We start from the raw sequence: 115343 nt of genomic DNA, 5'->3' as shown, positions 1-115343 counted from the left end.
CCAATCATAGCGCTGAACAGCTTGCACGTGTATTCATTATCAATGACCAGATCCCATGAAAAGTGCGACTGGCACAGATTTGCCAGTTCTTTCATCGATATTCCGTCCTCTTTACCTGTAAAATGATAAAAAATATGTTGCCGCTCCTCGTTCCATGGTTCGAAATACGCAGGTCTGAACGACTCGTCCCTATGGTAATATCCACAGTAGATATGGTCAAGAATATCAGCGAATGACACCTCGTTCGACGGCCACACCGTAATCTGATCATCATGCCGCGGGAGCCAGATCAGACCTTCCACATCTGCATGAACAACCAGGAAATCGCCATCTACTGAACTTCCAATGCTAATGCACTCTTCCAATTGGCGCTGGCTGATGACCGTTTCGTCCGTATGCTCCCAGAGATCATATTCTGCAAATGATTTTAAAACCTCAGGATCGGGACGCTGAATGTTCATCCAGCCTGAATACGTTCCTTCCCCGTATTGCTGCATCCAGCGTTGGTAAGCCGAAGGCAGGCGAACGGATTGCGCTTGTTGTACCCGCTCTAGTTCCTGATGAGAGACAGGCTTTAACATACGAGACACGATATACATTCAGCATCAGCTCCTAACTATAAGATCGATCGACAAAACACATTAGGCCAACTCTTCCTGTACGATTTCAGTTTCTACGCCTTTGCGATTACGAATACGGATGGCAAAAGCATCATAACCATTACGCTTCACCTCATTGAAATGCACACGTTCACCTGTTATCAGCTCATACGTCCCATCCGGCTCAACATCCTCGCCAAACTCTTCATCCCATGGCACGTTGTAATATGCCGTCAGAAACACTTCAAATGTATCCTCACCCTCAACGTCGAGATAAGGACGAAGCGGCCTGTTGTTCACTTCTTCCTCGGGATACGTCTCACACAACATCGCATCGTAACCATGCTTCGCCGCATCAATGAGCAGATAACGTTCCCCAGTAACCGAGTGTTCTGCATAAACCAACAACGGTGTCGTATCATGCCACATAATCAGATCATCTTCATCCAGGTCACCATAATAAAAAATATGAAACTGATCATGCCCATCGCCGGTTTGCAGTTTTCTTTGCCATTCCACTTCATGTGTTTTTTCTGCCGTCACACTCTTTGTCAGCCCTTGCAGATATACAGGTCCATGCTCTACACCATACAAATTCATCATTTTACCTCCGCTTTGTTCATTCGAATTGTGACAACCTTATGTTCATCATCCACCGTCAGTTTTACATCGATGCCCAGCTTTTCACGAAACAACGCCGTAATATTCAGGTAGGGATCACGAGCTGCTTCCGTGCCGTGATTACTAGACCGACTCATGCCTTGATGAATGATAGACTTCACCAGCTTATCGTCCCCTTTACCCGTTTGTTCATAGGTATAGATCACCTTTCCCTCACGGTCCAGCAGCGTGATTACCGTAACAAAGTCATTGGCATTGGTGTATTTGTTTTCACTACGCACATACATATGATCCGTCTGCGAGTAATCAATTTGACCTGCTAAATACGGGTTGTTTCCCCCCTTTCGAACCTCGAACTCCTTATAAGCCAATTGAAACAAATACTGCAGACCGCTCGTGTCAATACGGTAGTACAGTTGACGATCGTCTCCTCGTTTGTCCATTGCCGTAAAGCCGTTGATGAGCGGCCATGTCTGATAAGATTTACCTTCGACATCCACAGCAATGGCGTAGCCCGATAACACCTTTTCTTTTTGAAATACACCATATGTCTGCATAATAAAATAAGCAGGTATGCATAACATCGCAATCACAAACAATGTAACACCAATTGTAATTCGTTTATTCATCTCTTTTTCCCCTGTTCATGTTGATCATGATGGATCTATTTTGTGTTAGACTGCATTTGCATTTTAGTCAAGATACGAGTCACAGCCTGCCTGTTCTTGGCCTCTTTAATATAAGCAGGTATGCTGTGGGAGGCCGTCTTAATCATCACCCCGCCATACTTCACCCGGAGATCAGCAGAGATATAAGCAATCAAATAACTCAGATGTTCACGATTTACAGCCCAGATCTGCTTGCCACGGATGTAGTCTAGAAAATATAGTTCCAGATCAAAGATGGGGTCTCTGCCATTTCGAATTTCCTGATAATACCCTCGGCTGATCGCTCGTTTATGCATTTTAGCTTGATTGTTAGCCCCGCAGTGCGGACATATGATATGTACTAACGAATGAGGCGTCACCTTCTCATCCTTCACCACCACACTATACCAGCGCTCACATACCGAACAATATCCTTTGCCCGTATACTCGTAGTCTTGTTCTTTGACCGCATGAGCGTAACATTCGCTACATTTCCATTGCAATTCTCGATTACGACATTCGATATAAGCGTGCCCGCCGCATTCTGGACATTTGACATCCACTCGCTCTCCCCGGTTAAGCACGGCGTAATAGCTATATTTAAATGCTGGTTCGTCTTCGAAACGTTTCACATTCAACCTCTCCTTTCATTGAACCTTACGCTGAATCCGTCGTTCATCCCACATTGTTCCAAATGAGCCGTTCATAAAATTATATGAAACTCTTTACCCAAGCACAACAAATGCAGGCGCGCTGTCTCAAAATAACGTCCTTAGTCCTACACAAATGTGTGCTTCATCACACCGATAATCCCATTGATATCGTAATCTGGACTTAGGAGATTCCTGAAATATTAATTTCACAAGTACGTTTTTGTGAAAATCATCACTTGTTAGTTGAAAGGTTGTGATTCTATTCTCTCGTTTCCCAACATCTATAAATATACGCTCATTCTGACCATCTTTACCGCGGCTCTCTCTCATTGCAGCTCTACAAGTCCAGTTCAGCAGAGCCAAAATGAAGAGGCCTTCTCCAGTACTGCACCCAGCCAACCGCCCGTTGATCCAATTATTCGTAGAGATGGCCAAAGCGTATATATCGAAATGACCTCTCAAGTGACCGATATTGAAATTGCAAAAGGTGTCATTTATAACGCCTGGACGTTTAATGGAACTTCACCTGGCCCAGTCCTTCGGGTCAAAGAAGGCGATACGATCGTTTTTACGTTGAAAAATAAAGATACACGCATGAATCACTCCATGGACATGCATGCCGTTCATGCTTCTCCGAGCAATAAATTCATTGATGTGATGCCGGGGGAAGAAGGTACTTTCACTTATCCGGCCTCCAATCCTGGCGTATTTATGTATCATTGCGGCAGCAAACCGACCCTCGCCCACATTGCCAACGGCATGTACGGCATGATCATTGTGGAACCCAAGGCAGGATACCCTTCGGATCATCTCGTTGATCGTTCGTATACCCTTGTGCAAAGCGAATGGTACAAAGAGCATGATTACAATTCATTTGTCAACGGGGAACCTGAGTATGTTGTTTTTAATGGCAATACCTATACTTTGAAAGAACATCCGCTGCTGGCCAAAGTAGGAGATACCGTTCGTATTTATGTCAGTAACGCTGGTCCAAATGAAGTATCTTCCTTCCATGTTGTAGGTACAATTATGGATCGGGTATACAAGGACGGGAATCCAAAAAACATCGAGTACGGGATCCAGACCGTTATGCTACCTGCCAGCGGAGGCGCAGTCGTTGAGTTTACGGTCACCGAGGAAGGTGACTATCCCATCGTAACCCACCAATTCAAACATGTAGACAAAGGTGCTTCTGCCGTGCTCCGTGTCACGAAAGATGGTAAAAATCACGGTGGTGAGACGATGGCGCATTAATGGGGAAATCTCGTCATTTAGGAGCAAGGTGATAAATACAGCCTGAAAACTCACAACGTACAAATATTCATTTTGGGAACATAGAGAGGTGATTATGAGATGATCTGTGACCATGAGAAAAATGATGCCTGTTTCTCCAAAGTTTCGCTTTTTCAACATCTTGATCTTGCGGAAGCTACATTACTGACCTCTCTTCTTCATACTCGCAAATATCATAAAGGAGAACATGTCGTTCAAGAAGGCGAACGTTCAGATACTCTTTTTGTGATCCATCAAGGCAGTGTAAAGCTATCCAAATATAATGAAAATGGCAAAGAGCATATTATCCGCTTTCTGTTCTCTGGCGATTTTTTCGGACAGAATGCATTACTACATCAGACACCGCATCAATCCAATGCGGAGGTTCTGGAGACCTCGTCCATATGCTCCATCCGCAAGCAGGACTTTAATCAATTACTTGAGCATGATCCCAAGCTGGCTTATCATTTCTTGCTTGCCATCACCCGTCTGCTCAATGAGACCGACGAGTGGAACAGCTCCCTCAGCGCTATGACGACGGAGAAAAAAATTGCGAAGCTTCTTCTTGATTTCCATACCCGGAATCGTGCAGGCCATGAGATTCGATTGCCTGCTTTCAAAAAGGATATAGCCTTGCTCTTAGGAATTACCCCGGAGACGTTAAGCCGGAAATTAAACATGATGCAACACCAAAGCTTGCTCCAAGTAAACGGGAACGAGATTCGTATTCTTCAACTGCAAGAATTGAAAGATATGATCTCATAATCGACTAATTGTCTCGTTTAATATGTAAACTATTTAACCAGGGTTGTGAGTATCGTCACAGTGAACGTCTGATATACAGTATAAAGTGAATAACAAGAAAAGAATTTTCAGGAGGCTACCCTTATGACGACTACTGTTGTGAAGATGGACAAACAAATCATTATGCATAAAATGCAGGAGCTGTGCTCCTTACTATTACAGGATGAAGGCTACAAAGAGATGCGTGAGATGATTGATCAGTTTGCCGCAGACGAGCAAGCGACTGAACAATATGAACGCTTTATGGAGAAACATCAGGCTCTTGAAGAAAAAGAGCGTCAAAATATTGATTTGCTCGAATCCGAGATCAAAATCTATGAAGAGGAAGAACGTGCGCTCTACGATCATCCGCTCATTCGCAGATTCATCTATGCGCAACGTGAATTCAGCCAATTGCATCAGCAGATCAGCAACTATTTTACTAAATCCGTTGAATTAAATCGTCTGCCAGAATCCAAAGAACTAGGTAAAGAAGCTTGTGGATGCGGTGGAAACTGCTCGGGTCATTAATTTCAATAAGTTAAAATTTCATCTATCTGTAAGAAAAGAGTATCCAACTCAGAATCGAACTGAGGGATACTCTTTTGCTTTCCTTACGAAGTTGGAGCTGTCGACACTGATAGATTTAGAGTTCGGTTTGATGCAATAAGCATTTTATTATGAAGTTTCACATCAAGTTTCATAGTATACCCAAAACTAAATATCCAGTAGCAAGGACACCAGTAGACCCATCGATGCGATTAACCCTACCACCGGGCCCCCTTCTTCGAAAGCCTCAGGCATCATCGTCGAACAAAGCATGGCGATAATGCCTCCTCCGGCAAAAGCACCAATCGCTGCTCCCATCTCCTTTGGAAGTTGCTCCAGAAACAGATATCCGCCTAAAGCGGCAAGTGCGGAAATAAGTAATACACCAAGCCACAGTAATAGAATTTTACCTTTGCTATATTTACTATTCTTCAGTCCCACTGTACTCGATAAACCTTCAGGAATATTACTGACAAAGATCGATACCACCAGCACCACACTGATACCTTTACCTGCCAGCAAACTGGCACCCAGCATGATAGATTCGGGAATAGCATCCATCACTGTACCTGCGAATATACCGAGTCCACTCTGCTGACTTGAATCCTTCTTGCTGGAACGTTTCCGATCCGAACCACCTCTGGCCGAGATGAGCCAATCAAAGAGGGTATACACCACAGCTCCTGCGGTAAAACCAATAGCGGTTGGCAGCATGCCTCCATCATTCAATGCATCTCCAAGAAGCTCAAACGTTGCTGCACCAATCAGCGTGCCTGTTCCAAAAGCCATAATCCAACCGATAACCCTTTTCGGGATCTTCATGAATAATGCGGCAAGCGCGCCGATTACAACCGCCGAAGCGGAGATGCCGCCCCACATCAATGCAGTCCACATTCGGGTAGGCCCTCCCTTGTTTCAGATTGTTTTATCTCCCATTAACCCGGAGTGACAGATCAAAAACAATCACTTCATCCAGCGGGCTTCTTTTTCACAAAATAATCGGTTAAACAAGCAACCCCTCTACTTAACAATTCATCATTCCATGTCAATCCGATGACGATGTGACCTATGTCACCTGATATGGACTTAAATCACGTTATGATAACATGATGGATTTATAGCAGGATGAACCAGAGCAGGAACTGCACCGCTCCAATGATTTCTATAATGCCCACCTTCATAGGGCGGAAAGTTTGACCTGCATATCGAAACGCTCTCGCAGCAGAGTAAACGAAGGCCAGCCCCATCCATGGATACCCGACAACAGCCGGAATGAACAGCAGTATAACATGCACAAGACGTGACAACCTGATCCAGCGCGGATTGTTGCGTTCCCGAAAGACCGATTTCACAAAGAACGTACTTCCTGTAAAATGTAAAAAGGAAAATAACACAACGATCAACATGCCGTAATCCCATTCACCACTGCCAATTAAATAAGCTGCTGCTCCGCCAAGGGAGAAAACCAGCATCGCACAAAGGTCATTGGTCAGTGATCTTTCTGCCTTATGTCTCACATGCCAGATGTTAACTAAGAGCAGTCCTACGAGCATGGGGCCGAACCATAACAACGAGGATTGACCAACGACGGCCGGGATGAGACAGGCCAAAGCTACCGTGCCGTATATGGCGGCCCATGTGTATAAGCGTTGCCGATTCGCGTTACGTTTGAGCGATTGCAGCAAAGGATATGCGGTCAGATAAAGGCCAAGCCAGGCTATGAAGAGAGGCACATGAAGCCATTGTGGGCTGCTTGCCGCCACACCGACGAGAAAAGGCACACTGACCATCGCCCACCCACCGTGTTCATGAGGGATAACGATTGGTTTTAAGTTCGAACTTGCATTGCTTTTCAATTCAATCACAACCTCCGATCCGATTGATCATTATAAAAATAAGCATATAGAGAGGATGAGCACGTATGACGCGGGTAAATAAAGAAAACGCAGCAGAATTTCTGCAGCAATTCCCTATTTTTCAGGATCTTAGCCCCGAAGAGTTGAAACAGGTTGAAGAAATCGCCATATCCCGAAGCATCAGTAAAAAAACAGTGATTTTTAGTGAAGGCAGTGAAAAAGAAGCAGTGTTTTTCATCCGTACCGGCATTGTCAAAGCGTACAAAACGGACGAGAACGGGCATGAACAGATTGTCTCCTTTCTTAAAACAGGAGATATGTTCCCACACACCGGATTTTTCAATGCGCATCCCTATCCTGCTACCGCTGTTGCTATTACGCCAACAAGCCTGCTGGCGATTCCTGTCCGGCATTTTGAGCGACTTATGCTCAGCACGCCTTCGATAGCGATTAAAATCATGCGTGTGCTCGGCGACAAAATACGCGAATTACAAGACAAACTACAAGTGCTATCCGGTCAGGATGTGCGTAATCGTGTGCTCTCCTTTCTTCTCATGCTGGCAGAACAGCATGGTCAGCAACACGCAGATAAGATCATCATCAATCTGCCCATGACCCACCAGGAGTTTGCCAATTCCATTGGAACGACTCGGGAAACGGCCAATCGATTGCTGAACCAGCTCTCCAAAGATGAGTTGCTTGAGGTTGATCGCAGTCGCATCATCATTCATAACCTGCAAGCTTTAAAGGAACAACGAGACGCCTGAGCATAACGGCTGGCTTCTTCTTGCACCTTCCTCTTCTTGCCTCTTCTTCATCTGTAGAATGTAAAGACTACCACTTGTGAAAAAGAGACCTTAACCACTGTAAATCAAGTTAAGGTCTCTTGCTGTATGTTGGATCACTTTTTCAAAACTCTTCCGTTCAAAGCACTATTCAGGCAATCGTTAGATCGGGTTTACTCATATCACTGAACATACCCGCGTAATATTTGACTTCTCCAGCTTCATTACGAATCGCTGTAATACTAAGCCATTCCTGATAAACCTCACCGTTTTTCTTCCGGTTCCAGATCTCTCCCTGCCAGTATCCTTTGTCACGCAATTCTTGCCACAACTGGTCATAGAACTTTTTATCCTGCTTGCCTGATTTCAGCATACTCGGCTTCTGACCTACCGCTTCTTCAGCCGTGTATCCTGTAACGGCCGTGAAGGCTGGATTCACAGAACGAATAACACTGTTCGTATCCGTCACCAGAATCGCTTCAATCGTATTCTCCAAAATACTGGCAGACAGTTGAAGTTTCTCCTGATAGAACATCCAGATGACAAGTACGAGACTTACAAGTGCAATCTGGGATAATGCCATGAATCCAATCGCATAATGTCCTGTCATACTGTACAACAACGTCAGCATCAATGGAGGGAAGAAACCACCCAAACCACCCATAGCCGAGATCATACCATTAGCGATACCTGCTTGTTTGACGAAATACATAGGCACCAATTTGAAAATTGTACCATTACCCGTCCCTGCGCAAAGCGCAACCGTCAGACAGCCTACCGTATAGATATAGAAGGATGGCGCGAAGGACAACACAATCGCGGCTACCGTCAATCCGCCAAATACAAACATTAATATTTTGAACGGATTAAATTTATCACCCAACCATCCGCCAACCGGACGCATAATTGTTGCGACCAGGATGAATCCTGCGGTGCGAAGCCCGGCATCAACCTTATCCATCTGGAAATTGGTTACCAGGAAATTCGGCAAGTAGACGGTGAACGCCACGAATGAACCAAACGTTAGGAAATAAAAAAGACACAAGAGCCACAGCTTATTATTACGTGATACGTCTTTTAGCTGCTGCATCAGAGGAAGCGTGACACGTGTTTCTTTTTTGTCTCCCAACACAAAGTTGAGTGCCGCCATACCAATTAAAAGAATACTGTAAAATAATACGGTTTTGGACCAACCCACCTGAGCAGCAATCAAAGGGGCTCCGAATGCCGACAGCGCCGTGCCCAGATTACCAATACCATAGATCCCGTTCACAAAACCGTGACGCTCTTTGGGATAATACTTCGGCAATGAGGTTACTCCGACAGAGAACACAGCTCCACCGATCCCGAGGAAAAATCCCCCAATAACCAGATCACTGAAAGATGTTGCACGGCTGACCCACCATACAGGAGCAAGTAACAATACAAAGCTGATCATAAAAATGTTACGTGCCCCGTATCGGTTCGTCCAATACCCAATCGGAATGCGGGCAACCGAACCGATCAATACGGGAATGGCCGTCGCCCAGGCCAACTGAGACGATGTAAGTGCGATGTCTTCCTTAATGAAAGGCATGAGTGATGACAGAATCACCCATACCATGAAACCTAGAATCAAACTTGCGGTTTGCAAGGGCAGCTGAACTTTACCTTTTTGTTGCATTTACATCGCCCTTTCCTTTTGTTGTTCTTGATTCTGATTCGGATATATAGCTCCATCTCTTCTTCTATAGAGCACATAGCTGCGTCTGAGATATCCGAGCGGCATGCTTAACATGTGAACGAGACGTGTGAATGGGAACACACAGTACAGCACAAATGTAAGCAAGATATGAACTTTGAAGTTCATTGGCACAGTTTGCATCAGTGCGGGATCAGGTTGGAAGACAAGAAGTCCGCGCAGCCATGGATTAATCGTTGTACGATAATCAAATCCACTGTGGTTTACCGCATTAGCGGATGTTGCCAGAATGCCAGTCACAATAACAATGATTAACATAGCAAGGGCTAGCCAATCCCCTACACTGCTTGTTGCGCGCACTCTACGAGCCGTATAGCGGCGTACTAACAGAATAACTAAACCGGCAAATGCAATAATGCCTGCGGGTAGTCCGCCGAATACAGCTCCCATATGATAGGCTTCGTCACTCAGACCGATCCAGTGATAAAATTCGATCGGTACAAGCAATCCGGCAATATGGCCGCAGATGACGGCGAAAATGCCAATGTGGAAGAGCAAACTTCCCCATCGCAGCAACCGTTTCTCCAACATCTCACTTGATTTGGATGTCCAGCTAAACGGGTTGGTTACATATCTCCAGATGGTCGCCGTGATGCAAAACACAATGACCATGTACGGGAGAGCACCCCATAACATTAATTCCAGTGTACTCACCGACTGCCCCTCCTCATCAGCTCAACGATCTCGTTCAGACCGCCGAGAGGTTGTTTCTGTTCTTCTTGGGTTGGCTCAGGTACGTCCGAAACAGACGGCTCGGGCATCACCTGTAACATCAGCGTAAGGAGCGGCCCGTATGGACTGTTTTGTTCTGCAATGCTTTCAGTCATTGACACCAGCGCTTTATGGCAACTACCCAGAACTCCGATAGCATCTTGCTCCGGAGCCTCGGCAATGAATTCAAGCACCATAGGCAAATAATCCGGGAGCTCGGTGGACTCCATATAGAAACCAGCCGCTTCATATCTGCGCTTCAAATCAATCAGCGCAGGTCCGCGATCCCGTTCATCCCCATGCAAAGCATAGGTGAGATAGAGATTCGATTTTTTATCAAAGTCAAACGAACGAACATATGCATCCTGCCACCCAATGGCATCTAGAGCCTGTGCATTGCTGATAAAGGTTAACACGGTCTGCTTCAATTCTTCATCAGCGATCGAAAGAACGGCCTCCTGTACACCTTGTAATCCCTCTCTCCACTCGGTATCCGGATATTGCAGCAGATAGGAGATCAGTTTGCAGACCATTCGTCTTGTTTCCGTGTCATACTCCGGCTTCACGATTGGTTCTGGATCGATATCAATTGTCATCGTTGTTGTCTCCTCTCCTATGAGAATACGCCGCAAGAACCCGGGCCGCCGGCAAAGTCTAGACCGCAGCTGCCTTGTTCACTGAAGAGATCCGCTACTTCCTCACGGTGAGCTGGCGGGATTACAAAGCGATCATCATATTTCGCGATAGCGAGCAGACGATACATATCTTCAACTTCCTGCGCACTCATGCCTACCCTATCCAGCAAGTCGGATTCACTCGTTTTGCCGGTTTGCTGGTTACGCATATGAATCCGCATGACAGCCATTTTGCGTAGCACTTCACGAATACGCCCTGTATCTCCGGCCGTAAGCAGGTTCGCCAGGTATTCAACCGGAATACGCATGTTATCAATGGCCGGGAAAATATCGTTTGCTTCGAGCGAACTTCCTTGGCCTTCTACCCGGTTCGTGATCGGGCTCAGCGGCGGAATGTACCATACCATTGGCATCGTGCGGTATTCAGGGTGCAGTGGAAGTGCGATCTTCCAGTCAATCACCATTTTGTAGATCGGGGACTGCTGCGCTGCTATAATCCAGTCCTCTGGAATGCCTGCTGCCCGTGCTTCACGGATGACTTCAGGATCATTCGGATCAAGGAAAACATCCATTTGTGACTCATACAGATCCTTTTCATTCTCAACCGATGCTGCCGCTTCAATGCGGTCTGCATCATAGAGCATCAGACCGATATAACGGATACGTCCGACACAAGTTTCGGAGCAGATCGTTGGCAGACCCGCTTCAATCCGCGGGAAGCATAGTGTACATTTTTCGGCTTTGTTCGTCTGCCAGTTGAAATATACTTTTTTGTAAGGACAACTGGATACACAGAATCTCCATGCACGACAAGCATTCTGGTCAACCAGTACGATGCCGTCCTCTTCCCGTTTGTACATGGCACCTGATGGACAAGAGGACACGCAAGACGGGTTCAGACAGTGTTCACAGATTCGCGGCAGGTACATCATAAATACCTGTTCAAAATCCATTTTGATCGATTCCTCGACACCTTTCATGTTCGGGTCTTCCATCCCCGTTATATGAGCACCGGCGAGGTCATCTTCCCAGTTTGGACCCCATTCGAGGTTCATGTACTCTCCCGTGATTTGGGATTTCGGTCTGGCGACCGGCTGGTGCTTTTTCTCCGGACTGTTGGTCAGTTTTTCGTAATCATAAGTCCAAGGCTCGTAGTAGTCGTCAATCGTTGGTTGATCCGGGTTGTGGAAAATGTTAAGCAAACGTCTGGCACGTGTACCGGATTTCAGCTCCAGCTTGCCATTTTTCATCTCCCAGCCGCCGCGATAACGCTCCTGATCCTCCCATTGTTTCGGATAACCGACACCTGGTTTCGTTTCTACATTGTTAAAATACATGTACTCTGCACCTGGACGATTCGTCCAGGTGTTTTTGCATGTAACGCTGCATGTATGGCATCCGATACATTTATCCAGGTTCATGACCATACTGACTTGTGCTTTAATCTTCAAGCCAATCCACCTCCTGCAGTTTTCTAATGATGACGTTCAGGTCACGCTGGTTGCCTGTCGGGCCATAATAGTTGAAACCATAACTTAACTGGGCATAACCACCGATCATATGCGTTGGTTTCACGTGAATACGAGTCGGACTGTTATGCGTACCACCGCGTGTCTGTGATATTTTCGTACCCGGAACGTTAATGTGACGGTCCTGAGCGTGATACATAAATGCTACTCCGCGCGGAATACGGTGTGTGACGACTGCTCTTGCCACAACGACCCCGTTACGGTTGAAACATTCGATCCAGTCATTATCCACCAGACCGGCGTCCTCAGCATCTTCATGATTCATCCAGATCGTCGGTCCGCCACGGAACAAGGTCAACATCGGCTGTGCATCATAGTACATACTGTGGATAGACCACTTGTTATGTGGTGTCATGTAGTTTAATACGATTTCTTTTCCGCCCTCGATCGGACGTTTGCTGTTTGGATGGAACGGTGTATGTTTCAGAATCGGTTTGAAGGTCGCCAGCGTCTCACCGAACTCACGCAGCATCGCATGGTCGATATAGAACTGCTGTCTGCCCGTCAATGTACGCCATGGAATCAGCCGTTCTACGTTGGTTGTAAACGGTGAATACCGCCGTCCGCCTTTTTCCGATCCGCTAAATGCTGGTGATGTGATGACCGTTTTCGGTTTCGACGTAATCTCATCGAAGGTGAAACATTCCTCTGAGCGCTCTTCTGCCAGATCCTTCAGATGCAACGCCGTTTTCTTCTCCAGAGACTCCCAAGCACGTACAGCCATCTTGCCGTTTGTTGTGGTGGACAGCGTCAAAATCGCTTCAGCAACATTACGATCTGAGCTCAGATCCGGACATCCTTGTCCAATGCCATCTTTGCGATTCACACCCAAAATGCCTTTCAGCTTCTCGTATTCCTCCGTTGCAGACCAAGAGATACCTTTCGTACCCATCGGTTTATCCTTCACATTTGGCCCAAGGCTGATCATTTTGTTGTAGACCGCAGCATAGTCACGTTCTACGACCTGAATATGCGGCATCGTTTTACCCGGAATGGCCTCACATTCTCCTGCACTCCAGTCTTTAATCTCACCATACGGCTGCGCGAGTTCATCCGGTGAATCATGCAGCAGCGGTGTAGTCAAAATCTCCTTCTGCGGACCATCGAACTGCTGTGCAGCCATATCGGAGAACACACGTGCAATCTCCTTAAACGTATCCCAGTCTGAACGGGATTCCCACTGTGTAGCAACCGCCGGATTGAATGGATGCACAAACGGGTGCATATCCGTACTGCTCAGATCGCTTTTTTCATACCATGTTGCTGCTGGAAGTACAATGTCGGAATACATCGCTGTACCCGCCATGCGGAAGTCCATATTGACCATAAGATCCAGCTTGCCTTCCGGTGCATCATCCACCCACTCCACATGCTCCGGACGAAGTCCGAGATCATCATCATTCAGCAATCCGTTCGTGGCACCGAGCAAATGCTTGAGGAAATATTCATGTCCCTTGCCTGAGCTTGAGATCAGGTTTGCTCTCCAGACAAACAGCACACGCGGGAAGTTCGCCGGGTCATCCGGCTGTTCAATGGAGAATTTCAGATTTTTATTTTGCAGTTCGGATGCCACGTAAGCTCCGATCTCTTCATTCGTTTTTGCTCCCGCATCCAGTGCATCCTGATGCAAATCAATCGAGTTCCGGTTAAATTGCGGATAAGATGGAAGCCAGCCCATGCGTGCAGCCATAACATTATAGTCAGCAACGTGCTCGAATCGCGGATTACCCTCAAGTGCCGAGGTCAGATCCCCGACTTTGGTCTCCTCATATCTCCATTGATCTGTTGCAAAATAGAAGAAGGATGTACCGTTTTGCAGACGGGCAGGTCCGCTCCAGTCACGTGCAAACGCAATCGTCTGCCATCCTTCCGCCGGACGCAATTTCTCCTGACCGACATAGTGAGCCCAACCACCACCGTTGACCCCTTGACAGCCTGTCATCAGTAGCAGGTTGATAATAGCGCGATAGATCACGTCAGAGTTGTACCAGTGATTGATTCCGGCACCCATAATAATCATGGAGCGGCCTTGCGTATCGACGGCATTTTGTGCAAACTCACGTGCGATCTGAATGACGGTATCCCGTTCAACCCGGGTAATTTTCTCCTGCCAAGCAGGTGTAAATGGCTTATCCTCTTCCGCTTCCAGAACAACTCCTGCAACGATTTCAGTAGAGTCTGCTGAACGCGTCATTTCACGATCAACCCCGTACTTCGCCAGCACAAGATCGTATACCGATGTAACCGTAATCCAGCGATCTTCAACCCAGATGCGGCGCACCGGGATTTGACGCTCCATTACGTGACTTCCTTCATCATCAAAGTAAGGTAGATGCACGGTTACGAGATCATGATGCACACCGAGCATGGATAGTCTTGGTTCGATCGGCTCGCCCGTATCCACCTGCTCCATTTTGAGATTCCACGTGCCTTCTTCACCCCATCGGAAGCCCATGCTGCCTTTTGGAATCGCATAAGTTCCGGTATTTTCGTCGTATACAAGGGTTTTCCATGCCATATTGTTGCCCTCGATGCCAAGGTCTTCCCCTAGCAAGAAGCGGCCTGCAACATTTACGCCATCCTTCTTTTCGACAATCAACAAATTCGGGAAGTCCGTATATTGTTTTGCATAGGACATGAAGTAATCCGTAGGATGATCCAGATAAAACTCTTTCAGGATGATGTGTCCCATCGCCATGGCAAGAGCGCCATCTGTCCCCTGTTTTACGGACATCCACGTGTCTGCAAACTTCACATATTCAGCGTAATCCGGACTAATGGATACCACTTTTGTCCCCTTATAACGTGCTTCAGCGAGGAAGTGGGCATCCGGTGTACGGGTCATTGGAAGGTTAGAACCCCAGACCAAAATGTATCCTGAGTTGTACCAGTCACTACTTTCCGGCACGTCCGTCTGATCTCCCCAGATTTGCGGGGATGCCGGCGGCAGATCCGCGTACCAGTCATAGAAACTGAGCAGTGGTGAGCCCACCAGAGACAAGAAACGTGATCCGGCGGCATAACTCACCATGGACATCGCTGGAATCGGAGAGAAACCAATGATACGGTCCGGGCCGTAATCTTTGATCGTATGAATCATGGAAGCAGCAATAATCTGTGTTACTTCGCCCCATGACGCACGAACCAGTCCGCCTTTACCGCGTACCGACTTGTATTTTTTCACTTTCACCGGATCATTCGCGATACTTGACCATGCTTTTACAGGATCACTATGCGCCTTCAGAGCCTCACGCCACATTTCCAGAAGTGCACCACGTACGTAAGGATACTTCACACGCAACGGACTGTATAAGTACCATGAGAAGCTTGCTCCACGGGGACATCCCCGCGGTTCGAAATCAGGCATATCCGGTCCGGTGGATGGATAGTCCGTCGCCTGTGTTTCCCATGTCACGATGCCATCTTTCACATAAATCTGCCAGCTGCACGAACCTGTGCAGTTCACGCCGTGTGTAGAACGCACCACTTTATCATGTTGCCATCGGCGACGGTACACGTCTTCCCAGTCCCGGTTTACCGGGGACATCTCACTCCAGCCTTCCGCGTTTTTCTCACGTTTGGCAAAATACTTCAGTTTGCCCATCCAGGGCATGCTTTTGCTGCTCATTGTTGTCCTCCCACAATTGCGACCTGTTGATGCGATTTGGCACTTGAGATTGCGTCCGAGCTCAAACTGCTTTCGATTCTCTCTACTTAAAGCACTTGTTGCTTTTCCTATCCTCCAATCTGCGACATATGCCGCAGCGTAGGTGTTCCGTTAATCTGCTGCCCTTTTAAGGCTTTTACCATGTCATGAGTTTCGGGTTTGGAGCCGAGCGCCTTGTAAAACAAATCCCGCACCGCTTTGTCGTTGCCGACGAGCGGGCGAACATTGTACTCATCCGACCAGTACAGACAAGGCTTAATGTTACCGTCGGCCGTTAAGCGGAGCCTGTTACAACTTCCGCAGAAATGACTGCTGACCGGATGGATCAGACCGAATGTTCCAGCGGCTCCAACGATCCGGTAACTATCTGCTGGGCCATTGCCATACACATCACCGCAGCTTTCATAGTTCCATCTGGTACCACAAGTCTTCAGTACATGTTCAAGCGGCAAATAACTCGACTTCCAACCGGTTCCACTATCTCCGATGGGCATATATTCAATAAAACGAATATCGATCGGATCCTCCAGTGTCATACGTAGAAAATCCTCTACCTCATCGTCATTTACACCCTTCATCAGTACAACGTTTAGCTTGATTGGCTTGAATCCAACCTGCTGGCTGGCTTTGATACCCTCCAGCACACGATGTAGCTTACCGCCACGTGTAATACGGGCAAATCGCTCCGGCTTGAGCGAGTCCAGACTAATGTTCACGCGTGTCAGACCGGCAGCCTTCAGCCTCTCGGCATAAGTTTCCAAAAATATGCCATTGGTTGTCAGGGCAATGTCTTCAATCCCTGGAATAGCGGACAACATCGCAACCAGTTGATCCAGCCCCTTGCGAACCAGAGGTTCTCCGCCAGTCAATCGCAGTTTCCGTATGCCTAGCGGAGCAAGTGCCTGGACAATCGATGTAATTTCTTCGTACGACAATATGCGTTCTGTCGGTTCAAACTGCATTCCTTCTTCCGGCATGCAGTACACACACCGCAGATTGCAACGATCCGTAACGGATATACGCAAGTAATCATGCACACGTCCAAACGGGTCTATCAGCTTTGATTCCATACACGTACCTCCTTTCTCTTGGGTGCTTTCTTGACATCGGCTGAAGGAGAACACTCGCTTCCTCACATGTACTGTCAATCATGGGCTTAAGCATAATGATGTCCGGCTCTGCTAACTGTGCAAAATATCACAAGAACTGAAACATAACGCACAGTTGCATAATTACGAAAGTTTCAGAACCCTTTTACAAACAGGATTTTAGATAAAATAAGGCAAGATTATGACAAAAATAAAGGTGTGAGCAGGCTCACACAGCCCTCCTGTCTGCTTTTCTATAATCAAGTTGCAACACCACACTAATCCCAATTTGGAGGAATGAACCATGAACACATATGCTGCAACCATTAATGCCACAGAGTATCCACCTCATTTGAAACATAAAATCATCTTTGAAACGTTCGAAGCTCTTCAGTCTGAGGAAGCGATGTTACTCGTTAACGATCACGATCCAAAACCGCTCCGATTCCAGTTTCAATCGACACATCCTGACGGCTTTGACTGGGAATATATCGAACAGGGTCCTATAACGTTTCAGGTTAAAATCACTAAACGATAGATCGGAGTTGAACGGGAATGGCGCATGTTGAAATCATGAACGAGACTACACTGCGTCTGACGCTGGGACTCGAAGATGCTGTATCCATGATTCGGATCGCTCAGCGTGAGCAGACAACCTATGCGCAGGAAATCATAACGATTTACGAGAAAATGCCCGTGTTCGAATTCACTCATTTCTGCTTTTATGCCTATGACAGCGCAAGACTGTTTGAGCGTGTGCTGGAGATGGACCCCAAAACCTATCTCTCTTTCTCCCTTGACGCACCCGACGCCTTTTTCTATGCACTGTACGGAGGCATGGCCGCTTTATATGAATCTTCGATCGAGCTGGTTCAGCAGACAAATGCAGCTACGGCAGTTAGCACCGAAACGGATGTGAACGTTCATGCCTGAAACCGAAGTTAATATTGTTGAGCTGGACGTACGCCCTCATCTGAGCAAAAAACTGGAGCCCTTTCAGCTCATTATGGATACCGTTAAAGAACTGAGACACGAAGACGTATTGGTTCTGCACGCGCCGTTCAAGCCGACGCCACTACTTGGCATTCTGAAAATGAAAGGATACTCCAGTACATCGGAACGACTTGAATCCAATCATTGGGTGACCACATTTGTGCATAAAAAAAATAAAACCGCTGCAGGGCAGATTTCCGCGGCGGTTCAATCCAACACTTCAACCAATCAAAGTTTAGCTTCATCATTGATCGAGGACTCGGGTTTAGAAGATGCCGTATCTTCCTGTGAAGGGCAACCTCCAGCGATAGCCGAAACTTCGAAATCCGAGGTTTTATCAGATGAGGCCACAACGCAGGAACTGAAAGAGCCAACCATTGCACTGGATAATCGCGGACTGGAACCGCCCCAGCCGATGATGCGCACATTAGCTGCACTCGAACGCTGCAAACCGGGAGAAGTTGTTCTCATTCATAATGACCGCGTGCCCGTATTTTTGATCGAGGAATTGAATCAACTCGGTTGTCTCTACACCGTTGAGGATCAGGCGGATGGTACAGCCAAAGTCAGAATTGAAAAAGGGTAAGGGGGCGGAAGCCATGTCCAGGTTGCCGTTTCTTTTTATCATCACGGGCATCGTTGGATTTGTAATGTATCACGCCTTCTCCTTGCTCTCATTGACAGGCTGGCTAGGTGATGAATTAAGGGGACCCGAAGGCTGGTTTCATGCGCATTTGTTTGTGCTCGGGTGGGCCACCATGCTGGCGACGGGTGCTGTCTATCAGTTGATACATGTCATTTTGCAAACGAATATATATAGTACAGGGCTTGGTTACTGCCACTATTTCTTATTCACCATCGGTGCTATAGGCATGTTCATTGGCTTTATTCGCGCAGATGTGATCTGGATTGCTGGTTCAGCAACGCTTGCACTATCCGGCATCTTGTTATTCGGTTTGAACATGGCGATCACCCTCTACCGTGCTTCCATTTGGAATCCCGTAACGATCAGTGCAGCATGTGCCTGTCTGTACCTTGTGCTTACCGGATTATCCGGCATGCTGATGGGACTGAATTTTGCCTTTGGCGACTGGAATGGTCTGCATCAACGATTGTTTGGCGCACATATCTGGATGGGAACCCTCGGATGGTTTGGTATGTTAATCACTGGATTCAGCTACAAAATGCTGCCGATGTTTTACTTGTCCCATGATTTCTCCATCCGACTTCAAAAAATCGTATTAATCCTGTGGAATGCCGCTGTTATTACGGGAGTAATCGCATTTCTTACAGGTATAAAGGGCGGCCTACTCTGGTTTGCGCTTTTGCTTTTGACAGGAGCATTGATCTGTTACGTGTACCATTTGCAGCAAATTCAGGAGAAACGGCATAAAAGCAACCCTGGACCCGGAATCCGCTGGACGGTTTACGTAAGCCGCGCTTTGGCGGTATATTCCATGGCTCTCTTAATCTATAGCGCGCAAGGAATGGAACTGCTGCTCGATTCACGTGTTGTGCTTCTGACGGGCTGGGTATACCTTGGAGGCTGGGTATCTCTAACGATCCTCGGTTATGCTTCCAAAATTGTGCCTTTTCTATGGTGGACCCACAAATACGGCAAGTTTGCCGGACGTCCTGGCACTCCGCTCATGGCCGGCATGTTAAGTGAAAAAAGGATCAACCTTGGAATACTTGCGATGGCCGCAGCCAGCCTGCTGTTAGTCAGCGGTATTCTGATCAATCTGGCGGAAGTGATGATGATTGGCGGAACATTACTGTCTATGATCTCGATTGTGTATATTTCAAATATCGCCTTGGTATTCCGACGTTAACAAGATGGATTGGAGCGTGGAAAAGATGGAACAAACCTCACATATACTCGAGCATTTAAAAGAAGTCTATGACCCCGAGCTTGGTGTCAACATCGTTGACCTCGGCCTAGTATATGAAGTTAAGGAAGAACCTGAACGCATCCAAGTGCGTATGACACTTACTACGCCAGGCTGTCCGTTGCATGACACCATCGTTGGTGCGGTGAAATGGGTTTTACAAGAAAATACAGACAAGACCGATATTGACGTACAGATCGTATGGGAACCGCAATGGTCTCCGCAACTGATGTCCAGAGAAGCCAAAGAAATGCTCGGATACTTTTAAAAAGTGCTGATCACCAAGAATGTTGGTCGAAGCATTGACGTCCAAACAACGCAATCTAATGGACAACAAAAACAACATAAACAATATCATCACCGATACTAAAAGACGTACTCAAGTGCTGAATCGATCAGGCCAAGGGTACGTTTTTATGTTTGTTTCCAGCATAGAAAAAGAGACTCCTGACGGAGTCTGCAATTACTGATCATCTATCTTACTACAATATATTAGATATCCTTGGCATAAGATGCTTCCGGCACTTTACTCAGTACTACGAACAACCGAACCTCCGCATCGCTAGTGTTATGGAACGCGAATTCAGTCTCTCCTCCGCAAGACACCACGTCTTCTGCCTGAATTTCATGCTCTGTTCCGTCCAGAATCAGTGTGCCTTTACCTTCTACGACGAGAAGCGTGAGGTCTGCACCCGGATGCTTGTGAACGGGAAGCTGTTGCCCTGGTAGAAAATGAAGCACGAAGGTGACACCGCCTCCTTGTTGAGATAACACCCGTTTCGTGAAACGTTCCGTACTGTACGCTTTAACTTCTTGTAATGACGTGATACTCATGATCATCATCCTCCTGTATTGGTTCTGGTTATGTATTCATCTTAACGCAAAAAAACCAGCACCTCCTTGATTCAAATCAAGAAAATGCAGGTTTGATTTAGGATTTATATTATAAAATATCACTGGTTTTATATATCAGTAAATACAAACATCAATATAATATATATGGATACTATATTAGAAGAAACTCGATTAAATCACCAACCGACCTCTCTTCTCCGCCAGACCAATCGTCGCATGCACACCCGAGTTAAATTCCAGAAAATCCTGTTCCACCCCGTCACTGAAAATAACTCCATCCTCAGGCATCTGTGAAACAATGTGCAGCGGTTGCTTCCCATGTATCTGTCCAAAAACAAGATCGGCAGCTGTTGTTCGGCTCGGAAACGGTTCACGTACTGTAAAATACAGATAAGGAGCATCCCACGTGAATTCATTCTTGTTCGATCCTCTTTCAGATGTCGTTCCTGTTATGTCAACCGATGCTTCTTCACTGGTCAGATGTTTCCCATCCCCCATGCTCATTTGCTGCCAAGCCGCTGAATGGACAATACCTGAAGCACCAGCCAGCACACTCTTGAACCATCCGGTTGACCCCATACCTGTAGATACAATAATGCCACTGGACGATTGCTGTTCTACCTTGGCTCCCAATCGCACTTCATAACGGGCAGACACATGTGTCTTCCGACCAATAAACAGATCATTGACACCGTAAAGCATCTGCCCGTCATTTAGCTCAACTTTGGCAAGGGTGACTTCCTTAAGCGAGCGCTGTCTACGAATCACGTCTGGAACAATAAAGCCTAGATCCTCTACTGTAAAAGGTAACAGCACCCCGTCCCACCGCATCGGATCTGGATTCACACCAATGAGCGGCTGCTCGGTAACGTATTTCAACGTATTGGCAACGAGTCCATCCTGTCCGACTACAACCACAATATCTTGCTCTCCAAATATAAAATTGGGCACATGCTCTCGGTCAATCATCTGAACACGTCCAAGTTGACTCAATTGTTGCTGAGCAAGCTGTATCGATTGCTTGTAACGCCGGTCTTCTTCGATGTAATCGCTAAAATCAGCACCCAGACGTTCAATATAAAACTGAGCCTGCTGTACCGTGTTGTAACGTACAATTAATTCCTCAAGTCGGGTTCTGCGCTTGACCAAAATTAATTTATGCTCACTCATGGGTTCATTTATCTTAACCATCTGTGATTCCGCCTCCCGATCTCCCTTTAATTTGAGGACAACCGTTGTTGATTTTTTTTGTTTTTTGACTTGTCTCACTTGTATGACTTGCCCGACTCACCAGATTGGCTTGATTATCTGACACGTTCGGACTGACTCGACTGGATCGTATAAATCGTGTTCTGGAAGCGGTTAGATTGGTTTGTTTCCCCCATCCAACAATCATCGTGCTGCCCCTCCCTTACCTCTTCCTTCTGTTGGTGCCATCAGACCCTGCAGCAGATCTGGGGAAATGTTAAGTTGCCCGATCTTGCCAGCATTCTCGGCCAGTTCCTGGAACGCAAGTGCAATCAGTTTATCCGAATTCATGCCCATATTGGCCATGGCCTGTAAAACATTCGGCTGTACATGCTGAAGCGAATTCATGACTGCTGCAATCTCATACGCTTTGGCATCTGCTTCGGCATTCTGGTTCGCAATGGTAAGTTCGATCAACTGCTGCTTCCGTTCCTCCATCGCGGTATTAAACTGAAGCTGCTCCTGTTCCATCTCGTTCTGTTTCTGTTTTACCGACCGTTCGGCCTGTAATTGGGTTTCCCGAATCTGCTGCCTCTTCGTTTCCACCGCAATCTCGGTATTCAGTTCATTTTCCTTCACACGCCGTTCCTGTTCAATCGAAGCATTGCGCCGTACATATAAAGCCTCATCTGCCTGCCTTAAAATTTCTTCTCTCGCCTGTGCCTCCAACGCACGCATCGTTTCCTTGTTAGGCAATATCGCTAGAATGGATAGATTCATCAGCTCTACGCCCAGCTTTTCCAACTCTTCATGCTGTGCGACCTCTCGTTTCATGCTGCTGGCAAGCCGTTCGCTGGATTGAATCGCTTCTTTTAACGGCAACTGCTCCAAGTATTTCTTCGTGAGCACTTTTGCAATAGTGATTACCCGCTGATCCAGCTTGTGAGGATCGTCAGACATATATTGATTTTTGCGCAAATTGTACGTGTAATTCAGGCTCTTTGTAATTCTGCTATAATCCATAATGCGATAGCTAAGCTGTCCCTGTACGGTAACCGTTTGATAATCCGCTGTAATCTCTTCAAACATAAAGGGCACATCCACCGAAGAAACAGGCAATACAACAACCGAAGTCGTTGGCTCGTAATAATAAAAGGATAAACCCACACCTTCACGCTGTACCTTACCGTTCTTCACTTTCATTACATATTCACTCGGTTGAAATTTTACAAATCGGAATCCAAACATGGCTCATTCCTCACTTCTTATTAATGTCGTTTTGATATTATCGAAATGATAACAAACGATTTTGATATTGTCAATACGACAGTAACAAATTTTACACGAAAAAAAGAGACCGAATCATGGATTCGACCTCTTTCTTGTCTACATATCATTTACGTTTTAATTAAGTCAAGTTACCGTTTTTAATACAGCAGTTCCAGTAATCTCGCTACTGCAACGGCACCTTGCGCACGATTAGCGGTTTGTTTGGGAGCAAACGTGCTATCAGGCAAGCCTTTTAGTACACCAAGTTGTACCATGGATGTCACGGCGTCTTTCGCATACTCATTAATGTCTGCTTGATCTCTGAACTTCATCTGATCAGCGTTTATCGTAGCGGAGTTGTTGTTACGTTTTGCCGCTTCCATCGCTCGATCCAGCATAACAGCCATATCTTCCCGGGAAATACGATCATTCGCACCGAATGTTCCGTCCGCTCTACCCTGAACAATGTTCATCGCAAGACCTGCATGAATCGCATCCGTATACCATTGGTCTGACTTGACGTCTGTTGGTAGTGGCTTAGCTGAAGAATCTGTTTGATTCGTTTTTCCAATCCCTTTAACGAGCATCTGTAAAAATTGGGCACGGGTGAGTTCACCCTGCGGTTCAAAACGTGTGTCACTCATCCCTGCAATGATGCCTTTGCCATAGAGATGTTGAACCTCTTGAATTGCCCAAGCATGCTGCTGCAAGTCGGTTAACGGCACTTCAACATTGGTTATAACGTAACTTCCAGGCTTAGACGGCTTGAATGCCATCGTAGCTGTGGTCTGCTCATACTTCGTATACGTCACCGGATGGAGTTCACCGTCTGTTGAGATGGAGTTGACGACCATAACCGTATGACCTGCTTTGACAGGTTGCACAGCGGCCAAAAGTACTTCTACCGTTTTGTCAGCCCACTCGATTGACTTATTATTGAGCAACATCTGCACATCAACTACAGGATGATTGCCGATATTATCTCGCTGGGCAGCAGTCACTTGCGCTGCGGAGCCTTGTGCAATGACGACATCAAACGTGCCTGCAGTCTCCGCAATCGTGAGCGGCAGGGATTGTAGCAGGATACGGACTGTCGTTTTGCCTGTAACCACCTCAATGGATTGCACTTCCTCCGAACGAGCCCATGAAGAGAGCTGACCTGCTGGCACTTGGAACGTCACTGCTTTGGAACTGCCAGGGACATCGCCGACAAGCTTCAACGTACGTTTGCCGGAATCCATCGATTTCAATGCCTGAGCAAGCTCAGCTGTACTTGGGCGCACTACATATGTGCCATCTCCAGTTGCTGTTCCTTTTACAGTAATAGAACCGCTCGCAGTTTCGCTACCAGGTGTTGGTTGAGGTGTAGCTACCGGATTGTTCGTATTTGTTGAAGATGCTGATGACCCGGAGGGATTACTTGGCTGAGATGGTTGCTCGGTGCCCGGACTGGTCGTCTGACGTACCAGTTGCGCAATGGCTTCCTTCAGAAGTTGATCCGCACGGGTGAGTTCTTCTTCTGTAGCTTCCGCATCCAGAACCGACTGCTGCGCTTGCCCCAACACTTTACTGAACACACTCCAGCTTGAGGCCGTGTAATCGGTTTGTTTCAATGCTTCCGCAGATGTAACGGTTGATTTCAATACGGTCCTGTCACCCGGAATTGTGCCATATGCCTCAAATTCCATGAATCCAACCCATGTCGGGCCAGCTGTAATGGTTACACGAATATAGCGCCCCTCTGTTCCCTCGGGGAGAACATGACTTGGGGAAGTGGATACTACAACATCACTTGTCGTATCAACGACCGTCTTGAAATGCTCATTATCATCGGAGACATCTATTTTGTATTTGATACCACCGCTCCACATCGACATTTCAATTTTCCGGAGATTGGCAACCTGTCCCAAGTCCACCTTCCACCAAGTGTTGTCACCCGGACCCTGATCCGTTCCCCATGACGTATTTGGATTATCATCAATTGCTCCTGACGGCGCATTGTCTTTACCGCCACCATTTCCAGCACTACCGTATGCACTAGCGGTTTTCCCCGTGGTCAAGGCTTCTAGTTTGACCAGATTTGTAAAGGCTTGTTTTAATGTATCCAGTGTTGCATTTACCTGAGATTGCATAGCATCTGCTTTGTCTCTGACCTGAATAGCAACTTGTAAAGCTTGCTGTAGAACTGTCCAGCTGCGGTGTGTATATGAAGACTCATTTTCCAGCTGCATGAGCTGAATGTATTGGTGCAGTTCTGTTTTATCCACGTCAGACAAGCCCTTAATGGCTGCTTCAAGACGCTCTACCGCTTTATTTGCATCAGTCTGAGTAGCCCGTGAGTTAGCTACAACGGATTTTGCATGTTCCAGTGCTTTACTGAATACGCTCCATGTTGCAGCCGACCAGTTATTCCGTTGAATCTTCTCTGCTTCTGCAATTGCCGCTTGAAGTGGTTCCAGTTCTGGTGTAATCACGCCGAGCTGTAACATTACATTTTCCAAAGATGCTGTTGCAGCATTGGTTTCCTCTTGACTCACACCACCTGACGTATACGCTTTGGCGTATACCCCTTTAGCTTCAACAATTGCAGGAGCCAGACTGCCCCAGCTTTCTGGTGTAAAATCACTTTCTACAAGCGAGTTTGCTCGTGTCAGTGCTGCTGCGAGCTGCTGCCGATCTGTCGGCATCTGTTCCAGTCCTCTTTTGTATACATCGAGAGACCATAGCGCTCTTCCTTCATAAGAATGTCCACCATTCGCTGGATACTCATCGTAATCAAACATGCCCTGGTTCTCCCACGCATCGCCTTCGGATGCAATCCAGCCTACACCTGCCGGAATCCATGCCGGCTCCCAGTAGAAGAAACCTGCGCCACGGTTATTCGGTACATTGGAAATCATATCCATGATGCCCGCGATTGCATCGTATTGACCTTGCACTGTTGCCGGGAACGTTGCTCCTCCATGAATAAGCGCTTGATCCGAACCGATAATATTTCCATGCGCGTCCCCGTTTTTATAAGTAAATGGATAGGATGTTTCAGCTATAATGACATCTTTCCCAAAGGCTGCTGAAACGTCGTTCATCGTTTTCTGCACATCGGCAAACGTACCGTGCCAGAACGGATAATACGATAGTCCAATGATGTCATAATCGGAGCCCAGTCCTTGTTTTTTCAACTCATCAAAATACCATTTGAATGTCTCTGCCTTGCCACCTTCAGCCAGGTGAATCATGATCTTCGCCCGATCAGCTGTATTAACGTTTCCTTCAACTGTGCGAACCCCATTAATTCCCTGCTTCAGCAAAGCTGCATTTTCCTCAAAATTCACATCGCTGCTTAATCCATTGAGAAGACCACTGTTGATCTCGTTACCAATCTGCACCATATCCGGCATGGCTCCTGCTTTCTTCAGATCCCCAACGACTTCAACCGTATAATCATACACCGCTTGCTTAAGGTCTTTGAAACTTAACTTTTCCCACGCTTTCGGTCTGAGCTGTTGACCCGGGTGTGCCCACTCATCGGAGTAATGGAAATCCAGCAGTACCTTTAACCCTTTTTGCTTCGCGCGTACTGCCATGGTGATGACGTCAGCCTTATCATTAAAACCGCCTGATTTTTGTGGATCATTCCACAAACGCAGACGTACATAATTGACACCTCGATCCTTGAGGATATCAAGCAAGTCCCGCTCGGTACCGTTGCTATCCAGGTATTTTCCACCTTTATCCTCGATAGCCGTGAGTGTGGAAATATCGACACCCCTCACATAATCGGAACGATAACCTTGTACAAAAACTGTTGCTTCAGGTTTAAGATTCGTACCATATACGGCACCCGTTACAGAGAATGAACCTGTTTTTTCATATTTCGCTGGATCAACGCTGTCCCAGGTTACGGGAACCAGACCCGACTTTTTATTTGTATAGTTGGCCTTAACTTCCGCAGGCAAAATCGGCGCACTTCGTGGAAGCGTACTTACTTGAACGGAATCAAAATCGGTAATATTAGCTGGTTCCATGCCCTCCGATTCTCCCCACACTTTGAACTCCAATATTTGTGGCCACGCTCCACCCTCTTTATAAAAAGATATGTTGAGCTTAATGTATCGTACATCATGTTGTTGAAATGTCAGATCAGCAATCTGTTTCGCATCTGCATTATCACTTTGATCCGTAACGGTAGACCACTGTTGCTGGTCAGCTGACGTTTCAACCGTATACTTAACTACCGTACTGTCTCTCCATGTGATTTCCGCTCCGGACAGGTTGTACGTTTCACCCAGATCAATGATGACCCACTCCGGTTTTTCAGAAGTTACTCCCGTTTCTGTACTCCAATGGGTGTTCGCATCACCATCTACCAGATGCGTTTTATCGCCTCCCCATCTTTTTTCATCCGAACTCACCGTTACCGTTTTGTTCAGCGCGACATTATTTTTTGCCGCATCTGCGGGCCTGGCGATCAGACCCAGATCACAGAATAACAACAACAAAACAAGACAGCCGCTTATGTACCTTTTGTTCACCCTTGATCTCCCCTTCTCGTATTTATTTGTGCTTGGATCAATGAATGTCATGAATCCTCCCCATTGTAAGCGCTTCACGATCCTTAGCAACACGGCATTATGCAAAGGAAACAGCAGTTATTTTAACAATGTCGACTTTTCTAACCATGATCTAGCCTAGCGTAATCCTTATTTTCCAGCCTCAGGGAGAAGAGCAGGTGTATTCTTTTTTCCAACAAAAAATATTAAAAGCAAAAAATCTGTTTGCCCGCCTGGAGGCAGAACACAACAGATTTATAGCTTGTTATATTTAAATCGTTTAATAGAATCGTATAGATCTATCTATTATTTTGCCAGCTTCAGCTCAAGACGAACCTGGATATCATTTTCAGTGGAAAGTACAACCGAGTGTGGATTTTTCATGCCAAAATCTTCGAATGTAACCATCGTTGTGCCAGACAGCAGCACTTGATTATTTTGATAAGCCGCTTTGGCGTCAAACGTGACTTCTTTTTCAATCCCTTTTACGGTCAGTGTACCTTTCATTTTCAGATCAGCTGTCTGACCTTCTGTCCATTCGGAAGGCAAGCCTTCAAATGAAGTGGCTTTGAATGTTGCTTGCGGATATTGAGCCATGTCGAAGAAGTCTGCACTCTTCACATGCTCGTCCCGCTGGCCATTACCGGAATCAATGCCGTTCATCTCGATGGTACCTTCAGCCTGCGATTTAGCGGGGTCATCCACATTAAGTGTCCATTTACCGCTAACCTGCTCGTCCACAAAATTCACGGTCTCCTGTGAGGTCGTCACTGAAAAGTATACTTTCGATCCCTGACTGATCTTCCAGTCGCCGTTCAACTGGTCTGCTCCAACCTTTTTGTTCTCCACTGTTGTTGCCTTACCGGTATCTGCAGCTGTAGTCGATGCAGCCGTGCTTGCCGGAAGTACCTGTTCAATCTCAACGTTGTTTCCCAAGTAACTATTTGCAAAGTAATAACCGCCCCCACCAATGATGGCTACTGCCGCTACCCCTGTAATAATCCATGTTTTGGCCTTTTTACTCATCTCTATTATTCCTCCAGTATAGTATGGTTTCGTTACCTCTTGATATGGATCGTAACAGCCCAATGTGTCAGGAAGAAGTCAAACTAAAATTCTTTTTCAGTTTTTTTCAAAATGTGAAAACAGGATTGGCTTTATGCCCCGCCTCATGTAAAATCAGTACACAAGCTTGTCTGTGAAAGGAGAACACCCTGTTTGAAATCTGTACTCATCGTAGAGGATGAGCAAGCAATCGCACGCGTTCTAGCTGCTTATCTGAGAAAAGCTGAATTTGAAGTTCATCATGCAGCGGATGGCAAGGCGGCTCTAACTCTTTTTGATTCTATCAATCCTTCTATCGTATTACTTGACGTTATGCTACCCGGAATGGATGGATGGGATCTGCTGCGAATTATTCGGGAAAAGAGTGCTTGTCCCGTCATTATGTTAACTGCACTGGACGATATTACAGATCGTCTTAACGGTCTGAATGCCGGTGCTGATGATTATATGAGCAAGCCGTTTGTACCTGAAGAAGTGGTTGCACGCGTGAATGCTGTACTTCGGCGGAACCCACACTGGGCTTCCGGAGGGCAGGACAAACGTTCTTTTGGCAATCTGGTCATTGACCTTGCAGCTAAACAAGTGCTACTGAATGGTGCAGAGGTTGCACTCACACCGCGTGACCTGTCACTGCTTATTTTTCTATCCGAATATCCCAACCGCACATTCACCAGAGATCATCTCATCGAACAAGTGTGGGGTATGGATTACGAGGGAAGTGATCGTGCAGTAGATCTATCCATCAAACGATTGCGTCAGGCACTCTCTCACTGGACAACAGAAACAGGAGAGATCCGGACACTGCGAGGAATGGGGTATCAATTTTGGATCGCCAACTGACATCAACCAAACCGAAGCGAACAACATCCATTTTGTCACACTGGACCCTACGTTACTTCTTGATTTTATGTATCGGCTTCTCCGTGATTGCAGCCGGTGCACTCTACTGGATACGAACAACATCCATTGAAAAAAGTCTAAAAACCGCTGAGCTGCTTGGTTGGGAGATAGCTGATCGAGTAACCGTGAAGAATCACCAAATTCATGTTCCGCCTGATTTGAATACCATTGTAAGCAGCCGGGAGAAGCTGTTTAATACCGATAACTATTTTTGCGTCATGGTGCTCGACAATAACAACAAACTGGTTTTCTCCCAGCCCAAAATGCAACAAGAGGATGTTTATTACCGACTGTCCGATGACTTTCTTGAACCGCGTAACAGCAAGTATGCTGGTGTGACGGTAGATATTGCTGACGGAAATCAAACGATTGGAAAAGTATGGGTCATGCAGTCCAAACAATCCATCACGTTCAGTCCTGAAACGATCTGGCTCGTCGCATTAATTTTTGGAGGACTTATTCTCTGCGGCTGGTTCACGATTTATCTCCTGTCCAGCAAACTATCGAGACCGATTCGGCAGGTGGCTTATGCAGCAGAACAGATCCGCGGTGGGAATTATGATGTAAACCTGGATATTAAAACACGTGAACGGGAAATGAACGAACTTGTAGGCTCCTTTGGGGATATGGCAACCCGTCTGCGTCAACTGGAAGAATGGCGTGCACTTTCTCTTGCAGGAGTAAGTCATGAGCTCAAAACGCCAGTCACATCGATCAAAGGACTGGTCATGGCTGTACGAGACGATGTTGTCAGTCCGCAGGAAGGCAAAGAATTTCTGGATATCGCTCTGAAAGAATCAGAACGCATGGAACGGATGATTGCGGATCTGCTGGATTATAATGCCATGACCTCTGGAAGTGTTGCTGTTCGGAAGGAACGTACCGACTTGAAGCTACTTGTAGGTGAGATCATTTACCAATGGAAAATTGCCTATGAAGAACATATGCCAGAGGTTCAGCTTCATGCACCGTCTGGTTCACTATACGTGATGGGTGATGCGCTCCGTATTCAGCAGATTATTGTGAATTTGCTGAATAATGGACTTCATGCCACCCCTGCTGGCCAACAAGCCATATTCCACATGCATTTACGCGCAGAGGAAGACATGTTACATGTTGATGTGCAGGACAACGGCACGGGAATTTCGGTAGAGGATCAACGTAACATATTCGAACGATTCTATCGGGGAGAGTTGAAAAAACGCCGCAATCGAGGCTTGGGTCTCGGCTTAACGTATAGTCGTCTTCTTGCACAGGAACAGGGTGGCACTTTAACCCTCGTTTCCAGCAGTCCAGATGGGAGTACGTTTAGATTAAGCTTGCCACGCTGGGTTTCTCAGCAGGAAGTGTCTACTCCAGAGAAAACATATCGTTCACCTGTCAAAGCGAAATCAGCATTGTAATTAAAAGGCCCGGCATTCCTTACAAGAAGGAAGCCGGGCGTGCTCTATTTGTTGAGTTAAACGGTGGGGTTATAAAAGGGTTGTACGGGATTCTCAGAAATACTCCCTTCCTTGTCTCCCCTCTCTTACTCACCTCGTTGCCTCCCTAACTTCACCTAAATTTACATCCCTTTACGTCTTCTATCCTTGCAGCACTCGGGGTCTGTACTCCTCGTACGCATCAGTGATCAACTGTCTGTGCAAAGCACTGCTCCCAATAATAGCTTTACGCTTCGCTTTTAACACAATCTGCTCCACATCGGCATAGCTGCAGCCAGCCAGACGTTCACAGATATAATCCTCCAGCCTGTGCTCGTGTTCAAACGTTCCAATCAGTTTGCTAATGTACAGTCTGCGGCTATCTTCATCTGGCATCGCGTACGTCAGTTTGGTATCGAATCGGCGCCATATCGCATGATCAAGCTGTGTCTCCAGATTCGTGGCAGCAACCAGAATGCTGTCCCCTTCGAATTCATCCAAACATTGCAAAAGTGTATTAACCACCCTTGCCATTTCTTTTACCTCGTCGTTACTTTCCCGTGTCCGGCCAATGGCATCAAATTCATCAAGAAACAATACGCAAGGATTAAGGCGAGCATATTCAAACAACTTGCGTACATTACTGCCCGTTTCTCCCAAGTGGCTGTGAATAAGTGCATCCAGCCTGACCAGTACAAGTGGCAACTCCAATCTCTGAGCCAGATATGACGCAGTTAACGTTTTCCCTGTGCCGGGAGGGCCAAACATAACCATTTTATTAGGGATGGGTACATCATGTTCCCTGAACTTTTCCTTCATGCCCAGGATCGTAATGAACTCTCCGACAATGCGTTCATTTTCAGCCGAGAAGACAATATGTTGTGCTTTTCGTTTACATTCCTTCGGCGTGTAAAATGCCGCCATATCGATTCCTTTTGCACGAGGGATTCGGTTTGCATGATTCATTTTACTCATGTGTATATGTACTCCTTCAAGAAAAGATAGTCATTCGTATCCATATTTGTTGTTACGGATTTTGTTGTTGCTGATTTTTCGTTTCTTTTCTTTTAATCGTAATATTTACTATTAAACAATATCATACATATGCCACTTTGCAAAGGTCAAACTCCTGATCTGCAACCGAATGTCTCCTGAGCCGCCATTCGGTTGCATGGGAAAGCAAAATTTGCTATTCTGAAAGTGCATCGTTGTGTATAACACAAATAAGCCCTCCAAATTCATGAGAGCGTGAAAATTGTTCCAGATTCTCAAGCGGCAACTTGCGAATCCGGATCTTTATACCAACGAATGTAAATCCAACTAAAAGTGAGGTTAACAATCATGGCAAAAGACGTATTGTGTGAAGTAAACTCCTGTCGTCACTGGGCTCAAGAAAACAAATGTAATGCTTCTTCCATCTACATCGTGAGCCACGCTTCCAAAGAAGCAAGCGAGTCTGCTGAAACAGACTGTAAAACGTTTGAAGTTAAATAAAAGAATCTGCTTTATTCCAAGGAGCCCCACTCGGGTTCCTTTTTCTTTGTTTATTGTAGCAAGAATGATAATTATTATCAAGCCCTAGTTGCTAATTTTTCACCCATGGTCCGTAGCACATCAGACAACAACTTCACGTAGTATAGGATAGAAATAAATGTGCTCATGAACCATGACCAAGAGGTGAAGAACTATGCCCGCTAAAACCGGCATGCAGTATTGTGAACGAATTAACGCTCAGACCGTTCCCTGTTGGTATAAAGGAGAACTGCTTACCGCTAAACGCTCGGAGCACATCGCCTTCTCCGGTTTGATGAAAACTCAAATGAATATGTATGACCTGCAGTATGATCCACAGCTTACAGAACTTATGACGTATCCCTCTCCTACCGATGGAAAGCCTGTAGGCATGTCCTTCCTGCCTCCAACCAGCATCAACGATCTCCGCAAACGCCGTGAAGCAATGACGATATGGGCTCAGGCTCATCACGGTTTTTTGGGACGCTCACCCGATTACATGAACACAGCGATTATGGCGTTTTTTACGGCTGCCGACTTGTTAAACGATCTTTCCCCACAATATGCTGAAAATCTGAGAAATTACTATGCCTATTGCCGCGATCATGACATTACGCTATCCCACGCCTTTATTCAACCACATGCGAGTAAAATTTCAGGACAACTGGACGCTACTGAAGATGCTATTGCTGCCAAGGTTGTCGATCGGACTGATGAAGGACTCATTATCAATGGGGCGTTTATGATGGCCACACAGGCCGCTACTTCGGATGAAATTTTTGTCTATCCATCGCCTTCTCCTGCACCTTTTGATGATGAAAATCCATTTGCTTTTTCGTTTGCTGTTCCTAATGATCTGCCTGGCATTACTCTGATCTGCCGAGATACGTATGCAGCCGAATCCAAGTACAATTACCCTTTAAGCTCCAGATATGAGGAAATGGACAATATCGTCATCTTTGACCACGTGCTTGTGCCACATAACCGCATTTTTTTTGCAGGTCATGAGCAGATGTCTTCGACACTTTTCAGTGGTAGTAACTTCCATATCCATGCAGGGCATCAGGTGTTATGTCGTTATATTGCCAAAACCGAATTTATACTCGGCACGATTCAACTACTAACCGATACGCTGGATCTGTCGAATGAGGCGCATGTTATAGAAAAAACCGCACGTGCTCTCGCAAGTCTTGAATCCTTAAAAGCACTAGTCCTAGCTTCTGAGGCAGGCGCAATACCGGACGGAAGAGGATATGTCCTGCCAGCTCCCAAACCGCTCATGGCCGCCAATCTTCTGTATCCGAAACTATATCCTGAAATGATCGAGATTTTACAGTTGCTCAGTTCCAGCGGAATGATCATGGTTCCTCAGGAAGAGGATTTTCAGTCCGGGCCGGCGGACTCTTTAAACGTCTACCTCAAAGGATCCGACATGGAGTCCAAAGAACGAAACGCACTCTTCCGCCTGATCTGGGAACTTGGTGCAGGTTCATTTGGGGGCAGACAGACTCAGTTTGAACGATTTTTCTTTGGTAACACCATTACCGTTTCGAATCGCTTATATAAAGCAAGTTCTCAGGACCTCTCTCAGCGAGAACGTGTTCGTCAGTTCCTCGGAAACCTTGCACGGTAACATTCACTGAATCAAATTCAGTAAGCGCACCCCGGCAACGAAGCTGTCAAGCTCGTTGCCCTTCACACCAAATGGTCATATACCGTCATGAGTTCAGACGCAGGTCTGCCTGTTGCCACACTGGGTAATCCACATTGCTCACCGTAACCAATGTGAAATACGCCAAGCACTCTTTCGCTCGATGTAAGTCCCATCAAGTTCATAAATACAGGATGCTGCTGATAATCATTCATCTTCCAGACGGCGTGTACTCCCTGTTCAGCAGCTAGAATGCAGAATCGTTTGCTCCACGCCTTTGCAGGCAAGACATGATCCTCTGGGGAATTGCCGGGGGCAACCACCACCAAATGAGCTGGGATCGCTTCCGTATATTGATACGCAGCCCAGCTCCCGTGAGAATCTGCAAGATGAGGCGGATAACTCTGCCTTACAGCTTCCATATAGAGCTGTCGCCCTTCACCGGAAAATAGCATAAAACGCCAGGGTGCCGGACTCATAACATATAAAGATGGATCAGCTTCATCCAGCAGCTTTCTTATGACAGCTTGAGGTACAGGCATGGAGCTGAACTCACATGTTCCTGCTCTTCTTTTTCCATTCCCGGTATCTTGCCTGAATAACGTCATCACCTGTATTCCCTCCTCTGAGATAGGCGCTATCAACTAAGCTTCAAATATTACATCAACCATGTTTTTTGAGGCTTCGTCCCTTGCGCTCTCCATCGATCCACTTCTTCATGCACACGGATCTTATCCCTTGCGGTAAAGTGCTCTGATTCTTGCTCCTTGGCTCTGGGAATGCTGTCCCGAACAAGACGGATATAATCCATTGAACGCTGTAATGATTGGCGACCTGGTATATACCTGATCTTCCGCCCTTCCAGCAGGCAGTAAATCTCAATCATGCCTGGCAACTTGCCAAATGCTTCCCAGCAAAACACACTGACCATATGCTGAAAGGCTTCAACAACGTTCGCATCATGGACCACCATATATTTCTGAACAAGCAGTGCATCCCAGCCTTCTGGCTGCCAAGCCGCCTGAAAGATGACGGACAAAGACATCTGTAAAGAAGGTATTTCTGTTTTCCATTGTTCAAATAAGATTACAGGCCGCTTCAAGTCATCATTCGCTGCAATGGCCAGCGACAGTTCATCGATCATTTTGTGCTTTACATCCCAATAATGGAGAACGGAATCAAAACCGTCTGTTTTTCTAGGCCACCATTTTTCGAGTACATATTGAATCGGAATTTCTTTGCGTACGTCAGGGTCTACACTATAAAAATGATTAATGGCATGGCTCACCGCATATTGTACACGATGTCTCCATTGTAGCGTTGGACGTTGCTCGGCCGAAGGTTCAGGGCGGATAAACCGGTCCGGGCTGCGCAGCATCTCTTCTAGCTTATAGTCCTCAAGCAAACGTTCGGGGAGCTCATTGCTACCTTGGACCCTTGCTGTATAGCCATCACGCTGTAGCATTTCGATCAGGATACCTCCGCACCAGCAGTAACAAAACGTCTGCCGAAATCCCGGCATGTTTCTTTTTCCTGCTCCAGCGGACTGTATTCAATCTTTAACTTCTCTGGTGATACTTCCGCCCCGCGTTCCTTCAGCTTCTCCGCTGTAAGATCAACTGCCCCGCAAAATTGTTCATAGGACGTGTCTCCGCTTCCGAAAACAGCGGCTCTCTTTCCATTCAGATCAAGCTCATCCAGTTCTTCATAGAAGTCCAGGAATTCATCCGGCAGTTCACCATCTCCCCATGTGTAAACACCAATCATAAAACCATCATAATTCAGAACTTCTGCAGCATTAAAGTCGGTTACAGATTTCAAGTCAGTCTCATGACCACTTGCTGTAATGCCTTCCACAATGAGTTCCGCAATCTCTTCCGTGTTGCCTGTCATACTGGCATATGCCACTAACCATTTAGCCATCTATTGTCCCTCGCTTTGGTTTCGTTATATGGATTAAATTTGCTTAAAATACGTTCTGAATAGATTGCATAGTGCAATATCAAAATCATAAGTGATAATGATTATCATTGTCAAATTAAATTTATTCAGATTTTGATTTTATGATGTGTCGAAATTCATCCGTACATTGCCCCAATCCCCTGAGGCTAACTGGCGTACAGCCCCTTTTTTGTTGTACAATAGTATCCAAATGAATTTTGAAGGATGGATAAACCACTATGTACGTAGCTAAGAACTGGAAAGACTATGAAGTTATCGATACGGGAGGCGGCGAGAAGCTGGAGCGCTGGGGAGATGTCATCTTGCGCAGACCTGATCCACAGATCATCTGGCCGCTTGAACAAGAAACCCATGAATGGCGCCAAGCTCACGGTCACTATCACCGCAGCTCTTCTGGCGGTGGAAGCTGGGATATGAAAAAACCCATTCCTGAGCGCTGGACGATCGGATATGAAAACCTGAAATTCCATATTAAACCGACAAGCTTCAAACACACCGGATTGTTCCCTGAACAAGCTGCCAACTGGAGCTGGATGATGGATAAAATTTCGAATGCAGGACGCCCCATCTCTGTCCTGAACCTATTCGCCTACACCGGCGGAGCAACCGTAGCAGCGGCATACGCTGGCGCTTCTGTTGTACACTGCGATGCAGCCAAAGGCATGGTTCAATGGGCGAAAGAAAATGTTCAATTGTCCGGACTTGCTGACCGGCCAGTTCGATTCATCACAGATGATGTATTCAAATTTGTACAACGCGAGCAGCGCCGCGGTAACAAATACGATGCGATTATTATGGACCCGCCTTCTTACGGACGTGGCCCGAACGGTGAAACATGGAAACTGGAGGAAAACCTCTATCCTTTCCTGAAATCCTGTATGACAATTCTTTCGGACAATCCGTTGTTTATGCTGGTGAACTCTTATACCACAGGTATCTCTTCAACGGTATTACGAAACATGCTGACGATGACGATGTCTGCCAAGTATGGTGGAGAGATTACTGCCGGAGAAATCGGGCTGCCGATTACACGTAGCGGTCTGGATCTGCCTTGCGGTATTTTGGGCCGCTGGGAGTCCTGATGATGTCCCATGATGCGCAAAAAAGCGGAGATATCGAGATTCTGTATGAAGATAATCATCTGTTAGGGATCACGAAGCCGGTGAATGTCCCTACGCAGGAAGATGCATCTGGTGATCCGGATCTGCTCACTTTACTCAAACAAGATCTGAAAGAACGTTATAATAAACCTGGCAACGTATATCTGGGACTGGTGCATCGTCTGGATCGCCCGGTTGGTGGTGCCATGATCTTTGCCAAAACCTCCAAAGCGGCTTCCCGATTGTCCGAGACCGTACGTGGACGTCACTTCCGTAAAATCTATGCAGCTGTTGTTCATGGCAAGTTGCCAGCGCGTCAAGGCACGTTGAAGCACACGCTACTGAAAGACAGCAAAACGAACACCGTAACCGCTGTACCCCAAGGTACACCTGGCGGTAAAGATGCCATTCTAGATTACAAGGTCATTGGAGAAACCGATCGTTACAGCCTTGTGCATATTGAGCTTCATACAGGTCGATCCCATCAGATACGTGTGCAGATGAAAGAAGCCGGCTGTCCACTATTCGGAGATCAGAAGTATGGTGCCAGAATAAACAAACCGGGGCAACAGATCGCATTATGGTCTGTCATTGCAGCTCTTCCCCACCCTGTTACCAAAGAGGAAGTTGTGTTGCAGTCCTTGCCTGCACGAGAATTTCCATGGGCTGAGTGGCCTTTGGATATATACGAAAAAGCTTTCACATTGAAGATATAAACTGCATATAAGCAGATTGGATGAACTAGAAGCAGCAGCTCTCTGCACCTGTAACGTGTCGTTCGGATGCTACATCCGGGCGGCACTTTTTTAATCGAAAAATCATATAACAACTTTTCTATCTGCGTTCAATATTTAATCTTTAAAGACAGGAGCCGATATTCATGACCCCGTTCACAAAACAGGTTGTCGCTATTATTGCGGGGATCCCTGAGGGAAAGGTAATGACGTATGGACAGATTGCAGCCTGCGCTGGAAGCCCAAGGGCGGCGAGACAGGTCGTTCGTATTCTGCACTCCATGAGCCGGAAGGAACGCTTACCCTGGCATCGGGTCGTCAATGCCAAAGGACAAATTGCCATAACCGATGAAGAATCACGCATGATGCAGGAAACCGAGCTTGTCAGTGAAGGTGTGGAATTCCAGCTCGGTGGGAGCATAGACCTCCAACGTTTCGGCCATGAACCTGATCCAGACTTGCTGCTGCATGATTTGACTTCAATTAAAGATGAAAATGAGTGACAACATATTCTTTCGTTTGCTTAGTGATATGTCGTTTGCAAAACAAAAGAAGAGAACTCTCGTTGCCGTAGAAGATGTGTCCTACTGGCAGTCGAGAGTTCTCTTTCTCTTCTTTTTGTTACAATTTCAAGCTAATTTAAGCTGTTGCTACTTTTTTGGCTTTTTCTTTCTCCGCGTTTGCTGGCTCCGTAGCCGGCTTCGTTTTCTGGATGAAGAACGCCATAATCAGGGCTGCAATCGTCATATAGGTTGCCACAGTAAAGGCATAGTTAACACCATAGATCGTTGCATCTGCTGTAGCAGCCAGCATCGCTGTTTTGTTGTTCGGGTCAACTGTACCCGTAGCCATCGTTTCTGCCAGATGCGACTTGAGCTTGCTGCTCATGATCGTTACAAGAATCGCTGTACCAATCGCACCTGCCACAGTACGCAGTGTATTAGACATTGCTGTACCATGTGCATTAAGGCGTTGAGGGAGCTGATTCAGACCAGCCGTCTGAATCGGCATCATCAGCATCGACATACCGAACATACGAGCAGTGTAGATAAACATCATGTATCCATACGTAGTATCAACAGCCAAACGGCTAAGCCCCCATGTGGTAATGGCTGTAATGGCCAGACCTGCAACGGACAGCCAGCGTGCACCGACTTTATCAAAAATACGACCTGTGATCGGGGACATGATTCCCATTAAAATGGCACCTGGCATCATAAGCAAGCCGGATTCAATCGGTGAGAAGCCACGAATATTTTGCAAAAAGATAGGGAGCAAGATCATACCTGCAAACATCGCCATCGTAACAAGCATATTAATAATGGTTGTTAAGGTATACATATTGTACTTGAAAATACGGAACTCCAAAAGCGGATGATCCGTCGTCAACTGACGAATAACAAACAGAATCAGGGAAATAGCGCCAACAACCAGGCAACTGATGACAACGGCACTTCCCCATCCGTCTGTACCGGCATCACTGAATCCATACAGCAAGCTACCAAAACCAAGTGTAGATAAAATAACGCCGATGGAATCCAGTTTCGGCTTGGACTGACGTGTTACGTTTTTAACAAAAGCAATACCAATTGCTGTTGCGATCACGGAGAATGGCAAAATGATGTAGAACAACAATCTCCAGGAATAGTGCTCAACGATATAACCGGACAATGTAGGTCCAATCGCTGGTGCCAGGATCATCGCAATCCCCATCGTTCCCATTGCTTGGCCACGCTTCTCAATCGGGAAGATGGTCAGAAATACAACGGTCATCAGCGGCATCAGAATACCGGCGCCTGCGGCTTGAATGACACGACCGACCATAAGAATAGAAAAGTTCGGACTGATTCCACAAACCAGCGTACCAATGGTAAACAAGGTCATGGCGGTTATAAAAATTTGCCGTGTCGAAAACTTGGCAATCAAATAAGCCGTTACCGGGATTAATACCCCGTTGACAAGCATATAACCCGTAGTAAGCCACTGGGCTTTGTTCGGCCCGATACCGAGGTCTTCCATAATTTTAGGAAGAGCCACGTTCATCAGGGTCTGGTTCAAAAATGCCACAAAGGCACCAATTAACAAGGCCGCTACAATGGGGCCTTTCTTGATGTTGTCCATCGCAGAAGATGGAGCTGTAGCAGTGGTTGCGCTCATAAGTTGTTCATCTCTCTTCCTTGTAACTTTTCAATCATCAGACTATGAATGCGAAGCAGGTGCTCTAAGTCTTCCTTCGAAATTTCCAGTATAGGTGATACCCGCTCCATCCAGAGCTGTTGTGTCTCCTGCTGAGCCTTTTCCCCTTTGGCTGTAATCTGTAGCACCACAGAGCGACGATCTGCATCAGATCGTGTCCGCACGATGTACTCGCCCTTCACGAGACGTTCTACAACAGCGCTCATCGAACTACTCCCCATATGGCACAGATCAGCAATCTCGTTAATGCCAAGAGCAGGTCGCTCCTTAAGGATGGATAACACCATAAACTGGATCGAGGTCAACTCGATATCCTTGTTTTCATTCCAGAATGCCCGGAAAAGCATCTGATTCACTTGTCGAAATGAATTGATAATGTAAAATACTTCGTACGTATCCGTCATTGTTTCACCCTTTTACTTATGGAATATAATATTTCGTACACGAAATATCAGGGGAACAATTACTTATTATAACAAAAATATTTACATAGTCAACTCTTTACATATGATTTTAAGAAAATAATATTGAGACATATTATATTTGATATATACATTATATAAGCAAGCCCAGCAGCAGCTAATCAGTTTGCTTGTAGCTTTTCCCTGAACGATAAGATTATGCAACCCTGCACTTCTTCTTCGACGTTGTTTCATCATCATGTAAATGTAGAAAACCTCCATTCCACTTGAAATGAAATAGAGGTTTAATTAGGTTAATACATTTGAAAAGTTTGAAAATAAGATCGGTTTACGCTTTTAATCAATACACTTCTTAGATAAACAAATTATGGTTCGCCTGGTCTGCCTGTCCGAGATAGTATCCCACGCCGCCGATGACGGCCTGATCAATCAATTCCTCACGTTGTATGCCCATCAGATCCATCGACATCTGGCAAGCTACGATCTCAACCCCTTGAGCGATTGCCGATTGCATGAGTTGTTCCAGCGAAGCGACATTATTTTTTTTCATTAACCCTCGAATCATCTTCGGCCCTGCACCAAACATATTCATCTTGGAAAGTCCCAGCTTCAGACTGTTGCTCGGCAACATCAGATTAAACATACGGGCCATGCCTGTTTTTACGGGTGCCTGTTGCATCTCTTGTTTTCGAATAATGTTTAAACCCCAGAAGGTGAAAAACATCGTAACTTTCCGCCCGCTGGCTGCAGCTCCATTGGCAATAATGAAGGAGGCGATAGCCTTATCGAGATCACCACTGAATACAACCATGGTACTTGCTTTTTCAAATTGCTGTGAACCGCTTGTGACAGGTGAAGTATTCTTGGCTAAAACCGCTTCAATCACGCCGCCCTTGTCTCGCTCCAGCTTCAGCACGTCAGATCCTGACATCGTTGCCCAAGCTTTTACATCCTCATAAAATCCCGGATCGGAAGCCTTCACCCGCAGGGTCTGTCCGTCTGCCAACTGATCCATTTTTTGTTTAACCTCGATTAGCGGGCCAGGGCAGCTCAAACCACATACGTTCAGTTCATTATCAATGTGGAGCTCCCTAGATGTATCTTCTCCTGCTCCTTTGTTTGCATCTCCATTACCATTCATCAGAATTCTCCCCTGCTCTTCTTGTGTTTCTTTATTGTCATTCCTATTGTTGTCATCGTGGCTACTTCTACTTAATACAGCTGCTGGTTTGAATTGAGCCTGACGGTAGGTTTTGTAGCCTCCGCTTAAATTTTTCACCTGATAGCCATGCTGACGTAGAATTTGTGTAGCGGTATAACCACGAAGTCCAACCTGACAATAAACCCAGATTTCTTTGGTTACATCAAGCTCTCCAAGCCGCTGACGAAGCTCATCCACCGGAATGGATAGAGAGCCAGCGATGTTCCCGTTACGGTGTTCCAGATCACTTCGAACATCCACTAAAATGGACTGGGCAGGGTCTCGTTCTGCAAGTTGATCGTACGTGTAAGAATGCACTCGTTCGTCCAGGATGTTTTCGGCAGCATATCCGACCATATTAACCGGGTCTTTTGCAGACGAGTATGGCGGCGCATAACTGAGTTCCAGTTCCGTAAGATCTCTTACATTTCCTCCGAAGTGAATCGCCACTGCAATATCGTCAATTCGTTTGTCCACACCTTCGTAACCAACAGCTTGCGCACCTAGAATCTTACCATCCGGAGCAAAGAGTAATTTCAATGCAACTGCACTGGAACCGGGATAATAGGAAGCATGAGATGCGGGGTGTACGATAACACTTCGATAGTCTTTCTGCATTCGTTTGAGCGTTTTTTCATTACTGCCAGTAGATGCCCCGGTCAAACCAAACACTTTAATAATTGATGTACCCTGAGTTCCTTTATAGGTGGTTGGAAGACCCGCAATCTGATCCGCTACGATACGTCCCTGTTTGTTCGCAGGACCAGCAAGCGGAATAGCTGTCTGTGTGCCATGAATGTAATCCTTCACCTCGATGGCATCGCCCACGGCATAGATATGCGGAATACTGCTCTCCATTTTGTCATTGACTAGAATGTGTCCGCGCGAACCGAGAGACACCCCGCTGTCCTGCAAAAATGAAGTATCTGGTACAACTCCAATGGCCAGAATGACCAGATCAGCAGCTAGTACAGTGCCGTCCGACAATTCCACACCGATACCTTGATCCATTGAACGGAAGCCCTGAACCCGCTGTGAAAATAAAAGCTTTACTCCGTTCTGCTCCATCTCTTGAGCTAGCGTAGCTGCCAATTCCGGATCAAACGGGGTTAACAGCTGATCATTCCCCTCAATCAAAGTTACATCCAGCCCAGCTTCCTTCAAATTTTCAGCCATCTCTACACCAATAAAACCACCACCAATAACAATCGAACTTTGGTTGTTATGCGAATTAACCTGTTCTTTGATTCGATCAATATCCGGAATGTTCCGCACGGTATATATCAATGGATTCTCTTTGCCGGGCAGATCAGGCACAAGCGGCCGAGCACCAGGAGACAAAATTAATTCATCATAGTTTTCCTCGTATAAACCACGCTCGGCACTACGTACCTGCACGCTTCTTTTACTAGGATCAACAGCGATAACCTCACTTTGTGTACGGACATCGATATTAAAACGATCCTCCATACCCTTCGGTGTCTGTACGAGCAGCCGCGCCCGTTCTTCAATCGTACCTCCGATGTAATAAGGCAATCCACAGTTGGCAAATGAGATATATGGGCCTTTTTCAAACATAACAATCTCAGCATGTTCGTCCAGACGGCGGAGGCGTGCAGCAGCAGATGCCCCCCCTGCGACACCTCCTACAATTAACACCTTTTTACGTTTATTCATCTTCGCAACCATCCTTTTCAAATAAAATCATGACTAACTGCTCCACGCGAGAATCAGCCAGTACGTAATTGACTTCAAGGCCATTTCGCTCCGTAGCAACGATACCCGCACTGCGAAGCTTTTGCAGATGCTGTGACACCGTCGACTGCGGGAGATCCAGGCATTCCTGCATATATGAAACATTACATTTCTTTTTGCGCATCAGTCCACGGACGATACATAAACGCACGGGATGCGACAACGCTTTAAGAAACTCTGCTGGCTCGTCAAACTGTTTTAATTGATTCCGATCAAACGCAGGTAACTCCAAAATGACTCCTCCTTAATCGCTATATCGTAATATTACGATATTATAATTTAGTTGTCAATGTGTTTTCTCTATAAACCATAACCCGATAGAAAAATGAGTTTCAGTCCAAGTGGCCATACAAAAGAAAAGTGTCTAATAACAATACAAAATAGAAAAAACAAAATAGCATACTCCTAGGCTTAAGAACCAGAAGTATGCTTATTTATGCTTATTAAATATTCGTTTTGTTTTTTAACATCATCAGATTTATTCACTACATTCAATTCACGGTTAAAGTTTGCTTCGTTTATCCTGAACTCGTTAAAGCCGGCTCTTGCACGTTCGTTTTGGGTGCGGTCATTTTCCCAAGCAGATATACAAGCAATTGTTGATTGTGCATGGAGATGTTGCTCAGTACGGAATTCATAAATTCATTGCGGATCGTGACACCGCGCTTGGTTTCCATTCTGCCCTTATCGGATAATGAAACCCATACAATCCGCCTGTCCTGATCATCACGAACTCTGCATATGAGGCCATTTTTCTCCATACGATCCAATAACATCGTTACGGCAGCAGGTGTTGTCGCAAGAAATGGAATCAGATCAGATGGTTTCATCTTTTCATGATCTTCGAGTACCTCCAGCACGGCAAGCTGTGCCTCTGTTAACGAAGGGGCTAATTCCTGATCCATATGCAATTTATAATCTTTGGTTAATCTGGACCAGCATTTAGCGAAATCGGTATTATACATCGAACATCACTCCTCCTGGCAACGAATAATCATTTCATTTGCTTAAGTTTTCGCGCTTCAAAGCCGCATTCCTGCTACATTTTTTCAATTTCCCAGCGATCGACTGTAATCGACGAAGGTTGTTAAACTTCGCTTGAGTACGCACTTCTCATCCGCCCAAGAACAACAAAAAAAGACTCTTCACCCGACAGAATCAGCACTGCCAGTAAAGAGTCTTTTATTTTTTTTAGGAGGTTGTTCCCGGTTGATTCTCATTAAAGTCCTGAATCAGCTCGGTGATTTCGTCCTGTTTCTCCACAGAAACAAGTAATTTACCGATATGTTTACGTTCTGTAAGTGGAACGCTCTCGGATGAGATCGTGCGGGCTTGTCCCTCTTTGGTCATCACCGTCAACTGACGTTGCTCTTTACAGTAGAATGCACCTGCAATACGGCTACCATTTGGCTTAACACGTTTACCTTCCTTGAATTCAAAGGTAACCACGCCTTTACCACCACGGCTCTGCGGGGCATAGTCCAGAAGCAAGGATCGTTTACCATAACCGAGGTCACTCAATACAGCTACCTCTCCCTCATCTCCCTCTACCCAAAGTACAGAGACCACTTCATCCGTATCTTTCAATTGAATACCGCGAACACCACCAGAGACACGTCCCATCGGATTCACTTCATCCTCACGGAAACGAATCGCCATCGCTTCTTTCGTAATCAGCATGATATCTTTACCGCCTGTGCTTAAATGCACGGAAAGGACTTCATCATCTTTACCGACTTTACATGCTGCGACAGCACCAGATCGTTTTGTAATGTATTCCTTAAGTTCCGTACGTTTAACCTGTCCCTTACGAGTTACAAATACCAAGCTGTGATCTGGTTCCTCGAACGATTTGATCGCCAGCACACTGGTGATCCGATCATCCTTCGCCAGAGGAATCACATTGACAATGGCGGTACCCGGATCTTTCCACTTAAACTCCGGCACCTGATGCACAGGCAGGAGGAAATATTGTCCTTTTTGTGTGAAGACAAGCAAATTCTCCAATGTGTTTACTTCAAGCACCTGGGAAATATAATCCCCTTCTTTCACACCGCTGGCACTTCGCTCACCGCCAGAACGTGTGAAGGACTGCATGCTCGAACGTTTGACATATCCCTCTTTGGACAATGTCACAAATACATCTTCTGCGTTGACCAATACTTCGAGATTAACCTTGAGTTCCTCTACTTCACCCTGAATGGCGGAGCGGCGCTCAATTCCGTACTTCTCTTTGATATCCAGCAGTTCTTTACGAATGACCCCGATCAGCTTGCGATCACTATCGAGAATCGAGCGCAGCTGTGAAATTTTCTTCATGAGATCATCCAGCTCTTTTTGTAGCGAATTAATCTCCAGATTCGTCAAACGATACAATTGCAAGGTGAGAATAGAATCCGCTTGACGTTCCGTAAACCCAAACATCCAGATCAGATTGTTTTGAGCATCCTGTCGATTCTTCGAAGCTTTAATCGCTGCAATCACTTCATCTAGAATGTTAAGGGCTTTCACCAGCCCCTCCAGGACATGAGCACGGTCTTCCGCTTTCTCCAGCTCATACTTGGTCCGGAAAGTTACTACTTCGCGTTGGTGAGCAATATAAGCTTCCAGAATCGCTTTTAGACCAAGCTGTTGCGGCGCTTTGTTTACGATCGCAACCATATTGAAGTTGTATGTGACTTGCAGGTCGGTTTTCTTCAGCAAATAAGCCAAAATCCCTTGTGCATCCGCATCTTTTTTCAGCTCAACAACAATCCGCAATCCTTCGCGTCCACTTTCATCCCGAACTTCTGCGATACCCTCAACCTTTTTCTCCAGACGGATGTTTTCCATCGCCGTAACAAGACGGGATTTGACCACCTGATAAGGAATCTCCGTAATAACGATCTGCTGCTTGCCGCCACGCATATTTTCGATTTCGGTTTTGGAACGTATGTAAATTCGTCCTTTACCTGTACGATATGCATCTAGGATACCGTCGCCGCCCATAATTAAGCCGCCTGTTGGAAAATCAGGTCCCTTGATGAACATCATGATTTCGTCCAGTTCAATGGATGGTTTCTCCATTACAGCAATACAAGCATCAATCGTTTCGCGCAAATTGTGCGGTGGAATCTCGGTTGCAAATCCGGAAGAAATTCCGCTTACCCCATTGACGAGCAGATTGGGATAACGGGAAGGCAACACCACCGGTTCCTTGGCTGTATTATCAAAGTTATCTTTGAACAGTACAGTGCGTTTCTCAATATCACGAAGCATCTCCATCGCAATGGATGATAAACGAGCCTCTGTATAACGCATAGCTGCAGCGGGATCATCATCTTGTGAGCCCCAGTTGCCATGCCCGTCTACAAGCATATGGCCCATTTTCCATGGCTGCGCCATCCGCACCATACCTTCATAGATCGAGGAGTCACCATGAGGGTGATAATTACCCATAACGTCTCCTACCGTTTTTGCAGATTTACGATATGGCTTCTCCGGTGTATTGCCCGAGTCGTACATGGCGTAAAGAATACGCCGCTGTACTGGCTTCAATCCATCCCGTACATCGGGAATGGCTCGATCCTGAATAATATATTTGGAGTAGCGACCAAAACGGTCACCCACGACCTCTTCGAGAAAGGCCGGCATAAATTGTTCTGATAGACTCATTCCAAGCACCTTCTATTCTTCGTACTCTGTAAAGTCGACATTCTCTACAATCCAGCGTTTGCGCGGATCTACTTTGTCACCCATCAGTGTAGATACACGACGCTCTGCTTTGGCTGCATCCACAATCTCTACTTTTAGCATAGCGCGTGTCTCCGGGTTCATCGTTGTTTCCCACAGTTGATCCGGGTTCATCTCACCAAGTCCTTTATAACGCTGTAACTCGACATTATTTCCGAACTCTTTCATATAATTCGCAAGTTCTTCATCCGTCCAGGCATATCTTACCGTTGCCATCTTGCCGGATTTACGAGTGAGTTTATATAAAGGCGGCTGCGCAATATATACTTTCCCTGCATCAATTAATGGTTTCATGTAACGGTAAAAGAACGTAAGTAACAGCACCTGAATATGTGCTCCATCCGTATCTGCATCCGTCATGATGATGATTTTGGAATAATTGCTGTCCTCTACGGCAAACTCCGTTCCGATTCCTGCGCCTATTGCTGCTGTAATTGCACGATACTCTTCATTTTTCAGAATATCCGCCAGCTTGGATTTTTCCGGATTCAACGGTTTTCCCTTTAACGGCAGAATCGCCTGTATTTTAGAATCCCGTCCTTGCTTGGCTGAACCGCCTGCAGAATCACCTTCCACGATAAACAATTCATTGCGTGTAAAATCCTTTGATTGCGCTGGCGTGAGCTTGCCATTCAAATTAGAACTTTCACTACGCTTTTTCCCTGTACGCATCTCGTCACGGGCTTTCCGCGCAGCTTCTCTCGCCTTGGACGCTTGCACAGCTTTGCGAATCAAGGTCTGTGCAACCTGCGGGTTCTCTTCCAGAAAACGTTGAATATTTTCGGAAACTACCGAATCAACTGCACTTCGAGCAGTAGCACTTCCGAGCTGATCTTTGGTCTGACCGACAAATTCAACTTCGGACATTTTGACGCTAATTACGGCCATCATGCCTTCACGGAGATCATTGCCTTCCAGATTTTTATCTTTTTCCTTGATCATGCTGGTACGCCGAGCATAGTCGTTCATTACACGGGTGTAGGCTGCTCTGAATCCGGTCTCATGCGTTCCCCCACCACGGGTCGGGATTGAATTGACAAAGGAAGCAAGTGTTTCTGTATATCCTGCGTTATACTGGATTGCCACTTCTACCTCGATATCGTCCTTATCCGCATAGAAGTGAATAACGTCATGCAGCACATCTTTATTTTCGTTCAAGAACTCCACAAACTGGCTCGCGCCGCCCTCGTACATGAATTCATCCTGGTTGCCTGAACGTTCGTCCTTCAGCACAATTTTCAGACCCGAGTTCAGGAAAGCAATCTCTTGAAGGCGTTCTGCCAGCGTATCATAATTCAACTGAATTCCATTCTGAAAAACGCGAATATCCGGTTTAAACGTAACTTTGGTGCCTGTGCGATTGGTATTACCCAATACTTCAAGACCGGTTACGGGTTCCCCTACATGTTCGATGCCTTTTTTGTCCTGCCAATATTCGAAACGTTGACGATGAATCTTGCCATCCCGGAAAATTTCGACTTCAAGCCACTCTGACAATGCGTTGGTGACCGAAGCCCCTACACCGTGCAGACCACCCGACTTTTTATACCCTGATCCACCGAACTTACCGCCTGCGTGCAAAATCGTAAACACGACCTGGGGAGTGGGAATCCCTGTTTTATGTATGCCAGTCGGAATTCCCCTTCCGTTATCCTGAACCGTAATAGAACCGTCCTTATGCAGCGTGATATCGATTTTGGAGCAGAATTTGGCTAGGTGCTCATCGACAGCGTTGTCTACGATCTCCCATACCAAATGATGTAGACCTGAAGTACTGGTGCTGCCGATGTACATCCCCGGCCTTTTCCGAACCGCTACCAGTCCTTCAAGTACTTGAATGTCGTCAGCGTCGTAGCCCGAGGCGCCCTGTCCTCCGCCTGTCGAACCTGCCGACATATCGATTTGCTCGACCATTCATGCTCCCCCTTCTTAACTTGAAACTACAAAATGCCTGAAATGCAAACAGATGTTTTCTTATCCTTGTCCATTTTAATTCAAGATATCCCGTTTCGTAAAGACAAGGAATGATACAATGAGTGATGCAATCCCCCAAACACTAAGCACAATAAGGGAAAATCCGAGATTCATGCCTTCAATTGGTGGCAATCCGCCGGACAAATAATCAGGCAGTTCCAGGTTGACCATAAACAAATACTTCGCCGTTTCCCACGAGGCCGCCATGTTGGTTAGAATCGTTCCCGCAATCAGCGCAGCCATCATAATTACGATACTTGCCGCTGTACTGCGAACAAGAACCGATACCATAAAGGCCAGCATTGCCACGACGATACTCACAAACCAGATCAAACCTGCTTGCATCAACATGTACTGCCACTGGCTAACCGCATGAACAGCAGACATATCCACTTCAGTGCCGACAACTTTAAATCCAGTGAATACAGGCATACCGAAACCTTTGTAGCCAAAAACGGCTCCAGATATAACATAACAGATCACATAAGCAGAAACGACGATGATCGAGACAAACATGATCAATGTGATCAGTTTGCTAAGAAGCACTTTCCACCGTCTAACGGGGCGAGTCAGCAACATTTTGATCGTGCCTGTCGTCCTCTCTCCTGACACCAGATCTGAAGCAATCGCCATAATCAAGAGCGGGATAAACAATCCGACGGCATTGTTCATAAACTCCCTTGTAAACGTCACACCGCCTGGTTCTTTGGGATTAATGTTATTTTCCAGATAGTATTGCATCTGCTGGATATAGACGGTTCTGTACTTTTTGTATTCCTCGGGAACCCGATCACTGCCTAGCGAGTTCTGATTATCCGTTATCGCCTGTTGTAATTCAAGTCTCCAGTCCCCACCGAACTTGTCTTGATTATTCTGAGCCGATTTCATCTGTGCATACGTGAACATCGGTACAAGGATAGCCAGAACGATAAAAATAATATAAAGGCGTTTCTTCTTGACCATTTTAATGGTCTCATTACGAATAAGCGGCATGATATTATTCAATGGATTCACCTTCTGTCATTTTTAAGAATAGTTGTTCAAGTGTAGGCTGAATCCGTTGCACGCCCTCAACCTGAATGCCTGCCTCAACCATCTGCTGTACCAGCTCCGGTATCCGCTCTTCATGCATCTCAGCAACAACAGCATTCACACCAAGCCCTGCAACAATGGTGTCATCCATGACATCACCGGGGCGGCTAACCAGCGTAATCCCCTTATCGAGTAACATCTGACGGCCTGCATCAAAAGGCGTAAGATGCCATATCGCCACCTTGGAATGGTCTTCGATCAGTTCATTCACACCACCAACTGCGAGCACACGCCCGGCACTGATTATGGCTACCCGATCACAGAGCAGCTGAATTTCACTTAACAAGTGACTGCTGACAAACACTGCCATTCCCTCACTGGCAAGCTGCTTGATAAATTCACGCAACTCCTTAATCCCTTTGGGGTCAAGTCCATTCGTTGGTTCATCCAGAATCAGCAACCGTGGTCTTCCAAGTAAAGCCTGGGCAATCCCGAGCCGCTGCCGCATACCAAGTGAATACGTCCTAACCTTATCATGAATACGTTGATCCAAACGCACAATATTGACCACTTCCTGAATACGGTCATGATCAACGCCTGGCTGCATCCGGGCAAAGTGCTCCAAGTTCTCCCATCCGGTCAAATATGTATATACCTCAGGATTTTCCACAATGGAACCAACATATTTGAGCGCTCGTTCGGGATCACGATTCACATCGTAACCACAGACCGAAATTTTTCCTTCTGTAGGTTTAATCAGATCAACCAGCATACGAATCGTTGTTGTTTTCCCTGCACCATTCGGTCCCAAAAAACCGAAAATTTCACCAGGTTTGACATCAAAAGTGACATCTTTAATAATCCATTTTCGTCCAATCTTTTTCTTCAAGTGTTGTACGGACAAGACGGAATCATACTGCTTCTCTGCCATTTATTTCGCGCTCCCTTCTGCCGGCTTATTCCCATGATATTCCTGCGCTATGCGAACGGCCATCTGCTGATAACCTTGTCCATTCGGATGGAAGTGGTCAGATGAAAGATACTCGTCCAAATGATTCTCAAACAGATCAAAGGTTGGCACAAGTGTCATGTTATCTTCATTGTTCAAAATAGACATCGCCGCATCATTCCAGGCCGCAACAACAGCGTTGCCCGGCTTCTCCAGTTCCTTCACATTACCAAACGGATTATATAATCCGATGTAGGCAATCTGGGCATTCGGATTGATTTCTTTTACTTTTTTCAAAATTTCCTGTAGTCGTTTGGATGTTTCTGGCAAGGCTGCAGCCAGTTTCTCAGCTGTTGGCGGGTCTTCACCTTGAAGAACCTGTCCACCTTGAAACAGGTCATTCGCACCGATGGAGAGCAAAATAAAGTTGGACTGCTGTAAAACATATTGAACCCCTTGTTCATCCAGCTTTTTTAATAGGGCATCTGTTCGGAGACCGTTTACTCCCAGATTGTTAAGTACCTGTACATCTTTACCCTCATCTTTGAGCAGATTAGCCGCCCGTCTAACAAATCCAAGTCCCTCATCATCCCCCGTGCCTCTTGCAAGGGAATCGCCAATAACAGCCATTCGGATTTTTCCGTCTTCTACAACCGCTTTATTACCGCTATTTTGAGCATCTTGAGCTGGAGTGGCAGCCTTCTGTCCCTCATTTAACGTTGAATCCCCTTGCGGAAAAATAACATCTTTTATGGCGTAAGCAAATCCGAATATCAGCAGCAGTGTTGCTACAATGGATATCGTGCTTACACTTCTCCAGATCCAAGGTGCTGAATCAAGATTTTTGTTCTTTTTCATCCATCACATCTCCAGTCAGATACAAATAATTTATAATGGCTTTCACATCAAGATATTGCTTATTCTAAATAACATAAGTCTTCTGTCGTTAATTTGCAAATTTTGCCGCTATATTCAGAAATCAGCGATTTTCACAACTCAAAAAATGGAAAAAAGCCACAGCACACACAGCTTTTCGGCCATGTGCACATATGACTTTTTTTGAATAAAATATTATATATTATTCATTTCTAACTCTTATTTACCGATAAACTCTTGAGCCCAATATCCGTTATAGTAGCCTACACCGATATGCGTAAAGTTTTTGCTCAGGATGTTTGCACGGTGACCCGCGCTGTTCATCCAGGCTGTTACAACTTCCTGAGGTGTTTTTTGACCTTTGGCGATATTTTCACCAGCGTAACTGTAAGTTACCCCGAATTGTTTCATCATATCAAACGGAGAACCGTACGTTGGGGACTGATGATCAAAATAATTGTTGTTGCTCATATCTTTAACTTTAGCTACAGCGACCTTGTCCAAAAGTGCGTCGGATGCCAGTGCACCCAGACCTGCCTTAGCACGTTCTGCGTTCACCAGTTTTACTACTTGTGTAGCAAAATCGGATTGTGTGCTTTGAGTGCCGCCATTATTACCTGTGCTTGAAGGATCTTTAGCAGGTGTGGTCGTAGCCGGTTTCTCTTCTTGTACTGGCTTAGCAGGGGTGCTTGGTTGCTCAGGTTTCGTTGCTGGTTGTTCAGGCTTGGTTACAGGCTGTGTTATTGGTTGCTCAGCCGTTTGACCGTCAGAGACTTTGTAACCGTTTTGCTTCAGCCATTGCTCAATATAAGCTTTCAAGCTATCCGCATTAACCACTTTATACGCTGTAACCGTCGTTGCTTTATATGTTGAATCTGCAGCAGACGCGGAGGCGGGAAGCATAATCCCTACGGCGAGTGCAGCTGTCAGACTGCCTGTCACAACTTTTTTCATCCAGTTCTTCTTCAAATTCATTCATCTCCTTAGAATTAGTTATTACAAATTTGTAATGTTTACTCTAGCAGTATATCAATTCATCAGGAGATTGTGAACCCGTAAATACTGGAAATATGACTTTTTTGTCATCATTGATTGTTTCAAAGCAACCTTGGACAGTTTATATATGTAGGCTGTATCCGGGCCTTATAAGTCGCACATACCGGTGCTCCTTGTCGGTCTTTTCAATAATAATAATAATAATAATGATGTGCACACCATATAAAAAAGGCACTCAGTCAAGCTCAAACTTGCTGAATGCCGTTTCATCTATTATAAAAGAACTTTACTGAAACGATAGCCTTTTTTCTGGAAGCCAATGTGCTCATAGAAGGAATACGCGGTTGAAGTAACTTCACGATTCGCCCCAGTGACAAACAATTGCTTACCACCTTGCTTTTTGCCCCAGTCTTCAGCACGAGCCATTAGACGGCGGGCGATTCCGCTACCGCGATGCTCCTGACCTACGATTAAGGAAGTAATCTGGGCAGCAGGTTCCGGATAGGCATGACTTTGAACACATTGCAATCCAATCACACCAATAATCTGTTCATCCACTTCGGCAACGAGCATGCACGCGTTCGGATTGCTTTCCAAACCTTCAATGCGTTCTTTCATTACATTGGTTGTGGTCGGATAGCTGACCTCTCGCATCAATCCTGTCACCGCTTCAGCATCTCGCAGTTCACACTCTCGGATCATCAGTACAGGGGCCTCCACATTATTGGACATGATTTACCTCCACTTTCAGCATATTTGCGGCTTGAACCGCTGTTTTACGAGCTTCTTCCACATCTGTTCCAGCACTAAGGGCTACAGCCATTCGGCGTCCTTGTTTCGTTTCAGGTTTGCCAAACACACGAACCTGAGTACGAGGTAATGCAAGTGCATCTTCAATTCCACCTATGGTGAAATCAGATGTTTCGACTTCGGCCTTCAGCGTGGCTGAGGCTCCTGGTGTCAGCAAATGTACTTCTGTGACGGGAAATCCAAGAATAGCACGCACATGAAGCGCGAACTCTGAATTATCCTGTGTAACCATCGTAACCATACCTGTATCATGTGGACGTGGTGATATTTCACTGAACACCACTCCATCAGCCGTGAGAAAGAGTTCAACGCCAAAAAGGCCGTACCCGCCGAGCTCATCCGTAACCGTCTTTGCGATGTGACATGCTTGCTTCCATTGCTCCGATGTCATCGCATGAGGTTGCCATGATTCGACATAATCCCCATCTTTCTGAATGTGACCAATCGGCGGACAAAATACAGTGCCTGATGCCGATCTGACGGTGAGTAACGTAATTTCACTCTCAAACTTCACAAAGCTTTCCACGATAACGCGAACAGATTTGCCTCTCGCTCCCGAAAGAGCAATGTCCCAACAGTTTGCTGCGTCTTCTGGTACATGGCATACACTCTGGCCTTTACCAGATGAACTCATTAATGGTTTGATAACACAAGGTGTACCTAGTTCTCGAACAGCCTCTTGCAACTGTTCTAAACTATCCGCAAAGAGATAAGCGGCTGTAGGGAGATTCAATTGTTCGGCCGCCAGACGACGAATGCCTTCGCGATCCATAGTCAAACGAGCGGCGCGAGCCGTTGGCACGACACAAAAGCCTTCTTCCTCAAGTTCCAGCAATGCCTCAGTAGCAATGGCTTCAATCTCAGGTACGATGTAATGCGGTTGTTCCTTACGGATCAATTGTTTCAATGCCTCGCCATCTAACATGTCGATGCAGTAAGATCGATGTGCGACTTGCATGGCCGGTGCGTTCTCATAACGATCAACAGCGATCGTTTCCACACCGAGACGTGCAGCCTCAATCACGACCTCTTTACCCAATTCTCCGCTGCCTAGCAGCAGCATTTTTTTGGCTTGAGCCGAAAAAGGAGCACCCCACATGTTCTTTCCAATCCTCCCAAAGAGAAATCTTCTATATCTGTCTCTCTATTTTCGGGGTTTTGGTTAAAGATTGCAAGAGTACTCCCTATTTTTCTTGTGAATTTTACAAGATTTTTTGTGTTTTTTCGATCAAATTTTACAAATTACATTCTCGGATTCGATACTCTTTCCATTCCTCCCATTTTTAAGGATATAAAAATTAAAGAAGCTTACAACCTAAGTTTCCCTGTTATTTCATTTTTCCATTTAACGAGTCACTTTTCTCCAAATCACGATTTTTCTCCTTAAACAGTTCATTATGGGACGAAACGTAGGCCATTCCAGCTGCCGTTGGTTCAATGTATGTTTTGGCACTGTTGACCGCAACAATCGCATCATTAAAAGCGCCCGCAATCAAACGCACTTTGCCTTCCCGTATCGCGCAGTCTCCTGCTGTAAAAATACCAGGTATATTGGTTTCACCCAGTTGGTTCATGGCAATCATACCTTCCTCCATAACCAAACCGCAGCGAGCAAGATTGCTTGCTTGACTCGAATAACCATGGCTTATGATGATCTCATCTACTTCCAAGTCTATGTCTTCCCCTGTTTCCAAATTGGATATGGCAACTTGGTTTATACGTTCCCCATTGCCATACAAGCGATCAATCTTAAAGGGTGTGAATACTTTCACCCTGCTTTTCATCTGTTTCACATTGTGCTCCATTGCACGGAAAGCATCCTGTCTATGAACTACGCTTACCCTGTCAGCCAAGTCCGCAAGTTCAAGAGCCCAATCCACGGCGCTATTGCCACCGCCAGAGATCAATACCTTTTTACCTGCAAAATAATTCAGATTCTGTACCGTATAATGCAGATTACTCCGTTCATAGTGATGTGCACTGTCCAGTTCTAGCTTCTGCACCTCGGCAATGCCCCGGCCAATGGCAACAATAACACTCCTCGTATAATGCACTTCACCCGTAAGCGTGTGTAGTCCAATTACTCCATCGTCCTGCCGGGTTAATGCATCAACACTCTGGCCGAGCACCAGATTCGGTTCGAAAGTACCCGCTTGCTGAACAAGCCAGTCGATCAGCTTGGCACATTTCATTGGTGGCAGTCCGCCAACATCCCATATCGTTTTATCAGAATACGTGTGTAAAAAACCGCCTAACTGATCCTTTCCTTCAATCAGCTTCACTTTCATTTCGCGCATGCCCGCATAAAAAGCCGCATACATTCCTGCTGGCCCGCCGCCGATAATCGTTACATCAAAAATATCCTGATTATGCATGATTAAACACTTCCTAATCTAATGTTCACCGCTCATATTAATCATACGGTCTCGAAAGTCATTTCCAGATGTTTATTTGTTCTTCTCTTCAAAAGCAGCAACAAGATCATCGATTGCATAATTATCTGACATCGGTGCCATTCCAAGATTGAACCACTCTTTGCCGCCTACGAGATATACATGATTGTTTTTAACGGCCTTCAGGTTTTTCCAGATGGATGTACTCATCATGTCATTATATTTCTTCTGGATTTCCGGATTTTCCTCATCATCAAGCTGGATAATCAGATGATCTGCATCGTATTCTGGCAAGACTTCCATCGAAATGGACAGTCCGGTTTCATCTTTTGGAAAATTACTTACAGGTTTTAAACCCAACCGCTTGTGGACAAAAGCACCCCGAGAAAGATTTGGACCATTCAAAATAATCTCTTTCTCCATCACTCGTACATATAAAACCGTTTCATCACCGATGAGGCTGTGCAGCTTGTCTGCTCCTTCTTTTTCATGTTGCTTGAGCTCTTCCAAAACCTGTTTGGCTTCTGTTTCCTTGCCAAAAACCGCAGCGATATCCTGTAGTTCTTCAGGCCATTCTTCACGCTCTGGCAGAAGCACTGTCGGTGCAATACTTGAAAGCTGATCATAATCCTTTTTCGACCACCATGCAGGTGCTATGATCAGGTCCGGATTCGCCTCCAGGATCGCTTCAAAATTGGGCGTTTTCGCAATCCCCATCTTCATCGTATTTTTAAAAGGCTCCTGCAAATATTTAGGGAAGTCCTCATGATAATTTTGAACAGCTACCGGGACAATACCGAGTGAATATAACAGCTCTGGGTATACAACAGATAATCCGACCACACGTTTAGGGGACTTGGGAATCGTGATTTCGCCCATCTCGGTCTGAACGACTTTGACTTCACCATTATCATTTTTTGTATTCGATGCGGCGCTGGATGAGCTTTTTTCGCTCTCACCAGAAGCAGAAGTGTCTGGCCCAGCAGCCTGCCCACATGCACCCAGTAATAACACCATTAACATGACACCTGTAATCACCCACAATTTTGACTTCACTTCTTATGTACCTCCTATATATGAAAAGATATGATAAGCACCAATCAATAATAATTATCATTATCAATTAGATATAGGAGTAGTATATAAAATAACGGCATTCTAGGATATTGACGATCCAGACTTTATATTATGGACGATGTCGCCACAGCTTTAATACTTCATCCAGCATCAATTCATGGGTAAAGGCCGTATAATCCAGCAGAACACTTGGGATCAACGTATCAATGCCGTCATTTTGCGCCGCCTTTGTCTCCATCCATACCTCTGACTGTTGAATTTTTGCCCACGTCTGTCTTGATTCGTCATCTTCACTCACAATAAGCAATGCCCTATCTATGGTTAACTTCGCTAGATCACTGATATTGAAATGAGGCTTATGCCAAATATTCTCCATCCCCTCTGGCGCCATCAGCTGCATATCGTTATAGAACACCGAAGCGATGGTTTGGGGACTCATGACCTGTATTTCTGGGCCATGTACACGAAGCACGATTAGCCTGTCTTGACGCACCTGCTTCGATAACTGTGATCTGATCACGGCAGCCTTTTGTTCATATCTTTCGAGCCACACCTCAGCCGCCTCAAACCGATTCATAAATTGAGCTACCGTTCTCAGATGGTCCCGCCAATCCCCTTCCGATTGCGTTAACACACAAACAGGTGCAATTGAACTTAAATGTTGCATCATGCTCTCAGACATTTCTTCCCGAACAGCGACAATATAATCAGGACGAATCTCTTCTAATTGCTGCAAACAGCCACCCTCATCATCGACCAAAGGTATGACTTTATCTGTTTCATATTTTCGTCTGTAATAGGCTGTCCAAGGATGACTCGCTTGAGCAGCGGCAGGAATAATCTGGAGAGCCAGTAATGTTCCAATGCCAAGCGAGTGAACCGTTGCAATACGCTGCTTGCTATTTTGTATAAAAGCTGCTGGCGGGAGACCTGTGATTTGCTTGAATTTTCGGCGAAAGTACATCTCGTCCTGAAACCCTACACAAGATGCAATTTCCTTTAGCCTTGGACTATGATCATTCCTCATCATGATCTGAGCCTGCTTGATCCGGTATATTGCCAAATAATCCATTGCGCTACAACCATACATTTTCTTAAACAACCGCATGAAATGACGAGAACTCATCCGTGCAACTTCAGCCAAATCCTCTATCGTTATTTTCTTCATATAGTTCTGTTCGATATGATGTCTAACCTGTTCAATTGGCAATGCGGGTTGGTAGGACTGTACATGAACCATATCATTAAACAGCCTATGCAGCAGCTCCTGAAAACGAATCTGACCCAAATAATGCTGCAGCCCGTTTCCCTCACGAATCAGTTGCTCGATTTCCTGACATAACAAACTCATAGCGACTGGTGAGCTGCATGGGACCGCACGACCATTCATCTGCGTACACATTTGCTTCATCATGTCCAAAGCGGATTCCAAGTTTGAGTTTGACTGTTCGTCGCAAAAAACGTTGAATCTGATCTGATAGAGTCCAGCTTCTTCTCTCCCCCGAAGCTCTGCTTCAATCAGTTGTCCCGGCAGGCCTAGATATATTGATCCGCTTCTGAGTTCAATAAACTGACCGTCCACAGTAAGCCATCCTTCACCATTCGTAATGAACAGTAACAGATAACGATCCAGAAAGTGTTTTCCGAGACGCCAGGTTGATTCTGATTTACTAGTAACTGCTGACTCCAATTCAATTAACTTGAAATGCAGCAGATGCAGCTGATCAAAAGATGTATATAGATTAGCCTCATCGGTAGCTTTCATCTGCATATTTTTCCTCCAGAACTCTCTATTGTGCTTCATTTAATCATTTAAAATATAACATAATTTCGCTATTCATTTTCGGACAACAAATTCATCTTGAAAATAGATTTATCTGTGAATGCCCCACAATTCGCATAAAAAAACACTTCAGCACTTTGCCTCAGTGCTTGCTTTCATCAGGACCGTCTGATGAAAAGTCACCAAGAACAAAATAAGCTGAAGTGTCTGTAAATCTAAGTTACTCGTTATGATTGTTACAAAAACCGATACTGTGCTTCAATCAGACCATTGTAGACTCCTTGTTTCTGGATAAGCTGTTCATGGTTGCCCTCTTCCTTAATCTCCCCATGATCCAGTACAATAATGTGATCTGCATTACGAATGGTGGAAAGACGGTGAGCCACCATAAAGGACGTTCGCCCCTGTAACAGTACTTTGAGAGCTTCCTGAATTTTCAACTCCGTTTCCGTATCAATGCTGGCTGTAGCTTCATCCAGAATCAAGATGCGCGGATCAGCGAGCAATGCCCGGGCAAAAGATAACAATTGCCGTTGTCCCATCGACAACACATTACCTCTCTCTTCCACTTCGGTATCATATCCACCCGGAAGCTTCATGATGAACTCGTGCGCGTTAACGGCTTTCGCCGCTTCTTCCACTTCTTCGTTCGTTGCATCCAACCGTCCAAAACGGATATTATCCCGGATGGTGCCCGAGAAAATAAATGTATCCTGCAGCACAATGCTGATCTGACTGCGCAAGCTTTCCACCGTAACATCACGTACGTCATGTCCATCAATGGTCAGGCGCCCTCCCGTGATGTCATAGAAACGGCTGATCAGATTGATAATGGTGCTTTTACCGGAGCCTGTATGACCGACAAGCGCAATCGATTGCCCGGCCGCCGCCGAGAAGCTGATGCCTTTCAGCGCCTGTCTTCCTTTTTCGTACTCAAATACGACATTATCAAATACGATATCCCCTTTAATAGAAGGAAGCGGCTTTGCACCAGGTTTATCAGCGATATTCGGCTTCTCATCCATGAACTCAAAGATCCGCTCAGAGGATGCCATTGCAACCAGCAACTGATTGTACATCTGTCCCAGACGGTTAATCGGGTCCCAGAAGTTACCGACATAGTTAGCGAAAGCGACGAGCAAACCTACGGTTAACATTTCATTTTGAATGAGATGTGCGCCGTACCAGAACAGAATTAACGTCCCGAAACCACCTGTAATCTCAATTAGAGGACCAAATCCCTGGTTCATCGCTGATGCTTTGTCCCAGGACTTTTTGCTGGACATATTCATGTTGTCGAAGTATTTCATATTTTCTTTTTCTTGAGTGTACGCCTGCGTAACCCGGATTCCTTGAATGGATTCATTCAAGTGAGAGTTAATCCGAGAGTTCTTCATACGCACGTCCTGCCACGCGCGGCGAATCAACACCCGCAATTTCGTAGATATAATGAACATAATCGGCACCGTAATGATTACAGCAAGACCTAGTTTCCAGTTAATTAGCAGGAGAATGACGATGATACCAAGCAGCTGCACGCAGTCGATCATCACGTTGACCGCACCATTCGTGAACAGATCCTGTAAAGAGTTGATATCATTCGTTACACGTACAAGCACAGAACCTGCCGGTCTTTTGTCAAAAAAGTTAAACGACAGCTTCTGAATATGTTTGAACAAGTCTGAGCGAAGATCGTAAATCACCCGCTGCCCAATAATATTCGTCAGTTTAATTCGATACGTGTTAGCTGCCCACTGGATGAGATACAATAACAAGATTGAACCTGCAATAATGTACAGCAGTGTCATGCTAGGTACTCCGCTCTGTGGTGCGATAGCTCTATCGATTGCAAGACTGATTAGAAAAGGTACGGCTAATTTCGTAATCGTTCCGAGAATCATCATCAGAATCACAAACGGCAGGAGTTGCCTCGCATAAGGCTTCATGTAAGCAAACAATCGTCCAAATTCTTGCCAGTTAAACGGTTTTTCAATGACTTCATCGTCCTGATAGACAAATCGTTCATTCATTTTTTTATTCGAGGGTTCCTTAACCTCTCGCCTATCTGTTATCGTTTCGGCACTCATGAGTTCACCTGCTCCCCAGCCTCCCGCTTTCCGCGGGCAATGTAGTCTGCATATTGAATGTTATAGACATCCTGGTACGGTCCAGGCACTTGAATAAGCTCCGTATGTTTGCCCCGCTGTACCACGCGTCCTTCGTCCAACACCAGAATCTCATCTGCATGTCGCAGCGAAGAGATCCGGTGGGCAATGATAAATGTCGTTCTACCGCGCATAACCTCCTGGAATCCGGACTGAATCTCATGTTCGGTTTCCATATCCACGGCACTTGTGGCATCATCAAGCACAAGAATTTTCGGATTTTTTAGCAAAGCTCGCGCAATAGCGATGCGCTGCTTTTGTCCTCCAGAAAGTCCCATACCGCGTTCACCAACGACCGTATCATATCCTTCGGGAAACTCCATGATAAATTCATGAGCCTTGGCCAGCTTGGCGGCGCGGATAATCTCTTCCATCGTCACATTTTTCAAGCCGTACGAGATGTTGTTACGTATGCTGGAGGAAAACAGGAATGTCTCCTGGAACACGGAAGCAATCTGACTCCGCAAGCTGCGAATGCCCATATCTTTAATATTCCTGCCATCGAGCTTGATCGAACCGGAGTTAACGTTATAGGCACGCATCAGAAGCTGGATAATCGTTGATTTCCCTGAACCTGTTCCTCCCAGGAAACCGATTACAGAACCAGGCGGAGCATCAAAATTAATATCGGTTACAGCAGGCATTTTGTTACCATAAGCAAATGTTACCGATTCAAAAGTCACATGACCTTTCACCTGATCTGTCTCCACAATAACTGGGTCTTCGGTCTCTTGCACATCCACAGGGGTGTTCAGCAACTCAAGCACCCGTTCACCTGAAGCTTTGGACTGAGTATAGTTGTTAATATGGAAGCCGAGGCCCCACATCGGACCAATTATGTACCAGATCAAACTGAAGAAGGCAACAAGTTGACCCAAGGTCAGCGTTTGCTGAATAACCATTCTTCCACCAATCACAAGCAGCAGTACAACACTCACCGAAGCCAGAATCTCCATAATGGGAAAATAGCGGCTCCACAACGTAGCAGCATGAATCTGATTCGTTTTGTAGCGTTCATTTCGTGTGGAGAACTTCTCCACTTCATAAGGCTCACGTGCAAACGATTTAACCGTTCGTACACCTGTAATGTTTTCTTGCACCGCTGTAGTCAGCGAGCTTAAAGCCAATCGCATTTCCTGAAATGCGGGATGAATTCTGGATTCGAATCGCAGCGCAACGAAGGCAAGCAGAGGAATGCAGACGAGTGTCAACAGCGTTAACTTCCAGCTCATCGTCATCATCATAATTGCGCCGAATACGACCATTAGAACCATGTTAAGAATCTGGGCGAAACCAAATCCGATAAAGTTACGGATGGCCTCCAAATCTCCCGTGAGGCGGGACATCAGATCACCTGTTTTGGCCGTATCATAATAACGGAAGGATAAAAATTGAAGTTTTTCATAACAGGCATTACGTAGCCGGTACGCCAAATAATTACCTAGACGTCCGCCAAAGAAACCGTGTAAAAATTGCATGCCTGCTTTCAAAATAACAACACCTAACACCGTCAGGGCAAGCATGGGAACGTCTTCAAAATTGCGCGGCACAATAACGTCATCGATCAAAATTCGAAGCAGGTTCGGATAGACTAATCCAAGTGCGGTCGCTAAGGCGAGAAACAAGATCGATACCAATAAATACGTTCGTTTCTCCCAAAAATAGGTTTGCAGTTGCCTGAGAACATCCATGTGTCTCCTCCTCTAATGTTGCTTGAAATGATATGAACATTTATGAAGTTTATCACCGTCCCTCATTCGCGGCAAAGCGAATAATAGACCATATTCAGGCGACTTTCAGCTTATTATCGCATTAACGGATGCCAATAGCCGACTTTCAATCAAATGTTTGAATATTCTCTTTATTTCAGGTTGTTCATACCAAAAAAAGGCTCCCTATATACCTTTTGTGGCGGGAGCCTTTCTGACGTTTTTTTGAAATATTTTCAATGGATTGTGGAAGAAATCAATTATTTTACAAACGTTTCCAAAATATTTGCAAATGTGATCAACCAGCCTTGTGACAGTATAGCGCATCCCTTGTCAGAAGTTTCACACGGTGATGCTATTACTATGACCATCTATTCCTGTAATTGTTCAAGCTGTTTGGACAAAGCCACCCATTGCTCAGCCTGGATTCCGCTTGCAAGGGAATCTTGTATACCCGTAACGGCTTCTTCCAGCCTTTCGGTGAGCTGACGAGAGTGATGCTGTACAGATTGATGAACCTGTGTATCATAAAATTGCACCAGCTTTTGTTCTGAGGCCGGAAGCACTTCAATCATCATCTGTTTGAGCACTGGTTCCAGTGCCTCCTGAAGGCGCTGACGTCCATCTCCTTCAAAAAACTGTTTGGGATTCCGGAAGTAACTCCAGTAGTTTTTCCAGCCCGACGGTTCTTCAAGCCGGATTTCCTCCAGCACAGGTGTACTCCACTTTTCCTCCAGGGTCAGGGACAAGTCAATGCCGCCTGTCAACTGTTTCACTTCATTAATACATTCAGTTACTTGCTTGCCAACCCAGGCATGACCTGTCTGTTCCAATCGCAGTGTTGTCGCGAGTAATTCCTGCTCAAGCTCAATGCCGATCATACGCAACAGTTCCCGACCGCAAGCCGCGAAAGCCGTTTTCAAGTTGCCCTGATCTTCACGTAATACGGAAGGATGGAACGCCTCTGCCATAAACTGACCTAAGCGGAAGGCTAAACGCTGTCTGACATGGAAAAGCAATTCATTCGTTTCCTGCGACAGTTCATCCTTCATTGATCGCTGTGCCAATCGCTCAATCCGCTGGCGTGACTGCTCTGAGATCGTGCCCAGTTCATCTCGCCGCTGACGCAGTGTTTCTTCCCCCTGCGCCGCATCCTCTGCGCGTTGCTTCAACCGCTGAACGACACGTGTCATCTCTTCCGAGGCTCCGCCCACTGCCAGATCAGCCAGTTCCTTGCCTGCAAATTGATTAAACTCTTCTTCGAAACGGATAAAGCCCGATTGCTGCAATCGATCATCGTTCCCATCCATTTTACCTTCCATCGCAAGCATGCTGGATACCGGGAAAAGACGTGGGGAACGGATCCCGTTTTTCCGCAGTTCTGTACCCACATGATCGAGTACCTGTTCCAATTCTTCTTCCGAGGAAGACAGATCACTCGCATTGACGACAAAGAACATCTGATCCATCGCGGAGCTGTCTTTCACTCGCCCAAGTTGACTCAGGAACTGCCGGTCTCCCTGGGAGAAGGCGTGATTATAATAGGTGACAAAAATTAAGGCATCGGCATTTTTCATATAATTAAACGTTACGCCTGTATGTCGGGCATTAACTGAATCTGCTCCAGGCGTATCCACGAGCACTATGCCCTGTTCAGTCACGTCGCAGCTGTAATATAGATCAATAGAATCTACAAAACAAGATTTCTTCTCATTGGCTACAAAATGGCGATATCCATTCAAGTCCACCAGCACATCTTGCCCAAGCTGATCGGCTGTTTCCTCCCAGCCAGCTGCAGCGGCCTGTAAGAAGCTATAATGCGGACGCCCTGCTGGATGTACATCCGAAGGCGTGAGTGACTTCACCCGCTTTTGCCATTCCGTACCCGGCTCTCCAAGACCAAGCAGACGGAAGGAGTAAGCAAGGTCTTCCTGGAAGGCTTCCCGGGTCTTCATGCGGACCCGGGCTGTACCATGCTCCATGCCGCCGGCGGGAGCCATAATACGGTTGATCGCCGCTGTCGTTGGATGCGGCGATACCGGGAGGACTGCTTCGCCCAGCAATGCGTTGGCGAAGGAGGATTTGCCCGCGCTGAACGCACCGAACAGCGCGAGTGTGAACGTGCCGCCCGCAAGCGAAGCCGCGCGTGCACGCAAATCCCGTACCGCCGACCCCATGGCGGGGTACGGCTCCACCAGCGCAGCAGCGGCTTCCAGCCGTGCCGCTGCTGCGTCCAGGCGCCGGCGGCGTTCCGCGCCAGCCGTCGCCGGTGCGCCCTGCGCCGCTGCTCTGCGCGGCGGCGCAGGGGCCTCCGTCTGTGGCTGCGCCGCCACAGACGCGGACATGCCCGCCTGCGAACCGGGAGCTTCGCCCGGTTCAGGCGCGGGCACGTGCGGGCCCTTCACCTCCGGCAATAGCCCGGAGGGGAGGGGGCCCGCAGGAGGCAGCAGGCTGCGCAGCCCTGCTGCCTCTTCGGCGGCGGCGCGCTGGAGCGCCGTGTAGCGCGCCGCCGCCGCGGATTGCGCCAGCAGCGCTGCGCGGCTGGCGTCCAGCGCCTGGAGCGCGGCTTCGCCCTGCGCAACCAGCGCTTCCAGGATGCGGTCGGCCAGCAGCATGGCCGACTTACGGTACCGGGTCTCAATCTCGCCCCGGACATCTTTGCTGAATTGCAGCACATACTCAGGAGACAGCTCTGCACTCGCACTTCGTTTTAGTTTAAGCAATTCTTCATTAATTGCAGGCAACTCTGTGTTAAGCGCCTGCTCCCACGCGGCATCCCAGACCTGATTAGCTTCCCCCAGCTGTCTGAGCATCGTCCGAATATGAACCTCCACTTGGCTGGAGGTCTGATCCTGAAGCAGTCTCACCAGTTCCGAAGCCCGGCGCTGTTTCTCCTGTTCCGTTTTGCCTCCTGAAAAGAGCAGACCTACCCGGAATCCCGGCTTGCGGCTCTCCAAATAATAGCCAGCCGAAGTGCGGATATCCGCCGGGGTAAGGTTTGCGTTAGCAAGCAAAGAATCCACCTCTGCCCTGAATTTTTCACGGACTTGCGAAGGCTTGGCTCGAAGCTCTGCAGCTTGTTCATCCAGTAGGGCAAGTTCACGATCCAAACGTTCAATACCTTCTTGTCCTCCTACTTCTTCAAGGAGTGCAGTTTCCTCATCTTCTCTCTTTCCTGCTTCCCGTCTCAGATGTTGCTCCGTGATATGTCTGGCTGAACTGGCTAAACTGTGAGAAATCAGCTCTTCTTTCTTGGTCATCAGCTCTGTAATCAGTTCCGGTAGTTGACTCCACTGATTATATCGATGCTGCTGGTCACGCAAAGAAGTGAATAACAGCCCGTCATAACGGACTTCCCATGCAGCAAAAATCGCCTCTACCCCATCCACATATTGATCAAAAGAAAGCTCCCGCTCCCGATGTTTGTCAATCTGATTCACAATCAGAAACAGCGGCTTGCCCCAATCAGACAAACTTTTGGCAAAAGAAAGATTCGTTTCCGACTGAACATGATTATAGTCCATCACATAGAACACGACATCGGCCAGATGCAGAGCCGAATGCGTGGCCAGACTATGGCCGCGATCTGTGGAATCCACACCTGGCGTATCCAGCAGGACGGCGTCATCTTGCAACAACGGAATGTTATCCCATACTTCAATAGAGCTGTATGCCCCACCATTTTTACAATAGGCCTCCAGTTCCTCGGGTGAAACCTCCAGCGTTCCTGCTTTATTGTCAGCGCTTACGTTAGGTGACGTATAAATACGCGCTCTCGGTTTGCCATTGCGGATCGCGACGACATTCGCACTGGTTGGCACAGGACTAGATGGCAGTACTCGCTTGCCACACAAGCTGTTGATCAAACTCGACTTGCCTGCCGAGAAATGCCCACAGAACGCAATCGTCAGATGTTTCGTTTCTGCCTTGCTAATTAAATCTGTTAATGCTTCTACAGCGGTATGGTCCCCTGACTGCTTCATTGCTTCACGCAGCGGTAACAAAGGTGTGGCCATTTCTGCTGGATAATCTGTTCTGGACATGACTGGCCTTCCTCCTGGCTCCTCTAATTTGACATCTGTTTCGATGTCAATCTCTGATTTTATCTCCATATAGTTTAACATTATCATCTTTGAATTTGAACGATTTCACTCGAATCTGCATGTAGATGGATTCCAGATCAATATAAGTTCAAATCGAGATGATTTGCCTCGTGATCATGTCAAAACCGCCTTTGAATCAACTCATTATTCTGATCTCTACGTTCCCGTGTCCATTATCCGTTAAGTCAAATCCACTATGTATCTATAAAAAAATAAAACCGAACATGTCGGTTTTATTCAGGTCATGCTTTGAACTCCCGCATAATCTCGGGATATTTATCATCAAGAAGCTGGCTCAATAACATGCCAAACAGCTCACGCTTACCATCGCTTCTGCGCAATGTTCATAAAGCCAGCTTCTTGATTATGGGTTAACGAAAACTTAAGATACTGCGTTTTCCATTGTAGGCAACAGAATTTCAAACACTTGACCATGTTGCAAAATGGTAATACCACGGCCTTTGTCTCTCATTACCACAACTTCAGGCTTTGTAGACATACGCTCTAGATAATGCTCAGGCACGTCACCAGAGTGACTTACAGTAATGCCTTCAACTTCTTTTTCTTCATTCTCCGCCATTTCCTGTTCAACGATTTGTTCAAAAATATCGGAGAAGGCTTCAAAATTGTCAGTGTACACGGAAATGCATTTCATCGTTATTCATCCTTTTCTGCTTATGAATTTAATTTTCGTTTTCGGGTGGTGACACGTTCCTTATCTTTCCTGATCTGGGACGTTTTCATACGTTTTTTCCCTTCCCTGCATATGTCTAAGAGCGGACAGATATGACATTGGGGAGTTTGGGCCTTGCAATGGTAGCGTCCAAAAAATATAAACCGGTGATGAGTTATAGTCCACTCATCCCGAGGTACGCGCTTCATCAGTTTCTTCTCGACTTCAAGTACGGAGTCATCCCAACCGGCGAGTCCCAGTCTCTTCGACACACGTTCAACATGAGTATCTACCGCGATAGCCGGCACTCCAAACGCATTTGAAACGACAACATTCGCGGTTTTACGTCCGACACCCGGCAGAGTGACAAGCTGATCATGTTCCTGCGGTACATCGCCGCCATACTGCTCTATTAAAATTCGGCACATGTTCTGGATATGCTTGGCCTTGTTTCGGTACAATCCGATTCGCCGGATATCCTGCTCCAGCTCTTCCAGAGGAACCGCCAGATAATCGGCAGGGCTTTTGTACTTTTGAAACAAATCTGCAGTGACCTTGTTCACCGTTTCGTCTGTGCACTGCGCAGATAAAAGGACCGCTACCGTTAGTTCAAATGCATTGCTGTGATTTAATTCGCAATGTGCATCAGGAAACATGGCTTCCATGGTTTCGAGTATATGTCTTACCGTCGCAGCATTCATGAAGAGCTACCTCCCACAAGTCTGCTCCACACTGTAGAGCCTTACTTCAAGCTTCAGCCAAGTAGCTTGGCGGGGATCCAAAAAGCTTGCAAAAAAAACGTCTTGATGCGGGAAAGATCCCGTATCAAGACGGTCATTCTTTTGATCCTCGAAAAGAAACGATTACTGTTTTTGAATCTCCATCACGACATTGTTTAGGAGATACAATACAATATTATCATTATCTCTGAGAGATTGCACGCTTAAAGTGTTGTCACCCTGGTGAACAAATACGTTGGAGCCCAGTGCAAAACGGTAGTTCATGTCCGATGTCGTTTCGCGTTTAACCAAAATCTGGTTGCCCACTCCATCATAAGACCAGAACTGTTTGCTCATGACAGTAAACACTCTGAAACGCGTGGAATTATCTGTATCTTTAGTCATCTCCACACGATCACCAACCGTAAGGTTACTCAAAGATGTTAATGTCGAACCGGATTTCACAACTTTAACAGGGCCACTCACAGATACTTTATCGGTTGTTCCATTAAACTGTTTGAGCGTAACCGAAGTTGCATCCACTGCAGTCACCTCAGCCAGCGTACGTTTAACGACTTGAACCGCCTTTGGTGTAGCTCCTTCAAACGTTACGTTAATCAAATTGCCTGTAGTCAACTGGGAAGGTGTAATGGATTGACCGCTTTCGCCAGTCAATACCGCTTGATCCACGTAAAACTGACTTGTCAGCAGATCTGATTTCACCCGAACACGACCATTCGATTCTATAGAGACCACTTCGAATTGAGCGACTGTTTTCAATGCAATCTTCTGCGCTACATCCTGATTTGTTCCAAGGGTAATCGCAACATTGTCCCCTACCTTCAAATCAGACAGACTAGCCGTTGATTTGTTATACATTTCAACCGCTGGTGCTGTCGTATAAGGCACAGTAATCGTCTGGTTGCCAGATAACAAGCTGATTTTTCGGTTTGTTGTATCAATACCGCTAACGGTGCCTTCGTATTTGTAAATTACCTTCACAGACAATGCACGAGTTCCCACATAAGTCAGATCCAGCTTGCGTCCGTCATTCAACAAGGACTCCAGACCTGCCAGTGTCGGTTTGACTGTGTTATAGTCCATTTTTGTTTTTTCATCTAGTGTAAATACGTAAGGTTTTTTATTGGCATCCAGCACGGTGAGCACTTTGGTTTTGCTGTTATAGGATACAACTGTAGCCCCATTCAGAGGCTCCATTTGCCGGCCAATCACCTGAATGCGCGTTACCTGGTCATCACTGTTTAATGTTAATTCAACCTTGTCCCCATTGTTCGCATCTGTAATCAGGTCATTCAGCGTTGCATCTTGAATGCCATTAATGATCACTTCCGGCTTCTCGCTCAGCAATTTTGCTTCAAGTGAACCTCCATCACGTTTATACGTCAATGTGGACTGGTTGCCGCCGATCTCAACTAACGTTCCACGAATGGATTGTTCAACGCCCTGATTCAACTCAATTGTCTGCAGAACACTGTCTTTGACAGTGTATTTCACAGCGCTGCCTGCCTTCAAATCAGCCAGAGACAAAATGCGGTTTTGATAACGAATAATTAGATTATCTGTATACGTATACTGCTCTGTTGCCCCCGCAGCATTCACGAGCTTGATTGTTTTTCCAGAAGTAACTACTTCCGAAACTACACCGCTGTCACTCTTGTTAACGATACCGGATTTCACCCGGATCACCACTGTTTTTTTGTCAGCCGAGAAGGTCTCACGCTGTACTTCAATGACGCTGTCTGCTGTAATATCGGACAGTTTAATTGCTTTTCCGTTCTGATCCATGAACGCGGTGTTTTCATCGTAAGCATATGTTTCATAGTTTTCGCCTACGAAAAGGCCGATTTTGTTCCCTGACAATGCACGCGCAAATGTTCCTTCAATGCTCTCCACTTGTGGTTTGGCATCAACAACCTCCACATAGGAAGCTCCACCTGCCGAACCAACAATAAGAACTTTCGTATATAGTTTCACATCCGATGCTGATGCACGGGTTTCACTATCTTTGGTAAAGTAAGAGGTACTGCTGTTCACTGCGTAGTTAACCGCTTTGCCATCAACAACCAGCGTGATCTGCCCGTCTTTCAATCCGGTAACATAACCCGTAGAAGTATTCGGATACTTCGTATCCGTCAACGATTCACCACGGCTAAAAAATGTTGCAAGCTGTGCACGAGTTACGGAACCTGTCGGATTGAACTTGTTGTTTTCCAAACCTTTGGCCAGATCCAAACTAACAGCCAGATTTACGTACCCTTTCGCACTGTCTGAAATATTTGCGTTGTCAGCAAAACCTGTGGACTGATTATTCTGTGCCTTCGCTTCAGCATCTTTTTTCAACGAGCGGATTAACAGTTTGGTAGTCCATTCACGAGTTGCCGGCTTTTGCCCCCATGTTGTTTTGGACACATCTGCTGATGCTTCTTCCGTTTTATCCACGAGTCCCAATTGAAGTGCAAGCGCAACATATGGCTTAAAGTAGTTTCCCACTTCCATATTTGTCGGTAATGCCGCAGCCGTGCTCGTATTCAACTGCGATTCCATATTCATAAAACGAATGGCCATCGTTATCGCTTCTTGTTGCGTTACCGCGTCCCCTGGACGAAACAGGCCGTTATTGCCGAGAAGAATGCCTTGATACGCCAGCTTGTATACATGTTTCTCAGCCCAGTATCCAGCCTTGATATCACTAAACAAACCTGTTGGTGCAGCCGTGCTCTGTACTGCCGCATTTTGGCCCTGCCCCGTTTCTGTTGTGTCTGCTGCCATAGCAGCTCCACCCGCGCTAAGGGCCATCATGCCTGCAAGCACGGCTGATACTACTTTTTTAGAGTGTGATGGATGGTTATATTTAAAAGTCACCTATGATTCCCCTCTCTCATATAAAAACGACCTCAATCCGTGAGTCCACGGTAACACACTTGAAGCACAGCTTAGTTGGATCTTGTCATTGGATGTTCAAGATCCACATGTCCCATCAAGCTTTCAGTTGATTTACCATCTACAAGCAGATCAAGTGATTTTACTTCATCAAACTGGAAAAACGTTTGTTTCAACGCATCAATGGCAAATGATTCACCACCAGCACCAAGACGTGCCGTATCCGGCATGTGAATATCCAGTGTGAGTGCTCCATCCTTGAATTGAACTGATTTCAGCTCAATATCTTTGGACCACAGCGGAACGAGCTTTTCATCTTTGCTTTGCTGCAAGGAAGCAAAAGCCTCTTTATATTTGCCATCTTCCGATGCAAACGTAATTTCGGCTGATGCTTTGTGAAGTTCCAGCTCCTCCGGATCGGTATAAAACACTTCGATGGACTTCTTCTCTTTGCTATCGGATGTTGAAGGTTTGTCCGTAGAAGCTTCACCAGAAGAAGCTCCACCAGAAGACGTTGTTCCCTCCGAGCTTCCGTTCGCAGAGTTAGATGGTGTCGTGTTATCCTCGGAACCAGCAGTCGTAGGATCGGTAATTACCTGACCCTCCACCTCTGTTGCGCCGTTCCCTGTTTGTGTCTCTGATCCCGCACCTTGTGTCTGGTTTGGAGCAGCTGTCGGTTTACTACCACATCCAGCAGCTACAGCCATAACCGTTACCAGCAAAGCAGCGATCCATATTTTTTTGTTCATTCTAACTCCGCCTCCTCAGCATAAGGGTTGTCCCTTATTGAATTCCCAAATACTCCTTGATCCCAGCAACAATACCTTTGGCTACATTGTTCTGGAAATTTTCCGTGAACAATACAGATTCATCACTCTTGTTGCTAAGGAATCCTCCCTCTAACAGCACCGCGGGCATCGTTGTTTCACGCGTGACATGGAGGCTGGCCATTTTTACGCCCCGGTCTTTCAAACCGGAAGATTTCACGAGATACTTGTGCATAATATTAGCCAATTCCTTGCTGACCGAACGGGAATAATAAGTTTCTACCCCCGTTGCCGCGACAGGGCCGCTGTTCGCATGAATAGAGATGAAGATATCCGCATTTATTTTTTGTGCAACCTTCACACGTTCTTTCAATGCGAGAAATGTATCATCGCTACGTGTTAATACCACATCAATCTTTGGCTCTTTTTTCAGAAGTGCCTCCACTTTCAAAGCCATCGCAAGATTGAAATCTTTTTCTCTTTTGCCTGTAACACCAATCGCTCCAGGATCTTGATCTCCATGCCCTGCATCAATGACAACAATCTTCTTGCCATCCCCTCCAACTGGCGGAGCAGGTGTGCCACTTTGATTATTCAGATCAACGATGAGTAGTCCTGAATCATTCTGTACACTGTATCCTTTGGCGCCCGTCAGATCAATCACAAACCTAATGGTAGAAGGACTGTTGCTATATAAGGAATAACGAATTTGAGACACGTCCGGATAACCGCTAACAACAAGCTGACCATTTTGATTGCTGTCCAATGCCTGACCTTGGCTGAACGAATCAGCAAATGCGGTGTTCGGCAAGTCAATTACAATTCGATCCGGTCCGGTCATTGTGAAGACATTTGGCTTTGTGCTTCCACTTGTAGCCACCATAAAACGGTTGTCACTGAAACTGATACCGTTTACCTGTACAAGGCCTTCTTGATCCGATCCTCCACCAGCGTTACCAGAGTTCGGAGGAGTGGTTGTCCCGTTTCCGGAACCTGCATTCTGGGTAACTAATGTTACCGTCTTCGTGGTGTTGTTCCAACCCACCTTAAGACCCATTTGCTCTCCGATGAAACGGAGTGGTACTAAGGTCGTACCATTTTTCACGAGGGGCGGGGCATCCAGGTCTACGTTACTGCCGTTCACTGTTGCCGTCTTCTGTCCAACAATCATCTGCATGGCAGTGTTGTCTTTGCTAATCGTCACCGTTTGCGACTGTTGTTTCCAATCGACGGAATATCCCAAACTTTCGGAAACCGTACGAATCGGCACCATCACCTTACCATTGATGTTATCCGCTCTCGCATCCGAAGGCTGCACGATCTCATTCCCGTCTAGGATAATTTTCGTGTCTGCTGCTGCATGACTATAGCCCGGGAAAACGAACCCAAAGACAAATAACAGTACCAAAAAACCGAACTTCTTCATCCTTCACCCCTACCAATCTCATATTTTTTTACCGCATGTTGTAGGCTTGCAACTTTCACTGCACACGTGGGCATTACCAGACACCTATTAGACGCCTCCCAATCTCAAAAGTTGCGAATATATTCCAACATAACAGAAAAAAAACGTTGTCAGATCAAGCTTTTTTTACATTTTAATGTCTGATTTTTTCCTAATTTATCAAATATGCATCTTGAAACAACGGACTTCCCTAATCTGCATATTTACGAAAAACGCTATTTTACAATCTCAAATAATCTAAAATTCCGTCGACAATCGCCTGAGCACACTGATCCTGATATGACTCTGTAAGCATTAGAGCCTCATCCGTTGGATTGCTCAAAAACCCTAATTCAAGGAGCACAGCCGGCATCGATGTTTCTCGGGTCACATGAAGACTCGCCACTTTCACGCCTCGATCTTTAAGTCCTGTAACAGGCAATACGTGCTTGTGAAGGGTCTCCGCTAAACTCTTGCTCTCTTTTCGTGTATACAACGTTTCAATCCCGTTTGGAACTGGAGTTGTGAATTTGTTTCCATGAATGGAAATAAAAAGATTCGCCTGGTTCAGCTTGGCTATATCTACACGTTGTTGCAAGGAAAGCTCCGTATCATCCTGACGAGTAATCACGGTCTGAATGTTGGCATGCTGTTCCAGAAGTGCCTTCACTTTAATTCCTACAGCTAAATTAAAATCTTTTTCGTAAGCACCTGTTACACTGACCGCGCCAGACTGACGTCCACCATGTCCAGGGTCAATAACAATCACTGTTTTTCCGTTATTATCTGGTAAGGCTGGCTGACTACCCGAAGTTCCATTCGTAGATGAGATGTCAACGAGTAGTACGTTATTCTCTCCAAGTGACCAGTTTGCTGTTGCACTTTGAGTCAGATCCAAAACCACTCGCACCGTTGACGGCGACTGGCTGAACATAGCAAATCGGACTTTAGAAACAAGAAATGAATCGGTGGCTTCGATTTGCCCACTTCCATCAGGATTCGAAGCCTGTCCCTGTACAAATGTCTGTGAAATGGTTGTATTCGGTAGATCTACAATAATTCGCTCAGGTCCGCTGATACTGGACACTTTGGGGATGATGTTGCCATTCGTAGCTATGATCAAACGATCTCCACTGTAACTAATACTTTGCAGTTCCGTCAGACCAACCGGGACTGGAGTCACTACCGGATCGCTGTCAGGCTCCGTGTCTACTACAGGTGGAATACTGAACAGACTAACCGTTTTAGTACCATTGTCCCAGCCAACCTGTAGTCCCATGCCCTCACCTACAAAACGCAATGGAACTAGTGTTGTACCCTGTTTAATCAAGGGAGGTGCATCTAGATTGACGACATTTCCATTAATCGTAGCTGCATCTTTTCCTGCCGTCATTTCGATGGAGCTATTGCCTCGCTGAACGTGCACCGTTTGCGTTGCCTGTTCCCATTTAACGTCATAACCGAGGTTTTCGGATACAATCCGAATCGGAACCATGACCGTTTTCCCAATGTTCTCTGCTGGCGCCCCTACCTTCTGGTCAATGGTGACTCCATCAAGCACGATCGAAGGCCCACGGTCTGCATGAGCCATCACTGGAAAAAGACAAAGGAGCAGAAAAAAAATGACTGTTGCCGACCATTTCTTCATTCGTCATCCACCATTCTTATTATGTTATGAGTTCTATATAATTTGGACTAAAAATTTACACGATCCTCTTCGTCAAAGTGTAAATAAATCGTTCAAATTATATAGATTTGAGGCCTGATTCTCTGCCTTTATTACGTTATGTACCCTTCCATAATCTACTATCCAGTCTATCAGATTTTGTCTAGCGATCCGGTTACAACGTTGTCATATTTAGTCGGAAAATAACAAATCAAAAAGCCTCCGTCTGATCAAAGGAACGCGAACATTCCTTGTCCAGATGGAGGCCTGGTGTATAATCACTCTTTTAGCCAAAAAGTTTAGCTGCGTGACGCTCTTCATAAGCGGCAATCGCATCATCATGTTGAAGTGTCAGACCGATGTCATCCAGTCCTTGCAGAAGGAATTGACGACGGTGTTCATCCAGATCAAAATCGATATGCAATCCGTGTGCATCTGTAATGGTTTTGTTCTCCAGATTCACATTCATCTCATAATTTTCATGGTTTGCTGTACGCTGGAACAAGTCTTCTACCTGCTCTTCGGACAGTTTGATTGGCAAAATTCCGTTTTTGAAACAGTTGTTATAGAAGATATCCGCAAAAGATGGTGCAATGACACAGCGGAATCCATAGTCCATAATCGCCCATGGTGCATGCTCACGGGAAGAGCCGCAACCAAAGTTAGCACGAGAAATCAGAATTGATGCTCCTTCATAACGCGGTTTGTTCATCTCGAAGGAAGGATTGTTGTTTCCCTCTTCATCAAAACGCCATTCGTAGAACAAAAATTGTCCAAATCCGGTGCGTTCAATCCGCTTCAAAAATTGTTTCGGGATAATTGCGTCTGTATCAACATTGACCCGGTCTACCGGTGCCACGATGCCTTGCAGTGTTTTAAATGCTTCCATATATTCCGTTCTCCCTTCTGACGATTATCGATTAGATCGCTGCTTCTGTTTTGAAATTCCAGTCACGTACGTCTACAAAATGACCTTTAACCGCTGCCGCTGCTGCCATTGCTGGTGAAACCAGATGCGTACGTCCGCCGCGACCTTGACGTCCTTCAAAGTTACGGTTGGAAGTAGATGCACAGCGTTGTCCTGGTTGCAGTACGTCCGGATTCATCGCGAGGCACATGCTGCATCCTGCGTCACGCCATTCAAAACCGGCTTCTGTGAAAATTTTGTCCAAACCTTCTTTTTCCGCCTGAATTTTAACACGTCCAGAGCCTGGTACAACAATCGCTGTAACATTGCTGGAAACCGTGTGACCTTTGGCAACTTTCGCCGCTGCACGCAGATCCTCAATCCGTCCGTTCGTGCAGGAACCGATAAACACATAATCAACCGGAATTTCGGAGATTGGAGTCCCTGGCGTAAGACCCATATATTCAAGTGCTTTTTCAGCAGCTTTGCGTTCATTTTCAGTAGGCAGTTCTGCTGGTACAGGAACCTTCGAAGAAATGTCCGTTCCCATTCCTGGACTTGTACCCCAGGTAACTTGCGGAATCAATGTTTCTACATCGATTTCAACGACACGGTCAAACTCGGCACCTTCATCGGTCACAAGTTCTTTCCATGCTGCAACAGCTTCGTCAAACTTCGCACCTGCAGGTACGTACTCACGTCCACGCAGATATTCAAATGTTGTTTCATCCGGTGCGATCATACCCGCTCTTGCTCCACCTTCAATGGACATGTTACATACGGTCATACGCTCTTCCATGCTCAGTTCACGGATGGATTCGCCTGTATACTCGATAACATAACCTGTTGCAAAGTCTGTGCCGTACTTGGCAATGACCGCAAGGATCATGTCTTTAGCCGTAACACCCGGGTTACGTTTGCCGACAAAACGAACTTCCATCGTTTTTGCTTTTGCTTGTTGCAAACATTGTGTTGCCATAACGTGTTCCACTTCACTTGTTCCGATACCAAATGCAAGTGCGCCAAATGCCCCGTGAGTAGATGTGTGGCTGTCGCCGCATACAATCGTTTTACCTGGGTGAGTCAAGCCCAGTTCAGGACCCATAACGTGTACTACCCCTTGATCAATCGTATCCAGATCGTATAATTTCACTCCGAAATCTCGGCAGTTCTGAGACAGTGTATCAATTTGCTGTTTGGAGATCGGATCTGTAATGTTGAAACGATCCTTCGTTGGCACGTTGTGATCCATTGTTGCAAATGTCAGCTCTGGACGGCGAACTTTACGACCGCTCAGGCGAAGTCCTTCAAATGCTTGCGGGGATGTTACTTCGTGCACCAGATGCAGATCAATATACAGAATGCTTGGTTTTCCTTCTTCCTGATGAATTACGTGGTTTTCCCAAATTTTCTCAAACATCGTTTTTTTACTCATCATTTTCACCTCATCATAAGTTCGGTCCTTGGAAGAGCTTCGTGCATGTTCGTGTAAAAGTGAAGCTCTTGAATGACATAAATATATCACCCCGTCCTTCATTGTTCCAAGATATAATATCTATAGATGTAATAGGTTTAACCTATAATAAGACAAACAGCAATAAACCACTGTAGTATACAGAGGTTTCAATTGATAACAATTATCATTATCATATACAGCTTATACTACGTGCATGTCTTGGCTCTGTCAATGCTTTAATTTTCTCTTTTTGAATTCTTGTCAGGGCCATGCTTCCCTGACAAGAATAACGAACCCTTGCGCTTTAATGTTATAATAACGACATCGATGAAAGGAATGACGTATCATTATGGAATTCAGACAACTTCAATATACACTGCAGATTGCTGCTGAACGGAACTTCTCAAGAGCTGCAGAAAAATTACATATTGCCCAGCCTTCACTCAGTCAGCAACTGTCCAAACTTGAGAAGGAACTTGGCGTATTGCTTTTTCAACGGAATACCAGCACAGTTGAGCTGACACACGCGGGAGTTACTTTTGTTGAGCAGGCCCAAAAGATTGTGGATGCCATGGAGCTGCTTCGTCAGGAAATGTCGGATATCTCGCAGCTTCGCAAAGGAAAGGTTGTTGTAGGTAGCATGCCGATTACCGGTTCTCATCTGCTGCCGCATGTGCTTCCAGCCTTTCAACAAGCTTACCCCGACATCGAAGTAACTTTATTAGAAGATTCCGGAATTACACTTGAAAAATTAACAGCCAGCGGCAAGGCTGACCTCAGCCTGCTCTCTCTACCTTTGCAGGAGTCCAGCTTGTCATATGTCACGATTGGCGAGGAACGTATAGATCTGGCTGTACCGCCGAACCACCACTTGGCTCATCGGGGAGCCCCGGGCCATCTGCAACCTGTGCGGATTGATGAGCTTCGGGATGAACCTTTTGTTGTATTAAAAAAAGGACAGGGCTTCCGCAAGCTGACTTTTGACCTATGCGAACAGGCGGGTTTTGACCCGCAGGTGGTATTTGAGAGCACCAACATTGAAACACTTCAATCACTGGTGGCAACGGGTATGGGTATAACCTTGGTTCCCCGCTTTATCGCCCGTGCGCCTCGTAGTGAGTTCGTGCCTGTGTATGTTCCACTTGCTGATCCAACACCAAGTCGTACGCTTGTCGTCGCTTATCGTCAAGGGCGAGTCCTATCCAAGGCAGCCGAAGCTTTTATACAGACTTTTCAACAAACCGTTGCGGAGCTTTCCAAAACAGATTAAACCGATATCGCAACAGGTTCGTAGATTTTATGTTTTGTCTTTAACAGTCGCTAGCGTATGAGAGCATCCATAAGCTCATGCCAAAAAAGCTGTCCAGATAGTCTGATGACTACAGGACAGCTTTAATTGTTTACAGCACAACCAGAATGGCTAACCTGTAAAACATTGCAGCATCTTTTGTTACAGTACAATGTTGCTTGTTAATTCATTGAATTATGGCAATTGGACACTCATTATTCACGTATTAACTTTCATTTTACTGTTATACTGCTTAACATGTTTGTGTAACCAGATTGCATATATAATCACGGCCTTTTCCAGCATATCTCAAAATCATCATATTGCGTAACCTTCATCTACTCTGCGCAAGCAACTCTCTAAACCTTACCTTCGCAGATTGCGATCACTTGTCAGCCTGTTCTGTTGATCCATGGCACGGCTATCTTCCTGCGAATTCTCAGGGGGTGATAAGCCTCCTGTCCCATTCTCTAAGAATGCTCTTAAATGATCTACCCTTCTGTTGCCTTGTTCCAGTCTCCTGAGCGTATCTTTCACATGGTTGTCCATTGATTGATCATCCTCCTTGGTGACGGGATAGTTATTATTACCCGCCTCCTGGAGCGATAAACAGCATATGCCATTTTTTTTTGAGAAAACTATTTCCCGCTAAAATAAATGCTTGGTCTGCGATCCTCAAACACAGGAATGCGTCCGCGGACTTCATCAACCAAGGCAGGGCGGATCACTCCAGATACGAATTCTTCTCCTTCTCCACCTTCGGCGACAATCTCTCCCCACGGATCGATGATCATGGAGTGACCAAAAAATTCAGTATCTCCTCCTTTGCCGACGCGGTTACATGCAATAACATACATCTGGTTCTCGATAGCCCGAGCAGTCAATAATGTACGCCAGTGATGCAGACGCGGATGAGGCCATTCAGCAGGCACAATTAATGCACGTGCACCATTCAGAGCGAGGGTTCGAGCTAATTCTGGAAACCGAATATCATAACAGATCGATGCCCCCGCAGTCAGACCGTTGCCGAGTTCAAACATTTCAGGCTGTGCACCCGGCTCCAAATATTTTTCTTCATCCATCAGACGAAACAAATGAAGTTTATCATAACGTGATACTTCGGTACCTTCCTCATTATAGGCATACATCGTATTGTATATCTGTCCGTCACGCTTCTCCGCGATAGAACCGCCGACGATCGAAATACGATGTTTTTTCGCAAAAGCAGACAGCCATTCTCTTGACGTCTTCCCTTCCGGGTCAGCAAGTTCATGAATTTGCGGCAAAGCATATCCGGTATTCCACATTTCGGGAAGCACGGCCAGCTTTACATCCGGATATTGCTCCACTGCACGTTCGAGCAGCCTCTGCATATGTTGATGGTTAGCTTCCGGATCTCCCAGTTTAATATCCCCTTGAATCAAAACAACCCGCATTTCCCCTTGTTGATCAGTCATGACCCAACACTCCTCCGAACTGTAATACTTGATATCATAGCTTGATCCCTGGAAAATTCGCAACCGTATTAACTCAGATTACTAACTAACAGTTCAGGTAACCTCTCCAGCAACTGGTCACATATCTGTGCATCACCTGAATTCCAGGCCAGTTCTTCCAAAGGATACACACGTCCTTGTTCTACAGCCGTAAGAGCTCTCCAAGCTGGACTTCGTATCAGCTTCTCTGTCGCCTTTCGTGCATTTGGCTCCTGAGGCAACATGAGGAACAGATGATCTCCAGCATATTCTTGAACAGCATCAGCCGAAATCTCCTTGTACGCTCTGCCTGCTGCAAGAGCTTCCTGCACTTTATGAACAGGCCTAAAACCAAACGGGTGATATAATAATGGCGCAAGTCCGATATTTCCCATCACAAACAAGCGAGCTCCCCGATGGTATGTGAGTACTGAGGCTGTTTCACCTAGATCAATCAATTTGCCAAGCTTTTCCCACATCTGCAATGTACGTTCTTCATACGAACTTAGCCACCGCTCAGCTTGTTTCTTTCTCCCAAACCATTCCCCCACTCTAGTCAAACGTTCATGAAGAGACGCATGCGAGTTATAAGCTAGCGTAGGTGCAATGCGCGATAATTGCTCATACAGATACTCATCTTCGCTATCTATGATGATCAGATCCGGCTTCAAACGAATCGTCTTTTCAACATTGATCGGAGTGCCTGCATTATAACTCTCATCCTCTATGAAATGGATACCTAATACTCGCAAATCCCCTGCAGTATCCCCATAATAGATCACTCGCTCTGGATTTGCGGGAATACGTACATCGTGTCCTAACCAGTCCTGTACGAGCGTCTGCTGTTGGATAGATCTTCCATACTGGCGAGGAGATAGTCCGGTGATCTGGCGAAAACGTCTGCTAAAATAATATTCATCTTTGAATCCGACACGGCTCGCAATATCACGTAAAGGCTCATCTGTCTTGCGTAACCACTCTTTGGCATGCTGAATTCGAACATGATTGATGTAATCGAGCGGTTTCAGCCCGGTGCGTTTCTTGAACATTGTCGTGTATAGTTTAGGGCGAACACCAGCCATATTTGCAAGCTTATGTACCGTGATTTCATCTCTGTAACACTCATCAATATACTGAATAGTCCGGATTAACCCGGACTCCGAATTTGTATCAGTACCTTTTGAGGTATAACGGGTTATAATCCGTTCCATCCATCGCTGAAACCGCACGTTCAGATGACAATACTCCGCATCATTTTTATAATTCCGGGAGGCAAACAATTCGACTAACTCTCCGCTCACAGGCTCATATGTAGCATCGTTGAACTGAGCACGTTGCTGGAATAAAGGCGGTGAATACCACTTGAGATGGCCGGGCAATACCTGAAAGGCATCATATGTCATAACCGTATAAGTCAAATGGTTTGAATTTCTGTGTTCAAGCTGGTATGCTTCGCCTGGGGAAATCGGATAGATGCAGCCCGCAGTAAAAGGCCAATGCTCCTGGCCGATATACAAGTGCCCTTCGCCTTCTTCACAGATTAAAAATGCATGTTTATCACACTGCGCTTCCAGCATGATTTGATTAGATGGTTCTATTCGTTGCTCCAGATGATGCAGCCGAAACATGAATGCCGAAAAAAATAACTCATCTTGATTCACACCCAACGTTTTCATGTCAATCTATCTCCTAGCACTACTGAGAATCATTATCACTAAAAACTCTGTGAAACTTATTATAGTCTAGTACTAATCTTATATCTAGATCATTTTGCAATGAGCTCCTTAGAGATACTTAGTATCAAAAAAGCGCTCAACAAAAGTTGATCGCTTTTGGGAATCTTATTTTATTTGAACATTACAATGGAGTTCCTGAAATTTTAAGATTTCTTTTGTTGGTGATTAGATTGTGAGATTCCATTGAACTTCATCATTGAATGATCTGTTCGGGCAGCTCTTTCAACAACCATTCTCTGGACATCGCATCGCCCGAGGCTTTGACGATATCAAAATGATACACCTTACCAGCTTTAACTGCCGGCAGGTTTTTCCATACAGGACTGTCCATTAATTCCTTGCTGGACTGCTTGGCATCTTCCGTTACAGGTTCAAGGATAAATATTCGATCCCCCGCAATTTCTGTCATTTTTTCCGTTGAAATCTCGGCAAATCCCATTTCCTCATTCAACAGCTTCTGGATCTCAGGTGTTGGCTTCATCCCATCTTTTCCGTATAACAACTGAGGTAACCCGGCTCCAGCCATCACAAAAAGGCGATTTCCCGGATACATCGTAAACACCGATGCTGTCTCTCCTTCTTTTAGACCTTGTTCACGAAGCTTTTTCCACATTTCCTCTGTTGCGGTTTTATTCGCTGTAATCCAGTCCTCTGCCTCTTGCTTTTTGTTTAAGAGATCGCCTAGCGTTCTCATGCGCTCCTCTAATGTTGCAAATGAATCAAAGGTTACTGTAGGTGCGATCTTTGAGATTTGATCATATTGTGCCTCATCGCTATTCGAGAAAATAATCAGATCGGGATTCAGTCCAACTGCTTTCTCCACACTAAACGGAAATCCTACATCTTCCGCATCCGCTACCTGCTTGTCAAACACCATGCCCTCCTGCCGAAGTATGCCTACCGGGTTAACGCCCAAAGCAACCAGATCACCGGTAACCTCTCCATGATAGATCACACGTTGAGGAGTGGCAGGCACGGTCACGGTATGGCCTGTCCAATCCTTGAACTGCCTTGTCTGTCCCACGTCCCCTTCGTCGGCCGTAGTCTGTTGGTCTGTATCTGTATTTTTATTTGCCTGATTAGTCAGCTCAGTACCCTGATTTGTTGAAGTTGTTTCTGATGTTGATGCCTCGTTCCCACATGCGAGTAAAAGGACAGACAATGCCGTGACTGTCAATAAAAGGGCCGTACTTCTGAATTTCTTTTGGAATTTCTTTTGGACTTTGTTTTGCATCTCTATTTCTCCCCCTGTTTGATGTGTTCTCAAGATTCGAACTTAAATGATATTGATTATCATTATCGTAAAATATCTTAACCCATCGTTTTTCTGATCTCAATGGATAAACTTGAATTCTTCATTTCCCTTTTGTACAAAAATGTTCTTCCTTACTCCCATCTCCCTCTATACAGCTCGGGATTGACGTGATAAATTAATGAGAACGTTTTGCCATAAATGAACATCCGGAGTGATAAAACCGATGACTAATACTGAAAATAAACCTTCTTCTGTTTTCCCCATCCCGTCAGCGAATGTGATGTCAAAGCTACCAACGCAATTTTTTGCAACCCTTGTTCAAAATGTGAACCGCGAGATTGCAAGTGGTCATGATGTTATCAATCTGGGACAGGGTAATCCTGACACCCCTACACCACCGCATATTGTTCAATCTTTACAGCAATCGGCTGAAAATCCGCTTTATCATAAATACTCTCCGTTTCGCGGGTATGCCTTCCTGAAGGAAGCCGTTGCCCAGCGTTACAAAGAAGATTACAACGTTGATCTTGATCCCGAGACCGAAGTCGCTATTCTTTTTGGTGGCAAAACCGGACTGGTTCAATTACCTCAAGTCTTATTGAATCCCGGGGATGTATGTCTGGTTCCCGATCCGGGGTATCCTGATTATTGGTCAGGCGTGGCTCTCGCGCAGGCGCGTATGAGCTTCATGCCTCTTTTGAAATCAAATGCATTTCTACCCGACTATGAAGCGATACCCGCCGATGATCGGCAAAAGGCCAAGCTTATGTTCCTGAACTATCCCAACAATCCAACCTCGGCCACGGCTCCGCTATCCTTTTATGAGGATACTGTTGAATTTGCGATTCAGAATCAGATTGTCGTTGCCAGTGATTTTGCATATGGTGCGATTGGATATGACGGTCGCCGTCCTGTCAGCTTTTTGCAAGCTCCAGGAGCCAAAGAGGTAGGCATCGAGTTCTATACCCTCTCCAAAACATATAATATGGCGGGATGGCGTGTCGGATTTGCGCTGGGGAATGCAGAGATCATCTCCAAAATCAATCTGCTGCAGGATCATATCTATGTGAGTCTGTTTGGCGGTATCCAAGCTGCCGCTGCGGAAGCTCTGACAGGCCCGCAGGACTGTGTCACTTCACTGGTTGCACGATATGAATCTCGTCGTGATGCATTTTACGAAGCGCTTTCCGCGATCGGTTGGCAAGCGTGCAAGCCGGAAGGTTCATTTTTTGGATGGTTGCCTGTGCCGGAAGGATATACATCCTCTGGTTTGGCCGAACTTCTGTTACGAGAAGCGAAGGTTGCTGTCGCGCCTGGTATCGGTTTCGGCTCCCACGGGGAAGGTTATGTACGCATAGGTCTTCTGAGTGATGAGCAACGACTGCGTGAGGCGGCGGAGCGAATTGGCAAGCTTCATCTTTTCAAATAAGTTAAAGCTGAACAAGGTTACAATCTCTTTGCATATGCCAACTTTCCATGGTATGTTATAAGAAATAGTGAACGAAACGTGATGACGGGACCAGTAAGAGAGGATCAGCTGCGCACAGAGAGTAAATTCCATCTGGCTGCAAGAATTTACCGTGGCTTCTCTCCGAAACCTACCCCTGAGCGGCCTGTTATGTACAGGACAGTGCCTTCTGTTACAGGGCATGAGCCGGATGATCTGATGATGATCATCAATAAAGGTGGTACCGCGGAAGTAACGAACTTTCGTCCTTTTTTAACCAAAGGACGAGAGTTTTTTTTGTACCTAAGCAGCCTGCTTCGCAATCACTGATTAATTATGTTTAAGGAAGTGAAATCATGACTTCACGTATTGTCGTTAAAATCGGAAGCAGCTCATTAACCACCGAAGAAGGCGGCTTGGATCGCCAAGCGATATCCTTTTTCGCAGATGAAATGGCCTCGCTTGCTGCTCAGGGCCACGAAGTTTTACTCGTCACTTCTGGTGCCGTTGCTGCCGGATTTCGGGAGATCGGGTACCCTCAGCGTCCCAAACAGCTGCATGAGAAACAAGCGGCAGCGGCGGTTGGGCAGGCTTTGCTAATGCAGGCATATCAACAGGCTTTTGCGGCGCACCGCGTTACTACAGCGCAAATATTACTGACCCGTACCGACTTCCACAGCCGTAAGCGCATGGGAAATGCTGGTATGACTGTAGAGGAACTGCTAAAGCAAGGCGTCATTCCGATTTTCAACGAAAATGATACCGTATCTGTCGACGAATTGAAATTCGGTGATAACGATCTGTTGTCTGCGCTGGTTGCCAATCTGGTCAAGGCACAGCATCTGATCATCGTCACAGATACGAATGGATTGTACACCGCTGATCCACGTAAAGACCCTGCCGCGAAGCGATACGACCGTATTCCTGAAATCACAGCTGAAATATATGCATATGCCGGCGGTTCGGGATCAGCTGTAGGCACAGGCGGTATGCGCTCCAAGGTGGATGCGGCCAAAGTCGCTACACGCGGAGGTGTTCCTGTTTTTGTAGGCAGTGTGAAAGAACCTGGTGACATGCAACTCGCTTTGGATGGAATCGGAAAAGGAACTTATTTTGAGACCAAGCTGGCCTCACTCTCTCGCAAAAAACAGTGGCTTGGCTTCATGTCCACTCCGCTTGGGACGGTGGTTGTTGATCATGGTGCTGAGGAAGCACTCGTTCACGGCGGTCACAGCTTGCTTCCTGTAGGCGTGAAGCGTGTTCTGGGAACATTTCATGCGGGCGATGTAGTCGAAGTGCTTGGCCCCGATGAGTCGTTGCTGGGACGTGGCATCGTCAATTACGATGATGATCAGCTTCGTCAGATCGCGGGACTGCCAAGCGGCGAGGTCATGAAACAGCTGAACAGCATCCATAGGCTTGAAGTGATTCATCGTGATGAATGGATCACCTTAAAATAATAGCTGAACTTAAGGAGGAATTTAAAATGAGTGAAGTTCGAGATAAAGCAAGTAAAGCCAAAGCTGTCGTCACACAATTAAACTGGCTGAGTACGGAGCAGAAGAACGCTGCACTGCGCACGATGGCTGACGCCTTGATTGCTTCGGCGGATGCTATCATTACTGCGAATGTGGAAGATCTGGATCGCGGCAGAGAACAAGGTACTCCTGAATCCATGCTGGATCGACTGGCACTGAATAAAGAGCGGATCACAGGCATCGCCGAAGGGTTGCGTCAGATCGCGGAATTACCCGATCCTGTGGGCGAAGTGCTCGAAACTTTTACACGCCCGAATGGCCTGCACATCGAAAAATCAAGAGTTCCGATTGGCCTGATTGGCATTATTTATGAAGCTCGTCCTAACGTAACGGTTGACGCTGCTGGCCTTTGTCTCAAAACAGGCAACGCTGTTCTCCTGCGCGGCGGCTCTTCTGCTCTCTCCTCCAATCGAAAAATTGTTGAGGTGCTGCATCAAGCGCTGGCGACTACGGCAATGCCTGCAGATGCACTTCAGTTGGTAGAAGACGCAGACCGTGCTTCCGTTGACGAAATGCTCAAGCTGAACGGCCTGGTGGATGTTATTATTCCGCGCGGTGGTGCTTCACTGATTCGTACAGTCGTGGCGAATGCAACCGTACCGGTCATTGAGACGGGTGCTGGCATCTGTCATACCTATGTGGATGAATCAGCAGACGAATCCATGGCGACCGACATTGCTATCAATGCGAAAGCACAGCGCCCCTCGGTATGTAACTCCATGGAAACCTTGCTGCTCCATGCGAACTATGCAGAAAAGCATCTGCCAACGCTGGCTGAGCGCTTCCGTGAAGCCAGCGTTGTTCTGAAAGGCTGTGAAACGGTACGTCGCCTTGTTCCGACAGCGGCCCATGCCACAGAGGAAGATTACGCAACAGAGTATAACGATTATATTTTAAACATCCGCGTTGTGGAAAATCTGGATGAAGCCCTGCAGCATATTGCACACTATGGGACGAAGCATTCCGAATGCATTGTGACCCGTGATGCCGCGCATGCAGAACGGTTTATGCAAGAAGTCGATGCGGCGGCTGTCTATCATAATGCTTCCACTCGTTTCACGGACGGATTCGAATTCGGATACGGTGCCGAGATTGGAATCAGTACACAGAAGTTGCATGCACGGGGCCCAATGGGGCTGCCTGCACTGACGTCAAGTAAATACCGGATTACAGGCAATGGTCAGATTCGCCAATAATTTTTGAGCAACCAGTTATATAGGAGGAACGATATACATGAGCCAAGAGCAACAGACACTACTACAACAAAAGATAACTTTCCACGGAGCAGGTGCGATGGCTGAAGCCATCGTGCGTGGGCTCATTTCCCGCCTTGTCGTTCGTCCTCAGGATATTACGATGCTGAATCGCAGCAACTTGAAACGTCAGGAGGAACTGAGTACCCGTTATGCCGTGCATACCGGAACGGCCTCACAATCACTGGATATCCTTTCCTCTTCCCCTGTGATTGTGCTGTGTATGAAACCCAAAGATGCCGCTGCGGCGTTGCGTGAACTAGGACCCCTGTTGTCGCCAAACCAGCTGATCGTATCCGTTATAGCTGGACTATCGATTCGTACGATGCAGAGCCTGCTTGGCCGTAAACAGCCGATTGCAAGAACGATGCCTAACACCTCCAGCACGATTGGACTTGGTGCCACTGGACTTGCTTTCTCTGCGGAGATTACCGATGAACAGCGTAGTACCGTCATGACGCTTTTCGAAGCTGTAGGGATCGTAACCATTGTGCCAGAAGACAAACTCGAAGTGCTCACGGGTATTTCCGGCAGCGGACCTGCTTATGTATACTATCTAATGGAAGCCATGATTGCAGCTGGAATCCGCGGCGGCTTGTCTGGTCAACAGTCTCGTGATCTGACCGTTCAGACGGTGCTTGGCGCAGCACGGATGGTGCAGCAGACGGGTATGGAACCGATGAAACTGCGCAGTGATGTAACCTCACCTGGAGGTGCAACGCAAGCAGCCCTGAAGACGCTGGATGAAGGAGACTTCTTTGAAAATGTCATTGCAGCCGTGGGCCGCTGTGCAGAACGCTCTCGCGAGATGGGAGCTGCGTTGGAAGGAGATTTAAAACATGAATAACATGTGTACTGCCACATATCGTCTGCATGATGATCATGCCGATTTTCACAAAAAAGCTCAATCGATTGCCGTAGGTATGACCGTGGGCAGTTGGACGGAGCTGCCTCAGGCGCAGCGGGAAGCCATGCAAAAACATCTGGGTGAAGTTATCAAGGTAGAAGTTCACGAAGCTGAAGGGTTAGCACCCGGAGAACGTTATGCAGATATCACCATTGGATATCCGGATATTAACTTTAGTCAAGATATCCCCGCTTTGCTTGTCACCGTTTTTGGTAAAATCTCGATGGACGGGCGCATCAAACTGAACCATCTCGGATTTTCAGATAACTTCCTGCGCGCTTTCCCGGGACCGAAGTTTGGACTGAGGGGTGTGCGTGATCTGCTTGGAGTTCAAGATCGTCCTTTGCTGATGAGTATTTTCAAATCGGTTATTGGACTTAATGCTGAAGAACTGCGGGAGCAGTTTATCCGTCAGGCTCTTGGGGGCGTGGATTTGATCAAGGACGACGAAATCCTGTTTGAGAACAAGCTTACACCGATTGAAAAAAGAGTTGAGGTCTGCATGAAGGCTGCCGAACAGGCTCGCCAAGAAACAGGCAAAAAACTTCTTTACGCCACTAATTTGACGGGACCTACGTCCCGTTTGAAACAACAGGCTGAACGTGCCATCGGCGCAGGAGCCAATGCGTTGCTCTTCAATGTGCTGTCCTATGGTTATGATGTGTTGCATGAACTAAGCAGTGATCCTGACATTAACGTGCCGATCATGGCTCACCCGGCACTTGCCGGTGCCTTATATCCATCACCGCATTACGGTATTTCTGCGTCTGTTGTATTGGGACAGTTGATGCGTCTCGCCGGTGCTGACCTGGTGCTCTTCCCTTCACCTTATGGCTCGGTTACGATGCCGAAGGAAGAAAATATGGCGATCACTGAGCAATTGCTCACAACCGATCTGCCTGTAAGAACAAGCATGCCAGTGCCTTCAGCAGGAATTCATCCAGGACTTGTTCCGATGATTCTGAGAGACTTCGGCAAGGATGTGATCGTCAATGCCGGGGGCGGGATTCACGGACATCCCATGGGAACCGAAGCAGGTGGACGTGCGTTCCTGCAAGCCATTGAAGCCGCTGGGCGCTCCATTCCACTGGCCGAGTATGCTGCCGATCACCCGGAGCTGAAAAGCGCACTGGATCTGTGGGGTGGAGAACGATGAGATCTGATAAGAAAACAGCGATTTTCTGTGATTTTGATGGAACCATTACACTCTCGGACAACATTGTAGCCATTATGAAACACTTCAAACCAGAAGGCATCGATGACGTCATGAAAGACACGATTGAACAAAAAGTATCTCTGCGCGAAGGAGTGGGAGCGATGTTTGCTCTTCTACCTTCCTCGCAAAAAGATGAGATTGTTGAATATGTCCTTGGACAAGCGGGCATCCGCGAAGGATTCCAAGCGTTTCTGGAATATGTTGGAAGCGAAAACATCGAATTTAATGTGACAAGCGGTGGCATGGACTTTTTTATTGAGCCGTTACTCGCCCCCTTCGACATTCCGCAGGATCATGTTTACTGTAACGGTGCAGATTTCTCCGGTGAATACATCCGCATTGAATGGCCGCATCCTTGCCAGCCTCCTTGCAACAACGGCTGCGGGATGTGCAAAACGACCGTCATTCGTACGTTTCCAGAAGAACAGTATAACCGGATTCTAATCGGAGACAGTCTAACAGACTTCGAAGGCGCTAAAATCGCGGACCTGGTCTACTCCCGCTCCATTCTGACAGATAAATGTGTAGAACTTGGTGTAGATCATGTGCCGTTTACGACCTTTTATGACATCATTGATGATATGAAGCAGAAGCAATCACAAGGAGTGCTATAGACATGGGTTTTGAAAAGATTACACTGGAACATAAACGTCAGGTTCTGGAGGAACTGGCGGATGTCAAAGCTTTATTCGCAAGCCGGAACTGGTTTCCCGGCACAAGCGGCAATCTGTCGATGCGGGTAGGTGAATTCGACCCGGAACAATTTTATTTTGCGGTGACCGCCTCAGGCAAAGACAAGTCTCTGCGTACGCCGGAAGATTTCCTTTTTGTTGATAAGGAAGGCAAAGCGATCGAAGCGACTACGATGAAGCCAAGCGCCGAAACGTTGATTCACTGTGAAATCTATCGTTTAACCGGCTGCGGCGCGGTATTCCATGTGCATACGGTGTTTAACAACTTGATCAGCGAATTTTTTGGTGACGAAGGCCATGTGCCGATTCAAGGCATTGAATTGATCAAAGCCTTTAACATTTGGGAAGAGAATGCAGCCATTCGTGTGCCGGTTCTGCCCAACTTCGCACATATTCCTTCCATCGCCGAATTGGTACCGGGTGCACTGGATGCCAGTGTTCCAGGAATTTTGCTCCGCAACCATGGCATCTATGCTTGGGGTAAGGATGCTTTTGAGGCCAAACGTCATCTGGAAGCTTTTGAATTTTTGTTCGAAGTGATGTACCGTCAGCTTTTGCTGAAAGGCGCACAAAAATAGATTATTAACAAAACACACCAGCGGCTTGGGATCAGCCCTGGTGTGTTTTCTTTTATACCGTTTATTGTAAACGGATTATCGATTATCTCGATCCTTGAATAAAAAGAGACTCTCCAATTCATCATCCTTCGTGCGACTTGCACTGGAAATCGATGCCCCAGAAGTTGACTCACGCTGTTTTCCAAATAACAATTTTAACCCACCGAATATGAGCAAAAAGGAAACGATAACCGTATTCAAATACGAACGGATCTCATACGTCAGGAATACATTCGGAAACATCTCGTTTAATTGCGGAATAATCAGGCGAATCGTTAAATAGTACAAACCAAGGGCCGCGATCCCCATTCCGATAAAACGCTGATGTCGAACCCAGTCTTTAAAGACTGGCTGATCGCTAAGCGGCTCACGTCCATATCGACTGGAGCATTGAAGTCCGTCAAAGAAACTGTAGAACCATATGAGCGGAATCATAAACAGGAACACGGATAAGCGAAGAAGGTCCAGAATATAGATGCTGCCAAGGAAAAGAAACATCAGCTGCATCCCTCTTTTTTGCAATCCGAGATACAGATGCCCAGCACCCGGAAAAGCGGAGAGCAGTGTGGCCAAGACTTTGCTGCGCTTGCCCATAATTCGGCCTGTCTCCAGCTCTTCAAATAATGTTCGATCCTGCAACACTTCACCAGCCTGCTTGCGATGTACATGCTGGACCGCATCAAACATACAGTATACCCAGATTACAGGAAGAATGAGCAAAAACATCAAAAATATAGATTCGTTTGTGATGGCTGATACAAAAACCATCATGGCAAATGAACCAAAAAATGCGATCAAAAAGGACAAGCCCCGGTGAAGTAATCCGAGATGCAGATGCCCAAGACCAGGAACAAACGAAAGCAGAATCGTGAAAAAACGTTCTCCTTCACTTCCCTTTCGGTACATGGGCTGTTGCCCAGCATAAGCTGTGTTGCCGGGATATCCGGAATATCCAGCATATTCATGCTGAGTCTCAGCGCCTTGATGATGAATCTCATCCTTACCTCCCGGTCCCATTGGTTCTTGCTCTCTAACGTAATCCTCTGGACCGATAGAACCTTGAGGATGTCCAGAAGGATGACCATAGTACATGCCTTGTCCGCTGTAATACATTTCTCGGGCTGACGGTGCAGAGAGTAACACAATAATCATATCCAGCATACTGAGGCACCAGACAAAGATCACACCTAATAACCCAAAGACTAATAAATCCTTATCTCCGGCCAAATAGGCCAGCATGACAAAACCAATGCCCGTTCCAAAAAATAATAACGGGTAAACTACAGCTCGGGCCGTTCGCCGCCAATAGAGGAACCCGAGCCCAGGAAACAGGTTTAATAAAAATGCAAGTAATTTATTACGATCTGAATACACAGTCGTCATCCTTTCTATTCAGGCCATGTGAAACCAATCAAGGTTTGGGTTTGAAATTATCCAGCCATGAGGTAGCTGCCTCGGTCCATTTCTCAGTAAATGAGCCTGCAGTGTCACCTTCTTGAAATTTATGATAAGGGGCTACCTTGTCAAATAGTCCGGAAGATAGAAAAACCAATGTTAAACAGGCAGCTACGGCGTAGTGAAATACTCTATGTTCAAACCATCGGCGGGTTCGTTCTCCACGAGAATGTCGTATCTTGCCATTGGACGCTATACTCTCAATTCGATTCATTACGGAATTAGTAAAATCAACGGAATTCGGTAACACAGGATAGTTTTGCTTTAAGTCTAAAGCTTCAAGATAACTTTCCATTGCGTCTGGTTCATTTATAAGAAACTGCTCCATCAGAATCGCTTGATTACCACTTATTCGACCTTCAATATAATCCGTCCATTGCTGAATGGTATACATCTCTTTTTTACTCACGCCACTCTTCCTCCTTCCAATGACTTCGAATCCATTGTCTAGCCCGGTATAACCTTGATTCTACCGTTTTTACAGCCACCTGAGCTTCCTGGGCAATTTGCTCATAATTTTTCTCGCTCAGATAATAAGCGGTAATAATTTCCCGGTGCTGGGCAGGTAGCTGATTAATCCGTTCACGAAGTTTCTCCTGCCGTTCTTCACGAATAACACGGGCTAAAACGTCTTCATCCCGTGCGGGCAGGTTCACTACCATTTCATCTCCGCCTAGATCTTCAGCACTCCTTCTGCCCAGCTTGCGTTTGGCATCAATAGCCTTATGAAAAGCAATTCGTGTGATCCACGTCTTGAACCCTTCGGATCGGTAGTCGGGGAGAGATTTATAAATCTGAATGAACGCCTCCTGGGCGGCATCCTGTGCATCCTGATCGTTACGTAAGACAGAATACGCAACATGATAGACATGCTGGCTGTATTTGTCGATCAGAACACGCATTTGGGATGCATCCCCTTGACGGATTTGTTCAATTACGAGCGCTTCGTCAATAACTCTCCCCTCCTCTCCAATTCTATAGACGACGACTGGTCAACTGACCCCTGCAATTTTTATTAACTTTTTATAATTAGTCTCCCTATAGGATATTCTAGTTATGTTCCTTGAACCGACCGAGCGACCAGTTAAACTATTAAATTTCCTCAAAAAAACGTGATATAGACATACATAAAGCTATTCCGAAATGTATTATGGAGTAAAATAATATCAAAAAACAGGCACAGAATAAATTCTGGCCTGTTTATTAATTTAACGTCCGCCATTGCGGAAACGTTGCGTATACGCTTTGGCATCCTGTACATTTTTAACACGATTCCTGCTCCACTCCAGCAAAATTCGGTCGATGTACCTGAAATGCACTTTTCCTGCAAATACCGCTTCTTTCAAAGCCATCAGAATCAGCTCTTCCTGATAGCGATCCTGATCCAGCCAGCTGGAGATGGTTTCACACTCCATCGGCGAGAGAGGACGACCAAATTCCTTTTCAAAAATAGAGAACATATTCCGCTCTTCCTCTTCTTTTTGAACACTGTTCGAATCCGGACGTGAGGCATTCCCTTTTTGTTGTTCTGACCGGATATGTGCTGCTTCTTCCGATGTACACATCGCTAGCTTGGCATACAAGCCGTGCAGGTCATATCGTTCATACTGAATATCCCGTTCTTCATCCCGATGCTCATCAATTGTAATATACCCATCCCTCATCAGACGTTGCAACATTCTGGCAATGCCTTCAGGAGCAAGTCCCATTCGTGTGGCAAGCTCTTCAAGGGTTGGAAATTCATTGAATTCTGCCTGACGGAAGCCCAGCAATTGAATGAGAAGCAAAACCTCAGTATCGGACAAACCAAGCTGATGATAAAAACGTAGTAAGGCATATGGTAATTGAGCTGTACCTGAAGCCATACCGTAGGCTGCCCCGCTTAACCAGGCTTTGGAGGACGCGTCTTCCATATACTCTTTCCCGTTAAACATTAAGGATACAGACGATAGAGCATACGAGGGAATGCGATGGTCTCACGAACATGGTCAAGTCCACAGATCCAGGCTACCGTGCGCTCCAATCCCAGACCGAAACCGGAGTGGGGAACCGATCCGTATTTACGCAGATCCAGGTACCACTGGTACGCTTCATCCGAAAGGTTGTGCTCTTCAAAACGTTGTTGCATTAGTTCTGGATCATCGATACGCTGTGATCCACCAATGATCTCACCATAACCTTCTGGCGCAATCATATCCGCACACAGAACAACTTCAGGGCGATTTGGATCTGGTTTCATGTAAAATGCTTTGATTCCAGCTGGGTAGTGCGTAATAAATACAGGAGTATTGTATTTTTCCGCAATCGCTGTTTCATGAGGTGCACCGAAATCTTCGCCCCAAGGAATGTCAAAGCCTTGTCCATTCAGGAACTCAATCGCTTCGTCATACGTAATACGCGGGAACGGAGCTGTAATGCCTTCCAGTTTGGAAACGTCACGCCCAATGGACTCCAGCTCTGTACGGCAATTTTTCACCACAGATTGAACGACATGCGCGATGAATTTCTCTTGTACGCGCAAGCTTTCCTCGTGATCGACAAATGCCATCTCCGGCTCAATCATCCAGAACTCAATCAAGTGCCGACGTGTTTTGGATTTCTCAGCACGGAACGTTGGGCCGAAAGAGTATACTTTGCCCAGTGCCATAGCCGCGGCTTCCATGTACAGTTGTCCACTTTGCGTCAGATACGCGTCCTCATCAAAATATTTGATATGGAACAAGTTCGTTGTGCCTTCTGCAGATGAAGGTGTCAAGATCGGCGGGTCCACCTGTGTGAATCCGTTACCATCAAAAAATTGCTGAACAGCACGAATAATCTCTGCACGAATCACCATTACAGCACGTTGCTTGGTGGAACGAAGCCACAGATGGCGATGATCCATCAAGAAATCCACACCGTGCTCTTTCGGTGTAATTGGGTAGTTTTCCGTCAGATGAATAATTTGAACACCAGTAACGGTCATTTCATACCCTGACGCACTGCGTGGCTCTTCACGGATAACGCCTGTCACGTAGACAGAGCTTTCCTGGGTCAGGCTTTTGGCATCATTCCAGATGTCTTCGCTGACTTCACTCTTAACGACTACACCTTGAATATATCCAGTCCCATCACGGAGTTGCAAAAACTGAATTTTACCGCTGGAGCGTTTGTTATTAATCCAAGCGCCAATGGTAACTGTCTCACCCACGTGTTCGTTCACATTACGAATTACACAATTCGTATCCATGCCCATATCTCCCCTTGGTTCCATAAATTTGAAAATGCAGCGGACAGGTTCGCACCTGTCCTCTGCACTTCATTGTCATCCTGTATTTACTTTACAGTTAGATTACTTAGAATTCAATACGATTCGGTGTGTATCTCGTGCGATGACCAATTCTTCGTTCGTAGGTACGACGAGAACGTCCACTTTTGAATTTTCAGTTGTAATACGGCGTGGTTCACCGGAACGGATCGCATTTAATGCTTCATCCAGCTCAACACCAAGGTATGTCAATTGCTCACATACTTTCTGACGAAGAACAACGGAGTTTTCACCTACACCGGCTGTAAATACGATCACATCTACACCGTTCATTGCCGCAGCATAAGAACCGATGTATTTACGCAAACGATATTCATACATTTCAAATGCCAGCGTTGAATTCGGCTCGCCTTTTTCCATGCCTTCTGTAATTTCACGCATATCACTGCTGATCCCGGAAATCGCCAGAAGTCCACTGTGTTTGTTTAACATGGAGCTTACTTCGCTTACGCTAAGTTCTTCCTTGTTCATCACATAAGGCACAATCGCTGGATCGAGGTCACCACTGCGAGTTCCCATCATCAAACCTTCGAGTGGAGTCATGCCCATCGATGTATCCACAGATACGCCGCCTTTAACTGCCGTCACACTGCCGCCGTTACCTACGTGACAAGTGATGATTTTCAAGTCTTCCAACGGACGACCAAGATACTCGGCCGCCGCTTTGCTCACGTAATCATGGGAGGTACCATGCGCGCCGTACCGACGTACTTTGTATTTTTTGTAAAGTACACGTGGAATAGCATATAGATAAGCATGTTCAGGCATCGTTTGGTGGAACGCTGTATCAAACACCATTACCTGAGGCACACCTGGCATATTCAATTCAGCCGCACGGATACCCATCATTGCTGCCGGGTTATGAAGCGGAGCTAGGTCGAACAATCGACGAATTTCCGCTTTTGCAGCATCGTCAACAAGCGAAGATTCTTTAAACGCTTCACCGCCGTGTACTACACGGTGACCTACAGCCTGAATTTCACTAACAGAAGCAACCACGCCGTGTTCCTTGTGTGTCAACAAATCAATGACTTTACGAATTGCAGTCGTATGTTCCAGAATCTCACTAACTTCCGTAACTTCCTCACGGCCAGTCGGTTTATGTGTCAGAATGGAAGAATCCATCCCGATTCGCTCTACCAGACCTTTCGCAAGTACCGATTCATCTTCCATATTATACAATTGATATTTGAGCGAGGAACTCCCCGCATTAATTACGAGTATATTCACAGACGGTCACCATCCTTGTCGTACTTGAAGAATCCTTCTCCTGTTTTTACGCCCAGATGACCTGCACGCACCATTTTCTTCAGGACAATCGAAGGACGATATTTCAGTTCTCCGAATTCACGGAACATTCTTTCAAGAGCTGCTTCAACGGAATCAAGTCCGAAACGGTCAGCCATTTCAAGCGGTCCATGCTGGAAGTTATAACCGATACGCATTGCGTCATCGATATCTTCAGCTGAAGCTACACCTTCTTGCAGAACGTGAAGTGCTTCGTTGATCAGCAAGCAGATCAGACGGGAGGTTACAAATCCAGGGGATTCGTAGATCATAACGCCTTTTTTGTCTACGACTTCTTCAACAAAGCGGCGAGTTTCTTCGAATGTAGTATCGGATGTTTTCAAACCACGAATAATCTCAACAAGATCAACCCGGGATACCGGGTGAATAAAGTGCATACCAATAACACGCTCTGGGTACTTGGTCGAGCTTGCAAGCTCGGTCAAACTCAGCGTGGACGTGTTACTTGCCAAAATAACATTGCTTGGACATACCTGATCCAATTGATTAAAGACTGCTTTTTTAGCTTCCAGATCTTCCGAGATCGTTTCAATAACCATATCGCAAGAGCCCAGTTCAGCCAAATGCGCTACTTTCGTAATGCGGGAGAGGATCAATTTCTTCTCCGCTTTGGTAATCGCCCATTTCTCGAGCTGTTTATCCAAATTTGTTTCAATCATGTCATATGCATGATCAAGCTTTTTATTCGTATGCTCCACCAGAAGCACATCAAGTCCTTTGGCTGCGAGCATCTGGGAAATTCCCTGCCCCATCGTACCGCCGCCGACAACTCCTATTTTTTTGAAAAACATGGTTCTGCTCCATCCTTTCGGTTCTCTATTTCTCTATTGTACCCTGTTCGCCGAAAATTACAAATTTCGACCCAACAACTAATAATATCTTAGCACGACTGAAATGTAAAAAAAAATAACCAGCATAAAGAAATTATGCTGGTAAACGTGCACTGTCACGAAATTGACAACGAAATTGTTCTCCTGACAAAACTTCCTCACGCATCAGAATGTCGAGTGAATTGTCGAAAATTGACCGTTGCTCTTCAAGCCGGCGTTTCGTCTGCTCCATCAGTTCCTGAAGAATGACTTTATTTTCTCTCATCAGCTCTTCAGTCGTGACCATATCCATATTTACAATCCCGAGGGAAGTCAAACCAGAAGCCATCATCGTCTGTACGACATTCGTCGCCTGTTCAAAGTCATTGCGTGAACCTGTGGAACGACCACCATAGTACATCTCTTCCGCGGCTGCACCACCTAGGGCAATCATGATCTGTTCCTCCAGGAATCGTTTGGTATACAGAAACTGCTCCTGCTGCGGGTTATGACGCACATATCCAAGTGCCTGTCCACGCGGACTAAGGGCTACCTGGCTTACACTTCCAGGGCGCACAAGCTCTGCCATAATAGCATGTCCCAGTTCATGGATGGCCACTCTTTTCTTTTCTTCCACGCTCGACTCGCGATCCGTTTTCTCACCCATCATCACTTTGTCTATCGCAAGCGATAAATGACGCTGTTCGATGGTCAGTATTCCCTCACGCATCGCATAGATCGCTGCTTCATTCATGACACTTTCAAGCTGTGCACCTGAGAAACCGTAAGACTCTTCTGCCGTTTTTTCCAGATTCACGTCCTGTGTAAGCGGTTTGTTCACCGCGTGTAGTTCCAGAATGTGTTTTCTACCTTTTTTATCTGGTAAATCCACCTGAATATGACGGTCAAAACGCCCTGGTCGTGTCAGTGCACTATCGAGCATCTCTTTACGGTTGGTAGCTGCAATCAGCAATATTCTAGGTGTATCAGAAGTATAGATACCATCCATCTCCGTCAGCAACTGGTTTAAGGTCTGATCATACTCTCGCTGCTGTCCGCCTTCACGTTTACCACCAATCACATCAATCTCATCGATAAAAATGATAGCATTCTCCTTGTTTTCCTTGGCAGCCCGTGTTCTGGCATCCTTAAACAAATCCCGGATTCTGCTGGCACCTACACCTACATACATTTCGACAAACTCACTGCCTGATGCAGCGACGAAAACCGAATCGGTGTAGTGAGCTGCTGCTTTCGCCATCAACGTTTTCCCTGTTCCCGGGGGGCCCGTCAGCAAAATGCCTTTCATTGGCCTTATCCCAAACTTCTGAATTTCTTCATGACGGATTAGAAAGTCAAGCGCTTCTCTTAATTCCTGCTTGGCACTGTCCTGACCTCCAATTTCTTCAAACGTCAGTTTTGAAGGTCCTTTTTTCTTCCGTTTACGTTCTTGTCCAGCACCTACCGTTATTCCACCGCGCATCTGCATCATGAATAACAACCCGCCAACCAGCAATGCAGCGATCAGAATCGGAACAATATTCACACCGATAAAAGCAAGAAAAATGATAACAACTGGGACAAATCCTATGGCAATTTCTTTTGTCCATTTAGGCATTAGGCCACACTCCTATCTGACCGGGTACACGCGGCAGTATAATGAACTTGCTGGCTTCTCCGTCTCGCAGACTCACATAAACATTGTTGTCATCCATCGCCGTATTGACTTGAATTCCTCCTGTGGCCATCTTGGACAACGTCGGAGTAATCTCGGCGTATTGTTTGTTCTCCATCGCCTGAGCTACGGTAAACATGGCATCTCCCCACCAGTTTTCAAGAGCCTCATTGGAGTGGTCTACAACATCCAGTTTCAGCGCACGGGAGCCGATCAGGTTCTGTCCTTCTCTATGAATATATTGCACCAGTCTACCTAAATCTACATTCGGCTTTAAATCAAGTTTCATTTGTACATCGTTACGGTTAATAGTTAACTGAACACTATTAACACCATCGTACTGAGTAACCATCTTTTCAATTGGGCTCTGTACGGCTACTTGACGATATATGAACCAACCTCCAAACAATAGGACGGCAGAAACAACGGCAGTTAGAACAATAGGCAATACTTTCAGCTTCAAATGAATTACCCTCCCAAAATGAGCCCGTCCTTAATCTACAGGCTTATATATTTAGCTGTACAAGATGGTCTGCAACGTTTATTGCAGATTTGTTTGCGTTTTTCGTTAACTTCAGTACATATCTGAGTATATCACATCGTATATACAATTTCGAAGGCGAAAATATGAATAAAATAATAATTTTAACTATTTTAATTTCATTCGATGGTTGGAATGCGAAAAAACCGGTTCAGTCGGTATCCCGTCTGCCGGTTTTTTTGCTTATTATTATGTTGAAACGAATTTGAATTGACCGTTCTATTGATCATACCAGAGTGATGACGAGGTTAGCTGTTCGGTAACGTATATACCAAATCTACCTGCTCTCCATTGCTAAATCGGTAGAAACGATAATAGTTATGCGTGTCATCGTTATAATACACTTGCCACACGTATATATTGTTCACAACACCAGGCATGATGCGTTTGATCTCACCGTCTGGCACGTCAGAGCTGAAACGATTGCGAATCTGCGTTTCGGACATGCCATTCTGCAATAACTCACTATGCACACCTGCAGCGCCTTGGACAGGCTGATTGTTATTATCAAACTTGACCCAGACCATGATGTCCTGATTATCTTTGTTTTTGGCTGTCATCGTCCAGTAGATGTTGTCAGCGCCACTCTTTTCGCCCCACACGTACTTTCGAAGTTCATCAGGTGACGTAATTCCCAACTGATTCTGTGCAGCCTCAATCGCCAATGCTTCTTCCTTACGCTGATCTTGCGTGACGTAGACGTAGTACCGCTGAAGTCCAAACAAGACCAGAACGAGTATGAGCAGCGATATCCATATCCACTTCTTTTTTTTCTTCAAGAGTTGAACTTCCTTTCCCTAAAAATGCGCATTGAAGTCGCCTCTTAACGCGCAAGCAATTGATCAAAGGCTAACTGGGATTCCCGCAAAATGCGCTCTTCATCCAATGTCAGACATTCACCATGCTTAACGACTTGTTTTCCATCTACCCACACATGTTCAACATCTTTCGCCGAAGCCGAGTAGATGGCATGGGATATCAAATCCGTGTGCGGATAGAAGTGAGCTTGTTCAATATTCAGCGCAATAAAATCAGCCTTCTTGCCAACTTGCAATGCACCGGTATCGTTCAGGAAGACGGACTTCGCGCCGTAAGCTGTTCCAAGCAGCAGCGCTTCACCAGCAGGTACAGCGGTTGGGTCACCGGATACGCCTTTATGGATCAAAGCTGCAAGTCTCATTTCCTCAAACATATCCAGATTGTTATTGCTTGCCGGTCCGTCTGTTCCCAGCGATACAGTTACACCTGCTTTTAACAAGGCAGGAACACGGGCAACACCCGATGCGAGCTTCAAATTACTGCCTGGATTATGAGATACAGCCACATCATGACGCGCCAAAATCTCAATCTCTTCATCGTTCAGATGCACCGCATGTGCTACAAGTGAAGGACGTGAGAAGAAGCCGTGCTTCTCCAAATGGGCCACTGGACGTAAGCCGTAATCTGTTACATTCTGCTCCACTTCACGCAATGTCTCTGACATGTGGGTGTGAAGAGGCAGGTTTAAATCATGCGCAACCTGAACAAGTTTCTCTATGTAATCTGGAGGGCATGTGTAAGGTGCGTGCGGAGAGATTACGGTTGTGATGCGTCCATCCGCCTGTCCATTCCATTCACGCGCAAATGCAGCGGACTCTTCGAGCTTTCGCATCTGCTCTTCTTCAGAGCACAGTCCAATGACACCACGAGCCAGCGCAGCTCTAGCCCCTGACTGTTCAACCACTTTTGCCACCTGATCCATGTGGTCATACATGTCCAGGAAAGCTGTTGTTCCGCCTTTTAACATCTCAAGCACCGAAAGGGATGCTCCCCAATACACGTCCTCAGAAGTCATTTTGGCTTCCATTGGCCACATTTTTTCTTGTAGCCACACTTGCAGTGCCAGATCATCACCATGACCCCGAAGCAGAGACATCGCTGCATGACCATGCGTATTGATCAGACCCGGCAGGAAGAGCATACCTTTTCCATCCACTTTAGGCAGGTTCTCGTCACCATCCGGCAGCGTCTCACCAATATGAACAATCTTATCATTCTCAACGACCATATATCCTTGAACCACAGTCCAATCTGCACCTTCGTTTACAGCAAATTTACCATGGTGGATTACCCATTTATTCGTTGTTGTCATCAAGCTCATCTTCCTTCCCATTCTCCAAATAATAAGCCAAACTGAGCAAATCCGTTGTAAAGTCTGCATGATGAATGCGAACATGTGAAGGCGTCTTTAGAATCGTTGGCGCAAAATTCAGAATCGCCTCAATGCCCGATTCAATCAGTTGATCGGCAACGTTCTGAGCTTCGGTGTCCGGCACCGTGATGATACCGATACGAATGTTGTCTTTCTGAACCGCTTCGGTAAGTTCTTCCATCGGTTGTACGGTCAGGCTATTAATTTTACTGCCGATCTTCGGCCCAAAGGCATCAAAAATAGCGACAATTTTCATATTGTCCTTCAAATAAGCATTATAATTCGATAAAGCATGTCCGAGATTACCGGCTCCCACCAGAGCCACATTAATTTGCTGATCGATTTTCAAAATGTGCCGAATCTTTTCAATCAGGTAAGACACATCATACCCGATTCCTTTACGACCAAAATCACCGAAATACGCTAAATCTTTACGAATTTGAGCTGGATTCAGATCCAGTCGCTGTCCCAGTTCCTGCGAGGAAACCGTTGTCACCTCACGTTGAACCAACTCGTTTAAATAACGCAAATATACAGGCAGACGCCGTACTACCGCTTCTGATATTTTATCCGATTTCATCCTTGCTCCCCCTTACCATCGCCACGATTAAATAAATATTGAAAAGATGAGCATTCTGTATACATGCAAGATCCTTGCATCATGTCCTCATACAGAATGCCCGAATTAATAGGAATATAAGTTCATATAAGCGCTGCCCTGTTCTAACTTTGTGAAGTCTTTTCCAAAGTTTAACGCCATGTTGAAGTACAATGCAATGTTATAGCCGTACATCGTAATTATTTTTGATTTTCCGCAGGTCGATCCAACCATTCAGCAATACGGGGAACCATCTGTTCTGTGAGCATATGCTCCATCTTTGGTCCCGGTAACGAATACAGGAAGTACTTGCCGTAATAAGCTTCAATCACTCGTGTATCATACACAATGACGATCCCGCGATCTTTGCCCGTCCGAACGAGTCGGCCGAACCCCTGCTTAAAGCGAATGACTGCCTGCGGCACAGACAGCTTCATAAATGGATTTTTCTTTTGCTCTTGCAACAGTTCACTCTTCGCTTCCAGAAGCGGATGGTTAGGGGGCTGGAAAGGCAGTCTTACAATCGCAAGACAGGTCAGCGCTTCACCTGGAATATCTACGCCTTCCCAGAAACTGCTCGTACCCAGCAGGACTGCTGCTTTGGCATCCTGGAAGCGTCGGGTCAGCTTCGAACGATTCCCGCTGTCAACACCCTGCCCCAGCAGCGAGATGTCATTCCCGGACAAAGCTTCTTTCAGCGGCTCGTAGACTTGTCGAAGCATTTTGTAAGAGGTAAACAGTACCATCATACGTCCTTGGGTTGCTATCGCCGTCTGGGCAAGAGAATGCACCAGCATCTGTACAAAGTGTGCGTCACCTACACTCCCCTTCAAACTCGGGAAATCCCGCGGAATAACTAACAAAGCTTGTTCCCGATAATTAAATGGAGAAGGCAGCATAGAAGTTAGAAGCCGATTATTGTCGGCAGCTTCCTGCAGGCCCAGCTGCTCAATCATGAACTGGAATGACTTATCCACCGATAACGTAGCCGATGTAAGTACAACGCTTTTCTTTTTATCGAAAAACATCTCTTTCAATTGCGCACTCACATCCACCGGAACAGCGTATAACTGGAGTGACTTACTACGGAACTGTCCGCTGGCCTCCATCCAGTACACGGTCTTGGCATCATCCATACGCATGAAAAATCTTAAATTTTCCTTCATCGTTGTCAGATCTTTCAAAAGCCCGGTGATATCTGTAATCAGACTGTCGGACTGGTAATCATCCTGATCTTCTTTTACTTCGAGCAGTAGTTTGTCACCCTTGCGCACCAAATCACCTAATGTCACATAGATCTGGTTCTCCAAATCCTGCAACTCTTGCCACTTGGCAGGCTTCTGGGACGCTTTAAGCCGTAATGAGAACTGTCCAGTCTCCCCTGGAGAAGCATCACTCCGTTCAGGCAGAAGACCAAACAAAGCATCGCTTAGACGATCCCACATTTCCTTCACTTCAACGGCGAGGGGAAACATCTGATCCACCATCGAACCCCACTGTACACCGTTTTCGTGCCCTGACAATTGAGAGCGAAGCATCGGAAGCTGACCATTACGACTATCTTTAAACAAACGGGTCAGTGTGTGTACAAGCGTAAAATACTTCATGTGAAGCCCCAAATGTTTACCCGCTACATCTTCAAGATGATGCGCCTCATCAATGACCAGGCTTTCGTAAGCTGGCAACAGCTGATGAGCAGCTTTCACGTCTGTAAATAGCTTCGAGTGATTGGTGATCACGATGTCAGAAAGTCCTGCCTCATGTTTCGCACGATGATAGAAGCACTTGCGGAACCACGGACAGGATCTACCGAGACAAGACTCGGACTCGCTCTGCACCGTTTCCCAGAAATCTCCTCCGCGTGCACTGAGGTTCAATTCTTCATCGTCACCCGTTTCGGTTTGGGTAAGCCACACAATCATTTGTGCTGCCGTGAAGTAGTCCTCTTTCGGAGTAGCAAACTCACGTTTGTTGATTTTGTGTTCGAATTTGCGTAGACAGAGATAGTGGCCTCTCCCCTTGAACACGGAAGCTTTGAATGGAAAAGGCACCACCTGCGTCAGCATCGGAATATCCCGTTCACGCAGTTGTTCTTGCAAGTTAATGGTGTGAGTGCTTACCATCACCTTCTGCTCTTGTTTTACACTTTCATAAATAGCAGGCAACAAGTATCCCAGGGATTTCCCTGTTCCCGTTCCGGCTTCCAGCAGAAGATGTTTCTCTTCGTCCAGCGCCTGCCGTACACTGCCAAACATCTGTGTCTGTGCTTCACGCTCTTCATAATGATCCAGTGTCTCTTTCAGGTTCGCTCTCACCTGATCCAAGAACTGATCAAAGGTCACGCCCTCCAGAGGGTTCGCTTCTCTTTCATCACGAGGCGCTCCAATTTCCGTCCAGTCACTGACGTTAAGTGCCAGCTGACGGTAATACGTATGACCATCCAGGTCTTGAATCGGTTCTGCTTCCTTCTCCGCACGTAGTCCGTCGAAAAACCAGCCCAGATCACTGTCCTCTGGTGCAAACAGATCGCTAAGACGCTGAATTGTAATTAATGGCAGCTCCCTAAGTTCATCGAGACATTTAAGCAGAACATGAGCTGTTGCGAGTGCATCACTGTCGGCCTGATGGGGCCGGTCATGTTCAAATCCAAATTCGGCTGATACATAACCAAGCTGGTATGAACCCAGCGACGGAAATGTAATTTTCAAAAAATCAATCGTATCCAGAATTCGACCTGTAAACGGTAAATATCCACATCGATCAAGCGCATTCTGTAAAAAATAAAAATCAAATGCAACGTTATGGCCCACCAAAACCACATCGTCAAGAAGCGGTACCATCTCCATCATCATCTCTTCAAGAGATGGAGCATCCGCGACATCTTCTTCTGTAATTCCGGTTAACCCTGTAATAAATGGTGGAATGGGAACACCCGGATTTACATAAGAACTATATATTTGAGTTATGCTGAAGTCATGGTCTATAATGGCAAGTCCGGCCTGTATGATCTCACCGTCGGACTGCGTGCCGGTTGTTTCGAAATCCAAAACGGCAAATTTCATTGCAATATACGATCCCTTCCATTCCAGTCTATGTTACAGCATAGCAAAAAAAAGGACATTTGAAAATTAACTGACAAAAAAGCGGTGTTTCCACCGCTATGCCAAAGGAGGAAACACCGTTCTTTTGTTGCCAAATGTTCTTTTCAATTCAGGGCAGTCAGGGCGTGTCTTGAAGCCGACTGAAATGCATCATTTACCGCCTTTTCGCCCCCTGCTGCGTCACTTTCCCCTTGGCGTGCCGCGGCACGCCTGCGGTAAACTTCCTGCCTTGGAACGAAAATTCGGCAAAATTGGCTTCCTTCAGTGTTTTCAAACACACCCTAGCTGGTTTGCATATTGCAGTTTACCTCTGTTCAGTCTGCAAACTTCCATGTTATACAGAGGTTCGGTCAACGTCGGGTCATACTGAAGGGCCTGGGCAAACAGGGAGCATGCTGCTTCTGGATTGGAAAGCTTCGCCTGAATACAGCCCAGCGCGTTACATACAAGGCCTTTGAGTCTTGCCGATCCCTTAAGTAGCATAATTTGTTGTAAATGGGTTTCAGACTCATAAATCTGCTCCAGGCTTAAGTGTGCGAGTGCCAGATAAAAACGGGTTAAGGCACTATCCGGGTAATCGTTCACCACCCGTAAGAATTGATCAATAGCCTGCGGGTACATCTGCAACTTAAAATATCCTTGGCCCCGGCTGAAGCATTCCAGATGAAGTTCAGGCAAAGCTGTCACTGCTTCCTGCTCCGGCTCAAGAGAAGCTGGTTTGTCCAGCTCTCTTTCCCGAATCTGACTCATCTTTTCTTCAAACATCAGCCATTCATCCAGCATCCCGTCACTCATTCGTTTGAGCAAATTCCATTTCTGTAATAACTCCTGTTTGTCCAGACCTTCAGCGGAAGGATAGCTCTTGATAATTTCATCTAACATGTCGTTCATTTCGGCGAAAACATGCTGGAACATCGATGCATCCCCACCCTTGGAAAATGAATTAGTGCAGTGACCTGTACTCATTTTTTGCTGGATGGGCTGATTTCATTCTCCTTCCCAGCCGATTACAAGATCGTGGCGTGAACCTCTTTCTTCATCGTCTGAACCGGTTTGTTCTGACCGTCCACAAACACCACGGTAGGTTTATGCGTGTTCGCTTCTTCCTGAGACATCATGGCATAAGAAATGATAATGACTGTATCTCCAGGCTGTACAAGACGAGCGGCGGCACCATTCAGACAAATGACGCCACTGCCCCTAGGCCCAGGAATAACGTAGGTTTCAAGCCTTGCTCCGTTGTTGTTGTTCACAATTTGCACTTTTTCGTTTTCCATTAAATCCGAAGTTTCCATAAGATCTTCATCAATGGTAATGCTGCCCACATAATTCAAGTTGGCTTCCGTTACCGTAGCACGGTGAATCTTGGATTTCATTAGAGTTCTAAACATGGGACAGCACCTCCATTTTTTGAATACGTATATTATCAATCAATCTTGTTTTCCCAAATTTCACAGCCAGTGCAATCAGCAGATCATCATACGCCTTCAATTCCTCTTGGTCTGCAAGAGGCTCCAGACTTGGAAAAGCCTGAATCTCGGCATAATCAATGACAGCATGCGCAGATTTGCCAATATGTTCACGAAGCAGACGGCGAATGTCCTCCGCTGTAACAGTTGTCCCGACTTGAACCGATTCCTGTGCGGCACGGAGTGCCTGAGACAGGACCAAAGCTTCCTGACGCAGCTCTGTGCTCAAATAGACATTACGGGAGCTGAGCGCCAAACCGTCCTGCTCACGAACGATCGGACAAGGGATAATGTCCACTGGCATATTCAGATCATGTACCATTTGTTCAATAACGGCCACCTGCTGGGCATCCTTCATACCAAAAAAAGCTTTTTGCGGTTGCACGATGTTAAACAGCTTCGAAACTACGGTAGTTACCCCGTTAAAATGCTCTGGCCGAGATGCCCCGCATAAGCGCTCTGTAATCCCGGATACAGCAATCGTCGTTTGTGTCGGCTGTGGATACATCTCATCCACCGAGGGAATAAATACGATATCTACCCCTTGAGCACGAGCCGTTTCCACGTCACGTTGTTCATCCCGCGGATAACTTTCAAAGTCTTCATTCGGGCCAAACTGGATCGGGTTAACAAAGATGCTTAGAACAACGATGTGGCTCTGTTCTCTCGCTGCTTTCATCAGGCTGGCATGGCCTTGATGAAGGTATCCCATGGTGGGAACCAGTCCAACGATCGTTTCTTCGGAATGGATCGCTTGTTTTTTTCGCATCAGGCTTATTTCCTGTCTTAACTCTGTGATCGTGCGTATGACTTTCATCAGCGAATTTCCACCTTTTCTTTGCGTTGTCCATACAATCCATCCAGCACACCATCTGCTGCACTGAAGACATGCTCTTCAGCCGGGAAGGAGCGATCCTTCACTTCTTTTACATACGTTTCAATACTGCTGCGAATTACACTTCCTACATCACCATAGGTTTTGACAAATCGTTTAGGTGTGTATGGTGAAGCATATTGAACCACATCATGGAAAACGAGCACTTGACCGTCACATCCCCGTCCTGCTCCAATGCCAATGGTCGGGATCGACAGTTCTTTCGAGATTGCTTCGGCCACTTCTTCCGTCACGAGTTCGAGCACGATGCCAAAGGCCCCTGCGGCTTCAAGCGCTTTGGCTTCATCCATCAGACGTTTGGCATCTGTTGCATCCTTGCCTTGAATCCGGTAACCACCGATCTGATTCACCGATTGTGGTGTCAATCCAATATGCCCGAGTACAGGCACACCTGCTTGCACAACAGCCTTGACTGTCTCCGCGATTTCAACGCCGCCTTCCATTTTGACCGCTTGGGCATGACCTTCCTGCATCAATCGACGAACACCTTTCAATGTTTCATCGATGCTGCCGTGATACGTCATAAAAGGCATATCTGCAACGATAAACGTGTGTTCCGCACCACGCACAACCGAACGAGTGTGATAGACCATATCATCAATCGTAACTGGCAAAGTTGAGTTATAACCAAGGACAACATTCCCCAAAGAGTCGCCCACCAAAATCATGTCAATGCCGGCTTCTTCTGCGAGCAGAGCAGTCGGATAGTCATAAGCTGTAATCATACTAAGCGGAATGCCATCCTGCTTGTATTTTTTCATTTTCACGATGTTTAATGCTTGTTTGTTTGCCATTTGTCTTGTGCCCCTCTCACCTTTTCAATTAAACGCAACAAAAAAACCTTTTAGTTTTCCACTAAAAAGTCCCGAAAAGTCAAAAAAGAGTCACTTGCGATCGTCCCTTCTGTCTCGGTCCTCTTCGGCTCAGAGCAGAATCCAACAACACATTGTCCTTATTCCATTATTTCCTTGCTAATGCTGTCCTACTTGCCTGCGTATAACGCATCAAGCAGAACAAAGGTTACTGCTCATCGGAGTGCAGCTCGGTCATTACAGCCCGATACCGCCTCACGAAAACAGTATACCAAAGTTCTGCTCAAAGTTCACGTATTATGTTCGAGATGATCCAAGAAAATTCGACAAAACATCAGCTTTTCCAAGTCACTTCGCCAGATATGATCAGTTCTCGTGCCCCATCCTGCGTCTCAACCACCAGTGCTCCCGAATAGTCCAGCCCTACAGCAGTTCCTTCAATTACACCTTGAGGATTCGTAACAGTAACCTGTCGATTTAACGAAACGGACAATGCTTCCCAGAGTGTAGAAATAACTCCAAATCCCTCTTTTTGATATAAAAAATAAAGATGTTCCATTTCCGTCAAAATAGCGGCTGCCAGCCCCGTCCGATCAATAGCTTGCCCTGTTTCAATCTGAATAGAGGTGGCAATCTGTTGCAAATCTTTCGGGTAGTCCTGGAGATCAAAGTTTACATCCACACCAATACCGGCAATGCAATAGCGAACCTCATGGTCCTCCACCGCAGATTCAAGTAAAATGCCACATATCTTACGGTCATTAATCAACAAGTCATTCGGCCATTTAATGCCAGCCTCTGCACCAGTAAATGCTCGAATCGCTCGACATACAGCTACACCCGTCATAAGGGTAAGCTGGGGCGTATGGTGCAACGGTAATTCGGGGCGTAGCAGCACGCTCATCCAAATCCCTTTTCCCGGAGGAGAGAACCACTTGCGGCCGAAACGCCCCCTTCCCCCCGTCTGTTCTTCTGCGAAGACCACCGCACCCTCACTCTCGCCCTCTTCTGCCAGCTTAAGAACATCCGCCTGTGTAGAAGACGTTGAGGACAGCATGATCGCTTTACGGCCAAATGTCGTAGTCTTCAGTGCGAGTTGGAGAGCTGTCTCATCAATATTTTCCGGCCTGGTGACCAGGCGGTATCCTTTACGGGAAACGGCTTCAAACTCATACCCCATATCCCGTAATTTATTTACATGTTTCCATACCGCGGTTCGGCTGATGGACAGTTGCCGGCTAATCTCCTCGCCCGACACAAACTTTCCGTCAGCATGAAGTAACATATGTAATAAGTCCTCATGCTTGGTCATTCGCAGCCACCCGTTTCACTTCAGCACATAGTGTTTCATACTGATTCATTATATTTCCAATCGCCGTTTCCCTGAGCAGATGTTTCATGAGTTGCCCGAGCCAAGGTCCACCTTTGCGCTCCACTAATTGCAACACCTGTTCACCGGTGATTTCGAGTTCTTTTATTGCGTGGACTGGCATGGATCGACTCCAGTCTGCCGCGAGAGTTTGAACTTTAAGGAGTCGATCATGCGTCTGTTCAGTACCTTTACGCCACTGTGTCGGCAATTGCTCTTGCAACAACAGCCAGTCGTTAGCAGCCTGAGCACCACAATGGAGTACGGACAAAATCCAGTTTTCACGTAGCCCCTTATCATCTTCACACTGCTCCACAAAATCGGACACCAGTTGCTCCATCTGAAGTACACCCGTAATTCGAACACGTTGTTCATTGGAAAATGTCCACAGCCGCAATAACTTGTCTGCTTCTTCCCGGTTATATCCACCAGCCAGCAACACACATGACCATCGAAGCAGCAAATGTTCTCCTGCCAAATGGTGCAAGCCAGTTAACAAATCTTTATTAAACCTGGAAGAATCCACCGGTGCTTTGACATACTCTAGCGCCCGGCTGCGAAATAATAATTCCAATCCCTTGAGCGGATGAGGACCTGCCATCATTTTTACCATCTCGGTACGAACCCGTTCCATAGCAATATGCCGAAGCAGTTCCCGTTGATCAACGAGTCCCTTCCAGGTATTGTACGCAATCCTGAAATTAAAGACGGAAGCGAACCGAACACAACGCAACATACGCAAAGCATCCTCACCAAAACGCTCAACCGCCCGGCCTACACAACGCACAAGCTCTTGCTTAATATCAACTTGTCCGCCAAAAGGGTCAACTATAGCTCCCTTCACATCCATTGCAAGAGCATTCATGGTGAAATCCCGCCGCTCTAAATCTTCCTTGATATCCTTAACAAACTGCACTGCTGCAGGTCTGCGATTATCCTGATATTCCGACTCCGTCCGAAAGGTCGTCACTTCAAAGTAATAGCCGCCAGAGCGAACCGTCACAGTCCCGTGCTGTAATCCTGTAGGAATACAATCATCAAAGAGAGCCATAACTTGCTCGGGAGAAGCAGAGGTCGTAATATCCATGTCGTCCACGGCACGCCCCAGCATTTCATCCCGAACACACCCGCCAACCCAATAGGCCTCAAAACCCTGTTCATTTAATCGAGTGAGGACATTCTCACTTTGTTTTGCCATTTCATCATTTGCTTGTGTCCATTGAACCACCACATATCACCTCTTCTCTTGCCTGCTGTGGTTCCCCATGCTTAACCGCAAATGGGATTGAGACTGGGGATTTCTCTTCCAAGCACACGGTAATATATCTTTTCATATTCCTGCCGAATGGAATCATTGCAGAAATCATGATGTGCACGATGAAGGCAAGCCTCCCGGATATCCGCAGCCAAACGCTCATTCGTCAGAAGACGAATCGCATTCTCAGCCATAGATTTGGTATCCCCAATCGGAGAGAGGAATCCTGTTTTCCCATGCAAAACAAGTTCTGGAATACCGCCAGCCTCCGAACCAATCGTAGGCACGCCACATGCCATCGCTTCAAGTGCTACCAGACCAAAGCTCTCTTTCTCGGACGGAAGCATTAAAATGTCGGCCATCGATATCACCTGAGCGACATCATCCTGTCTACCCAGGAAATGAACCTTTTCACTCAAGCCGAGTTCTTTAATTTTACACTGAATTTTGGGCAAGTCCGGGCCTTCACCCACAAACAACAATTTCGCAGGAACCTGCTCCTGAACTTGACGGAATACTTCCACTACGTCTTGTGTTCGCTTGACTGGACGGAAGTTCGAGATATGCATCAATATTTTTTCATGAGGGGCAGCAAAATCACGGCGCAGACTCGCTGCATCTCTTGGATAATAGACACGTTTATCTATAAAATTATAGGTCAGATCAATTGGGCGCTGAATATCCAGCAGTTCAACCGTTTCGCGAATCAAATCCTGAGAAACAGCTGTTACCGCATCACTCTCATTGATCGCAAGACGGATCAGATCTTTCAACGATTCATCCTGAGCCAGTACCGTGATATCCGTTCCGTGCAAGGTTGTAACCACTTTGAGGTTGTCTCCAACCATCTGTTTGGCTAGAAATGCGCATACAGCATGCGGTACTGCATAATGAACATGCAGCAAGTCTAGCTGTTGAGCCTTTGCCACCTGAGCCATTTTGGTCGCTAAAGACAGGTCATACGGAGGATACCGAAACACGTAATAATCGTTAACCTCTACTTCATGATAAAAGATATTCTTCTGAAATTTTCCTAATCTGAACGGAATGCTGTTCGCAATAAAATGAACCTGATGTCCCTGTTCGGCCAGCAATTTGCCGAGTTCCGTTGCGACAACCCCGGATCCTCCGAGGGACGGATAACAGGTGATTCCGATTTTTAGCTTTTGATCCATCCGGTTGGACGCTCCTTTGATCTCCCGCATATTGCAGGTTGATATCATGCAACGGAAATTCACTGATGCCATGATTTGTTTAAGTGTATATTCAATGTTCTATCCATATAAACAGAGGTAGAGGCAATTAGACGCCAAACTGTTTCACTATATAAGGTGTTATCGTTGCAAATCCTTCTGCAAACGGGATCAAGCTACGTTGTCCAAGCAAGGAATCACGTGCCCTCACCCGTTCGATATAACCTTGATTCAGCGGTGTAGATACGATGCCTGCACCCTGCTCGAACTGAGATCGATAACAGCGGAGTGAGGCTTCCTTTTGTTCATAGTGTTCCGTAATATCTACAATCAAATCCGTAGGGCCGATATCGTTGATAAAATAAAAGTAAGTTTCCTTCACTTGTACAGCCGGCATGTCCGGCATATAATTTCGAAGCTTCGCATTAAACACTGCTTCTTGCACCAGTTTACTGCACATAATATGATCGGGATGCCGATCCTCCCAATAAGGTGCAAAAACAATTCGGGGTGCATGTCTGCGAATCTCAGCGGTAATCGCTTGTACATGTTCCGGCGTAATATACAGCCCGCGGTCAGGTAATCCGAGATTTGTTCGACACGAAAGACCGAGGACGCGTGAGGCTTGCTCCGCTTCCTCGGTTCTGCGCTCCACGGTGCCATTGGAGGACATCTCCGCACGAGTCAGGTCACATACACCTACCTTTAACCCGGCAGCCGTATGTTTCGCAATCGTTCCAGCCATGCCAATCTCGGCATCGTCCGCATGTGCACCGAAGATAAGAATATCGAGACTCATTGAGAGTCACCCGTATTCAATCCAGCGTCCGGCTTATACTTATGTACGAGTTCCCTCCAAGCAAAATCGCCACGGTCAAGAGCTTTAACAAGGATCTCGGCTGTTGCAATATTGGTTGCCAGTGGGATACCCTGAACATCGCACAGGCGAAGCAGTGCATTAATGTCCGGCTCGTGGGGTTGCGCCATTAACGGATCGCGAAGGAAAATGATCAGATCCATCTCGTTTTGTGCAACCAACGCTCCAATCTGTTGGTCTCCCCCAAGCGGCCCTGATTCAAAACGATGAATCTGCAGGGATGTCCCTTCCATAATACGAAGACCTGTCGTACCCGTTGAATATAATTGATGGTCTGTAAACACAGGCTCATAAGCGGTAACGAAGTTTACCATTTCTTCTTTTTTACGATCATGGGCAATAAATGCGATTTTTAACATGACAATCTTCAATCTCCTTTAGTCGATAAAGTGGTCAAAGCCGTAAACGAGTCCTGTATATTCCATCACCTTTTGTACGCCGATCTTGACTCCTGGCATATAACCAGCACGCTCATATGAATCATGACGAATTTTCAGCGACTGTCCGTAATCGCCAAATACAACTTCCTGCTGTGCAAATACACCTGGCAAACGTACGCTGTGGATGCGGAATCCGTTATAATATCCCCCACGCGCGCCCTCAATTGTTTCTTCTTCGTTTGGATTGCCTTGACGAATTTCTTCACGATTCGCTGCAATCAATTCTGCTGTTTTGATCGCCGTTCCGGAAGGTGCATCCAGCTTCTGATCACCGTGATATTCAATGATCTCTACGTTAGGCATATGTTTGGCTGCCTGTGCTGCAAAACGCATCATAAGGATGGCTCCAATCGAGAAATTAGGAGCGATCAGCCCACCAATACCTTTCTCCTGGCACTGCTTGTCCAACTGTTCAATCTGCTCCGGCGTGAAGCCGGTAACACCCATGACGGGTCTTACGCCATGGCGGATAGCAATCTCTGTATGAGCAAAAGCAAATTGAGGCACTGTAAAGTCAACCATGACCTGTGGTTTGGTTTCAGCAAAAGCCATCTCGATATCATCTGTTACCAATACGCCACACTCAGGCAGTCCTACCAGCGTTCCTGCATCCGTGCCTGCTCCGGAGCGGTTGACAGCGGCTGCAAGCTCCAAATCCGGGTCTTGCAGTACCAGTTTCACAACTTCACGGCC

102 protein-coding genes (2 of these 102 only partly in view) are annotated in these 115343 nt (G+C 46.3%); 25 read left to right on the top strand and 77 right to left on the bottom strand.

Going from position 1 to position 115343, the window contains the following annotated elements; translation table 11 throughout:
• The 4 genes in view from ABIE27_RS08505 to ABIE27_RS08490 are tightly spaced (at most 42 nt apart) and all read right to left on the bottom strand, a layout consistent with a single transcriptional unit that may run on beyond the window.
• Positions 1-599 carry the 5' portion of an SMI1/KNR4 family protein gene (locus ABIE27_RS08505; protein WP_429350318.1) on the bottom strand. The gene continues 151 nt to the left of window position 1, outside the view, so only the first 599 of its 750 coding nucleotides appear in the window; its start codon is at positions 597-599; its stop codon lies beyond the left edge, outside the window.
• Between the two features lie 42 nt (positions 600-641).
• Complete coding sequence (locus tag ABIE27_RS08500) at positions 642-1199, bottom strand: hypothetical protein (protein WP_429350317.1); 558 nt, start codon at positions 1197-1199, stop codon at positions 642-644.
• A complete protein-coding gene (locus ABIE27_RS08495; RefSeq protein WP_123066127.1) occupies positions 1199-1849 on the bottom strand; it encodes a hypothetical protein in 651 nt (216 codons plus the stop codon). The genes ABIE27_RS08500 and ABIE27_RS08495 overlap by 1 nt, the downstream gene beginning before the upstream one ends.
• A 35-nt stretch (positions 1850-1884) precedes the next feature.
• On the bottom strand, positions 1885-2499 hold the full coding sequence (locus ABIE27_RS08490; protein ID WP_123066126.1) for a hypothetical protein: 615 nt from the start codon (positions 2497-2499) through the stop codon (positions 1885-1887).
• A 264-nt stretch (positions 2500-2763) separates the two neighbouring features.
• Between ABIE27_RS08490 and ABIE27_RS08485 the strand changes: the two genes are divergently transcribed.
• The 3 genes from ABIE27_RS08485 (at position 2764) to ABIE27_RS08475 (ending at position 5106) form a co-directional block, all read left to right on the top strand.
• The gene (locus tag ABIE27_RS08485) at positions 2764-3774 is read left to right on the top strand and encodes a multicopper oxidase domain-containing protein (protein ID WP_429350316.1); all 1011 of its coding nucleotides are present in this window, start codon (positions 2764-2766) and stop codon (positions 3772-3774) included.
• A gap of 99 nt (positions 3775-3873) precedes the next feature.
• Positions 3874-4557 (top strand): Crp/Fnr family transcriptional regulator, encoded by a 684-nt coding sequence (locus tag ABIE27_RS08480; protein ID WP_123066123.1) that lies wholly within the window; start codon positions 3874-3876, stop codon positions 4555-4557.
• Positions 4558-4680: 123 nt separating this feature from the next.
• Positions 4681-5106, top strand: coding sequence for a YlbF family regulator (locus ABIE27_RS08475; protein WP_123066122.1), 426 nt, complete (start codon positions 4681-4683; stop codon positions 5104-5106).
• Positions 5107-5292: 186 nt separating this feature from the next.
• On the opposite strand, the gene ABIE27_RS08470 is transcribed toward ABIE27_RS08475, so the two are convergent.
• Together ABIE27_RS08470 and ABIE27_RS08465 are read right to left on the bottom strand one after the other, a co-directional pair.
• Positions 5293-6018, bottom strand: a complete 726-nt coding sequence (locus tag ABIE27_RS08470; RefSeq protein ID WP_429350315.1) for a ZIP family metal transporter — start codon at positions 6016-6018, stop codon at positions 5293-5295.
• Positions 6019-6239: 221 nt separating this feature from the next.
• The gene (locus ABIE27_RS08465) at positions 6240-6989 is read right to left on the bottom strand and encodes a YwiC-like family protein (protein ID WP_275670047.1); all 750 of its coding nucleotides are present in this window, start codon (positions 6987-6989) and stop codon (positions 6240-6242) included.
• A gap of 56 nt (positions 6990-7045) precedes the next feature.
• Between ABIE27_RS08465 and ABIE27_RS08460 the strand changes: the two genes are divergently transcribed.
• A complete protein-coding gene (locus ABIE27_RS08460) occupies positions 7046-7747 on the top strand; it encodes a Crp/Fnr family transcriptional regulator (protein ID WP_123066120.1) in 702 nt (233 codons plus the stop codon).
• Positions 7748-7916: 169 nt separating this feature from the next.
• Here the strand turns inward: ABIE27_RS08460 and ABIE27_RS08455 are convergent, their stop codons facing one another.
• The 6 genes from ABIE27_RS08455 to moaA all read right to left on the bottom strand — a co-directional run bounded on the left by ABIE27_RS08455 (position 7917) and on the right by moaA (position 17118).
• Positions 7917-9428 carry a nitrate/nitrite transporter gene (locus ABIE27_RS08455; RefSeq protein ID WP_123066119.1) on the bottom strand — a complete coding sequence of 504 codons (1512 nt, stop codon included), beginning with the start codon at positions 9426-9428 and terminating at the stop codon, positions 7917-7919.
• Positions 9429-10142 carry a respiratory nitrate reductase subunit gamma gene (gene narI, locus ABIE27_RS08450; protein WP_123066143.1) on the bottom strand — a complete coding sequence of 238 codons (714 nt, stop codon included), beginning with the start codon at positions 10140-10142 and terminating at the stop codon, positions 9429-9431.
• 14 nt (positions 10143-10156) lie between these two features.
• Positions 10157-10813, bottom strand: coding sequence for a nitrate reductase molybdenum cofactor assembly chaperone (narJ, locus tag ABIE27_RS08445; protein ID WP_123066118.1), 657 nt, complete (start codon positions 10811-10813; stop codon positions 10157-10159).
• 17 nt (positions 10814-10830) lie between these two features.
• The gene (narH, locus tag ABIE27_RS08440) at positions 10831-12303 is read right to left on the bottom strand and encodes a nitrate reductase subunit beta (protein WP_123066117.1); all 1473 of its coding nucleotides are present in this window, start codon (positions 12301-12303) and stop codon (positions 10831-10833) included.
• Entirely contained in the window at positions 12293-16009 is a 3717-nt protein-coding gene (locus tag ABIE27_RS08435; RefSeq protein WP_123066116.1) for a nitrate reductase subunit alpha, read from the bottom strand. The genes narH and ABIE27_RS08435 overlap by 11 nt, the downstream gene beginning before the upstream one ends.
• A 107-nt stretch (positions 16010-16116) precedes the next feature.
• The gene (gene moaA / locus ABIE27_RS08430) at positions 16117-17118 is read right to left on the bottom strand and encodes a GTP 3',8-cyclase MoaA (RefSeq protein WP_123066115.1); all 1002 of its coding nucleotides are present in this window, start codon (positions 17116-17118) and stop codon (positions 16117-16119) included.
• A 322-nt stretch (positions 17119-17440) separates the two neighbouring features.
• Here moaA and ABIE27_RS08425 point away from each other — a divergent pair, with 322 nt between their 5' ends.
• The 5 genes from ABIE27_RS08425 to ABIE27_RS08405 are packed head-to-tail and all read left to right on the top strand — an operon-like array spanning position 17441 to position 20286.
• Entirely contained in the window at positions 17441-17674 is a 234-nt protein-coding gene (locus ABIE27_RS08425) for a DUF2249 domain-containing protein (protein ID WP_123066114.1), read from the top strand.
• A 35-nt stretch (positions 17675-17709) separates the two neighbouring features.
• Entirely contained in the window at positions 17710-18069 is a 360-nt protein-coding gene (locus ABIE27_RS08420; RefSeq protein ID WP_429350314.1) for a hypothetical protein, read from the top strand.
• Positions 18062-18715, top strand: coding sequence for a DUF2249 domain-containing protein (locus tag ABIE27_RS08415; protein ID WP_429350313.1), 654 nt, complete (start codon positions 18062-18064; stop codon positions 18713-18715). The genes ABIE27_RS08420 and ABIE27_RS08415 overlap by 8 nt, the downstream gene beginning before the upstream one ends.
• 13 nt (positions 18716-18728) lie before the next feature.
• On the top strand, positions 18729-19961 hold the full coding sequence (locus tag ABIE27_RS08410) for a hypothetical protein (protein ID WP_123066111.1): 1233 nt from the start codon (positions 18729-18731) through the stop codon (positions 19959-19961).
• 25 nt (positions 19962-19986) lie between these two features.
• On the top strand, positions 19987-20286 hold the full coding sequence (locus ABIE27_RS08405) for a metal-sulfur cluster assembly factor (protein WP_429350312.1): 300 nt from the start codon (positions 19987-19989) through the stop codon (positions 20284-20286).
• Positions 20287-20510: 224 nt separating this feature from the next.
• Here the strand turns inward: ABIE27_RS08405 and ABIE27_RS08400 are convergent, their stop codons facing one another.
• The 6 genes from ABIE27_RS08400 to ABIE27_RS08375 form a co-directional block, all read right to left on the bottom strand.
• Positions 20511-20852, bottom strand: a complete 342-nt coding sequence (locus tag ABIE27_RS08400) for a cupin domain-containing protein (RefSeq protein ID WP_123066109.1) — start codon at positions 20850-20852, stop codon at positions 20511-20513.
• Positions 20853-21044: 192 nt separating this feature from the next.
• Positions 21045-22043: a sugar kinase gene (locus tag ABIE27_RS08395; RefSeq protein ID WP_429350311.1), complete on the bottom strand. Its 999-nt coding sequence runs from the start codon at positions 22041-22043 to the stop codon at positions 21045-21047.
• 13 nt (positions 22044-22056) lie between these two features.
• The gene (locus tag ABIE27_RS08390) at positions 22057-22269 is read right to left on the bottom strand and encodes a hypothetical protein (RefSeq protein ID WP_123066108.1); all 213 of its coding nucleotides are present in this window, start codon (positions 22267-22269) and stop codon (positions 22057-22059) included.
• Entirely contained in the window at positions 22266-23309 is a 1044-nt protein-coding gene (locus ABIE27_RS08385; protein WP_429350310.1) for an SPFH domain-containing protein, read from the bottom strand. Before ABIE27_RS08385 ends, ABIE27_RS08390 begins: the two co-directional genes overlap by 4 nt.
• A 179-nt stretch (positions 23310-23488) precedes the next feature.
• On the bottom strand, positions 23489-27862 hold the full coding sequence (locus ABIE27_RS08380; RefSeq protein ID WP_429350309.1) for a glycosyl hydrolase 53 family protein: 4374 nt from the start codon (positions 27860-27862) through the stop codon (positions 23489-23491).
• A gap of 324 nt (positions 27863-28186) precedes the next feature.
• A complete protein-coding gene (locus ABIE27_RS08375; protein WP_123066105.1) occupies positions 28187-28906 on the bottom strand; it encodes a YceI family protein in 720 nt (239 codons plus the stop codon).
• Between the two features lie 192 nt (positions 28907-29098).
• Between ABIE27_RS08375 and ABIE27_RS08370 the strand changes: the two genes are divergently transcribed.
• Positions 29099-29785, top strand: coding sequence for a response regulator transcription factor (locus ABIE27_RS08370; RefSeq protein ID WP_123066104.1), 687 nt, complete (start codon positions 29099-29101; stop codon positions 29783-29785).
• On the top strand, positions 29770-31248 hold the full coding sequence (locus tag ABIE27_RS08365) for a HAMP domain-containing sensor histidine kinase (protein ID WP_429350308.1): 1479 nt from the start codon (positions 29770-29772) through the stop codon (positions 31246-31248). The genes ABIE27_RS08370 and ABIE27_RS08365 overlap by 16 nt, the downstream gene beginning before the upstream one ends.
• 180 nt (positions 31249-31428) lie before the next feature.
• Here ABIE27_RS08365 and ABIE27_RS08360 read toward each other — a convergent pair whose 3' ends face one another.
• Positions 31429-32241 (bottom strand): AAA family ATPase, encoded by an 813-nt coding sequence (locus ABIE27_RS08360; protein WP_429350307.1) that lies wholly within the window; start codon positions 32239-32241, stop codon positions 31429-31431.
• 366 nt (positions 32242-32607) lie between these two features.
• Between ABIE27_RS08360 and ABIE27_RS08355 the strand changes: the two genes are divergently transcribed.
• Complete coding sequence (locus ABIE27_RS08355) at positions 32608-32760, top strand: DUF1540 domain-containing protein (protein ID WP_090917035.1); 153 nt, start codon at positions 32608-32610, stop codon at positions 32758-32760.
• A 193-nt stretch (positions 32761-32953) separates the two neighbouring features.
• On the top strand, positions 32954-34411 hold the full coding sequence (locus tag ABIE27_RS08350; RefSeq protein ID WP_123066101.1) for a 4-hydroxyphenylacetate 3-hydroxylase family protein: 1458 nt from the start codon (positions 32954-32956) through the stop codon (positions 34409-34411).
• A 62-nt stretch (positions 34412-34473) separates the two neighbouring features.
• On the opposite strand, the gene ABIE27_RS08345 is transcribed toward ABIE27_RS08350, so the two are convergent.
• The 3 genes from ABIE27_RS08345 to ABIE27_RS08335 are packed head-to-tail and all read right to left on the bottom strand — an operon-like array spanning position 34474 to position 36352.
• Positions 34474-35037: a nitroreductase family protein gene (locus tag ABIE27_RS08345; RefSeq protein ID WP_123066100.1), complete on the bottom strand. Its 564-nt coding sequence runs from the start codon at positions 35035-35037 to the stop codon at positions 34474-34476.
• Positions 35038-35087: 50 nt separating this feature from the next.
• Positions 35088-35951: a hypothetical protein gene (locus tag ABIE27_RS08340; RefSeq protein ID WP_429350306.1), complete on the bottom strand. Its 864-nt coding sequence runs from the start codon at positions 35949-35951 to the stop codon at positions 35088-35090.
• On the bottom strand, positions 35900-36352 hold the full coding sequence (locus ABIE27_RS08335; protein WP_123066098.1) for a flavodoxin: 453 nt from the start codon (positions 36350-36352) through the stop codon (positions 35900-35902). Before ABIE27_RS08335 ends, ABIE27_RS08340 begins: the two co-directional genes overlap by 52 nt.
• 257 nt (positions 36353-36609) lie before the next feature.
• Here ABIE27_RS08335 and ABIE27_RS08330 point away from each other — a divergent pair, with 257 nt between their 5' ends.
• The 3 genes from ABIE27_RS08330 to ABIE27_RS08320 all read left to right on the top strand — a co-directional run bounded on the left by ABIE27_RS08330 (position 36610) and on the right by ABIE27_RS08320 (position 38728).
• Positions 36610-37473: a class I SAM-dependent methyltransferase gene (locus tag ABIE27_RS08330; RefSeq protein ID WP_123066097.1), complete on the top strand. Its 864-nt coding sequence runs from the start codon at positions 36610-36612 to the stop codon at positions 37471-37473.
• A gap of 2 nt (positions 37474-37475) precedes the next feature.
• Positions 37476-38207, top strand: coding sequence for an RluA family pseudouridine synthase (locus tag ABIE27_RS08325; protein ID WP_123066096.1), 732 nt, complete (start codon positions 37476-37478; stop codon positions 38205-38207).
• Positions 38208-38371: 164 nt separating this feature from the next.
• Positions 38372-38728, top strand: a complete 357-nt coding sequence (locus ABIE27_RS08320; protein WP_429350305.1) for an MGMT family protein — start codon at positions 38372-38374, stop codon at positions 38726-38728.
• A 136-nt stretch (positions 38729-38864) separates the two neighbouring features.
• Here the strand turns inward: ABIE27_RS08320 and ABIE27_RS08315 are convergent, their stop codons facing one another.
• The 27 genes from ABIE27_RS08315 to leuC all read right to left on the bottom strand — a co-directional run bounded on the left by ABIE27_RS08315 (position 38865) and on the right by leuC (position 77910).
• Positions 38865-40382 (bottom strand): DHA2 family efflux MFS transporter permease subunit, encoded by a 1518-nt coding sequence (locus ABIE27_RS08315; protein ID WP_429350304.1) that lies wholly within the window; start codon positions 40380-40382, stop codon positions 38865-38867.
• Positions 40379-40825 (bottom strand): MarR family winged helix-turn-helix transcriptional regulator, encoded by a 447-nt coding sequence (locus ABIE27_RS08310; protein ID WP_123066093.1) that lies wholly within the window; start codon positions 40823-40825, stop codon positions 40379-40381. The genes ABIE27_RS08315 and ABIE27_RS08310 overlap by 4 nt, the downstream gene beginning before the upstream one ends.
• Positions 40826-41195: 370 nt before the next feature.
• Positions 41196-43721 carry an FAD-dependent oxidoreductase gene (locus tag ABIE27_RS08305; protein WP_429350303.1) on the bottom strand — a complete coding sequence of 842 codons (2526 nt, stop codon included), beginning with the start codon at positions 43719-43721 and terminating at the stop codon, positions 41196-41198.
• The gene (locus ABIE27_RS08300) at positions 43714-44031 is read right to left on the bottom strand and encodes an ArsR/SmtB family transcription factor (protein WP_123066091.1); all 318 of its coding nucleotides are present in this window, start codon (positions 44029-44031) and stop codon (positions 43714-43716) included. The genes ABIE27_RS08305 and ABIE27_RS08300 overlap by 8 nt, the downstream gene beginning before the upstream one ends.
• A 286-nt stretch (positions 44032-44317) precedes the next feature.
• A complete protein-coding gene (locus ABIE27_RS08295) occupies positions 44318-44764 on the bottom strand; it encodes a MarR family winged helix-turn-helix transcriptional regulator (protein WP_123066090.1) in 447 nt (148 codons plus the stop codon).
• A gap of 226 nt (positions 44765-44990) precedes the next feature.
• Positions 44991-47453, bottom strand: a complete 2463-nt coding sequence (gyrA, locus tag ABIE27_RS08290) for a DNA gyrase subunit A (RefSeq protein ID WP_123066089.1) — start codon at positions 47451-47453, stop codon at positions 44991-44993.
• 12 nt (positions 47454-47465) lie between these two features.
• Positions 47466-49445 (bottom strand): DNA topoisomerase IV subunit B, encoded by a 1980-nt coding sequence (parE, locus tag ABIE27_RS08285; RefSeq protein WP_123066088.1) that lies wholly within the window; start codon positions 49443-49445, stop codon positions 47466-47468.
• 75 nt (positions 49446-49520) lie between these two features.
• Positions 49521-50510, bottom strand: coding sequence for an ABC transporter permease (locus tag ABIE27_RS08280; protein ID WP_429350302.1), 990 nt, complete (start codon positions 50508-50510; stop codon positions 49521-49523).
• On the bottom strand, positions 50503-51468 hold the full coding sequence (locus ABIE27_RS08275) for an ABC transporter ATP-binding protein (RefSeq protein WP_123066086.1): 966 nt from the start codon (positions 51466-51468) through the stop codon (positions 50503-50505). Before ABIE27_RS08275 ends, ABIE27_RS08280 begins: the two co-directional genes overlap by 8 nt.
• On the bottom strand, positions 51469-52344 hold the full coding sequence (locus ABIE27_RS08270) for a GDSL-type esterase/lipase family protein (protein ID WP_123066085.1): 876 nt from the start codon (positions 52342-52344) through the stop codon (positions 51469-51471).
• A gap of 237 nt (positions 52345-52581) precedes the next feature.
• On the bottom strand, positions 52582-53337 hold the full coding sequence (locus ABIE27_RS08265; protein ID WP_123066084.1) for a CAP domain-containing protein: 756 nt from the start codon (positions 53335-53337) through the stop codon (positions 52582-52584).
• Between the two features lie 294 nt (positions 53338-53631).
• Positions 53632-54090: a GNAT family N-acetyltransferase gene (locus tag ABIE27_RS08260; RefSeq protein ID WP_123066083.1), complete on the bottom strand. Its 459-nt coding sequence runs from the start codon at positions 54088-54090 to the stop codon at positions 53632-53634.
• On the bottom strand, positions 54080-55267 hold the full coding sequence (purT, locus tag ABIE27_RS08255) for a formate-dependent phosphoribosylglycinamide formyltransferase (RefSeq protein ID WP_123066082.1): 1188 nt from the start codon (positions 55265-55267) through the stop codon (positions 54080-54082). The genes ABIE27_RS08260 and purT overlap by 11 nt, the downstream gene beginning before the upstream one ends.
• A gap of 229 nt (positions 55268-55496) precedes the next feature.
• Positions 55497-56543, bottom strand: a complete 1047-nt coding sequence (locus ABIE27_RS08250) for an NAD(P)/FAD-dependent oxidoreductase (protein WP_429350301.1) — start codon at positions 56541-56543, stop codon at positions 55497-55499.
• Positions 56544-56615: 72 nt separating this feature from the next.
• Complete coding sequence (locus tag ABIE27_RS08245) at positions 56616-57617, bottom strand: ABC transporter substrate-binding protein (protein ID WP_429350300.1); 1002 nt, start codon at positions 57615-57617, stop codon at positions 56616-56618.
• 130 nt (positions 57618-57747) lie between these two features.
• Positions 57748-59409: an AraC family transcriptional regulator gene (locus ABIE27_RS08240; RefSeq protein WP_429350299.1), complete on the bottom strand. Its 1662-nt coding sequence runs from the start codon at positions 59407-59409 to the stop codon at positions 57748-57750.
• Between the two features lie 248 nt (positions 59410-59657).
• Positions 59658-61508: an ABC transporter ATP-binding protein gene (locus ABIE27_RS08235; RefSeq protein ID WP_123066079.1), complete on the bottom strand. Its 1851-nt coding sequence runs from the start codon at positions 61506-61508 to the stop codon at positions 59658-59660.
• Positions 61505-63277, bottom strand: a complete 1773-nt coding sequence (locus ABIE27_RS08230) for an ABC transporter ATP-binding protein (protein ID WP_429350298.1) — start codon at positions 63275-63277, stop codon at positions 61505-61507. Before ABIE27_RS08230 ends, ABIE27_RS08235 begins: the two co-directional genes overlap by 4 nt.
• Positions 63278-63666: 389 nt before the next feature.
• A complete protein-coding gene (locus ABIE27_RS08225; protein WP_429350297.1) occupies positions 63667-67338 on the bottom strand; it encodes a dynamin family protein in 3672 nt (1223 codons plus the stop codon).
• Between the two features lie 442 nt (positions 67339-67780).
• On the bottom strand, positions 67781-68053 hold the full coding sequence (locus ABIE27_RS08220) for an NAD/NADP transhydrogenase alpha subunit (protein ID WP_090917088.1): 273 nt from the start codon (positions 68051-68053) through the stop codon (positions 67781-67783).
• A gap of 20 nt (positions 68054-68073) precedes the next feature.
• A complete protein-coding gene (gene nth / locus ABIE27_RS08215) occupies positions 68074-68772 on the bottom strand; it encodes an endonuclease III (protein WP_123066077.1) in 699 nt (232 codons plus the stop codon).
• Positions 68773-68934: 162 nt separating this feature from the next.
• Positions 68935-71673 (bottom strand): S-layer homology domain-containing protein, encoded by a 2739-nt coding sequence (locus ABIE27_RS08210; protein ID WP_429350296.1) that lies wholly within the window; start codon positions 71671-71673, stop codon positions 68935-68937.
• Positions 71674-71744: 71 nt separating this feature from the next.
• On the bottom strand, positions 71745-72440 hold the full coding sequence (locus ABIE27_RS08205) for a GerMN domain-containing protein (RefSeq protein ID WP_429350295.1): 696 nt from the start codon (positions 72438-72440) through the stop codon (positions 71745-71747).
• Between the two features lie 34 nt (positions 72441-72474).
• Positions 72475-73884: an N-acetylmuramoyl-L-alanine amidase gene (locus tag ABIE27_RS08200; protein ID WP_429350294.1), complete on the bottom strand. Its 1410-nt coding sequence runs from the start codon at positions 73882-73884 to the stop codon at positions 72475-72477.
• A gap of 259 nt (positions 73885-74143) precedes the next feature.
• Complete coding sequence (locus ABIE27_RS08195) at positions 74144-75550, bottom strand: N-acetylmuramoyl-L-alanine amidase (RefSeq protein ID WP_429350293.1); 1407 nt, start codon at positions 75548-75550, stop codon at positions 74144-74146.
• 304 nt (positions 75551-75854) lie between these two features.
• Positions 75855-76457 (bottom strand): 3-isopropylmalate dehydratase small subunit, encoded by a 603-nt coding sequence (leuD, locus tag ABIE27_RS08190; RefSeq protein ID WP_123066072.1) that lies wholly within the window; start codon positions 76455-76457, stop codon positions 75855-75857.
• A 31-nt stretch (positions 76458-76488) separates the two neighbouring features.
• A complete protein-coding gene (gene leuC / locus ABIE27_RS08185) occupies positions 76489-77910 on the bottom strand; it encodes a 3-isopropylmalate dehydratase large subunit (protein WP_123066071.1) in 1422 nt (473 codons plus the stop codon).
• A gap of 370 nt (positions 77911-78280) precedes the next feature.
• On the opposite strand from leuC, the gene ABIE27_RS08180 reads away from it, so the two are divergent.
• A complete protein-coding gene (locus tag ABIE27_RS08180; RefSeq protein ID WP_123066070.1) occupies positions 78281-79201 on the top strand; it encodes a LysR family transcriptional regulator in 921 nt (306 codons plus the stop codon).
• 384 nt (positions 79202-79585) lie between these two features.
• On the opposite strand, the gene ABIE27_RS08175 is transcribed toward ABIE27_RS08180, so the two are convergent.
• The 4 genes from ABIE27_RS08175 to ABIE27_RS08160 form a co-directional block, all read right to left on the bottom strand.
• Positions 79586-79768: a hypothetical protein gene (locus tag ABIE27_RS08175; RefSeq protein ID WP_123066069.1), complete on the bottom strand. Its 183-nt coding sequence runs from the start codon at positions 79766-79768 to the stop codon at positions 79586-79588.
• Between the two features lie 89 nt (positions 79769-79857).
• A complete protein-coding gene (locus ABIE27_RS08170) occupies positions 79858-80676 on the bottom strand; it encodes a carbon-nitrogen family hydrolase (RefSeq protein WP_123066068.1) in 819 nt (272 codons plus the stop codon).
• A 68-nt stretch (positions 80677-80744) separates the two neighbouring features.
• Positions 80745-82370, bottom strand: coding sequence for an ABC transporter substrate-binding protein (locus tag ABIE27_RS08165; protein ID WP_429350292.1), 1626 nt, complete (start codon positions 82368-82370; stop codon positions 80745-80747).
• Between the two features lie 253 nt (positions 82371-82623).
• Positions 82624-83664, bottom strand: a complete 1041-nt coding sequence (locus ABIE27_RS08160) for an ABC transporter substrate-binding protein (protein ID WP_429350291.1) — start codon at positions 83662-83664, stop codon at positions 82624-82626.
• A 244-nt stretch (positions 83665-83908) separates the two neighbouring features.
• Here ABIE27_RS08160 and ABIE27_RS08155 point away from each other — a divergent pair, with 244 nt between their 5' ends.
• The 8 genes from ABIE27_RS08155 (at position 83909) to ABIE27_RS08120 (ending at position 91316) form a co-directional block, all read left to right on the top strand.
• On the top strand, positions 83909-85114 hold the full coding sequence (locus ABIE27_RS08155; protein WP_429350290.1) for a pyridoxal phosphate-dependent aminotransferase: 1206 nt from the start codon (positions 83909-83911) through the stop codon (positions 85112-85114).
• Positions 85115-85195: 81 nt separating this feature from the next.
• On the top strand, positions 85196-85462 hold the full coding sequence (locus ABIE27_RS08150; protein ID WP_123066064.1) for a hypothetical protein: 267 nt from the start codon (positions 85196-85198) through the stop codon (positions 85460-85462).
• Positions 85463-85488: 26 nt separating this feature from the next.
• Positions 85489-86592: a glutamate 5-kinase gene (proB, locus tag ABIE27_RS08145; protein ID WP_123066063.1), complete on the top strand. Its 1104-nt coding sequence runs from the start codon at positions 85489-85491 to the stop codon at positions 86590-86592.
• Positions 86593-86618: 26 nt separating this feature from the next.
• A complete protein-coding gene (locus ABIE27_RS08140; RefSeq protein ID WP_429350289.1) occupies positions 86619-87866 on the top strand; it encodes a glutamate-5-semialdehyde dehydrogenase in 1248 nt (415 codons plus the stop codon).
• Positions 87867-87903: 37 nt separating this feature from the next.
• Positions 87904-88770, top strand: coding sequence for a pyrroline-5-carboxylate reductase (gene proC / locus ABIE27_RS08135; protein ID WP_192895140.1), 867 nt, complete (start codon positions 87904-87906; stop codon positions 88768-88770).
• Positions 88763-89986, top strand: a complete 1224-nt coding sequence (locus ABIE27_RS08130; RefSeq protein ID WP_192895139.1) for a 2,3-diketo-5-methylthiopentyl-1-phosphate enolase — start codon at positions 88763-88765, stop codon at positions 89984-89986. The genes proC and ABIE27_RS08130 overlap by 8 nt, the downstream gene beginning before the upstream one ends.
• Positions 89983-90660, top strand: coding sequence for a 2-hydroxy-3-keto-5-methylthiopentenyl-1-phosphate phosphatase (locus ABIE27_RS08125; RefSeq protein ID WP_429350288.1), 678 nt, complete (start codon positions 89983-89985; stop codon positions 90658-90660). Before ABIE27_RS08130 ends, ABIE27_RS08125 begins: the two co-directional genes overlap by 4 nt.
• 2 nt (positions 90661-90662) lie before the next feature.
• Complete coding sequence (locus ABIE27_RS08120; RefSeq protein WP_123066059.1) at positions 90663-91316, top strand: methylthioribulose 1-phosphate dehydratase; 654 nt, start codon at positions 90663-90665, stop codon at positions 91314-91316.
• A 75-nt stretch (positions 91317-91391) separates the two neighbouring features.
• Here the strand turns inward: ABIE27_RS08120 and ABIE27_RS08115 are convergent, their stop codons facing one another.
• From ABIE27_RS08115 to dapB, 24 genes are all read right to left on the bottom strand, one after another.
• On the bottom strand, positions 91392-92738 hold the full coding sequence (locus tag ABIE27_RS08115; protein ID WP_123066058.1) for a multi-tm2 domain protein: 1347 nt from the start codon (positions 92736-92738) through the stop codon (positions 91392-91394).
• A 28-nt stretch (positions 92739-92766) separates the two neighbouring features.
• Positions 92767-93219 (bottom strand): hypothetical protein, encoded by a 453-nt coding sequence (locus ABIE27_RS08110; RefSeq protein WP_123066057.1) that lies wholly within the window; start codon positions 93217-93219, stop codon positions 92767-92769.
• Positions 93212-93712 carry an RNA polymerase sigma factor gene (locus ABIE27_RS08105; protein WP_123066056.1) on the bottom strand — a complete coding sequence of 167 codons (501 nt, stop codon included), beginning with the start codon at positions 93710-93712 and terminating at the stop codon, positions 93212-93214. Before ABIE27_RS08105 ends, ABIE27_RS08110 begins: the two co-directional genes overlap by 8 nt.
• A gap of 306 nt (positions 93713-94018) precedes the next feature.
• Entirely contained in the window at positions 94019-94723 is a 705-nt protein-coding gene (locus tag ABIE27_RS08100; RefSeq protein ID WP_123066055.1) for a DnaD domain-containing protein, read from the bottom strand.
• Positions 94724-94743: 20 nt separating this feature from the next.
• Positions 94744-96039: an asparagine--tRNA ligase gene (asnS, locus tag ABIE27_RS08095; RefSeq protein WP_123066054.1), complete on the bottom strand. Its 1296-nt coding sequence runs from the start codon at positions 96037-96039 to the stop codon at positions 94744-94746.
• A gap of 102 nt (positions 96040-96141) precedes the next feature.
• Complete coding sequence (locus ABIE27_RS08090) at positions 96142-97347, bottom strand: acetate/propionate family kinase (RefSeq protein WP_123066053.1); 1206 nt, start codon at positions 97345-97347, stop codon at positions 96142-96144.
• On the bottom strand, positions 97344-98216 hold the full coding sequence (locus tag ABIE27_RS08085; protein WP_429350287.1) for a 3-hydroxyacyl-CoA dehydrogenase family protein: 873 nt from the start codon (positions 98214-98216) through the stop codon (positions 97344-97346). Before ABIE27_RS08085 ends, ABIE27_RS08090 begins: the two co-directional genes overlap by 4 nt.
• A 133-nt stretch (positions 98217-98349) precedes the next feature.
• Positions 98350-99852, bottom strand: a complete 1503-nt coding sequence (locus tag ABIE27_RS08080) for an AAA family ATPase (RefSeq protein ID WP_429350286.1) — start codon at positions 99850-99852, stop codon at positions 98350-98352.
• Complete coding sequence (locus tag ABIE27_RS08075; RefSeq protein ID WP_123066050.1) at positions 99845-100372, bottom strand: hypothetical protein; 528 nt, start codon at positions 100370-100372, stop codon at positions 99845-99847. Before ABIE27_RS08075 ends, ABIE27_RS08080 begins: the two co-directional genes overlap by 8 nt.
• Positions 100373-100698: 326 nt before the next feature.
• Positions 100699-101229 (bottom strand): DUF5590 domain-containing protein, encoded by a 531-nt coding sequence (locus ABIE27_RS08070; RefSeq protein WP_429350285.1) that lies wholly within the window; start codon positions 101227-101229, stop codon positions 100699-100701.
• 44 nt (positions 101230-101273) lie between these two features.
• Positions 101274-102581: an amidohydrolase gene (locus ABIE27_RS08065; protein WP_429350284.1), complete on the bottom strand. Its 1308-nt coding sequence runs from the start codon at positions 102579-102581 to the stop codon at positions 101274-101276.
• The gene (locus ABIE27_RS08060; protein WP_123066047.1) at positions 102565-103221 is read right to left on the bottom strand and encodes a redox-sensing transcriptional repressor Rex; all 657 of its coding nucleotides are present in this window, start codon (positions 103219-103221) and stop codon (positions 102565-102567) included. Before ABIE27_RS08060 ends, ABIE27_RS08065 begins: the two co-directional genes overlap by 17 nt.
• A 218-nt stretch (positions 103222-103439) precedes the next feature.
• Entirely contained in the window at positions 103440-106301 is a 2862-nt protein-coding gene (gene dinG / locus ABIE27_RS08055) for an ATP-dependent DNA helicase DinG (RefSeq protein ID WP_429350283.1), read from the bottom strand.
• A gap of 143 nt (positions 106302-106444) precedes the next feature.
• Positions 106445-106618 (bottom strand): hypothetical protein, encoded by a 174-nt coding sequence (locus tag ABIE27_RS08050; protein ID WP_429350282.1) that lies wholly within the window; start codon positions 106616-106618, stop codon positions 106445-106447.
• On the bottom strand, positions 106611-107231 hold the full coding sequence (locus tag ABIE27_RS08045) for a tetratricopeptide repeat protein (RefSeq protein ID WP_240037071.1): 621 nt from the start codon (positions 107229-107231) through the stop codon (positions 106611-106613). The genes ABIE27_RS08050 and ABIE27_RS08045 overlap by 8 nt, the downstream gene beginning before the upstream one ends.
• 116 nt (positions 107232-107347) lie before the next feature.
• The gene (gene panD / locus ABIE27_RS08040; RefSeq protein ID WP_123066044.1) at positions 107348-107731 is read right to left on the bottom strand and encodes an aspartate 1-decarboxylase; all 384 of its coding nucleotides are present in this window, start codon (positions 107729-107731) and stop codon (positions 107348-107350) included.
• Positions 107724-108626, bottom strand: a complete 903-nt coding sequence (gene panC / locus ABIE27_RS08035; protein WP_429350281.1) for a pantoate--beta-alanine ligase — start codon at positions 108624-108626, stop codon at positions 107724-107726. The genes panD and panC overlap by 8 nt, the downstream gene beginning before the upstream one ends.
• On the bottom strand, positions 108626-109498 hold the full coding sequence (gene panB / locus ABIE27_RS08030) for a 3-methyl-2-oxobutanoate hydroxymethyltransferase (RefSeq protein WP_429350280.1): 873 nt from the start codon (positions 109496-109498) through the stop codon (positions 108626-108628). The genes panC and panB overlap by 1 nt, the downstream gene beginning before the upstream one ends.
• Before the next feature lie 352 nt (positions 109499-109850).
• The gene (locus ABIE27_RS08025) at positions 109851-110828 is read right to left on the bottom strand and encodes a biotin--[acetyl-CoA-carboxylase] ligase (protein WP_429350279.1); all 978 of its coding nucleotides are present in this window, start codon (positions 110826-110828) and stop codon (positions 109851-109853) included.
• Positions 110815-112083, bottom strand: coding sequence for a CCA tRNA nucleotidyltransferase (locus ABIE27_RS08020; RefSeq protein ID WP_429350278.1), 1269 nt, complete (start codon positions 112081-112083; stop codon positions 110815-110817). The genes ABIE27_RS08025 and ABIE27_RS08020 overlap by 14 nt, the downstream gene beginning before the upstream one ends.
• 71 nt (positions 112084-112154) lie before the next feature.
• Entirely contained in the window at positions 112155-113315 is a 1161-nt protein-coding gene (gene bshA / locus ABIE27_RS08015) for an N-acetyl-alpha-D-glucosaminyl L-malate synthase BshA (protein ID WP_123066039.1), read from the bottom strand.
• Positions 113316-113442: 127 nt separating this feature from the next.
• Positions 113443-114132, bottom strand: coding sequence for a bacillithiol biosynthesis deacetylase BshB1 (gene bshB1 / locus ABIE27_RS08010; protein WP_123066038.1), 690 nt, complete (start codon positions 114130-114132; stop codon positions 113443-113445).
• Positions 114129-114569: a methylglyoxal synthase gene (gene mgsA, locus ABIE27_RS08005; RefSeq protein WP_090917168.1), complete on the bottom strand. Its 441-nt coding sequence runs from the start codon at positions 114567-114569 to the stop codon at positions 114129-114131. The genes bshB1 and mgsA overlap by 4 nt, the downstream gene beginning before the upstream one ends.
• Positions 114570-114587: 18 nt before the next feature.
• Positions 114588-115343, bottom strand: the 3' portion of a protein-coding gene (gene dapB, locus ABIE27_RS08000) for a 4-hydroxy-tetrahydrodipicolinate reductase (protein WP_090917170.1). 48 nt of this gene lie beyond the right edge of the window; the window shows 756 of its 804 coding nt (coding positions 49-804); its start codon lies beyond the right edge, outside the window; its stop codon occupies positions 114588-114590.

Source organism: Paenibacillus sp. 4624 (genome assembly GCF_050435065.1).
Taxonomy (GTDB): Bacteria; Bacillota; Bacilli; order Paenibacillales; family Paenibacillaceae; genus Paenibacillus; species Paenibacillus amylolyticus_D.
This window is presented reverse-complemented; position numbering and strand designations above follow the sequence as displayed.

What these genes read in the sequence shown, in the direction of transcription:
- ABIE27_RS08500 (WP_429350317.1), bottom strand. Translation starts at nt 1,199, where the DNA reads ATGAATTTGTATGGTGTAGAGCATGGACCTGTATATCTGCAAGGGCTG.
- ABIE27_RS08495 (WP_123066127.1), bottom strand. Translation starts at nt 1,849, where the DNA reads ATGAATAAACGAATTACAATTGGTGTTACATTGTTTGTGATTGCGATG.
- ABIE27_RS08480 (WP_123066123.1), top strand. Translation starts at nt 3,874, where the DNA reads ATGATCTGTGACCATGAGAAAAATGATGCCTGTTTCTCCAAAGTTTCG.
- ABIE27_RS08475 (WP_123066122.1), top strand. Translation starts at nt 4,681, where the DNA reads ATGACGACTACTGTTGTGAAGATGGACAAACAAATCATTATGCATAAA.
- ABIE27_RS08470 (WP_429350315.1), bottom strand. Translation starts at nt 6,018, where the DNA reads ATGTGGACTGCATTGATGTGGGGCGGCATCTCCGCTTCGGCGGTTGTA.
- ABIE27_RS08460 (WP_123066120.1), top strand. Translation starts at nt 7,046, where the DNA reads ATGACGCGGGTAAATAAAGAAAACGCAGCAGAATTTCTGCAGCAATTC.
- ABIE27_RS08455 (WP_123066119.1), bottom strand. Translation starts at nt 9,428, where the DNA reads ATGCAACAAAAAGGTAAAGTTCAGCTGCCCTTGCAAACCGCAAGTTTG.
- narI (WP_123066143.1), bottom strand. Translation starts at nt 10,142, where the DNA reads ATGTTATGGGGTGCTCTCCCGTACATGGTCATTGTGTTTTGCATCACG.
- narJ (WP_123066118.1), bottom strand. Translation starts at nt 10,813, where the DNA reads ATGACAATTGATATCGATCCAGAACCAATCGTGAAGCCGGAGTATGAC.
- ABIE27_RS08435 (WP_123066116.1), bottom strand. Translation starts at nt 16,009, where the DNA reads ATGAGCAGCAAAAGCATGCCCTGGATGGGCAAACTGAAGTATTTTGCC.
- moaA (WP_123066115.1), bottom strand. Translation starts at nt 17,118, where the DNA reads ATGGAATCAAAGCTGATAGACCCGTTTGGACGTGTGCATGATTACTTG.
- ABIE27_RS08425 (WP_123066114.1), top strand. Translation starts at nt 17,441, where the DNA reads ATGAACACATATGCTGCAACCATTAATGCCACAGAGTATCCACCTCAT.
- ABIE27_RS08420 (WP_429350314.1), top strand. Translation starts at nt 17,710, where the DNA reads ATGAACGAGACTACACTGCGTCTGACGCTGGGACTCGAAGATGCTGTA.
- ABIE27_RS08415 (WP_429350313.1), top strand. Translation starts at nt 18,062, where the DNA reads ATGCCTGAAACCGAAGTTAATATTGTTGAGCTGGACGTACGCCCTCAT.
- ABIE27_RS08410 (WP_123066111.1), top strand. Translation starts at nt 18,729, where the DNA reads ATGTCCAGGTTGCCGTTTCTTTTTATCATCACGGGCATCGTTGGATTT.
- ABIE27_RS08405 (WP_429350312.1), top strand. Translation starts at nt 19,987, where the DNA reads ATGGAACAAACCTCACATATACTCGAGCATTTAAAAGAAGTCTATGAC.
- ABIE27_RS08400 (WP_123066109.1), bottom strand. Translation starts at nt 20,852, where the DNA reads ATGAGTATCACGTCATTACAAGAAGTTAAAGCGTACAGTACGGAACGT.
- ABIE27_RS08395 (WP_429350311.1), bottom strand. Translation starts at nt 22,043, where the DNA reads ATGAGTGAGCATAAATTAATTTTGGTCAAGCGCAGAACCCGACTTGAG.
- ABIE27_RS08390 (WP_123066108.1), bottom strand. Translation starts at nt 22,269, where the DNA reads ATGATTGTTGGATGGGGGAAACAAACCAATCTAACCGCTTCCAGAACA.
- ABIE27_RS08385 (WP_429350310.1), bottom strand. Translation starts at nt 23,309, where the DNA reads ATGTTTGGATTCCGATTTGTAAAATTTCAACCGAGTGAATATGTAATG.
- ABIE27_RS08375 (WP_123066105.1), bottom strand. Translation starts at nt 28,906, where the DNA reads ATGAGTAAAAAGGCCAAAACATGGATTATTACAGGGGTAGCGGCAGTA.
- ABIE27_RS08360 (WP_429350307.1), bottom strand. Translation starts at nt 32,241, where the DNA reads ATGAGTAAAATGAATCATGCAAACCGAATCCCTCGTGCAAAAGGAATC.
- ABIE27_RS08355 (WP_090917035.1), top strand. Translation starts at nt 32,608, where the DNA reads ATGGCAAAAGACGTATTGTGTGAAGTAAACTCCTGTCGTCACTGGGCT.
- ABIE27_RS08350 (WP_123066101.1), top strand. Translation starts at nt 32,954, where the DNA reads ATGCCCGCTAAAACCGGCATGCAGTATTGTGAACGAATTAACGCTCAG.
- ABIE27_RS08345 (WP_123066100.1), bottom strand. Translation starts at nt 35,037, where the DNA reads ATGACGTTATTCAGGCAAGATACCGGGAATGGAAAAAGAAGAGCAGGA.
- ABIE27_RS08340 (WP_429350306.1), bottom strand. Translation starts at nt 35,951, where the DNA reads ATGCCGGGATTTCGGCAGACGTTTTGTTACTGCTGGTGCGGAGGTATC.
- ABIE27_RS08335 (WP_123066098.1), bottom strand. Translation starts at nt 36,352, where the DNA reads ATGGCTAAATGGTTAGTGGCATATGCCAGTATGACAGGCAACACGGAA.
- ABIE27_RS08330 (WP_123066097.1), top strand. Translation starts at nt 36,610, where the DNA reads ATGTACGTAGCTAAGAACTGGAAAGACTATGAAGTTATCGATACGGGA.
- ABIE27_RS08325 (WP_123066096.1), top strand. Translation starts at nt 37,476, where the DNA reads ATGTCCCATGATGCGCAAAAAAGCGGAGATATCGAGATTCTGTATGAA.
- ABIE27_RS08320 (WP_429350305.1), top strand. Translation starts at nt 38,372, where the DNA reads ATGACCCCGTTCACAAAACAGGTTGTCGCTATTATTGCGGGGATCCCT.
- ABIE27_RS08315 (WP_429350304.1), bottom strand. Translation starts at nt 40,382, where the DNA reads ATGAGCGCAACCACTGCTACAGCTCCATCTTCTGCGATGGACAACATC.
- ABIE27_RS08310 (WP_123066093.1), bottom strand. Translation starts at nt 40,825, where the DNA reads ATGACGGATACGTACGAAGTATTTTACATTATCAATTCATTTCGACAA.
- ABIE27_RS08305 (WP_429350303.1), bottom strand. Translation starts at nt 43,721, where the DNA reads ATGAATAAACGTAAAAAGGTGTTAATTGTAGGAGGTGTCGCAGGGGGG.
- ABIE27_RS08295 (WP_123066090.1), bottom strand. Translation starts at nt 44,764, where the DNA reads ATGTATAATACCGATTTCGCTAAATGCTGGTCCAGATTAACCAAAGAT.
- gyrA (WP_123066089.1), bottom strand. Translation starts at nt 47,453, where the DNA reads ATGAGTCTATCAGAACAATTTATGCCGGCCTTTCTCGAAGAGGTCGTG.
- parE (WP_123066088.1), bottom strand. Translation starts at nt 49,445, where the DNA reads ATGGTCGAGCAAATCGATATGTCGGCAGGTTCGACAGGCGGAGGACAG.
- ABIE27_RS08275 (WP_123066086.1), bottom strand. Translation starts at nt 51,468, where the DNA reads ATGGCAGAGAAGCAGTATGATTCCGTCTTGTCCGTACAACACTTGAAG.
- ABIE27_RS08270 (WP_123066085.1), bottom strand. Translation starts at nt 52,344, where the DNA reads ATGAAAAAGAACAAAAATCTTGATTCAGCACCTTGGATCTGGAGAAGT.
- ABIE27_RS08265 (WP_123066084.1), bottom strand. Translation starts at nt 53,337, where the DNA reads ATGAATTTGAAGAAGAACTGGATGAAAAAAGTTGTGACAGGCAGTCTG.
- ABIE27_RS08260 (WP_123066083.1), bottom strand. Translation starts at nt 54,090, where the DNA reads ATGTCCAATAATGTGGAGGCCCCTGTACTGATGATCCGAGAGTGTGAA.
- purT (WP_123066082.1), bottom strand. Translation starts at nt 55,267, where the DNA reads ATGTGGGGTGCTCCTTTTTCGGCTCAAGCCAAAAAAATGCTGCTGCTA.
- ABIE27_RS08250 (WP_429350301.1), bottom strand. Translation starts at nt 56,543, where the DNA reads ATGCATAATCAGGATATTTTTGATGTAACGATTATCGGCGGCGGGCCA.
- ABIE27_RS08240 (WP_429350299.1), bottom strand. Translation starts at nt 59,409, where the DNA reads ATGCAGATGAAAGCTACCGATGAGGCTAATCTATATACATCTTTTGAT.
- ABIE27_RS08235 (WP_123066079.1), bottom strand. Translation starts at nt 61,508, where the DNA reads ATGAGTGCCGAAACGATAACAGATAGGCGAGAGGTTAAGGAACCCTCG.
- ABIE27_RS08230 (WP_429350298.1), bottom strand. Translation starts at nt 63,277, where the DNA reads ATGGATGTTCTCAGGCAACTGCAAACCTATTTTTGGGAGAAACGAACG.
- ABIE27_RS08225 (WP_429350297.1), bottom strand. Translation starts at nt 67,338, where the DNA reads ATGTCCAGAACAGATTATCCAGCAGAAATGGCCACACCTTTGTTACCG.
- ABIE27_RS08220 (WP_090917088.1), bottom strand. Translation starts at nt 68,053, where the DNA reads ATGAAATGCATTTCCGTGTACACTGACAATTTTGAAGCCTTCTCCGAT.
- nth (WP_123066077.1), bottom strand. Translation starts at nt 68,772, where the DNA reads ATGAATGCTGCGACGGTAAGACATATACTCGAAACCATGGAAGCCATG.
- ABIE27_RS08205 (WP_429350295.1), bottom strand. Translation starts at nt 72,440, where the DNA reads ATGAACAAAAAAATATGGATCGCTGCTTTGCTGGTAACGGTTATGGCT.
- ABIE27_RS08200 (WP_429350294.1), bottom strand. Translation starts at nt 73,884, where the DNA reads ATGAAGAAGTTCGGTTTTTTGGTACTGTTATTTGTCTTTGGGTTCGTT.
- ABIE27_RS08195 (WP_429350293.1), bottom strand. Translation starts at nt 75,550, where the DNA reads ATGAAGAAATGGTCGGCAACAGTCATTTTTTTTCTGCTCCTTTGTCTT.
- leuD (WP_123066072.1), bottom strand. Translation starts at nt 76,457, where the DNA reads ATGGAAGCATTTAAAACACTGCAAGGCATCGTGGCACCGGTAGACCGG.
- leuC (WP_123066071.1), bottom strand. Translation starts at nt 77,910, where the DNA reads ATGAGTAAAAAAACGATGTTTGAGAAAATTTGGGAAAACCACGTAATT.
- ABIE27_RS08180 (WP_123066070.1), top strand. Translation starts at nt 78,281, where the DNA reads ATGGAATTCAGACAACTTCAATATACACTGCAGATTGCTGCTGAACGG.
- ABIE27_RS08175 (WP_123066069.1), bottom strand. Translation starts at nt 79,768, where the DNA reads ATGGACAACCATGTGAAAGATACGCTCAGGAGACTGGAACAAGGCAAC.
- ABIE27_RS08170 (WP_123066068.1), bottom strand. Translation starts at nt 80,676, where the DNA reads ATGACTGATCAACAAGGGGAAATGCGGGTTGTTTTGATTCAAGGGGAT.
- ABIE27_RS08165 (WP_429350292.1), bottom strand. Translation starts at nt 82,370, where the DNA reads ATGAAAACGTTGGGTGTGAATCAAGATGAGTTATTTTTTTCGGCATTC.
- ABIE27_RS08160 (WP_429350291.1), bottom strand. Translation starts at nt 83,664, where the DNA reads ATGCAAAACAAAGTCCAAAAGAAATTCCAAAAGAAATTCAGAAGTACG.
- ABIE27_RS08155 (WP_429350290.1), top strand. Translation starts at nt 83,909, where the DNA reads ATGACTAATACTGAAAATAAACCTTCTTCTGTTTTCCCCATCCCGTCA.
- ABIE27_RS08150 (WP_123066064.1), top strand. Translation starts at nt 85,196, where the DNA reads ATGACGGGACCAGTAAGAGAGGATCAGCTGCGCACAGAGAGTAAATTC.
- proB (WP_123066063.1), top strand. Translation starts at nt 85,489, where the DNA reads ATGACTTCACGTATTGTCGTTAAAATCGGAAGCAGCTCATTAACCACC.
- ABIE27_RS08140 (WP_429350289.1), top strand. Translation starts at nt 86,619, where the DNA reads ATGAGTGAAGTTCGAGATAAAGCAAGTAAAGCCAAAGCTGTCGTCACA.
- proC (WP_192895140.1), top strand. Translation starts at nt 87,904, where the DNA reads ATGAGCCAAGAGCAACAGACACTACTACAACAAAAGATAACTTTCCAC.
- ABIE27_RS08130 (WP_192895139.1), top strand. Translation starts at nt 88,763, where the DNA reads ATGAATAACATGTGTACTGCCACATATCGTCTGCATGATGATCATGCC.
- ABIE27_RS08125 (WP_429350288.1), top strand. Translation starts at nt 89,983, where the DNA reads ATGAGATCTGATAAGAAAACAGCGATTTTCTGTGATTTTGATGGAACC.
- ABIE27_RS08120 (WP_123066059.1), top strand. Translation starts at nt 90,663, where the DNA reads ATGGGTTTTGAAAAGATTACACTGGAACATAAACGTCAGGTTCTGGAG.
- ABIE27_RS08115 (WP_123066058.1), bottom strand. Translation starts at nt 92,738, where the DNA reads ATGACGACTGTGTATTCAGATCGTAATAAATTACTTGCATTTTTATTA.
- ABIE27_RS08105 (WP_123066056.1), bottom strand. Translation starts at nt 93,712, where the DNA reads ATGCGTGTTCTGATCGACAAATACAGCCAGCATGTCTATCATGTTGCG.
- ABIE27_RS08100 (WP_123066055.1), bottom strand. Translation starts at nt 94,723, where the DNA reads ATGGAAGACGCGTCCTCCAAAGCCTGGTTAAGCGGGGCAGCCTACGGT.
- asnS (WP_123066054.1), bottom strand. Translation starts at nt 96,039, where the DNA reads ATGGATACGAATTGTGTAATTCGTAATGTGAACGAACACGTGGGTGAG.
- ABIE27_RS08085 (WP_429350287.1), bottom strand. Translation starts at nt 98,216, where the DNA reads ATGTTTTTCAAAAAAATAGGAGTTGTCGGCGGCGGTACGATGGGGCAG.
- ABIE27_RS08080 (WP_429350286.1), bottom strand. Translation starts at nt 99,852, where the DNA reads ATGCCTAAATGGACAAAAGAAATTGCCATAGGATTTGTCCCAGTTGTT.
- ABIE27_RS08065 (WP_429350284.1), bottom strand. Translation starts at nt 102,581, where the DNA reads ATGACAACAACGAATAAATGGGTAATCCACCATGGTAAATTTGCTGTA.
- ABIE27_RS08060 (WP_123066047.1), bottom strand. Translation starts at nt 103,221, where the DNA reads ATGAAATCGGATAAAATATCAGAAGCGGTAGTACGGCGTCTGCCTGTA.
- dinG (WP_429350283.1), bottom strand. Translation starts at nt 106,301, where the DNA reads ATGAAATTTGCCGTTTTGGATTTCGAAACAACCGGCACGCAGTCCGAC.
- ABIE27_RS08045 (WP_240037071.1), bottom strand. Translation starts at nt 107,231, where the DNA reads ATGAACGACATGTTAGATGAAATTATCAAGAGCTATCCTTCCGCTGAA.
- panD (WP_123066044.1), bottom strand. Translation starts at nt 107,731, where the DNA reads ATGTTTAGAACTCTAATGAAATCCAAGATTCACCGTGCTACGGTAACG.
- panC (WP_429350281.1), bottom strand. Translation starts at nt 108,626, where the DNA reads ATGAAAGTCATACGCACGATCACAGAGTTAAGACAGGAAATAAGCCTG.
- panB (WP_429350280.1), bottom strand. Translation starts at nt 109,498, where the DNA reads ATGGCAAACAAACAAGCATTAAACATCGTGAAAATGAAAAAATACAAG.
- ABIE27_RS08025 (WP_429350279.1), bottom strand. Translation starts at nt 110,828, where the DNA reads ATGACCAAGCATGAGGACTTATTACATATGTTACTTCATGCTGACGGA.
- ABIE27_RS08020 (WP_429350278.1), bottom strand. Translation starts at nt 112,083, where the DNA reads ATGGCAAAACAAAGTGAGAATGTCCTCACTCGATTAAATGAACAGGGT.
- bshA (WP_123066039.1), bottom strand. Translation starts at nt 113,315, where the DNA reads ATGGATCAAAAGCTAAAAATCGGAATCACCTGTTATCCGTCCCTCGGA.
- bshB1 (WP_123066038.1), bottom strand. Translation starts at nt 114,132, where the DNA reads ATGAGTCTCGATATTCTTATCTTCGGTGCACATGCGGACGATGCCGAG.
- mgsA (WP_090917168.1), bottom strand. Translation starts at nt 114,569, where the DNA reads ATGTTAAAAATCGCATTTATTGCCCATGATCGTAAAAAAGAAGAAATG.